General features: G+C 44.6%; 102 protein-coding genes, 5 tRNA genes, 3 rRNA genes and 1 riboswitch (2 of these 111 only partly in view). Of the genes, 42 read left to right on the top strand and 68 right to left on the bottom strand.

Annotated features, from left to right (window positions below; genetic code table 11):
- The 4 genes from IHV80_RS18915 to IHV80_RS18900 form a co-directional block, all read left to right on the top strand.
- Window positions 1-864, top strand: partial view of a permease gene (locus tag IHV80_RS18915; RefSeq protein ID WP_192892171.1) — the 3' portion only. Its footprint begins 54 nt before the window's first position; 864 of the gene's 918 nt are visible here — the last part of the coding sequence; its start codon lies off the left edge, out of view; the stop codon is at window positions 862-864.
- A gap of 362 nt (window positions 865-1,226) precedes the next feature.
- Window positions 1,227-1,829, top strand: coding sequence for a 2OG-Fe(II) oxygenase (locus IHV80_RS18910; RefSeq protein WP_192891854.1), 603 nt, complete (start codon window positions 1,227-1,229; stop codon window positions 1,827-1,829).
- A gap of 214 nt (window positions 1,830-2,043) precedes the next feature.
- Entirely contained in the window at window positions 2,044-2,763 is a 720-nt protein-coding gene (locus tag IHV80_RS18905) for a glycerophosphodiester phosphodiesterase family protein (protein WP_192891853.1), read from the top strand.
- Between the two features lie 160 nt (window positions 2,764-2,923).
- A complete protein-coding gene (locus IHV80_RS18900; protein ID WP_192891852.1) occupies window positions 2,924-3,661 on the top strand; it encodes a sulfite exporter TauE/SafE family protein in 738 nt (245 codons plus the stop codon).
- Between the two features lie 69 nt (window positions 3,662-3,730).
- On the opposite strand, the gene IHV80_RS18895 is transcribed toward IHV80_RS18900, so the two are convergent.
- Both IHV80_RS18895 and IHV80_RS18890 read right to left on the bottom strand, forming a co-directional pair.
- Entirely contained in the window at window positions 3,731-4,558 is an 828-nt protein-coding gene (locus IHV80_RS18895) for a L,D-transpeptidase family protein (RefSeq protein ID WP_192891851.1), read from the bottom strand.
- 2 nt (window positions 4,559-4,560) lie between these two features.
- The gene (locus IHV80_RS18890; RefSeq protein WP_192892170.1) at window positions 4,561-5,043 is read right to left on the bottom strand and encodes a GNAT family N-acetyltransferase; all 483 of its coding nucleotides are present in this window, start codon (window positions 5,041-5,043) and stop codon (window positions 4,561-4,563) included.
- Window positions 5,044-5,262: 219 nt separating this feature from the next.
- On the opposite strand from IHV80_RS18890, the gene IHV80_RS18885 reads away from it, so the two are divergent.
- From IHV80_RS18885 to IHV80_RS18870, 4 genes are all read left to right on the top strand, one after another.
- A complete protein-coding gene (locus IHV80_RS18885; RefSeq protein ID WP_192891850.1) occupies window positions 5,263-6,243 on the top strand; it encodes a Gfo/Idh/MocA family protein in 981 nt (326 codons plus the stop codon).
- A 164-nt stretch (window positions 6,244-6,407) separates the two neighbouring features.
- Window positions 6,408-6,566, top strand: coding sequence for a hypothetical protein (locus IHV80_RS18880; RefSeq protein WP_165689583.1), 159 nt, complete (start codon window positions 6,408-6,410; stop codon window positions 6,564-6,566).
- Window positions 6,567-6,912: 346 nt separating this feature from the next.
- Window positions 6,913-7,545, top strand: coding sequence for a glutaredoxin 2 (gene grxB, locus IHV80_RS18875; protein WP_192891849.1), 633 nt, complete (start codon window positions 6,913-6,915; stop codon window positions 7,543-7,545).
- Between the two features lie 154 nt (window positions 7,546-7,699).
- Window positions 7,700-8,929 (top strand): ferredoxin reductase family protein, encoded by a 1,230-nt coding sequence (locus IHV80_RS18870; protein ID WP_192891848.1) that lies wholly within the window; start codon window positions 7,700-7,702, stop codon window positions 8,927-8,929.
- A gap of 75 nt (window positions 8,930-9,004) precedes the next feature.
- Here the strand turns inward: IHV80_RS18870 and ppsR are convergent, their stop codons facing one another.
- Window positions 9,005-9,838 (bottom strand): posphoenolpyruvate synthetase regulatory kinase/phosphorylase PpsR, encoded by an 834-nt coding sequence (gene ppsR / locus IHV80_RS18865; RefSeq protein ID WP_192891847.1) that lies wholly within the window; start codon window positions 9,836-9,838, stop codon window positions 9,005-9,007.
- A gap of 178 nt (window positions 9,839-10,016) precedes the next feature.
- Between ppsR and ppsA the strand changes: the two genes are divergently transcribed.
- Window positions 10,017-12,389: a phosphoenolpyruvate synthase gene (gene ppsA / locus IHV80_RS18860; protein ID WP_017108297.1), complete on the top strand. Its 2,373-nt coding sequence runs from the start codon at window positions 10,017-10,019 to the stop codon at window positions 12,387-12,389.
- Between the two features lie 79 nt (window positions 12,390-12,468).
- Here the strand turns inward: ppsA and IHV80_RS18855 are convergent, their stop codons facing one another.
- Entirely contained in the window at window positions 12,469-13,584 is a 1,116-nt protein-coding gene (locus IHV80_RS18855) for a hypothetical protein (RefSeq protein WP_192891846.1), read from the bottom strand.
- Between the two features lie 322 nt (window positions 13,585-13,906).
- Here IHV80_RS18855 and IHV80_RS18850 point away from each other — a divergent pair, with 322 nt between their 5' ends.
- A complete protein-coding gene (locus IHV80_RS18850; RefSeq protein ID WP_192891845.1) occupies window positions 13,907-15,247 on the top strand; it encodes an MATE family efflux transporter in 1,341 nt (446 codons plus the stop codon).
- 101 nt (window positions 15,248-15,348) lie between these two features.
- Here the strand turns inward: IHV80_RS18850 and IHV80_RS18845 are convergent, their stop codons facing one another.
- From IHV80_RS18845 to phnC (IHV80_RS18780), 14 genes are all read right to left on the bottom strand, one after another.
- A complete protein-coding gene (locus IHV80_RS18845) occupies window positions 15,349-15,990 on the bottom strand; it encodes a DapH/DapD/GlmU-related protein (protein WP_192891844.1) in 642 nt (213 codons plus the stop codon).
- A complete protein-coding gene (phnP, locus tag IHV80_RS18840) occupies window positions 15,987-16,754 on the bottom strand; it encodes a phosphonate metabolism protein PhnP (RefSeq protein ID WP_192891843.1) in 768 nt (255 codons plus the stop codon). The genes IHV80_RS18845 and phnP overlap by 4 nt, the downstream gene beginning before the upstream one ends.
- Entirely contained in the window at window positions 16,751-17,407 is a 657-nt protein-coding gene (gene phnN, locus IHV80_RS18835; RefSeq protein WP_192891842.1) for a ribose 1,5-bisphosphokinase, read from the bottom strand. Before phnN ends, phnP begins: the two co-directional genes overlap by 4 nt.
- Window positions 17,408-17,410: 3 nt before the next feature.
- On the bottom strand, window positions 17,411-18,544 hold the full coding sequence (gene phnM, locus IHV80_RS18830; RefSeq protein WP_192891841.1) for an alpha-D-ribose 1-methylphosphonate 5-triphosphate diphosphatase: 1,134 nt from the start codon (window positions 18,542-18,544) through the stop codon (window positions 17,411-17,413).
- Between the two features lie 15 nt (window positions 18,545-18,559).
- Window positions 18,560-19,285: a phosphonate C-P lyase system protein PhnL gene (phnL, locus tag IHV80_RS18825; RefSeq protein WP_192891840.1), complete on the bottom strand. Its 726-nt coding sequence runs from the start codon at window positions 19,283-19,285 to the stop codon at window positions 18,560-18,562.
- 10 nt (window positions 19,286-19,295) lie between these two features.
- Window positions 19,296-20,123, bottom strand: coding sequence for a phosphonate C-P lyase system protein PhnK (phnK, locus tag IHV80_RS18820; RefSeq protein WP_192891839.1), 828 nt, complete (start codon window positions 20,121-20,123; stop codon window positions 19,296-19,298).
- Complete coding sequence (locus IHV80_RS18815; protein WP_192891838.1) at window positions 20,120-21,076, bottom strand: alpha-D-ribose 1-methylphosphonate 5-phosphate C-P-lyase PhnJ; 957 nt, start codon at window positions 21,074-21,076, stop codon at window positions 20,120-20,122. Before IHV80_RS18815 ends, phnK begins: the two co-directional genes overlap by 4 nt.
- Window positions 21,073-22,194: a carbon-phosphorus lyase complex subunit PhnI gene (locus IHV80_RS18810; protein WP_192891837.1), complete on the bottom strand. Its 1,122-nt coding sequence runs from the start codon at window positions 22,192-22,194 to the stop codon at window positions 21,073-21,075. The genes IHV80_RS18815 and IHV80_RS18810 overlap by 4 nt, the downstream gene beginning before the upstream one ends.
- Window positions 22,179-22,799 carry a phosphonate C-P lyase system protein PhnH gene (gene phnH, locus IHV80_RS18805; protein ID WP_192891836.1) on the bottom strand — a complete coding sequence of 207 codons (621 nt, stop codon included), beginning with the start codon at window positions 22,797-22,799 and terminating at the stop codon, window positions 22,179-22,181. The genes IHV80_RS18810 and phnH overlap by 16 nt, the downstream gene beginning before the upstream one ends.
- A 143-nt stretch (window positions 22,800-22,942) precedes the next feature.
- Entirely contained in the window at window positions 22,943-23,389 is a 447-nt protein-coding gene (gene phnG / locus IHV80_RS18800) for a phosphonate C-P lyase system protein PhnG (protein WP_192891835.1), read from the bottom strand.
- Window positions 23,390-24,085, bottom strand: coding sequence for a phosphonate metabolism transcriptional regulator PhnF (phnF, locus tag IHV80_RS18795; protein WP_192891834.1), 696 nt, complete (start codon window positions 24,083-24,085; stop codon window positions 23,390-23,392).
- 68 nt (window positions 24,086-24,153) lie between these two features.
- Window positions 24,154-24,942 (bottom strand): phosphonate ABC transporter, permease protein PhnE, encoded by a 789-nt coding sequence (gene phnE, locus IHV80_RS18790; RefSeq protein WP_192891833.1) that lies wholly within the window; start codon window positions 24,940-24,942, stop codon window positions 24,154-24,156.
- Between the two features lie 50 nt (window positions 24,943-24,992).
- Window positions 24,993-25,994: a phosphonate ABC transporter substrate-binding protein gene (phnD, locus tag IHV80_RS18785; RefSeq protein WP_192891832.1), complete on the bottom strand. Its 1,002-nt coding sequence runs from the start codon at window positions 25,992-25,994 to the stop codon at window positions 24,993-24,995.
- A gap of 16 nt (window positions 25,995-26,010) precedes the next feature.
- Window positions 26,011-26,823, bottom strand: a complete 813-nt coding sequence (gene phnC, locus IHV80_RS18780; protein WP_192891831.1) for a phosphonate ABC transporter ATP-binding protein — start codon at window positions 26,821-26,823, stop codon at window positions 26,011-26,013.
- A 596-nt stretch (window positions 26,824-27,419) separates the two neighbouring features.
- Between phnC (IHV80_RS18780) and IHV80_RS18775 the strand changes: the two genes are divergently transcribed.
- From IHV80_RS18775 to IHV80_RS18760, 4 genes are all read left to right on the top strand, one after another.
- Entirely contained in the window at window positions 27,420-28,085 is a 666-nt protein-coding gene (locus IHV80_RS18775) for a helix-turn-helix transcriptional regulator (protein ID WP_017111553.1), read from the top strand.
- A 24-nt stretch (window positions 28,086-28,109) separates the two neighbouring features.
- Entirely contained in the window at window positions 28,110-28,493 is a 384-nt protein-coding gene (locus IHV80_RS18770) for a RidA family protein (RefSeq protein WP_192891830.1), read from the top strand.
- Between the two features lie 37 nt (window positions 28,494-28,530).
- The gene (locus IHV80_RS18765; RefSeq protein ID WP_086712474.1) at window positions 28,531-29,937 is read left to right on the top strand and encodes a cation:dicarboxylate symporter family transporter; all 1,407 of its coding nucleotides are present in this window, start codon (window positions 28,531-28,533) and stop codon (window positions 29,935-29,937) included.
- Window positions 29,938-30,014: 77 nt separating this feature from the next.
- Window positions 30,015-31,337 (top strand): CoA-disulfide reductase, encoded by a 1,323-nt coding sequence (locus IHV80_RS18760; protein WP_192891829.1) that lies wholly within the window; start codon window positions 30,015-30,017, stop codon window positions 31,335-31,337.
- Between the two features lie 185 nt (window positions 31,338-31,522).
- Here the strand turns inward: IHV80_RS18760 and IHV80_RS18755 are convergent.
- From IHV80_RS18755 to IHV80_RS18715, 9 genes are all read right to left on the bottom strand, one after another.
- A tRNA-Ser gene (locus IHV80_RS18755) sits at window positions 31,523-31,613 on the bottom strand.
- A gap of 105 nt (window positions 31,614-31,718) precedes the next feature.
- Window positions 31,719-31,834: ribosomal RNA gene (rrf, locus tag IHV80_RS18750) — 5S ribosomal RNA — on the bottom strand.
- 94 nt (window positions 31,835-31,928) lie between these two features.
- A 23S ribosomal RNA gene (locus tag IHV80_RS18745) occupies window positions 31,929-34,822 on the bottom strand.
- 401 nt (window positions 34,823-35,223) lie between these two features.
- Window positions 35,224-35,299, bottom strand: a tRNA-Val gene (locus IHV80_RS18740).
- A gap of 32 nt (window positions 35,300-35,331) precedes the next feature.
- Window positions 35,332-35,407 (bottom strand) — tRNA-Ala (locus IHV80_RS18735).
- Between the two features lie 25 nt (window positions 35,408-35,432).
- Window positions 35,433-35,508 (bottom strand) — tRNA-Lys (locus tag IHV80_RS18730).
- Between the two features lie 2 nt (window positions 35,509-35,510).
- A tRNA-Glu gene (locus IHV80_RS18725) sits at window positions 35,511-35,586 on the bottom strand.
- Between the two features lie 123 nt (window positions 35,587-35,709).
- Window positions 35,710-37,264: ribosomal RNA gene (locus IHV80_RS18720) — 16S ribosomal RNA — on the bottom strand.
- Together the 16S, 23S and 5S rRNA genes with 5 tRNA genes alongside form the textbook arrangement of a ribosomal RNA operon.
- A 591-nt stretch (window positions 37,265-37,855) precedes the next feature.
- The gene (locus IHV80_RS18715; protein WP_192891828.1) at window positions 37,856-38,380 is read right to left on the bottom strand and encodes a DUF3087 family protein; all 525 of its coding nucleotides are present in this window, start codon (window positions 38,378-38,380) and stop codon (window positions 37,856-37,858) included.
- A gap of 256 nt (window positions 38,381-38,636) precedes the next feature.
- Here IHV80_RS18715 and trmY point away from each other — a divergent pair, with 256 nt between their 5' ends.
- Both trmY and IHV80_RS18705 read left to right on the top strand, forming a co-directional pair.
- Window positions 38,637-39,236 (top strand): tRNA (pseudouridine(54)-N(1))-methyltransferase TrmY, encoded by a 600-nt coding sequence (trmY, locus tag IHV80_RS18710; RefSeq protein ID WP_017083166.1) that lies wholly within the window; start codon window positions 38,637-38,639, stop codon window positions 39,234-39,236.
- A 245-nt stretch (window positions 39,237-39,481) separates the two neighbouring features.
- Window positions 39,482-40,684 (top strand): hypothetical protein, encoded by a 1,203-nt coding sequence (locus tag IHV80_RS18705; protein ID WP_192891827.1) that lies wholly within the window; start codon window positions 39,482-39,484, stop codon window positions 40,682-40,684.
- Window positions 40,685-40,792: 108 nt separating this feature from the next.
- Here the strand turns inward: IHV80_RS18705 and IHV80_RS18700 are convergent, their stop codons facing one another.
- The gene (locus tag IHV80_RS18700) at window positions 40,793-41,893 is read right to left on the bottom strand and encodes a permease (RefSeq protein WP_192891826.1); all 1,101 of its coding nucleotides are present in this window, start codon (window positions 41,891-41,893) and stop codon (window positions 40,793-40,795) included.
- 233 nt (window positions 41,894-42,126) lie between these two features.
- On the opposite strand from IHV80_RS18700, the gene IHV80_RS18695 reads away from it, so the two are divergent.
- Together IHV80_RS18695 and sigZ are read left to right on the top strand one after the other, a co-directional pair.
- Window positions 42,127-42,423, top strand: a complete 297-nt coding sequence (locus IHV80_RS18695; protein ID WP_004733042.1) for an ArsR/SmtB family transcription factor — start codon at window positions 42,127-42,129, stop codon at window positions 42,421-42,423.
- Window positions 42,407-43,021: an RNA polymerase sigma factor SigZ gene (sigZ, locus tag IHV80_RS18690; RefSeq protein ID WP_192891825.1), complete on the top strand. Its 615-nt coding sequence runs from the start codon at window positions 42,407-42,409 to the stop codon at window positions 43,019-43,021. Before IHV80_RS18695 ends, sigZ begins: the two co-directional genes overlap by 17 nt.
- A 132-nt stretch (window positions 43,022-43,153) precedes the next feature.
- On the opposite strand, the gene IHV80_RS18685 is transcribed toward sigZ, so the two are convergent.
- The gene (locus tag IHV80_RS18685; RefSeq protein WP_004733038.1) at window positions 43,154-43,768 is read right to left on the bottom strand and encodes a YitT family protein; all 615 of its coding nucleotides are present in this window, start codon (window positions 43,766-43,768) and stop codon (window positions 43,154-43,156) included.
- Window positions 43,769-44,164: 396 nt separating this feature from the next.
- On the opposite strand from IHV80_RS18685, the gene IHV80_RS18680 reads away from it, so the two are divergent.
- The 4 genes from IHV80_RS18680 to IHV80_RS18665 all read left to right on the top strand — a co-directional run bounded on the left by IHV80_RS18680 (window position 44,165) and on the right by IHV80_RS18665 (window position 47,261).
- A complete protein-coding gene (locus IHV80_RS18680; protein ID WP_192891824.1) occupies window positions 44,165-44,392 on the top strand; it encodes a hypothetical protein in 228 nt (75 codons plus the stop codon).
- A gap of 15 nt (window positions 44,393-44,407) precedes the next feature.
- Entirely contained in the window at window positions 44,408-45,613 is a 1,206-nt protein-coding gene (locus IHV80_RS18675; RefSeq protein WP_192891823.1) for an MFS transporter, read from the top strand.
- A gap of 491 nt (window positions 45,614-46,104) precedes the next feature.
- Complete coding sequence (locus IHV80_RS18670) at window positions 46,105-46,830, top strand: sulfite exporter TauE/SafE family protein (RefSeq protein WP_192891822.1); 726 nt, start codon at window positions 46,105-46,107, stop codon at window positions 46,828-46,830.
- A gap of 68 nt (window positions 46,831-46,898) precedes the next feature.
- The gene (locus IHV80_RS18665; protein WP_192891821.1) at window positions 46,899-47,261 is read left to right on the top strand and encodes an MmcQ/YjbR family DNA-binding protein; all 363 of its coding nucleotides are present in this window, start codon (window positions 46,899-46,901) and stop codon (window positions 47,259-47,261) included.
- A 91-nt stretch (window positions 47,262-47,352) separates the two neighbouring features.
- On the opposite strand, the gene IHV80_RS18660 is transcribed toward IHV80_RS18665, so the two are convergent.
- The 3 genes from IHV80_RS18660 to IHV80_RS18650 form a co-directional block, all read right to left on the bottom strand.
- The gene (locus tag IHV80_RS18660) at window positions 47,353-48,096 is read right to left on the bottom strand and encodes a phosphatase PAP2 family protein (protein ID WP_192891820.1); all 744 of its coding nucleotides are present in this window, start codon (window positions 48,094-48,096) and stop codon (window positions 47,353-47,355) included.
- Between the two features lie 475 nt (window positions 48,097-48,571).
- On the bottom strand, window positions 48,572-49,198 hold the full coding sequence (locus IHV80_RS18655) for an isochorismatase family protein (protein WP_192891819.1): 627 nt from the start codon (window positions 49,196-49,198) through the stop codon (window positions 48,572-48,574).
- Between the two features lie 90 nt (window positions 49,199-49,288).
- Window positions 49,289-49,963: a pirin family protein gene (locus IHV80_RS18650; RefSeq protein ID WP_192891818.1), complete on the bottom strand. Its 675-nt coding sequence runs from the start codon at window positions 49,961-49,963 to the stop codon at window positions 49,289-49,291.
- 169 nt (window positions 49,964-50,132) lie between these two features.
- Between IHV80_RS18650 and IHV80_RS18645 the strand changes: the two genes are divergently transcribed.
- The 3 genes from IHV80_RS18645 to IHV80_RS18635 all read left to right on the top strand — a co-directional run bounded on the left by IHV80_RS18645 (window position 50,133) and on the right by IHV80_RS18635 (window position 53,387).
- Window positions 50,133-51,017, top strand: a complete 885-nt coding sequence (locus IHV80_RS18645) for a LysR family transcriptional regulator (RefSeq protein ID WP_192891817.1) — start codon at window positions 50,133-50,135, stop codon at window positions 51,015-51,017.
- A 125-nt stretch (window positions 51,018-51,142) separates the two neighbouring features.
- Window positions 51,143-51,293: riboswitch (FMN riboswitch) on the top strand.
- Between the two features lie 186 nt (window positions 51,294-51,479).
- Window positions 51,480-52,136 (top strand): 3,4-dihydroxy-2-butanone-4-phosphate synthase, encoded by a 657-nt coding sequence (gene ribB, locus IHV80_RS18640; RefSeq protein ID WP_008216559.1) that lies wholly within the window; start codon window positions 51,480-51,482, stop codon window positions 52,134-52,136.
- Between the two features lie 387 nt (window positions 52,137-52,523).
- A complete protein-coding gene (locus IHV80_RS18635) occupies window positions 52,524-53,387 on the top strand; it encodes a hypothetical protein (RefSeq protein ID WP_192891816.1) in 864 nt (287 codons plus the stop codon).
- A gap of 845 nt (window positions 53,388-54,232) precedes the next feature.
- On the opposite strand, the gene IHV80_RS18630 is transcribed toward IHV80_RS18635, so the two are convergent.
- From IHV80_RS18630 to IHV80_RS18600, 7 genes are all read right to left on the bottom strand, one after another.
- Complete coding sequence (locus tag IHV80_RS18630; protein ID WP_192891815.1) at window positions 54,233-54,808, bottom strand: hypothetical protein; 576 nt, start codon at window positions 54,806-54,808, stop codon at window positions 54,233-54,235.
- Window positions 54,798-55,340, bottom strand: a complete 543-nt coding sequence (locus tag IHV80_RS18625; RefSeq protein ID WP_192891814.1) for a hypothetical protein — start codon at window positions 55,338-55,340, stop codon at window positions 54,798-54,800. The genes IHV80_RS18630 and IHV80_RS18625 overlap by 11 nt, the downstream gene beginning before the upstream one ends.
- 373 nt (window positions 55,341-55,713) lie before the next feature.
- Entirely contained in the window at window positions 55,714-56,139 is a 426-nt protein-coding gene (locus IHV80_RS18620) for a hypothetical protein (protein ID WP_192891813.1), read from the bottom strand.
- 2 nt (window positions 56,140-56,141) lie between these two features.
- The gene (locus IHV80_RS18615; protein WP_192891812.1) at window positions 56,142-58,067 is read right to left on the bottom strand and encodes a hypothetical protein; all 1,926 of its coding nucleotides are present in this window, start codon (window positions 58,065-58,067) and stop codon (window positions 56,142-56,144) included.
- A 2-nt stretch (window positions 58,068-58,069) separates the two neighbouring features.
- Window positions 58,070-60,061: a hypothetical protein gene (locus tag IHV80_RS18610; RefSeq protein ID WP_192891811.1), complete on the bottom strand. Its 1,992-nt coding sequence runs from the start codon at window positions 60,059-60,061 to the stop codon at window positions 58,070-58,072.
- Between the two features lie 2 nt (window positions 60,062-60,063).
- Window positions 60,064-61,005: a site-specific integrase gene (locus tag IHV80_RS18605; protein ID WP_192891810.1), complete on the bottom strand. Its 942-nt coding sequence runs from the start codon at window positions 61,003-61,005 to the stop codon at window positions 60,064-60,066.
- Window positions 61,006-61,517: 512 nt separating this feature from the next.
- Window positions 61,518-62,423 (bottom strand): LysR family transcriptional regulator, encoded by a 906-nt coding sequence (locus tag IHV80_RS18600; RefSeq protein ID WP_192891809.1) that lies wholly within the window; start codon window positions 62,421-62,423, stop codon window positions 61,518-61,520.
- A 162-nt stretch (window positions 62,424-62,585) separates the two neighbouring features.
- Between IHV80_RS18600 and IHV80_RS18595 the strand changes: the two genes are divergently transcribed.
- Window positions 62,586-63,224, top strand: a complete 639-nt coding sequence (locus tag IHV80_RS18595) for an NAD(P)-dependent oxidoreductase (protein ID WP_192891808.1) — start codon at window positions 62,586-62,588, stop codon at window positions 63,222-63,224.
- A 98-nt stretch (window positions 63,225-63,322) separates the two neighbouring features.
- Here IHV80_RS18595 and IHV80_RS18590 read toward each other — a convergent pair whose 3' ends face one another.
- The gene (locus IHV80_RS18590) at window positions 63,323-63,976 is read right to left on the bottom strand and encodes a cupin domain-containing protein (protein WP_192891807.1); all 654 of its coding nucleotides are present in this window, start codon (window positions 63,974-63,976) and stop codon (window positions 63,323-63,325) included.
- 148 nt (window positions 63,977-64,124) lie between these two features.
- Window positions 64,125-64,892: an SDR family NAD(P)-dependent oxidoreductase gene (locus IHV80_RS18585; protein ID WP_192891806.1), complete on the bottom strand. Its 768-nt coding sequence runs from the start codon at window positions 64,890-64,892 to the stop codon at window positions 64,125-64,127.
- Window positions 64,893-64,997: 105 nt separating this feature from the next.
- Here IHV80_RS18585 and IHV80_RS18580 point away from each other — a divergent pair, with 105 nt between their 5' ends.
- On the top strand, window positions 64,998-65,336 hold the full coding sequence (locus tag IHV80_RS18580; RefSeq protein WP_192891805.1) for a winged helix-turn-helix transcriptional regulator: 339 nt from the start codon (window positions 64,998-65,000) through the stop codon (window positions 65,334-65,336).
- 37 nt (window positions 65,337-65,373) lie between these two features.
- On the opposite strand, the gene IHV80_RS18575 is transcribed toward IHV80_RS18580, so the two are convergent.
- The gene (locus IHV80_RS18575; protein ID WP_192891804.1) at window positions 65,374-66,279 is read right to left on the bottom strand and encodes a LysR family transcriptional regulator; all 906 of its coding nucleotides are present in this window, start codon (window positions 66,277-66,279) and stop codon (window positions 65,374-65,376) included.
- A gap of 434 nt (window positions 66,280-66,713) precedes the next feature.
- On the opposite strand from IHV80_RS18575, the gene IHV80_RS18570 reads away from it, so the two are divergent.
- Complete coding sequence (locus IHV80_RS18570) at window positions 66,714-67,433, top strand: SDR family oxidoreductase (protein ID WP_192891803.1); 720 nt, start codon at window positions 66,714-66,716, stop codon at window positions 67,431-67,433.
- A 118-nt stretch (window positions 67,434-67,551) separates the two neighbouring features.
- On the opposite strand, the gene IHV80_RS18565 is transcribed toward IHV80_RS18570, so the two are convergent.
- Together IHV80_RS18565 and ompW are read right to left on the bottom strand one after the other, a co-directional pair.
- Complete coding sequence (locus IHV80_RS18565; protein ID WP_192891802.1) at window positions 67,552-69,354, bottom strand: choice-of-anchor I family protein; 1,803 nt, start codon at window positions 69,352-69,354, stop codon at window positions 67,552-67,554.
- Window positions 69,355-69,532: 178 nt separating this feature from the next.
- Window positions 69,533-70,174: an outer membrane protein OmpW gene (ompW, locus tag IHV80_RS18560; protein ID WP_192891801.1), complete on the bottom strand. Its 642-nt coding sequence runs from the start codon at window positions 70,172-70,174 to the stop codon at window positions 69,533-69,535.
- A 400-nt stretch (window positions 70,175-70,574) separates the two neighbouring features.
- Here ompW and glgC point away from each other — a divergent pair, with 400 nt between their 5' ends.
- Window positions 70,575-71,795 carry a glucose-1-phosphate adenylyltransferase gene (gene glgC, locus IHV80_RS18555; RefSeq protein ID WP_192891800.1) on the top strand — a complete coding sequence of 407 codons (1,221 nt, stop codon included), beginning with the start codon at window positions 70,575-70,577 and terminating at the stop codon, window positions 71,793-71,795.
- A 163-nt stretch (window positions 71,796-71,958) separates the two neighbouring features.
- Here the strand turns inward: glgC and IHV80_RS18550 are convergent, their stop codons facing one another.
- Window positions 71,959-73,389 (bottom strand): YfcC family protein, encoded by a 1,431-nt coding sequence (locus IHV80_RS18550; protein ID WP_192891799.1) that lies wholly within the window; start codon window positions 73,387-73,389, stop codon window positions 71,959-71,961.
- Window positions 73,390-73,816: 427 nt separating this feature from the next.
- Window positions 73,817-74,401 (bottom strand): hypothetical protein, encoded by a 585-nt coding sequence (locus tag IHV80_RS18545; protein WP_192891798.1) that lies wholly within the window; start codon window positions 74,399-74,401, stop codon window positions 73,817-73,819.
- Between the two features lie 417 nt (window positions 74,402-74,818).
- On the opposite strand from IHV80_RS18545, the gene hpf reads away from it, so the two are divergent.
- Window positions 74,819-75,175 carry a ribosome hibernation-promoting factor, HPF/YfiA family gene (gene hpf, locus IHV80_RS18540; protein ID WP_017061680.1) on the top strand — a complete coding sequence of 119 codons (357 nt, stop codon included), beginning with the start codon at window positions 74,819-74,821 and terminating at the stop codon, window positions 75,173-75,175.
- 237 nt (window positions 75,176-75,412) lie between these two features.
- On the top strand, window positions 75,413-75,568 hold the full coding sequence (locus tag IHV80_RS18535) for a DUF3012 domain-containing protein (RefSeq protein ID WP_017631564.1): 156 nt from the start codon (window positions 75,413-75,415) through the stop codon (window positions 75,566-75,568).
- A gap of 162 nt (window positions 75,569-75,730) precedes the next feature.
- Here IHV80_RS18535 and phnE (IHV80_RS18530) read toward each other — a convergent pair whose 3' ends face one another.
- From phnE (IHV80_RS18530) to IHV80_RS18475, 12 genes are all read right to left on the bottom strand, one after another.
- Complete coding sequence (gene phnE, locus IHV80_RS18530; protein ID WP_009846258.1) at window positions 75,731-76,534, bottom strand: phosphonate ABC transporter, permease protein PhnE; 804 nt, start codon at window positions 76,532-76,534, stop codon at window positions 75,731-75,733.
- Complete coding sequence (phnE, locus tag IHV80_RS18525) at window positions 76,534-77,361, bottom strand: phosphonate ABC transporter, permease protein PhnE (protein WP_192891797.1); 828 nt, start codon at window positions 77,359-77,361, stop codon at window positions 76,534-76,536. Before phnE (IHV80_RS18525) ends, phnE (IHV80_RS18530) begins: the two co-directional genes overlap by 1 nt.
- Window positions 77,349-78,119: a phosphonate ABC transporter ATP-binding protein gene (gene phnC / locus IHV80_RS18520; RefSeq protein ID WP_004732991.1), complete on the bottom strand. Its 771-nt coding sequence runs from the start codon at window positions 78,117-78,119 to the stop codon at window positions 77,349-77,351. Before phnC (IHV80_RS18520) ends, phnE (IHV80_RS18525) begins: the two co-directional genes overlap by 13 nt.
- 167 nt (window positions 78,120-78,286) lie before the next feature.
- Complete coding sequence (gene phnD / locus IHV80_RS18515) at window positions 78,287-79,327, bottom strand: phosphate/phosphite/phosphonate ABC transporter substrate-binding protein (RefSeq protein WP_004732989.1); 1,041 nt, start codon at window positions 79,325-79,327, stop codon at window positions 78,287-78,289.
- Between the two features lie 300 nt (window positions 79,328-79,627).
- Window positions 79,628-80,848, bottom strand: coding sequence for a glycerophosphodiester phosphodiesterase family protein (locus tag IHV80_RS18510; protein WP_192891796.1), 1,221 nt, complete (start codon window positions 80,846-80,848; stop codon window positions 79,628-79,630).
- Between the two features lie 284 nt (window positions 80,849-81,132).
- Window positions 81,133-82,485: a sigma-54-dependent transcriptional regulator gene (locus tag IHV80_RS18505; protein WP_192891795.1), complete on the bottom strand. Its 1,353-nt coding sequence runs from the start codon at window positions 82,483-82,485 to the stop codon at window positions 81,133-81,135.
- Window positions 82,482-84,455, bottom strand: a complete 1,974-nt coding sequence (locus tag IHV80_RS18500) for an ATP-binding protein (protein WP_192891794.1) — start codon at window positions 84,453-84,455, stop codon at window positions 82,482-82,484. Before IHV80_RS18500 ends, IHV80_RS18505 begins: the two co-directional genes overlap by 4 nt.
- A gap of 382 nt (window positions 84,456-84,837) precedes the next feature.
- Window positions 84,838-85,824 (bottom strand): N-acetyl-D-Glu racemase DgcA, encoded by a 987-nt coding sequence (gene dgcA / locus IHV80_RS18495; RefSeq protein ID WP_192891793.1) that lies wholly within the window; start codon window positions 85,822-85,824, stop codon window positions 84,838-84,840.
- Between the two features lie 57 nt (window positions 85,825-85,881).
- Window positions 85,882-86,889 carry an N-acetyltransferase DgcN gene (gene dgcN, locus IHV80_RS18490; RefSeq protein ID WP_192891792.1) on the bottom strand — a complete coding sequence of 336 codons (1,008 nt, stop codon included), beginning with the start codon at window positions 86,887-86,889 and terminating at the stop codon, window positions 85,882-85,884.
- 91 nt (window positions 86,890-86,980) lie between these two features.
- Window positions 86,981-87,886 (bottom strand): LysR family transcriptional regulator, encoded by a 906-nt coding sequence (locus IHV80_RS18485; RefSeq protein ID WP_192891791.1) that lies wholly within the window; start codon window positions 87,884-87,886, stop codon window positions 86,981-86,983.
- Window positions 87,887-87,964: 78 nt separating this feature from the next.
- Window positions 87,965-88,801 (bottom strand): SGNH/GDSL hydrolase family protein, encoded by an 837-nt coding sequence (locus IHV80_RS18480; protein ID WP_192891790.1) that lies wholly within the window; start codon window positions 88,799-88,801, stop codon window positions 87,965-87,967.
- An 85-nt stretch (window positions 88,802-88,886) separates the two neighbouring features.
- The gene (locus IHV80_RS18475; protein ID WP_192891789.1) at window positions 88,887-89,399 is read right to left on the bottom strand and encodes an RNA methyltransferase; all 513 of its coding nucleotides are present in this window, start codon (window positions 89,397-89,399) and stop codon (window positions 88,887-88,889) included.
- Window positions 89,400-89,674: 275 nt separating this feature from the next.
- Between IHV80_RS18475 and IHV80_RS18470 the strand changes: the two genes are divergently transcribed.
- Entirely contained in the window at window positions 89,675-91,336 is a 1,662-nt protein-coding gene (locus tag IHV80_RS18470; RefSeq protein ID WP_192891788.1) for a methyl-accepting chemotaxis protein, read from the top strand.
- A 132-nt stretch (window positions 91,337-91,468) separates the two neighbouring features.
- On the opposite strand, the gene IHV80_RS18465 is transcribed toward IHV80_RS18470, so the two are convergent.
- Together IHV80_RS18465 and IHV80_RS18460 are read right to left on the bottom strand one after the other, a co-directional pair.
- Window positions 91,469-92,146: an endonuclease III domain-containing protein gene (locus IHV80_RS18465; protein WP_192891787.1), complete on the bottom strand. Its 678-nt coding sequence runs from the start codon at window positions 92,144-92,146 to the stop codon at window positions 91,469-91,471.
- 4 nt (window positions 92,147-92,150) lie between these two features.
- On the bottom strand, window positions 92,151-93,020 hold the full coding sequence (locus IHV80_RS18460) for a LysR family transcriptional regulator (RefSeq protein WP_192891786.1): 870 nt from the start codon (window positions 93,018-93,020) through the stop codon (window positions 92,151-92,153).
- Window positions 93,021-93,282: 262 nt separating this feature from the next.
- Between IHV80_RS18460 and IHV80_RS18455 the strand changes: the two genes are divergently transcribed.
- Window positions 93,283-93,630, top strand: a complete 348-nt coding sequence (locus tag IHV80_RS18455; protein WP_017076504.1) for a DUF3316 domain-containing protein — start codon at window positions 93,283-93,285, stop codon at window positions 93,628-93,630.
- Window positions 93,631-93,772: 142 nt separating this feature from the next.
- Here the strand turns inward: IHV80_RS18455 and IHV80_RS18450 are convergent, their stop codons facing one another.
- Window positions 93,773-95,410 carry a methyl-accepting chemotaxis protein gene (locus tag IHV80_RS18450; protein ID WP_192891785.1) on the bottom strand — a complete coding sequence of 546 codons (1,638 nt, stop codon included), beginning with the start codon at window positions 95,408-95,410 and terminating at the stop codon, window positions 93,773-93,775.
- 260 nt (window positions 95,411-95,670) lie between these two features.
- On the opposite strand from IHV80_RS18450, the gene IHV80_RS18445 reads away from it, so the two are divergent.
- Window positions 95,671-96,096, top strand: coding sequence for a DUF3010 family protein (locus IHV80_RS18445; protein ID WP_102485869.1), 426 nt, complete (start codon window positions 95,671-95,673; stop codon window positions 96,094-96,096).
- Between the two features lie 78 nt (window positions 96,097-96,174).
- On the opposite strand, the gene IHV80_RS18440 is transcribed toward IHV80_RS18445, so the two are convergent.
- From IHV80_RS18440 to IHV80_RS18430, 3 genes are all read right to left on the bottom strand, one after another.
- Window positions 96,175-97,305, bottom strand: coding sequence for a TMEM43 family protein (locus IHV80_RS18440; RefSeq protein ID WP_192891784.1), 1,131 nt, complete (start codon window positions 97,303-97,305; stop codon window positions 96,175-96,177).
- A 147-nt stretch (window positions 97,306-97,452) separates the two neighbouring features.
- On the bottom strand, window positions 97,453-97,929 hold the full coding sequence (locus tag IHV80_RS18435; protein ID WP_192891783.1) for a TetR/AcrR family transcriptional regulator: 477 nt from the start codon (window positions 97,927-97,929) through the stop codon (window positions 97,453-97,455).
- Between the two features lie 84 nt (window positions 97,930-98,013).
- Window positions 98,014-98,913: a DMT family transporter gene (locus tag IHV80_RS18430; protein WP_192891782.1), complete on the bottom strand. Its 900-nt coding sequence runs from the start codon at window positions 98,911-98,913 to the stop codon at window positions 98,014-98,016.
- A 124-nt stretch (window positions 98,914-99,037) separates the two neighbouring features.
- Between IHV80_RS18430 and IHV80_RS18425 the strand changes: the two genes are divergently transcribed.
- The 4 genes from IHV80_RS18425 to IHV80_RS18410 all read left to right on the top strand — a co-directional run bounded on the left by IHV80_RS18425 (window position 99,038) and on the right by IHV80_RS18410 (window position 104,381).
- Window positions 99,038-100,465, top strand: a complete 1,428-nt coding sequence (locus tag IHV80_RS18425) for an aminotransferase-like domain-containing protein (protein ID WP_192891781.1) — start codon at window positions 99,038-99,040, stop codon at window positions 100,463-100,465.
- Window positions 100,466-100,579: 114 nt separating this feature from the next.
- Window positions 100,580-101,584 carry a LacI family DNA-binding transcriptional regulator gene (locus IHV80_RS18420; protein WP_192891780.1) on the top strand — a complete coding sequence of 335 codons (1,005 nt, stop codon included), beginning with the start codon at window positions 100,580-100,582 and terminating at the stop codon, window positions 101,582-101,584.
- Window positions 101,585-101,729: 145 nt separating this feature from the next.
- Window positions 101,730-103,193, top strand: a complete 1,464-nt coding sequence (nhaC, locus tag IHV80_RS18415; protein WP_192891779.1) for a Na+/H+ antiporter NhaC — start codon at window positions 101,730-101,732, stop codon at window positions 103,191-103,193.
- A gap of 12 nt (window positions 103,194-103,205) precedes the next feature.
- Window positions 103,206-104,381, top strand: a complete 1,176-nt coding sequence (locus tag IHV80_RS18410; RefSeq protein WP_192891778.1) for a MalY/PatB family protein — start codon at window positions 103,206-103,208, stop codon at window positions 104,379-104,381.
- 100 nt (window positions 104,382-104,481) lie between these two features.
- Here IHV80_RS18410 and IHV80_RS18405 read toward each other — a convergent pair whose 3' ends face one another.
- Window positions 104,482-105,030, bottom strand: coding sequence for a carboxymuconolactone decarboxylase family protein (locus IHV80_RS18405; protein WP_192891777.1), 549 nt, complete (start codon window positions 105,028-105,030; stop codon window positions 104,482-104,484).
- A 447-nt stretch (window positions 105,031-105,477) separates the two neighbouring features.
- Between IHV80_RS18405 and IHV80_RS18400 the strand changes: the two genes are divergently transcribed.
- From IHV80_RS18400 to IHV80_RS18385, 4 genes are all read left to right on the top strand, one after another.
- Window positions 105,478-106,026 (top strand): ECF-type riboflavin transporter substrate-binding protein, encoded by a 549-nt coding sequence (locus IHV80_RS18400; protein WP_192891776.1) that lies wholly within the window; start codon window positions 105,478-105,480, stop codon window positions 106,024-106,026.
- Between the two features lie 6 nt (window positions 106,027-106,032).
- Window positions 106,033-107,727, top strand: coding sequence for an ABC transporter ATP-binding protein (locus IHV80_RS18395; protein ID WP_192891775.1), 1,695 nt, complete (start codon window positions 106,033-106,035; stop codon window positions 107,725-107,727).
- Window positions 107,724-108,563 (top strand): energy-coupling factor transporter transmembrane component T family protein, encoded by an 840-nt coding sequence (locus IHV80_RS18390; RefSeq protein WP_192891774.1) that lies wholly within the window; start codon window positions 107,724-107,726, stop codon window positions 108,561-108,563. The genes IHV80_RS18395 and IHV80_RS18390 overlap by 4 nt, the downstream gene beginning before the upstream one ends.
- Before the next feature lie 222 nt (window positions 108,564-108,785).
- Window positions 108,786-109,256 carry a TetR/AcrR family transcriptional regulator gene (locus tag IHV80_RS18385; protein ID WP_192891773.1) on the top strand — a complete coding sequence of 157 codons (471 nt, stop codon included), beginning with the start codon at window positions 108,786-108,788 and terminating at the stop codon, window positions 109,254-109,256.
- A 122-nt stretch (window positions 109,257-109,378) separates the two neighbouring features.
- Here the strand turns inward: IHV80_RS18385 and glgB are convergent, their stop codons facing one another.
- From glgB to IHV80_RS18370, 3 genes are all read right to left on the bottom strand, one after another.
- Window positions 109,379-111,559, bottom strand: coding sequence for a 1,4-alpha-glucan branching protein GlgB (glgB, locus tag IHV80_RS18380; protein ID WP_192891772.1), 2,181 nt, complete (start codon window positions 111,557-111,559; stop codon window positions 109,379-109,381).
- Window positions 111,560-111,734: 175 nt separating this feature from the next.
- Window positions 111,735-113,915 (bottom strand): 4-alpha-glucanotransferase, encoded by a 2,181-nt coding sequence (gene malQ / locus IHV80_RS18375; RefSeq protein WP_192891771.1) that lies wholly within the window; start codon window positions 113,913-113,915, stop codon window positions 111,735-111,737.
- A gap of 178 nt (window positions 113,916-114,093) precedes the next feature.
- Window positions 114,094-115,343: the 3' portion of a glycogen/starch/alpha-glucan phosphorylase gene (locus tag IHV80_RS18370; RefSeq protein WP_192891770.1), read on the bottom strand. Its footprint extends 1,204 nt past the window's final position; only the last 1,250 of its 2,454 coding nucleotides appear in the window; its start codon lies off the right edge, out of view — the gene reads right to left on this strand; it ends in the stop codon at window positions 114,094-114,096.

Below are 115,343 nucleotides of genomic sequence, written 5' to 3'. Positions count from 1 at the left end.
TTAGCGGTTGAATTGACCCTACTATTCCTATTGATCAGCTACATCGTAGGTGTGCTGCAAGAGTACATCCCACCAGAAAAAATACAAAGTATCCTGAGCGGCAAAAATGGTAAGGGTTACTTCGTTGCAGGCTTATTAGGTGCTATCACACCATTCTGCTCATGCTCAACGATTCCCTTTTTGAAAGGTCTATTACGTGCAAAAGCAGGCTTCGGAACCATGATGGTGTTTCTATTTGCTAGCCCACTATTGAACCCAATTATCATCGGTTTGTTTGCTGTGACCTTTGGTCTTAAAGTCACCGTGTTCTACTTTGTTGTCGCAATGGGCGTATCGGTTATTGCTGGCTACACCTTAGAGAAGCTTGGCTTTGAAAAATACGTAAAACCAGAAGCATACATTGCACCAGAAGCGAAAGGTTGTGCTTCTTCATGCGGCGCAAAAGCAAAACCTATCAACAAATGGGTAAGAATTTGGAACAGCACATGGGCAGACTTCAAGAAAGTGGTTCCTTACCTAGTCGGTGGTATAGCTCTTGGCTCAATGATTTACGGCTTCATGCCAACAGAATTTGTGGCAAGCGTAGCAAGTGAAAACAACCCATTTGCGATTCCAATTGCAGCAGTTATTGGTATCCCACTTTACATCCGAGCTGAAGCAGTGATCCCTTTAAGCGCAGCATTGGCAGCGAAAGGCATGGGACTTGGAGCAGTAATGGCGTTGATTATTGGTAGTGCTGGTGCGAGTTTGACTGAAGTAATTTTGCTTAAATCTATTTTCAAAAACAAAATGATTGCAGCGTTCTTGTTCGTAATCTTAAGCATGGCAATTGGCGCTGGTTTCTTGTACCAATTCATCTTCTAACCCTAAAAGCACACTCTTTTGAGTGTGCTTTCTCAATACCCAAGAATAGAGAAACGAGTAGATAAACAAACACATAAACGAATCACTCCAGAAATCAAAGAATCAGAGGTGCAACATGGTTGAACAAATCAGTGAAGCGCTCGTGTCAACGGTAAGTTAACTCGGCCTTCATTCTAATGATCCCTCGCAATCAACGCCTCTGCGCTCGTCAAAGATAGGTTAGCTCTGAGGCTCTCTGCCTCTTTCTCCCCCCAAATTTAGACACCCTTTTCGGTTTTATCGTGACGACAAAATACGTGATTTGTTGGCCTGAGTTATTAGGACTATATATGCGCCTCTAATTTATTGTCTGAGTGCTATACATGAACCAATTAATCGATGCTCTTTCTACCCAAGGCTATTTCGTTTGGGATGACTTCTTAACTCACGAAGAAGTAGTGGCATTGAGGGATTGCATTCCAGAGAACTGGAAAAAGGCTAGGATCGGCCGTAACGATGACGTAACACGAGAAGCAACGATTCGTAGTGACAAAATTCAGTGGGTACGCCGTGATATGGGCGAACCAGCATCTCTGTTCCTAGACAAAATGGAACAAATTCGTTTAGAGGCAAACCAAGCATTCTTTTTAGGTCTGTTCGAATACGAAGCGCACTTTGCGAAATACGAAAAAGGCGACTTCTACCAGAAGCATTTAGACTGCTTTAAAGGCAACGAAAACCGCCGCCTGACCACAGTGTTCTACATGAATGACGAATGGTCTGAGGAAGACGCAGGGGAGCTCGTGGTTTACGATCTAAAAGACAATCACATCGCGACCATTCCACCAAAGGGTGGTCGACTGTTGGTATTCTTGTCTGAACAGTTCCCACACGAGGTTCTGCCAACCAACACCGAGCGATTCAGTATCGCTGGTTGGTTCCGTATTAACGGCGTGAAAGACAACCAGTTGGACATCGCACACTAAGCCAATCTCTATCTTATCCAGAGCCTATTTCATCGAAAGCCTCTCCATCGAGAGGCTTTTTTGTAGATAAGAATCACAATAAGTGACCAGTCTAATCGACCGCTTTCATTAGCAGAGTCACAACACGGCTATTCGGCTTAACGATTGCTCTGGCGTAATAGAGAAAACTGATATTTAATAAATGTTTACGATGCGTCTTAAAGAAGGATTAATTATGTCGTCTATCATCGTAGGTCATCGTGGTGTGGCGGGTACTCACCCAGAAAACACCAAAGTAAGCATTGAGCAAGCCGCTAATCTTGGCTTGAAATGGGTCGAAGTCGATATTCAAGTGACTCTCGACGACCAACTTGTCGTTTGTCACGATCACACACTAGAACGCTGTAGTGATGGTAAAGGTCGTGTTGATGAACACACCTTGGCAGAGCTGCGCCTGTTAGATTTTGGTAATTGGAAATCAGAACAGTTCACCGGTGAAAAAATACTGACTCTCACTGAGTTGTTGAGCTTGGTTGAAACCCATGATCTGAGTGTTAATCTGGAAATTAAAGTCGATAGCAAACACCAAGCGCCTCATGTGGTCGATCTTCTGCACACTGAACTGATCCGCTCAACGCTGGATACCGACAGAATCTTACTTTCAAGCTTCAGTCACCAAGTCGTTGCTGAAATGGCTCGCCATCTACCGAGATACCGAGTTGGCGTGATCACCGAACAACTGACCCAAGCGGATCTCATGCTTATCGATAAGGTCAAAGCGTTCAGCTGTCACATGAACTATGAACATGTCGATCAGAACGATCTCGACACGTTAAAAGAAGCGAACATTCAAACATGGTGCTACACCGTCAATGATCCGTCTCAGTTCAAATTTCTCTCAAAAGTAGACGCTGTATTCACTGATTTTCCGAATCAATTTAGCTCTATAAATTGACCGAGCGAATACCGAAAAAACACGCCTCAAGAGACATTAAAATTAACCCCAATAAACCTGAAAATTAGGTAGCAAACGCAAGTGAGTAGGAGTACATTCCGCTACTCACTTGGTTTCATTAGCTCGCTCTATTTAGACAGCTTCATTGGTTACTTAATTTATGGATCTCATTTTTAGTCCAACTTACCCAATTTTGGGTGCAATCTTCATTTTCGCCGCTATTGTTCGTGGCTTTTCAGGTTTCGGTTTCACCTTAGTGGCATTGCCGTTAAGCGCATTATTCGTCCCTGTTATCGAACTTGTTCCTGTTTTCATGTTGATCGACCTACTCGGCAATATTCAATTGCTGCCTAAGGTTCGAAAGCACGTTAACTGGCGCTGGGTTTCAAAGGTGTTTATCCCTTGTTTGGCCTTCACTCCGGTCGGCTTACTCTTGCTCAAATCTGTTAGCCAAGACACGATCATCTTGATCATCAGCGCTTTTATCTTTGCGTCTGCACTTATGATCTACAAAGGCTTTCAATATCAAAGCGAACCTAGGTTTGCGCCTTATATTCTCGGAAGCCTTGCTGGGGTAATGAATGGTGCGGCTTCAATGTCTGGGCCTCCGGTCGGCACGCATGCATTAGCAAGCCCAGTTGAGCCTCACATTGCCAGAGCAGGTCTGATCGCGTTCTTTGTATTGGCTGATTCCAGTGCATTTGTTTCAGCATCGATAGCGGGATTAGTCGACCGTGATGTGGTCTGGCTTACGATTGTACTTTTGCCAAGCAGCATGTTTGGTGGCTATGTCGGGTCTAAATTGTTCGAGAGATTTGGCGGAGAGAAATTCAAGCCTGTCACTATTGCCCTGCTGGTGGTGATAGCCATATTCAGTGCAGGGCGAGTACTAGTCTAAGCTGAGTAAGTGGAAACCTAAACTCGACAAGTGGAAACTTAAGCTGGACGAGTAAAAACAATCTGGGTACTACCATTCGATATGGATAGGAGTGCCCATTTTGACTAGCTCAATAAACGCATCCATATCTTGATTGGTTAAAGCAATGCAACCATCCGTCCAATCAAAACTTTGAATGAAACCTGGCGAACGACGCTCACCATTTTTGATGCCGTGGATTTTGATATTTCCTCCAGGACTCACATCGTGTCTTTCGGCCCACTCTCTGTCGGCAGATTGTGGGTAGTTGATGTGTACTGAACGATAAAAATCAGACTCTTCCATAATATAATCAAGCTTATATTGCCCTTCGGGAGTTCGATTATCACCTTCAAATCGCTTATGCCCTTTTGGCTGCTTACCCAAGGCGATACGAAACTCCTGTACGACCTCATCGTCTTTAAATAAGTACATTCGACGCTTCGATTTATCGACCTTAACCAAAGTGACCACTTGAAGTAGCGGGTCTATCTCTGAAGCAATATTAGGTAAGTTGTAAAACTGTTGAGATGAACTTCGAGGTGGACGTTTCGATGAACCTTGAGAAAGCTGAGCAATCTTATTCTTATTGTCGTCAGAATTGTTGTCAGAGCCACTTTCAAGAACGTCATCCACAATAATCACATTCTTGGAATTCGAGTTCGCTGGAGACGTTGAGACACCTTGGGAGCGAGAAGGTGCTGACTCAAACACGATAGTTTCTATCGCCGTTGCATCCGAGACTATTTTCTCGACTACAAGCTTCTGTGCTGCTGGCGGCTTTACATATTGCGGCGCATCAGTAGCAGAGGAAGTCGCTGAATAAACCAGAGAACTAGCAAAGAGTAAGTACAGTGATAAAGGCAAAAACCACCTCACCTCTATATCCCCTCTAAGCTCATAGACATGGTTCGAGATTGAGTTTCCATTCCTAACGACTCATAGAAGCTTTGAGCTTGCTGATTAAACTCCATCACTTCCAAACGAAGCTCTATCGCTCCTCTGGCTTGTGACCATTGATTGAATGACTTCATCAACGCCTTACCGACACCTTGGCTTTGAATTTGATCATTGACCACTATCGTGTTCACCCGCGCAACCTTATGCGACTGAATAAAGCTCACCCCTTTGTTCTGCGTCACTTTACCGGCAAGGAAGCCAACGACCTCTTCGTCTTGAACCGCAACAAAGAAGGAACCAAGCGGGTCTATCATCAGCCCCAACCAATACTCTTCGCTGTCGCCAAGGCTTCGTGACGGTGGTGCAAACACCATAGGTGCGCCAAGATGATGTTGACGGTTTATCTGCTCAGAAAGCACTAAAATAGAGCGAATGTCAGTTACCTTTGCGGTACGGATTTGCATATCATCACCTTGTTTGAATTCCATAATACCTTAGCAAAAATGACTTACTTGTGCACCGTTGTCCTAGCCAACTCAGGTATGTTATTGAGGCCAAAAATGGATATTAGGCTGTATTTAAACGGGAATTGTTCCGCAAATCTAAGGCACATTGACAGCCTTTGAATGCTACTATCTCTGCAGAATCAAGACACTAACGACTACTAACGACTGGATACCTATATGATTAAGTTTGCTGTAATTGGAACCAATTGGATTACACAAAAGTTTGTTCAAGCTGCCCATGAAACTCAATCGATGCAACTTGCTGCGGTTTATTCACGAAACTTAGACAACGCGGCACAGTTCGCACAAGAGTTTGACGTTAAAACGACTTATGACTCTCTCGAAGCATTAGCCAGTGACAAAACAATCTCAGCGGTTTACATCGCGTCTCCAAACTCAATGCACTGTGAGCAATCGATTTTAATGATGAAGCACGGCAAGCATGTGATTTGTGAAAAGCCTGTCGCGTCGAATATTGATGAAGCCACTCGAATGTTTGAAGTCGCAGAGCAAAACGGCGTGGTGCTGTTTGAAGCGTATAAATCTCAGTTCCTACCGAACTTTAAGCAAATCCAACTTGGGTTAGAAAAAATAGGCAAAGTGCATAAAGCGCACATCAATTACTGCCAATATTCATCGCGCTACCAAAAGTACCTCAACGGTGAAAATCCAAATACGTTCAACCCTGCCTTCTCAAACGGCTCAATGGTCGACATTGGTTTCTATTGTGTAGCCGCTTCGGTGGCGCTGTTTGGCAAGCCTCAAGTTGCTCAAGCCTCTGCTAAGTTGCTTGATTCTGGCGTGGATGCTCATGGCTGTGCGATCTTCCAATACCCTGAATTTGATGTGACTCTCGCGCACTCTAAGGTCAGTGATTCCTATGCGCCTAGTGAGATCCAAGGTGAACTAGGGGCGATCATTATCGATCACATCGCTGAATGCACCGACGTTAAGATCCGCTATCGTGATGGCACGGTAGAAAACCTCACTCAACATCAAAGTGAAAACTCAATGAGTTATGAAGCGCAAGCCTTTGCCGATTGTATCCATGGCGATCAATCAACCAAAGCTCAAACAACACAGCGCGCTTTAACCGTTTGCAAACTAATTACAGAGATGCGTCAGCAAGTTGGTGTCGTTTACCCTGCAGACAAATAGACTCCACAAATACGCTAATGGTCTGATAACTAAGAAATAGTCATTTATACATAACCAAATTTAATCTTTACGATAAACAACTGGATTAGTTGATTAGAGAGTCATCTGTTTAAATCCGCGTTCGATATCTATCGTACTTATTTAATTTATTGAAGGTGTGTAAAGTGTTTTCAGTTGATGATCGCGTTGTAGCAACAAAGGGTGTTGAACTTGGTGAAATGGTAGTAACTGGCCTAAGCGCTGGTGGCGGCTACGTTCACGTTACAACTGTAGAAGGCGCAATGACGCTTACTTACCCAATGCAAGATCTTAAAAAAGCATAGTTTAACCACTTTGCTCTTTTAGTAGACCATCTGCTAAAAGTAACAAAATACAGGCTTTGGCTGATCTCACTCTTCTGCATTAGAGGGGATTGCCAGAGCCTTTTTTGTGCCTGCTATTTCCCACCAACCTTCCCATTAGTTTACTCGTTGCAGTAAAACCGAACCCAACGGACAATAAAATGAACCAAGAGTATTTATACCAAGTACTTATTGTCGGTTGATGATCACTGTTTATTGGTGCTTAGGATTTATTGATGCTTAATGTTTATTGATGCTTAATGTTCGTAATACTTTCTGGTATATTAGCATTAACTTATATTTATAATGACCTAAACTAAGGGAAGCTATGAAGCTTTATATTTACGACCACTGCCCTTTCTGTGCAAGAGTTGCCTACATCGCTCAATCTCTAGGCTTGAACATCGAGCTTGTTTCTGTGGATTATGATGACGCCCAAACCCTTATCGATTTGATCGGTAAAAAGATGGTGCCTGTCTTACAGAAAGACGATGGCTCTATCATGGCGGAAAGCTTAGATATCATCGCTTACTTCATGGACATGAAATCAAGTGATGAACAACGTGTACCATCAGAACAAGTCACCCTGTTCCAAAGCCGCGCATTCCCGCTAAGCCAACGCATCGGTTTACCACGTTGGTGGAAACTAGACCTTGCTGAATACCAATCAGAAGCAAGCAAAGCAGCGTGGCGCGCAGCCAAAGAAACCGAAGAACTCAACTTCGATAAGCTGATTGAACAAACACCACAGTTTGTAGAACAAATTAACCCATTACTGAAAGATGCTGAGCTTCTGCTGAACCTAGAGAATGGTGAGTCATCACTGCCTCTTATCGATCAAGCGGTGTATTTCTCTATGTTGCGTGGTTTCTGCGTCGAACCAAGCATCACATGGCCACCAGCGCTAGAACGTTGGTTAGAAAAGCAAAGTGAAGCACTAAAGCTGTCTTTACTCCGCTAGAACGCTTTTCCTGTGAGAAGCTAGAGGCTGCGGTCTGCTTTTAGCTTCTATTCCGTTCTATTTCCTACCTTAATCAATTCCAACAATATCATTCACAATTCATTCATACTGACACTCGTACGATATATGTATTCCTGTATTGCTAGAGCCCTATATGAGTACTTTAAAAACCACACTGCTAACCCTATTCGTATCACTGTCTATCTGGTTCATATTACCTGTCGAGCTCGAGCTGACTCGAAAAGTCCCTGCATTTTTTGCCGCAATCTCAATGCTAAGCATGGCGATGGCAATGTTTATTAGCTGTCGTACTAAATGGCTAGACCGCCTGATTGGGGGGATAGACAAGGCTTATGTTTGGCACAAATGGCTAGGAATTTCAGGTGTGCTGGGCGCTAGCTTTCACTGGTTATTGGTTCCAGGCCCCGCAGGTAATGGTATTGATCCAACCTTTGCTGATTTTGGAGAAGAAGTTGGGCAGTGGGCGATGTATGGCCTGATCTTATTAGGCGGTATTAGCATGATCCGCCAGATCCCGTACCGAATTTGGTATTACACCCATATGCTCATGGGGCCGATTTTTATCATCTCGGTTTACCATACGTTCTTTTCAGACGTGCCGTTCAGTCTAACCAGCGCAACAGGTATCACTCTGCTAATGGTTTCCGCTGTGGGCATTACAAGTTGGGTCTACAAAATCACCTTTAAGAAACAAAGTTTCTGCACCTACACGGTTAGCGATATCAAACCGATAGACAACGCTGTAGAGGTCACCCTTAAAGCTGAATCCAAAGCAATTGATTACCAAGTAGGACAATTTGCTTACCTGGACTTTAACTTAGATAAGGTATCCCACTTCCATCCTTTTACTATTACGTCTCATCCTTGTGAGCAACAGTTGAGCTTTATTATTCGAAACTTAGGCAAGCATACTCAGGCGCTACAAACACAATTAGTCGTCGGCCAAAAGGTCACCGTTGATGGTGGTTATGGACAGCTCATGCGTAAAAAGAAGCCAAGTCAGCCACAAGTATGGTTAGCTGGAGGTATAGGCATCACACCTTTTATTTCTTGGATAAAGGCAACGGCTAGCCCAGAACAAGAGGTTCACCTATTTTTTGTTGGCCGAGGGAAGTTTTACCGCCTAATGGTTCAAAAGGTGACGGATCTAATTGGAAGTAAGAACATTCAATTGCACACACAAGATAGTGAACAGGATCGCCTGTCTGCTGATGGTATTAGCGAGAAACTATCTTTGCCACTGTCCATGTATCAAGTGTTCGGTTGTGGGCCGACTCCAATGCTCAGCTCATTGAAAGAGCAACTGGTAAGTAAAGGATTAAAGCCTAGTCATTGGCACAATGAAAACTTTGTTATGAGGTGATACTCGCTAAGCAATAAGGCTCGTTGTTGGTCACAAGCTATAAAATCAACAACGAGCACTTCTCAGCGATTAGAATCAAAGCAACCTGCGTCTCAAACCTGTTCGCTCTAGGATGCGTGTAGAAATCTCTTCAACCGATAACGATGAGGTATTGATGTACGGCACAGCCTCTCTGCGGAACATCGCCTCTACGGTTTGCAGCTCATACAAACACTGTGAATCACTGGCGTATTCGCTGCCGGCTAAGCGGTTCTCTCGAATTTCCGTCAGCCTTTCTGCATCAATGGTTAAACCAAACAACTTATGACGGTAGATCTCAAACTCAGGCAACAACTTTAAGCGCGCCAAGTCATCATGGATGAATGGGTAATTTGCTACTCGCAAACCAAACTGCATTGCCATGTACAAGCTTGTTGGGGTTTTACCGCTTCGAGAAACACCCAACAAGATGATGTCGGCTTCTTCCAGCCCTTTCAGCGTGATGCCATCATCGTGCGCAAGCGTGTACTCAATAGCAGCAATACGATCAAAATACTTAACCGAATCCTTGTTCACACTGCGTGAACGTTGCAGCTTAGGTACAGGAGCCATTTGAGTATCATCCTGAACTTTCTGAACGATACTTTCTAGCACGTCATAGCAGTGCGCTGGAGCCTCTAGCAATTTTAGTTTTATCTCTGGAATCACAATCGAGAAAAATACCAAAGGTTCATGGCCTGTTGCACGATATGAAATCTCGATCTCTTTTAATAAATCAGAAAGTTTGTCCTCACTTTCTACAAATGGGAAGGTTTTCTCATTAGCTTTGAATGGAAATTGACCTAGAACAACATGCCCTAAAGTCTCACATGTTATGGCTGTTCCGTCAGAAACATAGAATACATCACGACTTTGAATATCAATTTGCATTTTTTATTTAATGTTTAAAATTATTTTGAGTAGGATGGGAACCATAATATATATAACGAAACCCTGCTGACTATTACGTCCCCCACAGCTTTTAAAAATAATTTACATTTTTTTAAACTGATACGTAATCGTTTGCCTTTAAATCCCTACAATGCTTGCTATGTTTCTGGAGAAATAAATGCAAAATAACACCCTATGGTTCAATGGCCTATCCATGGAAGATGTCGACAAAGTCGGCGGTAAGAACGCTTCACTTGGCGAAATGGTTTCTAACCTAGCCAACGCTGGCGTATCGGTACCTAATGGTTTTGCTACCACATCTTATGCGTTTAATAACTTTCTTGACTACAAAGGTCTTGATGAGCGCATTCACCAACTACTTGATGAACTTGATGTTGAAGACGTTGACGCACTGCGTAAGACAGGTGCAACGATTCGACAGTGGGTTCTAGATGCACCCTTCCCAGAATCACTAGAGCAAGACATCCGTGATAACTACCGCGAACTGATTGAAGGCAACGAAGAATTGTCTGTTGCGGTTCGTTCATCGGCAACGGCAGAAGACCTTCCAGATGCTTCTTTTGCAGGCCAGCAAGAAACCTTCCTTAACGTGAAAGGTATCGATGCGGTTATCGAAGCGACCAAACACGTCTTCGCTTCACTGTTTAACGACCGCGCTATCTCTTACCGAGTACACCAAGGTTTTGACCACCGAGGTATTTCATTGTCTGCGGGTATCCAGCGCATGGTTCGCTCAGACAAAGCCTCTTCAGGCGTCATGTTCACTCTTGATACTGAATCAGGCTTCGACCAAGTGGTGTTCATCACCTCTTCTTGGGGCCTAGGTGAAATGGTTGTACAGGGCGCTGTGAACCCAGATGAGTTCTACGTTCACAAGCCAATGCTAGAAGCGGGTCACTACCCTGTCGTTAAAAAAACGTTTGGTTCTAAGTTGATCAAGATGATCTACTCAACCAATCAAGAGATCGGCAAGCAAGTTGATATCATCGACACCGATACTCAAGAGCGTAACGAGTTCTCATTGAACGATGAAGAGATCAAAGAACTGGCAAAACAAGCGATGATCATCGAGAAGCACTACCAACGTCCGATGGACATTGAGTGGGCAAAAGATGGCATCGACGGCAAGCTTTACATCGTTCAAGCTCGACCAGAAACCGTATGTTCTCAAAGTGACCAAAACGTTATCGAGCGTTACGAGTTAAACAACAAGGCGGATGTCTTAGTTGAAGGCCGCGCTATCGGTCAACGTATCGGTTCTGGCCCTGTTCGCTTAGTTGACTCTCTAGACCAAATGTCACTGGTTCAAGAAGGTGATGTACTAGTAACCGACATGACAGACCCAGACTGGGAACCTGTGATGAAGAAAGCGTCTGCGATTGTGACAAACCGTGGTGGCCGTACTTGTCACGCGGCAATCATTGCTCGTGAACTCGGTATCCCTGCAATTGTTGGCTGTGGGACCGCGACAAGCAGCCTGAATGACGGCGACACCGTAACAGTGTCATGTTCAGAAGGCGAAACAGGCTACGTTTACAACGGCGAACTCGATTTTGAGATCAAACGTTCTGAGGTTGATGAGCTACCAATGCTACCAACTAAAGTAATGATGAATGTGGGTAACCCAGATCGCGCCTTCGACTTCGCTCAAATCCCGAACGAAGGTGTTGGCCTTGCTCGTCTTGAATTCATCATCAACAAGATGATCGGTATTCACCCTAAAGCTCTGTTGAACTTCGATGAGCAAACGGATGAGATCAAAGCAGAAATCAACCAGCGCATTCGTGGCTACAAAGATCCGATCGATTTCTACGTAAGCAAGCTAACTGAAGGCATCGCGACTATCGCTTCTGCATTCTGGCCTAAGCGTGTGATCGTACGTATGTCTGACTTCAAGTCGAACGAGTACAGCAACCTTGTTGGCGGTAAAACGTTTGAACCACATGAAGAGAACCCAATGCTGGGTTTCCGTGGTGCATCTCGTTACATCTCTCCAGTATTTGAAGACTGTTTCGAGCTTGAAACTCAAGCGCTAAAACGCGTTCGTAACGAGATGGGACTGAAGAACGTTGAAATCATGATCCCATTCGTTCGCACCCCGAGCGAAGCAGCATCGGTTATCGACATTCTGGCTAAGTTTAACCTACGCCGTGGCGACCAAGGTCTGAAAGTCATCATGATGTGTGAGCTGCCATCCAATGCGATTTTGGCTGATGAGTTCTTGAAGTACTTCGATGGCTTCTCTATCGGTTCAAACGACATGACACAGCTGACACTTGGCCTAGACCGAGATTCAGGTGACGTTGCGCACTTATTCGACGAGCGTAATCCTGCGGTTAAAGCGATGCTGAAAATGGCAATCGATGCAGCAGCTAAAGCAGGTAAGTACGTGGGTATTTGTGGCCAAGGCCCATCTGACCACGACGACCTAGCTGAGTGGTTAATGGAGCAAGGCATCAGCTCTGTTTCGTTGAACCCAGATACGGTTATCGACACGTGGTTGAAGCTTGGTAACGTTGCGAACAAGTAACACTTTGCTCGACAAGTAAATACAACGAAAAGTAAACACTACAAAGCCAGTCATTCCGACTGGCTTTTTTTATTTCCACCTACTCTAATAAAGCTCTGGCGTTATCACCCTGCTCATAGATATAGAGGCTGACACGAGACAGTATGGTTATCTCTTCTAAACTGACTTGAAGTGAGTTCTGCCCTCTTCCTAGGTTCGCTCTTAAGCGATCGACTAACTGCTGTACGGCCATCAAATCATCTCTTGCTTTTGGTACTCGAGTGTTCATAAAGGTGAACCACTTTTCACTCATGTTACGGCTGATCTTAGCGAGCACTTCTGTATTGGTGATTGTAAATGCCTTATCAAGATTGCCTCCGTCTCGAAGGATGTCATAGATGATGTGACCGTTCTTCTTCGCCACCATCATGTTCTTGGTATTGAGCTGCAATTCACCAATATGCCCATTGGCCATTTTTAAGAAGAACTTAATGTCTTTGTAGCCAGCATCGGTTGCGCCACAGTTGAATTTAGCATTGTCACCTTGGCTGGTGCCGTAGCGATCTTTCATCGCAGATTGGTGATGTTTCAACTCGACAAACTCTTTGGTCAAAATGATCATCGCTTTGGCAACGATCATATCTTCCATACTCTCAAACACGATCGTCATGCGCGCTGCATCTTTGAGATCGCCAATATCATAATGACGTTTTCGGTTGGTGATTTTATCTAGTGCACCATGGAAATCTTTGACACCTAGATAAGCACCGGGAGGCTGTTTGAGTGTCCCGTTACACACCGAAGCAACTTTCACAGCAAACTCTCTGAGTGCCTCTTGCGCTTCAACTGTCTCCATAAACATCAGAAACAGCTGCTTTTTCTTGAGCGTGGCATTCGCGACTTGATTTCGAGAACCAAAATCTAGGTTGCCGTTCGCTAACTTCTGACTCGATGATTCATCCAGATAGTTATGGATCTTTTCCTTCTGGGTCATGATGTCGAGAATGACCTGATCTTGCTGCTTGTTAGCGGCATTCATGTAATCGAAGTTTTCGACTTTCTGTTTTAGAGCTTGTAGCTTCTGTTGGTAGTCTTTGACGTTAACCAAGCGAAAGCCCTGAGACATGATGCCTTGTTGGTTTATCTTGGCGAGTACCTTCGCCTTGTTCTTTCTAACTTGTTCTTGGCTGATCTGAATTTCTTCTGTGGTCGGCATATTTTGGCTCCCTCTCCAATATGCTGTTAAAACTGTGCTTGCTGACTCGCAATTCCTTTTCTCTCCAACGATATTAGTTTATGGATTTGATAATTACATTAACCAACAACGATAAGCCTATAAAATAAATAAGGTTTGAGAGATGCTTCCCTAAAGTCACAACCCACAATGCGCCAACACCGCCAAATTCGAAGTTAAGTAATATGCTTAGATCTGGTAACAATTATTGGTATCGAGCTGACCTTACGTTATCCTTTACGCAATTCTTCATTGAGAGGTTTGTCACCACAACAAGCCTAACTTCAAGACCGATAAGAGTGTTATGAATTCTACTACCGCAACTCCCTTGCCTTCTCTTGGCCAACAACTCTATACAATGACATGGCCAATGCTGTTTGGGGTGCTTTCCCTAATGAGCTTCCAGCTTGTAGACAGTGCTTTTATTGGCCAACTGGGCGTGCTACCGCTGGCTGTTCAAGGTTTCACACTTCCGATACAGATGATCATCATTGGTATTCAGGTCGGGCTAGGAATCGCGACGACCGCGGTAATCGCTAGAGCCATTGGCGCGAATGAAACACGCTACGCTAAGCAGCTTGGTGGATTAGTGATTGCGATGGGCAGCGTGAGTGTCGCGCTTTTCTCCATCATCATCTATCTACTGCGTGGGCCAATTTTACAGTTGTTGGATGCGCCACCGACGGTATTGCCAATCATTGATTCTTATTGGATCTATTGGCTAGTCAGCTCTTGGACAGGTGCACTGCTCTACTTCTTCTACAGTGTGTGTCGTGCCAATGGTAATACCATGCTGCCCGGTTCAATGATGATCGCGACCAGTATCATCAACTTAATATTGGACCCGATTTTCATATTTACTCTCGACATGGGCATCAATGGAGCCGCCATTGCGACCATCTTGGCTTTCGGTGTGGGTATCTTTATCGTTGCTCCTAAGGTGACTAAGAAGCATTGGATGACGTTCGATTGGCACGATCTCGATATTGGTAAGAGTGTTCGTTCCATTGGTAACATCATGGGGCCTGCGATGATCAGTCAGCTGCTGCCACCTGTTTCATCAATGTTCGCCACTAAGCTGCTTGCTGGCTATGGCACCGCTGCCGTTGCAGCTTGGGCATTGGGTTCACGTTTTGAATTCTTCTCGATTGTCGCCGTGCTAGCACTAACGATGTCGATGCCTCCGATGATTGGCCGCATGTTGGGAGAAAACAACCTCGAAAATATACGTAAACTCGTTAAGATTGCGGTGATGTTCGTATTGGGGTTCCAGTTGGTGATAGCGCTAGTGACTTGGCTATTCTCTGGCGGACTGGCAAACCTAATGACCAGTGAAAGCGAAGTCTCGACGATTTTAAACTATCACCTACTGATCGTGCCTATTAGCTTAGGGCCATTAGGAATCTGTATGCTGATGGTTTCTGTCTCTAACGCTCTGGGCAAGTCCTACACCGCCTTGACGATTTCAGCGCTGCGCCTGTTCGCCTTCTTCCTGCCTTGCTTGTGGGTTGGCTCTCAACTTGCTGGTATTGAGGGCCTATTCTGGGGCGCTATGGTAGGTAATGTGCTTGCCGGAACATGTGCATGGTTTATGTATCAACGCGCACTTGGGCAAGTCGAAGCCAAGCTTAATATTGCGACCTAATATTTAAGCGTTGATTTAAACCAGAAGCAAACAAGTAAATACATACTAAAAAGCAGCCGCTGAGGCTGCTTTTTTCGTTTAGTGGATTAGCGAGACTCGATTCAAGATTGCTCAAAGTGACTCAGAAATTCGCCACAATCTTTCTGAAACAGTGGCAATGCTTCAGCCAGTTTTTCATCATCCCAATGCCACCATTCAAGGCTTTCTAATCGCTCAGCATAGCTAGGTTCATCAAAGCGAGGACGCAATACCTTGGCAGGGTTACCAACCACAATTGAGTATGGCGGCACGTCTTTCGTAACCACACTTCCCGCACCGACTATCGAACCATTACCAATCGTGATACCCGGCAGCACAATCACGCCGTGGCCAATCCACACATCATGCCCAACATGCACTTTGTCTTCTTCACGCCATGAAAATACCTCATCATCCAATGAAGTGGGGTCTTCACCTAACTGATACTTTCCTGGGCGATAAGTGAAGTGATGCAGCGTTGGACGCCACCATGGGTGATTACTCGGGTTCAAACGAACGGCCGCTGCAATGGAGGTGAATTTACCAATCTCAGTAAACATCAAATTACAGTCATTTTGAATATAACTGTAATCTCCAACCAACACGTTGTTTAACACACAACGGTCGGCGATTTCAGTCCAACGCCCTAGCTCAACGTTATGTAGCTTACTGCTTTCAGCAACGCTAGGTTCGCTGTTTAAGGTTGGGGAAAGAGGTTGGCTCATAGGGTTATCTCCTCGCCATCGTTGAGAATACGCAATCGCTGCGAAAAGGCGTGTGGGTGTTGTTCTGCCCATCCAAGCATGTGGTGGCTAACATGAATCAGGCCAAGCTTTTTCGGACGACAGTTCTCATCAATACCAAGTATGTGGTGGAAGTCATTGTGATTAGAGCTCGCTCGAACTTGAGAGTCTTCAATCGGTGGGGAGTTGCAATCGGTGATCAACCAATCGACAGGAAACTCTTTCAACCAACGCTCAGTTTGCTTTGGCAGCCCCACCGTGTCAGTTAAATAAGCTAAGCGCTTCCCGGCAAATTCAAAACAATAACCAAGACAAAGTTTAGAGTGGTTGAGTGGCAATGGTGTGACGGTGATTCCCTGCCAATCGAACGGCTTAAACGCTTGAGCACGCGATGAAAAATCCAAGATACCTGGGTGTTTATAGAGATCATCACAACCAAGTGGATCATCAGGAGAAATTACTGAGATCTTATCGCCAGCGCCCCATCGAAGATCAAACAAACTATGAACATGATCCATGTGGTAATGCGTTAGTAAGATCTGGTCAATCGATCCTGCGGGGAATCGGCACATAAGATCAGGAGCATTGGCATCCAACAGTAGATACTTACCATTATGTTCAAGGAAAGCCGATGACTTTTCGCGCCTTAAGCTCGGATCTTCAAGGGCAGACACGCACACCGAACAGTCACAACCGTAAACTGGTACCATCGCGCTGCTGGCAGTGCCTAACATGGTCAACTTCATGCGACACCACCTGCTGGTTCTGCGAGCCTTTCAGCTTGCTCTTTTAATCGTGCAAACTGCGCAATGCTCTGTTCAAGCGTGCCACTGTTATCAATACACAGTGTGTTATTGAGAGTCGACACTCCCGACACAGAGTCCACACAATAGTCCGCTGCACGTTGTAATCGAAGGGCAATCTCAGCTTCACTTTCACGGCCACGAGCTCGTAAGCGTGCTTCTAACACTTCAGGCTTAACGCTCACTACAACGGGAACTAACCGCTCGTCAAACAAGTCTCTGGCTGCATCCAAATACGCACGCGAACCATTAACCACGACACTTAAGCCCGCATCCATCCATTGATGAACCTCCTGGCCGATGCCATAGCTCATGCCGTGAGCCTGCCAACTCATTGCAAACATGTTGCGCGAGTAGCGAATAAAGAATTCATCCTCACTGAGTTCTACATGGTTTTCTCCACCAGCATCGGCCGCACGTGTAATGTAGCGATGAGCAACCACTAAGTCTTTGACGAACTGCTCACGCAGCGCCGAGATAATCGAATCTTTCCCTGCTCCAGAAGGACCAATTACGTAATAAAGCTGACCCGGTTTGTCAGCTTTAGGGGCAGCGTTCACCCCCCCATTCACATCAAATGAGTAACCTTTAGACATGGATTAGAATACCTTCTTGCCTTCGCGCCACACACGAGAAACGAGCTGATGACCATCAACACGATGCGCGAGCACCAAGTCAGCACGTTTACCCTCTGCAATCACACCTCGGTCGTGTAAGCCAAGGGCTTGCGCTGGGTTCAACGTCGCCAGTTGCACCGCTTGTGCCATATCAAGGTGGTTACGTTCATCGTTGACCAGCGTAAACACTGCGTCTAACAAACTCACAGGGTAATAATCGGATGACAAGATATCCAACACGCCCAAGGACGCCAATTCATGTGCTGCAACATTACCGGAATGCGAACCGCCACGAATCACGTTTGGCGCTCCCATCATCACCTTCAAACCTAATTCGTGAGAGCGCTTCGCTGCTTCGACCGTGGTAGGGAATTCAGCAATCACCATACCCAACTCTTTAGATTCGGTCACATGTGCGCTAGTCGCATCATCATGACTTGCCGTTGGAATGTTCAAATCACGGCACTGACGAGTGATCTCATCACGATTCTGTTTCGACCAACGTTCAGACTGAGCAACTTGGTCTTTTTCATACACCGCCATCTCAGCATCCGTCATGTTGTATTTACCTTGATAGTAAGTGCGGTACTTATCTAGGTTCACAAACTGACGCTGGCCTGGAGCGTGATCCATTACGGAGACTAACTGCACTTCTGGCATGTTCACGTAACGCTCAAACAGACCAACCGTGGTGGAATGTGGCACTTCACAACGCAAGTGAATACGGTGCTCGGCGCGGGTTAAACCACGCTTCTGGCTCTCGGCCACAGTATTAATAAACTGGTCGAGGTTCTCTTGGCGATTGCCATCTCGGTAATCCCCTAAAGCGACTGCATCGAGCACTGTGGTGATGCCTGAACCTATCAGCTGCGTATCATGCGCGCTCATTGCGGAAAGCGGTGGCCAGTTCACCTTTGGTCTTGGCGTGAAGTACTTCTCTAGATTGTCTGTATGCAGCTCAATCAAACCCGGCATTAAAAAGCCATTCTCACCATCAAAGGCACCCGGAAGTTGGCTTGTAGAGTCAGACATGTTGGCGATCACGCCGTCTCGCAGTTCAACCGAGCCACGTACCACTTCATTTTCAAGCACCAGATTTACGTTGGTAATAATCATTTGCGTCAGCTCCCTTTACGCACACGCTGTAGTGAGTTGTTTTGGTGAAATGTCTTGTTGTAGCTTCACGTCATACAGGCGGTCAGCAACTAAATCTCGTGTTGCTTCATCATGGAAGATACCGATGATTGCAGCGCCGCCCGCTTTGGCTTCTTCAATCAAGCTCACGACTACCGCACTGTTGGTCGCATCGAGCGAAGCGGTTGGTTCATCAAGCAGTAGGATTGGGTAATCAACAATAAAACCGCGTGCGATGTTCACACGCTGCTGTTCACCACCAGAAAAGGTCGCAGGTGCTAAGTGCCATAAATGCTCTGGCACGTTTAGGCGAGTCAGCAGTAACTTGGCTCTCTCTTCAGCTTCTTGCACGCAGCCACCCATTTCCAACATAGGTTGCATCACCACTTCCAGCGCACTGATACGCGGAATCACACGCAAGAACTGGCTCACCCAACCTATGGTGTGTTTACGTACATTGATGATTTCTCTTGGTGTTGCTTTTGCAAGGTCTAGCGTGCAGCCCTGATGCACAATATTAATCGAGCCTGAGTCCACCAAGTAGTTGGCATAGAGCGCACGCAATAGCGTTGATTTACCTGAGCCAGAGTGACCGTGAAGGACCACACACTCGCCGCTGTTTACGGAAAAGTTAGCACCAGTAAGTACAGGCAGCTCAACGCCATTTTGGTTGTGCAGCACAAAGGTTTTGCTGACGTTGTTTACGGTTAGTTTGGTATTCATGTCATCGTCCTTAATTCTGCAATACAGAAGAAACCAGCAATTGTGTATATGGGTGTTGAGGATCATCAAGCACTTGATCGGTAAGGCCACTTTCTACGACTTCACTACGACGCATTACCATGAGTCGATGTGCAAGCAAGCGAGCCACAGCAAGATCGTGAGTTACGATAACCACAGCTAACTCAAGCTCCGTGACTAAGCGACGAAGAAGATCAAGCAACTTGGCTTGGACCGACACATCCAAGCCGCCAGTCGGCTCATCCATGAAGATCAACTTAGGGTGAGTCACGAGGTTGCGGGCGATCTGTAATCTTTGCTGCATACCACCAGAGAAAGTCGTCGGCATGTCGTCCATTCGATCCGTTGGGATCTCAACATCGCTAAGCCATTTCGCCGATTTCTCACGAATCTCGCCATAGTTACGTTCGCCTACTGCCATCAAACGCTCACCAATGTTGCCACCCGCCGATACTCGGCCACGTAGACCATCCATTGGATGTTGATGCACCACGCCCCACTCTGTGCGCAGCAAGTGACGGCGCTGGCTTTCCGCCATCTGATATAAGTCTTCCAATTGTGAAATTTGCTTATCCGCATCACCACGCAAGTAAATCACCTCACCGCTGTCTGGTGTTTGACGACCAGAAAGCGACTTCAATAAGGTACTTTTTCCTGAGCCAGACTCCCCGACAATTCCCAACACTTCACCGGGATAGAGATCGAAAGATACATTCTGAAAACCCTTACCTGGCGCATACAACTTCGTGAGATTAGAGACAGACAACAGAGGTTGCTCTGACTGATTCCATTCGTGTTTCATGTTCGTCACAGCGTTCATGCGTTACTCTCCTCTTTAACAATTCCATCAAGTTGTTGGCTGCTTTCTTGTTGCTCACGGCAGTAATCCGTATCTGAGCAAACAAACATATGTGAGCCTTGGTCATCCATAACGACCTCATCAAGGAAGGTATCCTTCGAACCACAAATTGCACACGGCTCGTCCCACTTCTGAATCTCAAACGGGTGATCTTCGAAATCTAAACTCTGAACCTTGGTGTAAGGAGGAACAGCATAGATGCGCTTCTCGCGACCCGCACCAAACAGTTGCAGTGCGGCCATGTTGTCCATTTTCGGGTTGTCGAACTTAGGAATTGGCGATGGGTCCATGATGTAGCGGTCATTGACTCGCACTGGGTAAGCGTAAGCCGTTGAGATATGGCCAAAACGTGCGATGTCTTCATACAATTTTACATGCATGATTCCGTATTCTTGCAGCGCATGCATTTTGCGAGTCTCGGTTTCACGTGGCTCAATAAAGCGCAGCGGCTCAGGGATCGGCACCTGATACACCAAGATCTGATCTTCTTGAAGATCGACTTCTGGGATACGGTGACGAGTCTGGATGATGCTCGCTTCTGTGGTTTTTTCAGTCGTTTGTGCACTGGCGATAGATTTAAAGAACTCACGAATCGACACCGCATTGGTGGTGTCATCTGCACCTTGGTCGATAACTTTTAGCGTGTCTGGTTGACCGATAATCGCAGCGGTGATCTGCACGCCACCAGTTCCCCATCCGTAAGGCATTGGCATTTCACGACCACCAAAAGGCACTTGGTAACCCGGAATAGACACCGCTTTAAGCAACGCACGGCGAATCATTCGCTTGGTTTGCTCGTCAAGGTAGCCATAGTTGTAACCCGTAGCCCCGACCGGGCTTTGAGATGCTTTATCTTCGGTATTTAACGTCGTTGAAGAGTTAAGTATCGGTGCATTAAGTGTTGCTGTGTTCATGACTGACCTCCGTGTTCGCCATTACCTTGTTCGTCATTACCTGGCTGAGCCATCAATTCATCGTGCTCTTTATGCATTTTTCTAAGCAGCTCTAGTTCCGCTTGGAAATCGACGTAGTGAGGAAGTTTTAGGTGAGACACAAAGCCAGCGGCTTCGACATTGTCTGAGTGAGAAAGCACAAACTCTTCATCTTGAGCTGGACCATCCACTGGCTCATCGTATTCTGCAGCTTGCAAAGAACGGTCAACCAAGGCCATCGACATCGCTTTACGCTCAGTCGCACCAAACGTTAAACCGTAGCCGCGAGTCAACTTGGCTTTCTGTTGTTTATTACCAACAAAGCCATTGATCATCTGACACTCTGTCAGCTCTATTTCACCAATGTCGATGCTAAAACCTAGCTCTTCAGGTTCAATAGATAGCGTTGAAAATCCGGTACGAATCTCGCCTGCGAATGGGTGGTTACGACCATAGCCACGTTGGGTTGAATAGCTCAATGCCAATAAGAAACCTTCATCGCCGCGCACCAAGTTTTGTAGGCGTGCACTACGGTTACACGGGTAGTTCACCGGATTCATGGTGATGTCTTCTGGTACTTGCTGGTCATCTTCTTCGGTCAACATCATGTCGAGGTTTTCAAGAATGCCTAATACCTGTGGGCAAGGTTCAGAGTCAACCACATCTTGAGTTGGGATCTGCGGTGCTTCGCCTTCAGCAAGTAGGCTGAAATCCAACAGGCGATGCGTGTAATCATAGGTTGGACCTAAAATCTGTCCTCCCGGCAAATCTTTATAAGTTGCAGAAATACGACGCTCGATTCGCATTGCACTCGTGTCGATAGGTTGCGCTGTGATCAAGCGAGGCAACGTGGTGCGGTAAGCGCGTAACAAGAAAATAGCTTCGACTAAATCGCCAGCCGCTTGTTTGATTGCCAATGCCGCAAGTTGTTTGTCATAAATACCACCTTCCGTCATCACTCGGTCCACCGACCCCGACAACTGCTCTTGAATCTGCTCTACAGTCAGCTCTGGAAGCTCTGGATTACCGCGACGCTTCTTGGCTTGCAGTTGGTGCGCCAAGCTAATGGCCTTTTCTCCACCCTTTACAGCAACGTACATGATGTCGCCTCCACTTTGGTTGTACGAGGCAGACACAGCACTTGCTGCTCTGCGGCAAAGATAAAATCAACACCTAATGGGAACTTCACCAAGGATTGACGTTCTTTAAGGTAAGCAATAAAGCCCGCAGGTAATCCGGTGAATGAACCTATTTTTTCACTTTGGATTCCTGGACCACTCAGTGACAGCTCAGTACCTGACGTTAAGCTATCCACTTCAATTACAATCGTTGTTGAAGTATCTGGATACTCTTCGTTGCCGAGATTAAATGTCAGTTCTGACCAATCAATCTCCAGTAAATCTTGCTCTGATATCACAGCAAAACTGGCCTGTTGAAGCTGTTCTACAATCGGCGCGCCAACATGAAACTTAATGTTTTCAGTGACGGTGTGGTCGGCCTTTAATGTCGCGGATAGCCAAATTGGCGTCGCATTGTCGGCCATTGAAAGCAGCGTTTGGGCAGCTGCACTCATCATGGAACCAAAGCCTTCACAACGGTTTAGCGTTACTACGGTGCCGGGTTCCGACATCGCCTTCAGCAGTAATCGAAAGCACTGCTGGCTGTCATGAACTGCATCTTGAAATGCAGGAGAAATCATACTCATTGAATTCGTTCTAACCTGTTTAGTTCGTTAATCTTGTTCTTGAATGACATGTGGTTCTTGGGCTTGTCTGCGAAGCTGTTCTTCTTTACAAAATAAGCTTCGCCGCGAAGCTTTTCTTCACTAAGCCAGTCTTCTCCGCGAACCTAGTCTTCTCCGCGAACCATGGTAAAAAAGTCCACTTTGCTTGAAGCCACTTCTTGGCCACGTTCACTGTCTCGTTCGTGTTTCATTGCAGCCAACGGCTCAATAACTTGCGCCTTGATCACCTCGGCTTGTTGCCCGTTTTGCATCAAGGCATCGACAACTGCTGCTAGTTCTGCATGAGGCTTACTTCGCCCCTGTAGATAGCTGTAACCAAGTTCTCCACTTGCTAGCTTGACCACGGCGCGCGTAACGGTGACATCACCCATGTTGAACTGACGGCCAGTTGAGCCCATACGAGCTCGCACTTGTGCTAAACCAATCTCTGGCTGACGAACCATGGCGTATTCCGCTTCTAGCCCTAATGCTTCCCAGCGCGTTTTTAGTTCTGAAAACTGGCTCTGCGCGAGTACTGACATCCACTTTTGTCGCTCTTTCAAAGCTGTCATTTAGTGCTCCATTACAATTTCGGTTGCGTCGGCACGGGTGTTGGAACTTGAAAATTCCGCTATCACTTGCGTACCTTTGATTACGTTGGTGGTTTTAATTTTGAGTAGCGGTGTGCTGGTGCTGATTTGCAATAAACGACACTCTTCATTGGTTGGGATTTTTGCCCCCACACGCGTTTCCTTTCGCTCTAAATCAGTATCCAAACCACGCTGAATAAACTGGTGCAAAGAACCGTTAGTGAAATTCTTGAGAATCGGCCACCACGCCAGATTCGCTAGGTAGTGGTCGATGATGGTTCTCGGTGTCTCTCCGGTTTTTCGCAGGGTACGGATGTGAATAACCTTGCTCCCCTCTTCAATCTTCAAGTAGCCCGCAATCTTGGGGGATACATTGATAAGGCGAGACTGAAGCACCTCACACCTTGGCATCGCACCTTGTTCAATCAGGTTCTTGGTGAAATGCGCCCCCGAATGAAGTCGATACTCACTTGGCTCACGAATTACCATATTGCCTTTGCCTTGATGACGTTGAATAAGCCCTGTTGATACGAGTTCATCGACAGCGCGACGAAGCGTGTGACGATTCACGGCAAAGCGCTCAGCTAATTTGGATTCCGGTGGTAAGTAATCACCTGGAACAAAGCGGTCTTTCACTTCCTGTTCAAGCTGTGAAGCAATATCTAAGTAAACCGGCATAAGATGTTCCTTCCCTATAATTGAATTACTTATCTAGATAAGTTCAGACAAATAGACATCTAAGATGCCTAGATAAACTTCTTACGGATGATTTGAGAAACGAAGTCGATAACGCTCACCGTCACGATAACGATCGACATGATTGCTGCGGTTTGTTGTAGCTGGAAACCTGAGATAGATTGCCAAAGCAGCACACCAATGCCGCCCGCGCCAACCATACCTACAACCGTTGCCGAGCGAATATTCGACTCTAAGCGGTACAGCGAATATGAAATCCAAAGTGGCATCACTTGTGGAATTACACCGTATAGAATTACCTCAAATGGGTTTGCGCCTGTCGCTTTCACGCCTTCCATCGGGCCGGGTTCAATCGCTTCAATGGCCTCAGCAAACAGTTTGGCAAGCACACCGGTAGTGTGAATAAACAGTGCCATCACACCAGCAAACGGTCCCAGCCCAACGACCACTACAAACAGCATCGCAAACACCATTTCGTTGATAGCGCGTAGACAATCCATCAGTCGGCGAATTGGAAATGTCACCCAGCTCGGCATCAGGTTTTCAGCACTCAGAATGCCAAATGGAATCGCTAACAGAATCGACAACACGGTTCCCCAGATCCCCACTTGAATCGTCACCAGCATTTCGCTGAAGTACACATTGCTTTCACTGAAGTCAGCTGGAAAAAAGTCTTTACCAAGCTGAACCATGTTCTCCGGGTGTTCAAAGAACATCATTGGTGCCATTTCTGCGCCTTGCCACGCCCAGCTAAGGACCAGTAGCGTTATCACAGCAATCACGCCGTTTTTAATCGACAGCTTCGATGAAGGCTCGTAACGTTGAGTTATTGCAGTCATTGTTCTCTTACTCTGTTGTTGCGCCACCCACAGCGGCGCAATAGTTGGGATTAACCTTTCAGCGCATCAATTTGAGTTTGTAGCTGATCGATTTCTGCTTGGTATTGCGCCATGCGCTTGGTTCTGTCCGTTTCGCTTAGGTTGCTGTTGTTTTCAGCTTCAACGAGCTTCTTAAACGCTTCCATTTGACGAATGGGAAGTAATTGATTGTTATCAGTTGCCGCAAATCCAGACCACGCCAATTGGTGTAGGTTCTCAAGTTGCTGTTTATTACCGCTCTTGCCGTAGTTGACAAAGAAATCACGTGCTTTCTTCTTCATATCTGCATCGAGATTCTTGCGATACGTCACCACGTCTGAAGGAATAAGCTCTGACTGCCAAACCACCTTTAGTTTTTTGAACAACTCAGGGTTGCTCTCTTCAATACGGATAAGGTTCATAGTGTGATTAGTTGCGACGTCCACTTGATTATTCGCAACCGCCATCACATTCGAGCCGTGACTTGCAATAACAGTACGGTCAAAGTCATTTGCAGAAATTCCGTTGTTTGCGAACGCCTCAAAGTTAGGGACTAAAAAACCAGACGTAGAATTTGGGTCACCATTACCAAGTTTGAGCGTTTCGTGCTGATCGAGAACGTCTTGCAGTGTGTTGATGTTGTCATTTTCCGCATTGACGATAAGCAAGCTGTAGTAGCCTTGAAGGCCATCTTCATCGATGTAACGCGCAAATATCTCGGCATCAGCACGGTCCACCGCTTCCATTGCTGCTTTGTTGCCGTAATAGGCAAAATCAACCTTGCCAAAACGTTGCGCTTGAATGATTCCCGCGTAATCAGGGGCAAAATAGGCCTTCACTGATACCCCTAACGCCTCACCAAGATCATCTAAGAGAGGCTCCCAACGCTGACGTAAGTTTTGCTGAGCGTCGGTCGCGATAATGCCGAAGTTAATCTCTTCTTTTGCAATTGCATGGCTTGCTGTCAGCGTTGCCATAAGTGCAGTTGCTAGCGTTATCGCCTTCTTAATTCCCGACTTCATTGAATAAAACATCTTACTTCCCTGATATTTAGAACGACGCAGCAAGCACGTCAGATGGTTGAATATTCTGCGTGTCGACTGATTTTTTCGAACGGTATAAACTTTCCAATTGTGGCTTGGTCAGCTCTGCACTTTTTCCTTCGTAAAACACTTGGCCATCTTTTAAAACCACAATGTTTTCGCAATATTTAAGTGCGTGGTCGACTTGATGAAGTGTGACGATGACTGGAATGCCCTCTTTCTGATTGATATCAGTGAGTAGCTCCATCACAACACGTGCAGACTCAGGATCGAGTGAGGCAATAGGCTCATCCGCAAATATGATTTTAGCTTTCTGCATCAAAGCTCTAGCAATCGCTACACGTTGCTGCTGACCACCTGATAGGTTGCCAACACGTTGGCCCGCGAAGTCTTCCATGCCTACTCGACGCAGTGCTTCAAGTGCTTGTTGCTGCTGCTCAACCGTAAACATACCCGTTAGCGTTCTCCATTTAGGAGTAGAGCTCAATGCGCCAATCAGTACGTTGGTCATCACTGATAAGCGGTTAACGAGATTGAATTGTTGGAAGATGTAACCCGCTTGTGCACGGCAGTTGCGAACATTGCTGTCTGCCTTGCCATTCGCCTGCACAGTTTGACCAAGCACGTTGATTTGAGAGTCCGCGTTCTTATCACCAATGATCAAACCACTTAAATGTCGAAGCAGTGTTGATTTTCCGGAGCCCGATGGCCCAAGTAGTGCCGTCATCTTACGGCTGGTAATAGTCAGATTGATTCCATTCAACGCTTGATTTGAGCCGAATGTCTTGTTGACCTTCTTAACTTCAATGATGTTATTCATCGTCAGTGTCCCTGTTTGATTTAAGGCCACTTTGACGTCTGATTATTAAAGTTACGTGTCGGTTTATTTGCAGAAATGAAATATTTCAAGCGGTTAACTAACTTGTCTAGACAAACTTAACTCGCTGTTTTAAATGTAAAAAGAAGGAGAGATTTGATGGGGAATATCAACTTATATACAGAGGTAATTCACAGTAATTTGACAATAAAAAGCTCAATAATGACGGCAACGTCTTATAGATCTTTGCTCGAGAGATAAACACCTCCAATAACTAATAAGCTCGCATATAAAAAAGCACCCCATTATGGAATGCTCGTTTCACCTCAATCATGAATTTGTTCTAGATCATTAAAGTGTTCAAAAATGCAATCTTTGATTTTAAATATTTAAACTTTGATGGGGTTTAAGAAATTAAACCATATTGAGGATGGTTTAGTGATCCTGTTCAAATTTCGCTCTTAATTTCAGTTGAATTTCCGTTATTTGTTGATGTTTTAGACGCTTTTTAACGGTTTACAGAAGTTTACTGCACCTTGCTCAAATACCTCCAAAGGAGTAGATTTCAGCCATCAAGTTCAAAAATGTAAACCGAAACTATGAATGTAAAACAAGTTAGATTCACCGATGAAGACAGAGAATGTTTAAGCAATTACTTCCGCTTAGCAGACACGCTCGCTGATTTGATTGGCCCCTACTGTGAAGTAGTCATTCATTCATTTGAAAGCTTAGAAAACTCGGTCGTGAAAATCGTCAACGGTCATCATACCGGTCGTGAAATCGGCTCTCCTATCACAGACTTAGGTTTACGTATGTGGAGTAAATTCGAGAAAACCGGCGAAGTTTCTCCAAAGAGTTATTTCACCAATGCAGCAGACGGCTCCCTACTTAAATCAACGACCTGTGTGCTAGCCGGACCACAGCAAAAGCCGATTGGAATGCTGTGTATCAACATGAACTTATCCTTCCCATTCCCTGAAATCGTTAAAACGTTGATGCCAACATGCAATGTGTCTCAGACACTAGTCAGTGAGACTTTCAGCAAAAGCGCAAATGACGTGATTCAACAAGCGCTGACCGCAGCAATAAAAGAAGTGGAACAAGACGAAACGATTTCCTGCAAAAGTCGTAACAAAGCCATCATTCGTTGTTTGTTTGATAACGGCGTATTTGAGCTAAAAGAGACGACGACACAAGTATCAGAACAACTTGGGATCAGCCGTCAGGCGGTTTACAAGTTTATCCGTGAATTTAAATCAGAATAAAACCAATAATTTAGGAGTTACATCGTGAAACAGATCATTACCACTGAACAAGCACCTGCAGCTATCGGCCCTTACTCACAAGGTACGTCTTACGGCGACATGGTTTATACCTCAGGTCAATTACCTCTTGTTCCAGAAACCATGCAGTTTGTTGAAGGTGGCGTTAAAGAGCAGGCTCGCCAGTCTCTTGAAAATTTGAAGGCTGTTTTAGAAGCAAGTGGAGCTAGTCTAGACACTGTATTGAAGACAACCTGCTTCCTTTCAGACATGGAAAACTTTATTGCGTTTAACGAAGTGTACACCGAAGTGTTTGGCACGGAGAACGCACCTGCTCGTTCTTGTGTTGAAGCCGCAAGACTACCAAAAGACGCACTGGTTGAAGTTGAAGCCATCGCATACAGAAAGTAACCGACTTAGGTATTAATGGGTATCATAGGAGATTCTCATGAGCGTTTCATTTATTGGATTAAGCATACTGTTTTTTGGATTTTACGCACTGCTGTCGAATTTTAAAAAGCAAAAGAAAAGTTTTAACTTCCGCGTACTGAGTGCGCTTGCTGCTGGCTTGTTGTTCGGTGGCGCAATTCAGCTTGTTTTCGGTGTCGGTAACGTTGCTACATCAGGCTTTGCTGAACTGATCTCAGTGTTCGGTAAAGGCTACATCAAGCTTCTACAAATGATCGTTATCCCGCTCGTGTTCGTGGCGATGATCTCTTCGATCATGAACGTTGAAGGTGGCGGCGCGTTATCTCGTATCGCACCAAAAATCATCGGTATTCTACTTTTCACTTGTGCAATCTCAGCGGCAGTTGGTATCGCAAGTATTTACCTATTTGGTATCGATGCAAACGCGCTAGTGAGCACCATTGGAACAAACAGTGCGATTGAAGCTCGTGGTGATTCACTGGTAGCAACACAAGATGCAATGGCGAGCAGTGGTCTTTCTGGTATGGCGCTGTCTATCATCCCAACCAACATCTTTGACATGCTAACAGGCTCTCAGCGTACCTCTACACTATCGACAGTATTGTTCGGTATGTTCCTTGGTTACTGTATCCTGCAAGTGAAAAACCGTAAGCCTGAAAAAGTGCAAAACTTCGTTGATTTCATAAACTCTGCAAAAGAAGTAGTGCTATCAATGGTACGTGAAATTTTGAAGCTAACGCCTTACGGTGTATTCGCTCTGATGACCACGTTCATGATGACCAACGACCTATTCGCACTTGCTGAGATGGGACGCTTCCTATTAGCGAGCTACGTGGCAATCGGCGTTATGTTCGGCATTCACTTCGTAATGGTGTCTATGTTCGGCCTTTCTCCAGCGAAGTTCATGAAGAAAATCTGGCCTGTATTGGTATTCGGCTTTGGTTCTCGCTCAAGTATGGCGGCTATCCCACTAAACGTTGAAACACAAACTCAGCGCCTAGGTGTGGACGAAGAAACAGCAAACATGTCAGCGACATTCGGTACCAGTATCGGTCAGAACGGTTGTGCAGGTATCTACCCAGCAATGCTAGCCATCATGGCAGCACAAGTTATGGGTATGCCCGTTGACTTAGGCTTCATCCTACAACTGATTGCTGTTATCGCGATTGCTTCATTCGGTATCGCAGGTGTTGGTGGCGGTGCAACATTCGCCGCAGTAGCGGTACTAACCATCATGGGTCTAGATATTACTGTGGTAGCGATTCTGGTTTCTATCGAAGCGCTAATCGACATGGCTCGTACCGCACTTAACATCTCAGGCTCTATGTTATCTGGTGTTCTAACGGCTAAGAAAAACGGCTCGTTAAACACAGAGCAATACGACGCTGATGTTGCTGCGACGGTTTCAAAAGAAGCAGCAGTATAATTCACACGCTTAATTAAGAGCACTCCTCATGAGTGCTCTTCTGTTTTTCCTGAGTTCAGGTTATTTAGGTAATAAATATGAAAGTTGTTGTTATAGGCGGTAGCGCCGCTGGTATGAGTTTCGCAGCAAAATACAAACGTAATCAGCCAACAGACGAAGTCATCGTTCTAGATAAGCGTAGTTACATCTCTTTTGGAGCATGTGGTTTACCCTACTTTGCGGGCGGCATGTTTGATGACACAGAACGCATGATTTCTCGTACGCCAGAACAAGCGATTAACTCTGGCTTAGACGTTCGTATTGAAACAGAAATGGTCTCACTAGACCGCATTGAAAAGCAGATTAAAGTTCGTCATAAAGGCGAAGAGAGCATCATCGATTACGATATGGTGGTGATTGCCACAGGCGCGCGACCAATCGTTCCTTCGTTCGGTGAATACAACTCAGAACACGTATATACACTGACAAGCATGGAAGATGGCTTAGCAGTAAAAGAAGCTTTGAAAGACAGTAATAAGCAACGAGTGTGTGTGATTGGTGCTGGCTTTATAGGTTTAGAAGTGTTCGACGCAGCACACGGCCTAGACAAACACGTAACGATCATCGAACGTGAACAGCACATCATGAGCCGCCAGTTCAGCCCAGAGATCATTGAAGTAGTTGAAAGGGCTATTAGAGAATCAGGTGCAGACCTTAAAACAAGTTGCAGCGTGTCTGCGATTCGCGATGCAGAGCAAGGCGGTTACATTGTAGAGACCGATAACGGTATTGTAGAAGCGGATGTCGTGATCCTGTCACTCGGCTTCAAACCAAACACAGAAGTATTCGAACTACCAAAAGCTACAAATGGTGCATTGTTAGTGAATGAATATGGCGCAACTGAAAACGCTTACATTCATGCTGTAGGCGACTGTGCAGTGGTTCATCACATGGCATTAGGCAAACCGGTATATGTGCCACTTGCAACCACAGCCAACAAACAAGCGCGCATGATGGCAGACAAACTTGCAGGTAAAGATACTTATATGTCAGGCTTCTTGGGGTCATCTTGTTTGAAAGTACTCTACTACGAACTGGCATGTACTGGCGTGAATGAACTTCTGGCGAAAGAACATAACTTAGATGTGAAAGTATCAACGATTTCAGACAAGAACCAGACGGATTACTACCCTGGTCAAGAGGACATCAAGGTTAAACTGGTTTATCACCCAGATACCAATGTTCTTCTAGGTAGCGAAATCGTTGGTAAGAAAGGGGCTGTAGGCCGAATCAACGCACTAGCTGTTGCTATCACTGCAAAAATGACCACACAGCAGCTAGGCTATATGGACTTCTGCTATGCGCCACCATTCGCACGGACTTGGGATGCTCTAAACGTAGCAGGTAACGTAGCAAAATAAGCGATGACTAGTTAGCTACATTCAAAAAACACTAAAGCAGAGCCTAAACGCTCTGCTCTTTGTTACCTCAACTCGAATAACCCTCTCACTAAGTAGATAACGATGTATCCAAGGTATTTTGGTTTTCTTTTAGCAAATTCAAAACGAAAAAAAGCCCGCTGATTTCTCAGCGGGCTTTCTAATGGTGGTGGAGGGATAGGGATTTGAACCCTAGAACCGCTATTAACGGTTGCCGGTTTTCAAGACCGGTGCTTTCGACCACTCAGCCATCCCTCCAGCAAATTGTCATCAACAGATTAGTACACTGTAGATGTTGTTACTTGCTATGCAAATAACGATACCTTTTGTCTTCACTTTTTAAAAAAGTGAAAATAAATAGGAGCCTGGCGATGTCCTACTCTCACATGGGGAAGCCCCACACTACCATCGGCGCTATTGTGTTTCACTTCTGAGTTCGGCATGGAATCAGGTGGGTCCACAATGCTATGGTCGCCAAGCAAATTTTAAAATTCGGAAAGCTATAATCTAAAAGTGTCTCTTCAAACTCATTCAAGGTCTGTCTTTGAGTCCACAAAACCCCTTGGGTGTTGTATGGTTAAGCCTCACGGGCAATTAGTACAGGTTAGCTCAATGCCTCGCAGCACTTACACACCCTGCCTATCAACGTCGTAGTCTACGACAACCCTTTAGGACGCTTATAGCGTCAGGGAAAACTCATCTCAAGGCTCGCTTCCCGCTTAGATGCTTTCAGCGGTTATCGATTCCGAACTTAGCTACCGGGCAATGCCATTGGCATGACAACCCGAACACCAGAGGTTCGTCCACTCCGGTCCTCTCGTACTAGGAGCAGCCCCTTTCAATTTTCCAACGCCCACGGCAGATAGGGACCGAACTGTCTCACGACGTTCTAAACCCAGCTCGCGTACCACTTTAAATGGCGAACAGCCATACCCTTGGGACCGACTTCAGCCCCAGGATGTGATGAGCCGACATCGAGGTGCCAAACACCGCCGTCGATATGAACTCTTGGGCGGTATCAGCCTGTTATCCCCGGAGTACCTTTTATCCGTTGAGCGATGGCCCTTCCATTCAGAACCACCGGATCACTATGACCTGCTTTCGCACCTGCTCGAATTGTCATTCTCGCAGTCAAGCGGGCTTATGCCATTGCACTAACCACACGATGTCCAACCGTGTTTAGCCCACCTTCGTGCTCCTCCGTTACTCTTTGGGAGGAGACCGCCCCAGTCAAACTACCCACCAGGCACTGTCCGTAACCCCGATTCAGGGGCCAACGTTAGAACATCAAAACTACAAGGGTGGTATTTCAAGGACGACTCCACCACATCTAGCGACGCGGTTTCATAGTCTCCCACCTATCCTACACATGTAGGTTCAATGTTCAGTGCCAAGCTGTAGTAAAGGTTCACGGGGTCTTTCCGTCTAGCCGCGGGTACACTGCATCTTCACAGCGATTTCAATTTCACTGAGTCTCGGGTGGAGACAGCGTGGCCATCATTACGCCATTCGTGCAGGTCGGAACTTACCCGACAAGGAATTTCGCTACCTTAGGACCGTTATAGTTACGGCCGCCGTTTACCGGGGCTTCGATCAAGAGCTTCGACCGAAGTCTAACCCCATCAATTAACCTTCCGGCACCGGGCAGGCGTCACACCGTATACGTCATCTTACGATTTTGCACAGTGCTGTGTTTTTAATAAACAGTTGCAGCCACCTGGTATCTGCGACTCTCGTCTGCTCCATCCGCAAGGGACTTCACTGATAAGAGCGTACCTTCTCCCGAAGTTACGGTACCATTTTGCCTAGTTCCTTCACCCGAGTTCTCTCAAGCGCCTTGGTATTCTCTACCCGACCACCTGTGTCGGTTTGGGGTACGATTCCTTACAATCTGAAGCTTAGAGGCTTTTCCTGGAAGCATGGCATCAATGACTTCACTACCGTAGTAGCTCGACATCGTATCTCAGCGTTAAAGAAAGTCCGGATTTACCTAAACTTTCCGCCTACATACTTGAACCTGGACAACCGTCGCCAGGCCCACCTAGCCTTCTCCGTCCCCCCATCGCAATTGTAAGAAGTACGGGAATATTAACCCGTTTCCCATCGACTACGCCTTTCGGCCTCGCCTTAGGAGTCGACTTACCCTGCCCCGATTAACGTTGGACAGGAACCCTTGGTCTTCCGGCGAGGGAGTTTTTCACTCCCTTTATCGTTACTCATGTCAGCATTCGCACTTCTGATACCTCCAGCAGCCCTTACAGACCACCTTCAACGGCTTACAGAACGCTCCCCTACCCCACATACCCTAAGGTACGTAGCCGCAGCTTCGGTGTATAGCTTAGCCCCGTTACATCTTCCGCGCAGGCCGACTCGACCAGTGAGCTATTACGCTTTCTTTAAATGATGGCTGCTTCTAAGCCAACATCCTGGCTGTCTGAGCCTTCCCACATCGTTTCCCACTTAGCTATACTTTGGGACCTTAGCTGGCGGTCTGGGTTGTTTCCCTCTCCACGACGGACGTTAGCACCCGCCGTGTGTCTCCCGGATAGTACTTACTGGTATTCGGAGTTTGCAAAGGGTTGGTAAGTCGGGATGACCCCCTAGCCTTAACAGTGCTCTACCCCCAGTAGTATTCGTCCGAGGCGCTACCTAAATAGCTTTCGGGGAGAACCAGCTATCTCCAGGTTTGATTGGCCTTTCACCCCTAGCCACAAGTCATCCGCTAATTTTTCAACATTAGTCGGTTCGGTCCTCCAGTTGATGTTACTCAACCTTCAACCTGCCCATGGCTAGATCACCTGGTTTCGGGTCTAATCCTAGCAACTGTACGCCCAGTTAAGACTCGGTTTCCCTACGGCTCCCCTAAACGGTTAACCTTGCTACTAAAATTAAGTCGCTGACCCATTATACAAAAGGTACGCAGTCACACCACGAAGGTGCTCCTACTGCTTGTACGTACACGGTTTCAGGTTCTATTTCACTCCCCTCACAGGGGTTCTTTTCGCCTTTCCCTCACGGTACTGGTTCACTATCGGTCAGTCAGTAGTATTTAGCCTTGGAGGATGGTCCCCCCATATTCAGACAGGATATCACGTGTCCCGCCCTACTCGATTTCACTGATTATGATGTGTCGGTTACGGGGCTATCACCCTTTATTGCGAGACTTTCCAGACTCTTCACCTGCATCATTAAAAGCTTAAGGGCTAATCCAATTTCGCTCGCCGCTACTTTCGGAATCTCGGTTGATTTCTCTTCCTCGGGGTACTTAGATGTTTCAGTTCCCCCGGTTTGCCTCCTGTTGCTATGTATTCACAACAGGATACGTGCTTATGCACGTGGGTTTCCCCATTCAGAAATCCCAGACTCAAAAGGTTATTACTACCTAATCTGGGCTTATCGCAAGTTATTACGTCTTTCATCGCCTCTGACTGCCAAGGCATCCACCGTGTACGCTTAGTCACTTAACCATACAACCCGAAAGGGTCTCTGTTTTACTTTCACTTTTGAAAAGTGAAAACAAACTTGTATGGCAACTAACCAAGGTTTTTGGTTGTCATCAAGAAGGGTTAATTCTCAATGACTGTTTGCCGGACTCAATTTACTTTTTGTTTCCACTTTTTAATAAAAAGTAGAGTCAAAAATGAACAATCATTTCTGATCGTTCGAATACAAGACACTTGAATGTGTTTGTTGTGTTTATACCGTCCCTATTAAATAAGAGCAGATAAACATTGAGAACTTTTAAATTTGATTTAAATAACTTCGTTATTTAAATCAGTCAGCTTTCCAAATTGTTAAAGAGCAAGAGTTATAAGTGTTAAACTTTTAAACCCATTTTTAAATACTCTCTTACGAGAATGCTTAAAGATGGTGGGCGATACCGGGCTCGAACCAGTGACCCCCTGCTTGTAAGGCAGGTGCTCTCCCAACTGAGCTAATCGCCCATGATAGTTTTAATTCCTTCATGGAGAAAGAATGGTGGAGCTATGCGGGATCGAACCGCAGACCTCCTGCGTGCAAGGCAGGCGCTCTCCCAGCTGAGCTATAGCCCCATATTTTTATTTCCTTGGGAGGAAATGGTGGGTCGTGCAGGATTCGAACCTGCGACCAATTGATTAAAAGTCAACTGCTCTACCAACTGAGCTAACGACCCAATGGTATCCCGTAGGGGAGTCGAACCCCTGTTACCGCCGTGAAAGGGCGGTGTCCTAGGCCTCTAGACGAACGGGACACTGCTAATTTATCTCCACTTTAAAAGTAGAAACAAACTTCGAAGAACCTTGGGAGTTCTTCTTCTCTTTGCTTTTCTAAACCTAATCAATCTGTGTGGACACTCATCGTAAGTATCTTCGTATAAGGAGGTGATCCAGCCCCAGGTTCCCCTAGGGCTACCTTGTTACGACTTCACCCCAGTCATGAACCACAAAGTGGTGAGCGTCCTCCCCGAAAGGTTAAACTACCCACTTCTTTTGCAGCCCACTCCCATGGTGTGACGGGCGGTGTGTACAAGGCCCGGGAACGTATTCACCGTGACATTCTGATTCACGATTACTAGCGATTCCGACTTCATGGAGTCGAGTTGCAGACTCCAATCCGGACTACGACGCACTTTTTGGGATTCGCTCACTATCGCTAGCTTGCTGCCCTCTGTATGCGCCATTGTAGCACGTGTGTAGCCCTACTCGTAAGGGCCATGATGACTTGACGTCGTCCCCACCTTCCTCCGGTTTATCACCGGCAGTCTCCCTGGAGTTCCCGACATTACTCGCTGGCAAACAAGGATAAGGGTTGCGCTCGTTGCGGGACTTAACCCAACATTTCACAACACGAGCTGACGACAGCCATGCAGCACCTGTCTCAGAGCTCCCGAAGGCACACCTGCGTCTCCGCTGGCTTCTCTGGATGTCAAGAGTAGGTAAGGTTCTTCGCGTTGCATCGAATTAAACCACATGCTCCACCGCTTGTGCGGGCCCCCGTCAATTCATTTGAGTTTTAATCTTGCGACCGTACTCCCCAGGCGGTCTACTTAACGCGTTAGCTCCGAAAGCCACGGCTCAAGGCCACAACCTCCAAGTAGACATCGTTTACGGCGTGGACTACCAGGGTATCTAATCCTGTTTGCTCCCCACGCTTTCGCATCTGAGTGTCAGTGTCTGTCCAGGGGGCCGCCTTCGCCACTGGTATTCCTTCAGATCTCTACGCATTTCACCGCTACACCTGAAATTCTACCCCCCTCTACAGCACTCTAGTTCACCAGTTTCAAATGCAGTTCCGAGGTTGAGCCCCGGGCTTTCACATCTGACTTAATGAACCACCTGCATGCGCTTTACGCCCAGTAATTCCGATTAACGCTCGCACCCTCCGTATTACCGCGGCTGCTGGCACGGAGTTAGCCGGTGCTTCTTCTGTTGCTAACGTCAAGAGATAGCGCTATTAACACTACCCCCTTCCTCACAACTGAAAGTACTTTACAACCCGAAGGCCTTCTTCATACACGCGGCATGGCTGCATCAGGCTTTCGCCCATTGTGCAATATTCCCCACTGCTGCCTCCCGTAGGAGTCTGGACCGTGTCTCAGTTCCAGTGTGGCTGATCATCCTCTCAGACCAGCTAGGGATCGTCGCCTTGGTGAGCCATTACCTCACCAACTAGCTAATCCCACCTAGGCATATCTTGACGCGAGAGGTCCGAAGATCCCCCTCTTTGGCCCGTAGGCATTATGCGGTATTAGCCATCGTTTCCAATGGTTATCCCCCACATCAAGGCAATTTCCTAGGCATTACTCACCCGTCCGCCGCTCGACGCCCATTAAATCCTCCGAAGAATCAATAATGTCGTTTCCGCTCGACTTGCATGTGTTAGGCCTGCCGCCAGCGTTCAATCTGAGCCATGATCAAACTCTTCAATTTAAAGTTTTGATTACCTAAATTAATAGGTGTGACTCAACGAATACTGACTTCAAAACTAATATTTACCGCTCTTTCAAAAAAGAACAGAAACATGTAATTCTAAAGCTATTACCATTCCAACAGAATGGTAATGAATTGACTGTGCCGATTAACTACAAGTAGTTAAACGTATTGGTCACTCAGTTCATTGAAATCATTTTGATTCCGAAGAATCTGTTTTATCTAACGATAAAACGTTTTGATATTCATCAACGAGTGCCCACACAGATTGATAGGTTTAAATTGTTAAAGAGCTTTGCTTATCGAAACTTTCTTTTTACAAAGAAACCCTTGAAAGCGGACGTGAATTCTAGCGATTTAATCTTAAGTGTCAAACACTTTTTAAAATTAATTTCTTTCGAACTTTCCGTCTTACTGATTACCGCTGAGGCCTTATGGCATCTGCCGTGTCAGTGAGGCGGCATTATAGAGTTCATCGAAAACATGGCAACCCCTTTTTTGATAAAAATTCAAAAAAGTTGCTTAAGCGTCTACTTTTACGTCAAAACCCTCTTTAACAGGCTAAAGCTCATACAATCAAGAGCATATAACCTAGAGTTTCGCGACTAGATCTTTCGAGAATGCCTCTATATCCAGTTCGATACTCCACTTTTCACTCAGCTCCACTATGTTATCTAGCGAGTGCTGAACCGTTTTTATCGTCAATGTATTGTTATCTAGGTCGTATACCTGTTTTTGCGTAGTGTAATAGAAGTAAAGGATAGTTAATGCTTCTCGATCGCCTTGCTCAGCTTTTGGTTGGATGCGCTTAAGCTTACGATAGATTTGATTGTGCATTTGTTTAAGGTTCCACACATAAAGCGCTTCTTTAAAGTAATCATGCCCTTTCAAACGGCTTACGATAAACGCATTCAATGCGACTGATAAAATTACCCCGAGCACATTCAAGTGAAAATTACCTGTCGCTTCCCCAGTAACGGATCCAGCTGAACCAAAAAGTTCAATCAGAATGCTACCAAATACGATAGCGAACAAGGCGAGTGACCCAACCAATGAAACCAACAGTAGGTTCATCTTCTTTCTATATTCTTCTTTATTAATCTTCTGTAACTTCATCGACTACTTCCTTATGTAAGTCACCTAATAATTTACGCATACTATCTATGTAAACCTTGGTTCTCTTCAACCTTTACCATCTTGTAATGTGGTCACTCTCTATTTAATACGTAGAGTTATTCCGCTCAGTACTATACATAACTCCATTTGACTTCATTAATAGAAAAGAGTTACATACCGCCATAATTTTGGTTATTCATCAATTCATGTTGATAAAGTCGGTTTCGCTTTATCACACACTGACAAGGTACATCCCATGCGTTCATTTGTATTACGCGCTCGCGCAGCCCCTACAGAGAGTAAACTTATCTTAGAAGGTGTTGGGCAAGACGCTCATACTGAGATTCTGGCTCATACTCTGATGAACACGATCTTCGTTGCTCAATCTCACCGTGAGAATGTCACCGTGCACCTTGTGCTAGAGAGTACTAAAGACTTTTCACGTACCATTACATTCGATTCAAATGAAATCACCAACATTGGTGGCTTTCATGAGTCTGCATTGTTATCAGCGGTAGTGCGTGCGGTTGATGCTTCTCAGGGTATGACGAAAGAGCAAACTCGTCAGGTTGAGCCAGGTATCACAGTTCGTACTATGAGCTTTGAAAAGTTGGTGAAAGAACTGGCTGAAGACCACCAGCTGTATATGATGGATAAGAAGGGCGATTTTATCCGTGATGCAGAGATTGCGGAAAACCCATGTTTCCTTCTAACGGACCATATCCCTATGCCGAAGAAAAGCTACAACAGCTTGAAGCGTTTAGGGACAGAGAAAATCAGCTTAGGTCCAAACATGCTGTTTGCTTCTCAGTGTGTTGTGTTAATCAACAATGAGCTTGATTTAAGAGACTTCTGATTCTCTGCCACCACTTATTAAGCTACATCCCTTAAAACCCAGCCTTCCGTTGGGTTTTTTATTGTCTTACCCTCCGCATAACAATCCTTTTTTAACACATTGTGACCTGTAATCATTTCGCTATTTTCAGCTTTATTGCATTAAACCTCGGAGCAATGCCTCTCTCTAACTCATTCAATCTTATAAATTTCTCATATCACTTCTATACTGATTCCAATCTTAATTAATCGTGTTAAAGGCAAAGGATGAGCGTATTAACCGTATTCTTCTGTGGCACAGGCTCAAACTCAGAAGACAACAATCACAAAAACTATGTTTCTGGAGAATTGATTTCGACGCTAGCGAAGAATGCAACGGGTAGAGACATGATTGACTACATTCAAGTGGATGGGGTTGGTAGTGGAAATCAGAACGAGTGGTTGAAGCAAGGTAAGGACGACACCTATTCTGGAGTTAAGGGAACATTGTTGGGCAAAGGCATCGACAGCAATATGCGCCATGTATTGAATATCTTGCGCGGAAGCCAACAAGATAAGAATGACTACATGAAGCGAGCTAAAGGGCTACTCAGTGAATCACGTCCAGAAAAGTCAGCTTGGCCTTTTGCGACTAACCAAAAATATCAAGATTGGTTGAAAGATTCACAAGCTCTAGCTGCAGACTTAAAACAAGGGATTGCCGCTCGCCAACAAAACATTGCAATTGAACGCCAAACTAAACCCATTAGCCAAGTTAACATCGTAGGTTGGAGCCGAGGTGGAGTCAGTTGCTTTGAATTGGCGAACCGAATGCTCAAAGATCCCAAGCTAAGCCATATTCCAGTCAACATTTTTGCGTGTGATCCCGTACCCGGAGGGATGAACGCATTCAAGGATTACAAATTACTGGGCAAAAACGTCAAACAGATCGTATGTGTTTTTGCTGAAGACGAACGCTCATTGGCTTTCAAAGCGAGAATGCCACGCTTGTCCCCTTCCACTAAATATTACACTACCTACATGCCAGGCCGACACGGCACTTTGGTAGGTAATGCAAATACCTCTGGCGGAAGTAAAGGTGCGGGTTTACTTACTGGCCCTGGGCTCGTTACCCGAGACTTCATGGAAAAGGTATTAACTGGTTGGGGAACGCAACTCAAGGCGAACTCGACGTTGAACTTTTCTAGGCAGCGCATCATCGAGTTATACGAGCAAATGCGCAGTAATGAAGCATACTTCAATAAAATGCACGGCATGACTTACACGGCAAAGAACCGACTGTTATGGACAAGCAAAGATAGAATCGGTCAGCAGAGAGAGCGCCGCTATGGTATTCCAATGTATCGCTTTCAGTTCCCCGGAATCACTAACAATTACGGCGATGCCATTAATCGTCATCACTGTGATGTATTAGCCACTAATGCTTTCGCTGCATACGGTACTTCGGCTGCGCTGCCAAACCCAGTCTGATAATCATGCTTTGTTAAACGCCTAAACAAAAAAAGAGCTCAACTATGTGAGCTCTTTTTTATTATCGATGTCTTGTTATCGATGGTGTTGTCTCGCAATCAGACCTGATTAACCAAAGATGAAGCTGTATAGGAAGCCTGCACCCATCGCCATGCTTAGAATAACGAATAGGAATGCTGCAATCATTTGGTTTTTGAAGATTGATTTAAGCAAGATAACTTCTGTCAAACTTGCACCCGCACTACCAATGATCAATGCCATTACCGAACCTAGCGCCATACCTTTCTGAACTAGAGCAGCACTTAATGGGATTACCGCTTCAGCACGAATGTACAGTGGAATACCAATCACAGCCGCTACAGGAATCGCATACCACATACCTTCACCAGCGTATTCAGCAATTAGGTCTGTTGGAATGAAACCGTAGATGAATGAACCAATCGCGATACCCATCATTAGGTAAGGGAAAACTTGTTTGAAATCTTTCCAAGTTGAGAACCAAATTCTCATCCAACGGCTAGGTTCTTTCTTCTCTACGACTTCCACAGTCGCGCTTCCATCCGTTGCGCAGCATGAAACCGTGACTTGTGGCTCTTCTTTTTTCGAATCACAGCAAGATGTCTCTTTCGCCATTACTGGTGCAGGTTCACCGCATGCACTTGTACTACATGAAGATTCTGCCTTCGTAGGTGCTGCTTTCTTAGGAGCAGAACCACCACAACTAGTGCCACAGCTTGAAGAAGAAGCTGTTGATTCATACGCTTCAGGTTTTACGTAACGCTCAAAGCCAAGTTTCTCAAGTGCGTAACCTGCCACTACTGATACCGTCATTGCTACTAAGAAGTAGAACACAGCCACTTGCCAGCCGAACGTAATCACGAACAAACCAATGATCACCGGGTTCAATAGTGGGCTACCGAATAGGAACACCATCATTGGACCAAAACCTGCTCGTGCACGCAGCAATCCTTTAAGAAAAGGAATCGTCGAACATGAACAGAAAGGCGTAATTGCACCCAATAGTGCTGCCACCACATAGCCCTTACCATTACGTGAGCTCAGGATAGATTGAATCTTTTCTGGTGTAAGAAACTCTTGAAGAATCCCAACAATGTAGCTGATCGCTAAGAAAAGGATGATTAGCTCTACTGCTAAGAAAGCGAACATATCAAGTGCGTCTTTTAGCATTGTTAACATTTCATTGCTCATAATTAACTCCAAACTGGATTTGAGGTCAGACTCTATGAGGAAAGTAACCAACCCTTAATTTCGAATATTCTCGAATTATAGAAATATTTCGTCACAGATCAAGCGTTATTTCGATAAAAATCGAATTGAATTTTAAAAGATCGGATTTTCAATAACTTACATAATCACGATTTTTAAATTTGTATTCAGAGTACATTTCGACTAATATCGAAATTAAATCTTGAGGAGTTAATATGAACTTAGAAGTCGTTGCGAAAGCACTTAAAGAGTTGGGTCACCCTATTCGCCTAACTATTTATAAGAGTGTCGTTAAAGCTGGCTACCAAGGCATTGCAGTTGGCGGCCTACAAGAAGAGCTAGGTATTCCTGGTTCTACCTTGTCTCACCACATTTCAAGCCTTGCATCGGCAGGCCTAATCAGCCAAAGACGTGAGGGAAGAACCCTATTCTGCGTAGCAGAGTATGAATGCCTAGAAGGCGTGATTGATTTCTTACAAGATGAGTGTTGCGTGAATGAACAGTGCAACTAAGGCATCTTTGAATAGGGCATCTTTGAATAGGGCATCTTTGAACTTGGAACAAGTTTGGGCTGAGTACCAGCAAGCGTTAAAGTCATTCTTGCATTCCAAGGTCAACAACACCGCTGATGTAGATGACTTACTGCAAGAGATCTTGATTAAGACCTATCAGAACTTAGATAAGGTGCAAGATGCTAGCAGTGTTAAGGCTTGGCTATTCCAACTAGCCAATCACACCATTATCGACTTCTATCGTAAGCATGCTCGACAACAGCGAGATAGCCAAATTGATGCTGAAGATCTGTGGTTCACCGATTTAGACCACAACTCTGAGTTCAAACAGAAGCTTTCATTATGTATTGAACCCTTTATTCAGGCACTGCCAGAACAAAGTTCATCACTACTGCTTGCTGTCGACATCAAAGGCCAAAGCCAGAAAGAGATCGCAGAAGCACAAAACGTCAGTTACTCAACGGTTAAGTCTCGCGTTCAGAAAAGTCGCGGGGATCTTAAAAACTTGTTTGAAGAGTGCTGTAACCTATCTCTTGATCAACAAGGCAATGTGATTGACTGCGAGCTCAAGCCGAACAACAATTGCAGCAACTGCTAATAGCTAATAGCTAATAGCTAACTCGAACCCGTTATTTAAATAGAACAAAGCCAGCAATTGATGCTGGCTTTGTTGTTTTTAGAATCTGCAAATCACTTTGCTTAAGCGGACCTAGTGCTTGAGCGAACCTAGTTACGCGGCTTCCGCTTTGACGACTGGTTGATAGCGCCCCGGCTTATGGTTCATCGCTAGAATCAAGTTGGTGACTATCGCGCCAAGCACAGACAGTAGAACCAGTGACACATCAACAATAAACAGTGAAAGCACAACAATCGTACAGTCTAATGCCATTTGAACCTTGCCCGCGCGAATCCCAAAACGTTCTTGTAAGAACAGTGCCAGAATATTGAAGCCACCTAAGCTCATCTTATGACGGAAGATCACCAGCATGCCGGTACCAATTAGACCACCACCAATTAACGCTGCATACAATGCATGAATTTCGGCAATCTGAATCACGTGATACAAATGATCCACTGCGAACGAAACAATCGAAACCGCGATAAACGTATTGATGGTGAAACGCCAACCCATACGAGCGACCGACAAAATATAGAAAGGTAAGTTAAGTGCGAAGAACACTTGGCCAAAACTTAAGTCTGTCACTTTAGTAATGAAAATCGCCAGACCAGCCGTGCCTCCGGTGAGTAAACCGACTTGATTGAAAAAGATAACGCCGAGTGACACCAGAGCGCTACCTAAGATCAGTGCCAGTAAGTTTTCGCGAAGATTATGATCTTTATCCATGTGAATGACTCTCCCTGAATCTTTTAACATCGCGTTTCAGTAGTTTTGAAACGATTTACGCCCAAATTTACGATGTTTGACAGATAAGTCGAGTGAACGGCCAATGTTGCTTAGTGATTAGTTTGTATATTAGTTTTTACAGTTTTGTGAAATCGTTAATTAAACAGACAGTTATAATCCTGTATTTAGACTTTCATTCTTAATTACATACTTCTATCTATTAACCAACAAGCTTCGAGTTTTCCTACTTATTGGTCACGTTTCGCCCTAATTCTAACGACGCATAAATCTATGCATAAAGCGCATAGACTAAATCACAAATGGTCATTTGATACATACCTCACTCGTCATTATGATGCGCGACTTCTTACAACATTGAGCGCATGTAAACACCTTATGTTTTCACAATCTCTTTTTGCCCAACTGGCCAGAATGACGCTATTTCTCGTCATTAGTTTGGTTATTGTGCATCACAGTCAGCCATTGATTGATCTCTTGGCTCAGCATGCCGTGAGCAGTGGATGTCATCAGCAATCAGCACATGAGTACTCTGGGCACGAGCATCACCATGATATGACTAACCAACACATGTCAGCGCAAGACCACTCACATCATCACCATTAATTTAAGAGTATTAGAATGAGCATTTTCCGTTTTCCTTTATTGGTATGGCTTGGGATCGGCACACTTATTATCAGTCTAGGGATCAGACAATCATTCGGCATTTTCATGATGCCAATTTCAGAGCATTTCGGCACGGGTCGAGAATTTTTCAGCTTCGCTATAGCTCTACAAAACCTGTTGTTCGGCGTGTTCCAACCTTTTGTGGGTATGGCCGCTGACAAATGGGGAGCAAGACGCATCATTATTGCAGGCGCATGTGCTTACGGTTTGGGTTTACTTCTTACCTCAATTTCTACCGAATCAAGCATGCTTTACGTTTCATTAGGCGCATTAGTTGGCCTTGGATTAAGTGCGACAAGCTATGTGATCGTGTTAGGCGCGGTAGCAAAAGTAGTACCTGCAGAGCACGCGGCTAAGGCATTTGGTTTAACCACTGCAGCAGGTTCGTTTGGTATGTTCGCGGTGATTCCGGGCGCGCAATACATGTTGAACGAATTCGACTGGCAGAGTGCGATGCAAGTATTTGCCGTGCTTTGTTGTTTCATGATCTCTTTTGCCCTGTTTATGCGAGCGCCGAAGTCAGCAACCAATAAACAAGTAGAAGACAACCAGACACTAAAAGAAGCGCTGTCTGAAGCGTTTGCGAACAGAAGTTATTGGTTAATTCACGCAGGCTTCTTCGTGTGTGGTTTCCATGTGATGTTCATTGCGACGCACTTACCGAGTTACTTAGCCGACAAAAACCTACCCGCGAGCAGCGCAGCAATGGCATTGGCTTATGTGGGTATCTTCAACATCTTCGGATCTTACTTCTGGGGTGTAATGGGCGATAAGTTCAGTAAGCGTCATGTAATGTCGGCTCTGTACTTAGTGCGTACTGTTGTTATCGGGGCGTTTGTCACTCTACCTGTGACTGAGTCAACCGCGGCTATCTTCGGCGGGGCAATTGGATTCTGTTGGTTAGGTACAGTACCGCTAACGTCTGGCTTAGTTCGTCAGATCTTTGGTGCTCGTTACCTGTCAACGTTGTACGGTTTGGTGTTTTTTACTCACCAAGTAGGCAGCTTCTTAGGCGCTTGGGTTGGTGGTCGTATTTACGATTACTATGGATCTTACGAGCCAATCTGGTGGTCAACGGTGGTACTGGCATTTGCGGCAGCACTTATCCACTTGCCTATCAATGACAAGCCGATTGCGCGACTGAAATTGGCAATGGCTTAACGTTTAACGCTGACTCCCCCATTAGCGTAAACAACAAGTCGTTCCAACTAAAGCGAGTGAGTATTGAAAGGAAGTATCCTGATATGCTCACTCACTTTTTTGTTGGTCGTTATAATCGAAATGATAATTAGGGGCTGTTGACCTTTCGAGCTGGCTTTTGCAGCACTTTGTGGGAAGTTTATACTAGGCAGAGGGTTTGACGTGTAGCTAGCCTACATGAAAAGCCGATAACGCAGTAGAAATGAACCACAAATGCTGCCCGAAGGGTTCGGCTAAAATCGTTTTATGCATTGTTGAAGAATATTTGCTTAGAATGACTAGGCCACATACTCTTCGCCGCGCATAAAACGATTTTATCTCGAACAAAATTCAACCACGAAAGATCAATAGCCCCTAGCGAAACTTGCATAAACCTCACTGAATAATAAAACTATTCCTGTCATTTTAATTTATAGTATTCGTTCGCTCCTTTAAAACTAATCCGCAGGCTTATGGAATACCTAGATCAGACCGCCCTTATCGCTATGGCACTCATTTTTGTCGGCTCATTTGTGCAAACAGCTATCGGCTTTGGTTTGGCTATTGTGGCTGCCCCACTGTTGTTCTTGGTCTCGCCAGAGTATGTACCCGCGCCTATCTGTCTCGTTGGCCTGTTCATTTCTATATTCAATGCGTTTAAACACCGAGCAAACATTTCTATCGGCGGATTAAAAATTGCACTGCTTGGCCGTATTCCAGGTTCGATTGCAGGTGGTGCTTTGTTAGTGATGGTTTCCACGAGCGTGCTGTCTCTGTGGTTAGGCTTGTTGGTGGTATTTGCGGTGATTGTCAGCTTGCTGCCGTTTAGGTTAGAGCCAACACCGACCAAGATGGGCATTGCTGGATTCTTCTCAGGATTCTTTGGCACCAGTTCAGGTATTGGTGGTCCACCGATGGCACTGCTGCTGCAACACCAAGATGCCAATCAACTTCGTGGTAACCTTTCTGCATTTTTCGTGTTTAGTTCTATCATTTCATTACTGGTACAGATCCCAATTGGCTTCTTCACGATGCACCATTTGATTATTACCATACCTTTGCTGCCTGCAGCTTGGTTGGGGTACAAAGTGGCGTTAATGACCACGCAAAGCATCCCTAAAGAGAAGATACGAATCGGTTCTTTGTTGTTATGTTCTATCAGTGGCTTTACTGCTATCTGGCAGGGCTTAGCTGGCTAATTAATAACGAAAACGCTAACAAGAAAATAAGCGCAGAGCCAACACCAAACTATTGAAAAGGACGTTCTATGACATACGACGAGTTCAATGCATTTTGTGAGTCACAACCTGCCACCAGCTATGTGATGCAATGGAATGACTCTCACGTTTGGAAAGTGGGGGGAAAGGTGTTTGCGATTGGTGGTTGGGGGCCGAACGACGAGCCTGCGTTTATCTTCAAGGCATCCGATCAAAATTTCGACTTTCTGAAAGAGGAGCCCGGTTATAAACCTGCTCCCTACTTTGCTTCACGTGGTATGAAGTGGATTCAGCTATTTGAGAGCACACCAGAAAGGGATGAGGATCTAAGATACTACCTCACTGAATCACACCGAATTGTCTCTTTAGGACTAACCAAAAAGAAACAAGCAGAACTCGGTCTCAACCAATAAAGAGGCAGTCTGCTTGTAATAGGTTATCCAATACTGTGTTAGCGCTTTAAAAATCAGGCAGCCCCTAGGAATTTAAGCGGATCTTAAAAGCTTAGGTCGCTCTCAAGAACTTAGGCAGTAAAGGCTCTATTTTTTGCGTTGGAACCACTGGCACCAATAAATAAATTAAACCCGCAAAGGCGATAGACGCCGCCAAATCTTCAGGACGATGCATGCCAAGCCAAACACGACTATAGGCAACGCCACCAGCCCAAACCAGTAAGCCACCCACTAAGTAAAAACGCTTCGCTTCAAGGAACAAGCCGCCAAAAAACGCCAGACACACGCCAACGAAAATCATGTGCCCAGATGGGAAAGAATAGTCCGTCTCACCCAACCAATGACGCGTTCGCCAATCACTGACCTTATCTTGCACAGATGCAATCGCTGCATTTTTTTCTACCAGTGGCAGTTCATAAAACACTTCTGGCATTTCAACGACTTCTTGCGTCACCAAATACTCAGAATAAGGACGAGGGCTTTCTGTTGAATGCTTTAAGAAGGTTTTCGCTGCAAAGCTAAGCACCAACAACAGACCAAGCTGCAGACAAAGGCTGACCAGCTTAGCTTTGGAAAACTTCATAGTGAGCAAGACTAAAGATAAAACCGCTAGCGTTACCAAGAATCCTTGATTACCCGCCGAGTAAGTCACGAACGTCATGACAGCACCGTAAAAAGGCAGAACCACACTTCCAAGGTCGAAGTCAGATCCAAGAATCAAGAATGGTACTAAGGAATAGAGGCTTAACACTAACAGCATTAAACCTTTGGATTTGTTAGAAAAGAGCGATGTCATAACAGAGGCTTATTTAACCAAAATTCGTATGCTAGACTAGTTTCTATTTAGAATATCAGGTTAATGTCAGAAGTATTAGCAGAGTGACAATTAACGTACTTTTTGTCGCCCGTTGTAACCCTCATCAGGCAAGTAAGTTTACTTTAACCTTCATCTAACGTGAGTCCTTGTTCTAACACGGTTTAACCACACAAACTTACCCCTCTCTATTTATTACCTCTACTTATTGAACTCCCAAAACAAGCAAGCCTGATGAAATAATTGTGCAGCCTCAAACAGTTCGGCAACGCCAAATAAGAAACTATTGGGACAATTCCAGCGACTGAAAGCAAGGTGACAAGTCCATGCTCAGCAGTAATATGATCAATCACGAAAGATGGAATGAAATACACCAGAGGCAATAGAATGAGAAAAGTATAAAATGCCACCCAATGACGGTTGGGTGGCGAATGCTTAAATTCACCACTCATTGTAATTAACCCTTTGCAAAGTAACTGTTCATGACATACCCATACTTAGTCGTATGGTCAGCCAATACGCGCCCAAGTGCTTCACCATAATCACTGCGCCAATCGTTCATCAACTCTGCCAATACCGAAGCCCAAGTTGTGACTTTAACTCCCGCTTGAGTCAGGCGCTGCACAGTGACTTCTTGAACCGTCTTGTTCCATGTGCCAGAAGCATCAATTACCGCGTAGACATCGTAGCCCTCTTCTACTGCAGAAAGTGCCGGAAAGAGTAAACATACATCCGTAACAATACCTGCCATGATGATTTTTTTGCGCCCTGTTTTTTCTATCGCTTGTTTGAATGCCAAGCTATCCCACGCATTAATTTGACCTTCTCGCTCTATGACCTCGCCACCAAGAATATCAACGATTTCCGGCATCACAGGGCCATTAGGACCTTCCGGTAAACTTGCCGTGATAACGGAAGGCAAACCAATCGCCTGAGCCGTGCGGGTTAAACCTAATATATTATTTTTTATGACTGTAGGGTGTTCATCCCCCAAACCAACCATCAATCCTGTTTGGTGATCAATCATCGCCAAAACAGCGTTATCTGGTGTTAGAAATTCGGAAAATTTAGTTGAAGTTGTCATAGTGTATCCCTCACATTTGATTTCATTGTATGTTGATATTTTGCTTTGCTACTCATCACTTTTTAGTTAAAGACAACGAGTTATTTCTAATTAATCGGTAAAAACGAGAATCAGTTGGCTTTGCTCGTTCGCAAAAAATTCAAGCTTATTTGTTCTAATCAGTGTTCCAGCACTTAACTCATGCCCATTGATCGTGGCACTTCCCGAACTTAAGTACGCTAACACCTCACCTTCATGCTGGGTTTGTTGCCCTTTAGTTGCGCTCAACACATCGATCATTGTCCTACTTGAAAACGGGCCAGATTCAGAAGCGGCTCCGCCATAAATACGAGTCCGTTCTCCTTCAACAGGCTCATAAACTTGATAACCTGCCACTTGACCCGCGACCTCAGGCAGAACCCAAAGCTGAATCATTTGGTTGGGTGTTTCATCTGGGTTTATCTCATTGTGTGCAAACCCCTCACCTCCTGCTCGCTGTACCTGAACACTCCCAGCTTCTAGGCTTTGTCCGTGCTCTAGTGAGCCTGCATGACTTATTCGGCCTTTAACCATCACACTGATTACATCTATTTCTCGGTGCGGATGCATACCCGTCTCACCGTAAGGCAGAAAGTTAGCGTCAGCCAAGTACACGAAGTTGCCTATCCCCTCGGAGGTAAGCGCATTTTTTCTACCACCAAATACACGTGAATCAGTCACAACTTGCTTTTCTTTTAGCCCTGCAAATCCACCCTGTGGTAGTTGTTCAAGAGTTAAAATATCCATAGCTCAATCCTTTATGTTGTCGATTTAAATCTTCAGATTCAGAGACCTTAATTTTTCTAAGCACTCTTACTGAAGCGATGAGTTGAGAATAGTTCGTCTCGATAATTTGATATATAAGCAAGTTGATATAACATTGTTCTATATTTGATAACAATTAAGTGGGTGTTAGATGAGTGATTTAAATGACATGTTGGTGTTTGCCACCGTTGTTGAGCAAGGTAGTTTCACCGCTGCGGCTGAAAGTATTGGTTTACCCAAATCAAATATCAGTCGTAAGATCAGTCGCTTAGAGGACAAGCTTGGTGTACGCCTACTCGAGCGTTCAACTCGAACGCAGCACTTAACGGAAGTCGGAAAACAGTACTACTCGTTTTGCCAAAGAATCAAAGAAGAGGTGTCAGCCGCGGAGCAAGCCGTAGAAACCTTGCTCGATAAACCACAAGGAAAACTGAGAATATGTACCTCAGTCGCGATTGGGCAAGGGTTGCTCGCTAAAGAAATGGCTGAATTCAATCGAAAATACCCTGATGTCCGTATCGAGTTAGCATTAACCAATAGGCGGGTAGACATCATCGAAGAAGGCTACGACTTGGTTCTTCGAGTTGGAGAACTAAGTGATTCCGCACTTATTGCTCGCAAAATTTGTCAACTACCACTTCGCCTCTATGCATCTCCTAAATACATGCTCAATAACCCCTTGAATAGCCCAAATGAGCTTGTCGGTCACCGATGTCTTTGGATGAACAAGAAAGAACAAAAGGCACAGTGGACTTTGAAATCCCAGGAGACGATTGAACGCATCAGTTTTGAGCCAGCCTTTACCTGTGATGATTTTTCAGTGCTACAACAGCTCACAAAGGATGGACTCGGAGTCTCTGAGTTACCGGAATACATGGCAAAAAGTGACGTCGAAAATGGACGTCTAGTCAACGTGCTACCTAATTGGCGATTTGAAAGTGTCGATATGTTTGCCATGTACCCTAGCCATCGTGGTGCCACACCGAAAGTAAGAGCCTTCCTTCAATTTCTTACCAATACCTTTCACTGTGAGTAACTCTAACAAGCTCACATATTGACCATAAACCAAACGATAGCTTGAAAGTTTGCAGCAAGCCCTTTAAATATCAGTGTGAAAGCATTACCATCTGGTCTGCTTTCAAAGCAAAACAGATTATTAATTTTTATTCTCAGGGCGGGGCGAAATTCCCCACCGGCGGTATGTCCTTAGCAAAATCTAAAGATAAGCCCGCGAGCGCTCGATTCGTCGAGGTCAGCAGATCTGGTGAGATGCCAGAGCCGACGGTCATAGTCCGGATGAGAGAGAATGAAAACACACTCGTTTAAGTTGGAAATGCGTACCTATTTATTGGGTTCATGCCTCCAACTTAGGCGGGTGCATTTCGTTTTGGATAAAACCATAATGAGCTAAGGCCAACTTGTAATGAGTCGGCTTTGTTGTGCTCGGTTGAGATCCCTCATACAGCCCTGATTCTGGTGATATTTTAGGAGTTTAACCATGAATCAGTCTTCACTACTTGCCGAATTTGGCGAACCAATCACTCGCGTTGAAAACGCACTGCAAGCCCTACGCGAAGGTCGTGGCGTACTTTTACTCGATGATGAAGATCGCGAGAACGAAGGCGACATCATCTACTCAGTAGAACACCTAACTAATGCTCAAATGGCGCTTATGATCCGCGAATGCAGCGGTATTGTGTGTCTGTGTCTCACAGACGAGCAAGCGAACCAACTTGAACTTCCACCTATGGTTGTTGATAACAACAGCGCAAACCAAACTGCGTTTACCGTAACCATCGAAGCAAAAGTGGGCGTTACAACAGGTGTTTCTGCCGCTGACCGTGTAACAACGATCAAGACAGCTGCAAACCCAACAGCTAAGCCTACTGACCTAGCTCGCCCTGGCCACGTATTCCCACTGCGTGCCCGTAAAGGTGGCGTACTTGCTCGCCGCGGTCACACAGAAGGCACTGTGGATCTGATGCAAATGGCAGGTCTTCAATCGGCAGGTGTACTGTGTGAAGTAACCAACCCAGACGGCACAATGGCAAAAGCACCAGAGATCGTGGCTTTCGGTAAATTGCACAACATGCCAGTACTGACCATCGAAGATATGGTGATGTACCGCAACGAGTTCGACCTTAAGCTTGCATAACGTTTAATCCTCAATGCTAAACACTTAGCATTGAAGGTAACTAAACTTAGAAATGAATATTGGAAGGCCTCACTCTTACTGCTTTTTCTAGCTAAAAGTATAAAGGGTGAGGCCTTTTTAATTTCCGTATTTTGAGACGAGCCAGCGATGGATCACCGAAATATGTCGAGTTATCGAAACCTACTCAGCCCAATCACTTAGAAAAGCGTAACCTCTCAAAAAATACTGCAAACATGAGAAATACTCACTCAAATAGTGAAGTTATGCACCAATGTTGATCATTCACAATCACCAACAAAACATAAGACACTGAAACATAAGATTTATTTATTCTGGCACAGTGCCTGCACTACCACTAAGTAGGTATTCAGATGTTAGGAGTAGAATATGTTTGTAGTTATTTCAATGGGTTTATCCCTATTAGTACTTGCGGCCCTGTTTCATTTATCAAGGAAGAGACAAACAGCGCTCTCACACAGGTTCGAAACCTTAGTTTTACTTAGAGAGTTATTGTCATTATCACGCAAACATCGTGCGGCAACGCATTATGCCCTGGCGTATAAGTTGTCTAGCGACTCGATTCGCAAAGTGAACGAGATTTACGACAACATACTTGAGGTATCTGAATTGCTTCAATCTCATGTTTCGTTTGATAGCCGTCCTATGTACCGCATTTATCACCTAAAGCTCATCGCTATGCACAGTGACTGGCAAAATCGGAGCTTGGCACGTAACCAATCGATTCATGGCAAAACGATTCGCCACAGCATGTTTTTAATGGATGAGGTGGTGATCATCTGGTTGATTCAGTCTGAAAGAGAAGACATGAGCCGTGAGTACCACATGAACTGGCAACAGATCTTGGATTGCATGGAAATCCTGACCAAGTTACGAATGTCTATCCCTGGAATAGAGAAGGCGGATATGGAGAAGCCTGAGGAGTATGCGAGATTCAAATTCTACGCATCTCAGACACACCGTAAACTCAACCAATTATCGATTATCTGCCCCATTAGCAGTGGGTCACCGGTATGCACACGAGCGATGCATGCACTTACCGAGATCGCATCAAGCACCGAAGCGACCCAACCAGTAGATAGCATGTATGAATTAACCAGTGATATCTCCAACGTCGTGTCGCAAGTCTACGACCAAGTATTATCCGACATTACTAGAAGCTTGTATCAGCCTTTACCAGACACTAACGAAAAGGTGATAAATACCCGATTATCCGTACATCATCACATGTAAAGACTTCGTGAGAGGAGAGCGTGCTGGAACTCTGAATTATTGAGTTCGAGTCTAACCATCCAAGACTTTCTGGATTGAAATCTGAAAGCTCATACTTTCAATAACTTATATAGCACCCTGACTTTCCAGATAATTTCCAGAAAAACTGGATATCTCATATTAAAAGGCACGGATTCAGGGTGTTTTCCAGAAAACAATGCCGATTGTTCATAGCAGATGCCCCTTAAGCTAAACCACTCATCTCTACACTTACATTCAAAAAACCAACCTTTCTAGCAACCCTAATAGCAGCGTCAGTTGTCTTGAATCCACGTAAATTCTCTGAACGTTGAAGTGTTAAGTAGTATAGATCAGATTTCTTCTTGCCTACGAACATTAAGTTCCAGTTGCCTCCAAACACCTCAAGCACCACAACAGCTTTAGTCAACTCTTAAAATATATATTAAAAACAACGATACGAGTTTTAACTCTGCCGAGAAATGCTTCACCCAGAACATAGAAACAACCCAACTTCATGGTGAAAAATATTAGATTATCATGGACTAAGAGCACTAGCATGCAACGATTTTGACAGTGTAATTCAAACCTTCAAGAAGTGCGTATCCCTGTTCAGTCACTGGATGAACAGAAGTTTAATTTGTACAACGGACTATACAACTTAGCAAAAGCAACTAAGGTAGAATCCTAATGAGACAAAGCCCTAAACACGGTTATGTTTAGCAAGCCATTACGCTTTAGTGGTGCTGCATCTAACCCCTAGCTTGTAAATAGGAATTAGTGGAAATCGAAGGTAAAAAGGGGTAAGTGACTTCACTTAACCCTTTGTTTTATTTGATACTTGGTGGTTATAGCTTTACCAATCTACGAATACTTTCAACAACAAGTGCACTTAATAAAGCTAGTTCGATTCTGTTTGTATAACAGAATACTGTGATATCAACAGAGATATTGGCTAGGAAGTGACAGGATTCGTATGCTCGCCTAAGCGAAATAACTTGATAAAAAACCTCTTTAAAAGCGGCAAAACGGATGTAGCTACAATCTAAAATTTTGTTTTCTCGATTAAAATCTTGCTTCTCAATTGCCGCTGCTGGTTTTAACAAAAAATACTGTTTGTAATACTTGAAATACAAGACTTCAATAAGATCTACCCTGAAAAAATTAGTGAAAATACCACTAGGTATGAAACCATTAAGCTTTAGCTCTTTCCCGTACTCACACTTATCTCCACGGGAGGATGTTACAGTCGATACGTTGATTATATTTTCTAATAGCTCCGCACCAAATAAGATCTCTAGTGCAGTTAGCTTGAACCATTTTAATCGACTTATAGATAGCCTATTGTCTTCATTTCTAATAAACACGGCTTTAAGTAAGCTTGAAGGTGGAAGTTTAGATTTATCTATGACTTTATAGTTCATATTGATGCTTTACTGAGGGGGGTGTTGTGGCTTGATTGATCTCAAAAAGAAATGGCTTAAACTTAGTATTAACCACTGCTCCGCCGTTTTCTTTGCCAAATGAACTGATAGTGTAGCTGTTGAGAGTAATCACTTTCATTTTGGTGTCGTTAGAGTTTGAAATCAATTTAAAGTCATCTAACGTAACTCTAAATCTTCGGGTAGACCAATCACCATAATCTGTAATTGGACTCGTTGTAGGTATTTCCTTGAGATAGACTCCATCGACATTAAACTCAACCCCCTCAATATTGACTATCGAATCCCTCCCAACAGTTAGAAACACAACAGAAGGCGATTTACTACTCCAGTCAAACCCCATAACATGCCACCCTTCACTTAGGCTGCTAGCTGCACTAACAGGAGCCTGCGAAATAATAGTGCTACCGTCAAATTGATCTTGTTCTACTTTTACTGAGGGGGTCAGGGCATCATTCATCGATGAACATCCAATTAAACCTATTATTAAGAAGGTGCATAGTAAATACTTCATGAAAATCCTTTTTATAAACAACATGATAGGTGGTAGTTAATCTTAATTAACTAAATGATATCGTTCAATAAACAATCTTACGTTTCTAATCTACTTCACAATGTTGAATCCTCCACACTTTTTGCATCGCAAAGATGAACCATTCCCCTTATTGCCACTGATCGAGTAGTTGACGTCTGTCCTAGAAGTGAAGCCTCTGTATTAAAGTTTACGCACGACAGGTTAGAGCATCGATTAACATCGATTCCCTCAATTGTTAATGGAATTCTTGGTTGAGAAGGTCGTTGGACAGATTTTTATCTCATAAAAGCCCCTAATAACTGGCTGGATAACCAGTATGTTAGGGCTTTTCTATTAGCAACTAATCCGCACCCTACTTAGGTTTACTAAATGGCAATACATTATTTGAGTGCTCGTATGCATCAACGATAAACTTAGGATCATCACAGCACTGAAACAAATTATACGTTAGCTCAGTTTGAGCAGCCAATAATGCTGCCTTTTCAAGCTTTAACTCGGCATTTGACTTAGTAAGTCTCGCATTCTTAGTTGCCGTGGTTAATGCCGACTTGGTTGGCAACTTTACCTCTTTACGCTTAGGGGCAACACGCGCTTTTGCCTCCTTAATTCTCTTAATTAAGTCTGGGTAGTGGTATGCAGACCCATCTCCCATCCCTGCTTCAATTTCTACATTCTTGATGTTCAATCTTGCATTTGAAGGGAGAACTTCCACATTGCCACTCAATAATCTCTCTAATGCAGACTCCAGTAGCTCCAAACCAGATTTCTTAACTTGCATAATCACCCCTTATACTCTTCAAATTCAACTCCAAAGGCTCGCATGACATGTTCCGCAGCTTTAATCTGACTCATGAAGTGAGAGTAAGAAACGGGCGAAATTGACCCACAATCACTTGCGAACTCAAGATGCGAAGTACAACGCTCGTGTAGTTTTATCCATTTATCCTTCAGCTCTTCTGGTATCAGTGTATGGTCACACTCCGATGCACAGAACGCCGCATTTACACTGCCATCTTGGTCGCAACGGTAGCCATTAGTGCAATATGTAAGTCCTGAGTAATTTAACTGGATATCCCCACGTTCTATCAAGGCTTTAATGGATGAACGTGTACTGTAGATCTCTGGAACTTTGCCACTTTCTTTAAGCTTAGATATTTTCGCTGAGAAGCCACCCATAAGCACCTTATCAGTGTTATAAGCATCAAAAAGTACATCTGCTGACATGTCGTTCTGAATCTCATTTACCAAGGTGTTAAGCTTAGTATCAACACGTAGCTCTTCATTCCTAGTTATCCGAGCGTAATTCGCATACCATTCAGTCATTTGCAGTGAGATATGCTTAAACTGCCGCTTTATAGCGGGTAGTGTTGCCAAATCGAAACGTAAAGCTAGTACAGCAAATGAGCGTCTCCATTGATGTGGGGTTAGATTCCACTCCATTCCAACATGCGCATCATTTTGTCGATCTCTATTAAGAGTGCAGAACTCTTTGTAGTCAGCTTCGCTAAGGCAAACGCCTTTCACCAAATTTTCCACATGCCTTTCTTTTATACTGTATGCGGTTTTAACACTCAGTTTACGAATACTCGAAAAAGTAACATACAGAGAGCGAGTGTTCAGGTTCATTATTGCCTTAATCTTACCGATAAACTTAATAATCCCATCACACATCTCAGAGCACACCCATTCATCGACAATATCTTCTGAATCTGACAGCTTAGAGGTCTCCGCTGTCAAGGTATGATAAACATCTTCACCTTCCGTGTAAGTTTGGAACGAACCATCATGAAGCCGAGCTAATTCATGGATTCTCATGCCAGTAAATGCCAGCAGCAATTGGTATGATGCGTTCAAAACCCTGTTGAGCCAGCCACAGACGTTAATGGGATTATAGTCACCGTCAATGTAAGGTGACAAAGCGCTATTACGTAGACAGCTTTCCGTAATGACCTGTCCACGAGGCTTCATGTAGTAGCTTACACCAGCCGTGACATTAGCTTCTCCTTTCACTCGTATTGCTTCTTCTCGACGCGACTTAGCCTTATCAAAGTTAGATCCATACTGCTGTGCTAGCATCTCAATCTCATCTAATGAATCTTTACCAGCCTTGTAAAGCTCCAACGCATTACCCAGAATAGTTGTAGCGATACCTAACGGAATGGCGAGCGTCTGTTTCTTTTCAAGACGTCCTGATGAGCAATATTTCTCAGTTAGAGCTGTCATATTGAATTTTGGCAACTCACAAAGCCCCTCTCTGTGAGCAGAAAACGCCATCACATTAAAGGTTGAAAGCAATTCAGAGAGAGATGAATATGCATACTTACCATTAACGCGCTCTAAGTATTTCATTAACGCCGAGCGAGTGAACATATCTTTTGGTTCTATATCAGGTGGCATACAACCAATAATCACCCTGACCCTTATAACAGCATTAAGGAAAGACACCTCCTTAACCATGCGTTTCTCTGCATCATCTGATCTGTACGTCCTTATAATTAAATGCCTGATCAGAAATGGTATGTTCGCCACTAAAGTCCTCGTAACCCTTACTTCGTCTAGAACCTTCTGGTGACTTATCCATTTATCATCTTTTAGTCTGCTCAAGCCATCCCCATTCAAATCAAAAGTGGTGAACAACTCAAGATCTAAGCTAGATTGAAAATCAGCGCTTACGCTGGCAACATCAACTGCTCGATTACTGGTCATGATTAATCCTCGTCCCAGTATGGGTGCAACCCATCATCAATTAATTTCTCTCTGGCTAACGTAAGATTTTCCTCGGAAAATCTTCCTATGATAATATCTATCTTTTCAATCACTTCGCTAAAGTTGTTTGCGAAATGCTCCCTATCAATGCTAAATATCTTTCCCTCAAGCAATTTTTCCTTGAATGACAAGAAGTTCCAAATATCATCGATAGAATCCACAATTGCAGCACTAGGGCAGTCAAAACAAGCTAATAAATCAGAACAAACCAACACTCCAAAATTGCTTCTTTCAGCCTTCTTACTGAATGAGCTAACTGTTGTAGGCTTTGTGCAGACAGTTCCCATTGGAGTGTTTGATTGAACGTCTAGAATTGGTATCAATGAAGCCTTATACAGTCTATCTTTGACCTCTGATGCTGTTACATCTTCTTCGTTCGATAAGGCAACGGATTGAATCGCAGCAGCAACACCACCTAATGAAACTTTATGTTCCACAGGAGAGCCTTCAGAATAGTTTTTCATTACAACAGCAGGACTACTCCCTGAACGTTTGATCGCTGCAACAGTCCCACCCTTGCTGTGCTCAAGTGATATCTCAGTTTCGCGGATTCTCTGTGTTGTTAGTGTTTTTAAGCCGTCAATTTCACCAATTATAAAGTCAACTATACATGGGTTCTTAGCGTAAAAAGCGGATTGATTGTCCTTGGTGACTCTAAAGAGAAGATTGTCTGTAGGGATATCAAATAATTCGTGAACCTCTAATAGATTCTGAATAACTCGGTATCCCGTTTTTTTTATTTTCAACTCTTCTGGGCTTGAGCTGTTCAGACTAGGCAAATCCATAGATAAGTTCTTGTATATGCCACGATTCTTTTGGGCTTTGAGATGAACCCACTCACCATGCTCATTATCGAACTCTACGTCACTGGTGCGAATATTGGTTAAAGTTGTGTCAGTCCATGCTGAGTAACGCGCTATAAGGTAATACGCAGTCGTATTTAATAGATTTATAGCAGCTCTTCTTGAAGAGAACCTAAGGGTTGAGTTACCCCCTACGTATTCATATGCCGACGTACTTGGTGATTTAATATACTGACAAGCTCTTCCGTGCAGTCTAAATAGAAGTCTCACTAGCTTCTTATACCTTACGTCATCATACCCATTCACAGGGACACTAGAGACGCTTGGGAGCTTATTTACTGCTACTGATATGGCGTGTGGCAGACTAACCTCAGCAACTTCGAAAGTTTTCAACAACCTTCTAGCTTTAGGCTTTGACTTAGAACTACCCTCAGCCTTCGCATCCACAGCTTTGTGAAGATTAGAAATGTAGTTAGCTAAATTGCCAGCATCGAAAAAATGACTGCTACATGTCTTTGCATAGTTCCTGATTGTACTAATGTACGCCAATAAGGTGTCACCAGATAACTCATCATATAAAGCTTTGATAGCCGTGAATAAAAGTCCAGCATCTTTCAGATGAGAGACATCATTACTCATATCAATTGTCTTGAAGCCAGCAGAACGAGTATTAATTCCTATGTAATGAGTTCCATCAACAGCCCACATTACGCCTTCCTTGACGTATTGCGGCTTCTTATTGTTAAACATTGACTCAATTGGCGTTTGCGAAGCGTCATATTTAATACCCAAACGTTCAAACATCGACTTAACTGTACCAGTCACCTTATGATGCTTATCATGTAATATATACGCACTGACGGCTTCACCAGTCATTGGGTTTTGGTAATCGTTGTTTTCGCACCAAACAAAGTATTTCTTCAGATTAAAGAAAGCAGTTTTCTTGCCAGCATTATGTCTAGCATCTACATGAGAGAATATTTCGGTCATGTATTGAGATCTGTGGCTACACACAGCAGATTGGTCGAACTCATTGGGTACACCGAAGCAGACCAGCCTTCTAGTGTCAATTTCCGTTATTGGTCGCCCCTTATAGGGCGTGAAAGTAATTTTAAATTGGTTCTGGATCATGTTTAGTCTTTCAAAATCTCTTGTGTGTACAACTCTAATTCCATTGCAGACTCCCTTTTCACTTCTTGACTTTCAATGATGCTCATATACCTAAAAGTATCCTTGTCCAACTTATGACCAAGTATGCTTTTCACCTCGTTGAATACCTCTGAAAACTTCATGCCTCTATCAAGTAATCGAGTCCCGTATTCAGTGGCAAAAGTCGCCCTTAAGTCGTGGTACTTGTGATTAAAGTCAACACCATGCTCTTGAAGAAGCTGTTGCCTAAGCTCGCTCATCCTCTTTGTAAGTTCATCTGAACGGAAAGGTGTTCCTCGGTTATTCAAAAACAACCTTGGATTATCCACTGCAAACTTTTTACCTAAGGCAAGTCGCTTATCTGAGGTTGCGTAGTCGCATAGGCGCTCATAAAGAGCGAACGGTATATAAACTATACGTCTAACGCCGTTTTTAGTCTTAGTACCTTCGTTGCCACCCACTGAAACCACGACAGTCTCCCGAGCGCTAAGATTTGCATTAGCGAAATCACCAGTGAAAAATGAGTAAGGAAGCGTCAGCGCTTCATTCTCACGCAACCCCATCAACAGTGAAACCTGAGATGCTAACACCATATGAGGCTTTCCAAGGATTGTCAGCCCAAGCTTGAATTGCTCGCGACCAAGCGCATTTATTGGCTTCAGATCCCTGCCGCCATTTTTCTTGAAGGAGTCAGAGATACCACGTAACTTTTGTGGCAACTTCATATCACTCGTCGCAGCATAAAACCTTTTCTTACCTGAGGCTGTGTGCTTTTCAACTCTTCGAGTATCTGTGACGAATGGTTGGTTGATATCGCTTATATCCAACACTCTTTCGTGAAAAGCCCATAAGTAAAATCTCTTCACAGCCCCTAACCATTGGTTTCCTGTATCAAAGGAATAATCGCCATTTTTCACCTTATCCATAACATGCCTCTTGAATGCATATGTCGGACGCTGAAGTTTTGACCGAGGAAATACGTTCCAACAACAACCGTTATCCTTCAAGAATTGAAAGTATGCTTTCAGTCCCTTGGTTGTTGTCAGATTGTTCTCATGCATGAACGCTGGATCGGCAATCAGATCAATAAGAAATAGATTTACTGGAGTTATGGCGAGCCCCGTCTCTGAATCGTAAAGTATGTTGGATTTGATGGTTCGACAGCTAGTATCAAAATTAACAGAAGAAGTTATGTTGTTTGATTCATCTCGGCTTAGAACTGGAGTACCATCGACTCGTAGTTCAACCTCTAAATATTTTATACTCACTGCATGTCCCTAAAACAATTGAAGAATAATAATACCATCACTCCAGATTACAGGAAAACTAAGAGGTTAGGAGGGTTAGAAGGATATAAGAAGTTAGGAGAGTTACAAATCCGATATCACCTTTGATATCGGATTTTTGTATTTATGTGTTTATGCCTTGTGTACTTAGGCTATATAGCCTCAAACATCCCAGACTTAATATCGCTAGACCAAGCTTCTGCTGCAAAATCAATAAACTGACGAACAATAGGAAGCTGATAACTGCGAGACAAATACACAGCCCAAAGTACGCTGCTTGGTGAAACAAAGTCATCCAATATTCGTTTCAATTTGCCACTCGTAATCAATGGATTGGCTAAGTCACATGGTAAACGAACGATTCCTTTTCCATGCTGTGCAGCGCGAGTTAATACCCCAACATCGTTGGCCTTGATAGTGCCAGACACCTCAACAGAATAATGCTGGTTATCCTTAACAAAATCCCACTTAGAGACACTCAAATGGCGAAAGCAATTGTGCTGTCTGAGATCTTCGACCGTTTCAGGCTCACCATGTTTGTCCAAGTAGGCTTGCGAGGCACACACCACTGAATCAATTTCCATTAGCTTTCGTGCAATCAAGCTATCGTCAGGCTGATCGGTATAACGAAGCGCAATATCGATCCTTTCATCCACCAGCTGGGTAAAACGATCTGAAGCAAACAGTTCGACCGTAATATTGGGATGCAGCTCAGTAAACTGCTCGACCACATCCAACAGCATATTTTGAGTTAAGCCAATAGGTGCCGCAATTCGAATGGTTCCGGAAAGATCATCGGTTTGATTTAGCGCGGTGACCTCTAGCTCTGCGGTTTCATGGAGTATTTTCTCGCAACGCTGCAGCGCGATTTCCCCTGCCGCCGTCAAACTCACCTTTCGAGTGGTCCTGTGCAATAGCCTCTGCTTTAGCCACCCTTCTATCTCTTGAACATGACGTGAAACCTGTAATCGGCTCATGTCCAAATGCTCAGCTGCCTGAGTGAAACTGGCACAATTTGCGACTTCGACAAAGCTACGCATTGCCGTCAACCTATCCATCACACTCTCCTTGAACTGTTTAGCTGCTAACCTAACCTTATTAGTTCACTATATAGATACAATCTACATCATTTTGCGATATTTATCGCAACCTAGTGAGCTATTAGACTGCAATGGCTGTCGAGAAAACGACTCAATAAATTAGATAATTGGAGAGACATTATGAAAATTGCAGTATTAGGCGCATCAGGTTGGATTGGTAGTCACATCGCTCAAGAAGCTCAATCTCGTGGTCACGACGTGGTTGCTGTCGTAAGGGATACAAGCCGTGTAGAAACCAATGATGTTGAAGTTCGTTCATTTGATTTACAAGATGAAGCAGCAAACTTAGCGGCCGCGCTAACAGGCGTTGATGCTGTTATTGCTTCGATTGGCGGACGTGCTATGGGTAATCATGACATCGTAAAAAACACCGCGACTAAATTGCTAGCCGCATTACCAAGTATCGGTATCGAGCGCTTGTTGTGGGTTGGGGGTGCAGGCTCATTAGAAGTAGCACCCAATGTACCGTTAGTTACGGTTCCTGACTTCCCAGAAGATTACAAAAATGAAGCGCTAGCACAAGGCGAAGCTCTTGAAGTGTTCAAGCAATCTAACAGCGAAGTTAACTGGACGTTTGTTAGCCCAGCGGCAGAAATCTTCCCGGGCGAGAAACTATCGACCTATCGTACTGGCGGTGACCAATTGCTCACCGACGAAGATGGCAACAGCAAAATTTCAGTCAGCGATTACGCTATTGCGATGATTGATGAACTCGAAGCTGGTAAATTCCCGCGCCAACGTATCGGTGTCGCTTACTAATGCTCTGATGTGTAATAAGTAAGCTCGATAAGAATTAGAAAATTAAAAGCCGCTGACTTTTGGTAAGCGGCTTTCTGTTTTGTTCATCGAGATAATCATCATATCAGTGGCAAGTGACCCGTTTTCACAAGGATAACTGTCTCTTCTTCCACAAACGGGAAATGCTCACTCATGTGAGGACTACGCATCCATGTGTGTTTCGGGTACACGCCATGTTCATCTTTAAAAGTGCCCGATAACACAAAAATCTCTTCACCACCAAAGTGACGGTGCGGCTGAAAACGCTCGCCAACAGGCCACTTCACTAATGCGACATGTTCATGCTCAAACTCATGCAGTGGCATCACTTGTAACCCACCAATGCCAGGTAGCCACTCCGTTTCCCGCGTATTAATTCGAACTTGAGTTAAGTCTCTCGCATCAAACTGGTTTAGCTTAACCAAGATCGTGCAACCATCTTTACTCGATGGAGAGTGCGCACTACCAGGAGGATTACGAATATAAGTACCTGCTGGGAAATCACCAGTTTCATCAGAGAACACACCGTCTAATACGAAAATCTCTTCTCCCTGCGGATGTGGATGTTCAGAGAATGAAGATTGAGGAGCGTATTTCACCACGCTAGTTGTGTGGCCCGATTCTTTCTCTTCTCTTTCTAGTGGCTTACGCCATACCCCTTTGGCAGGGCTCGCAACCCAATCTAGCTTCTCGGTTTCAATAACCAGTCTCTTTGAAAAGTCCATGTTGAACATAATGACGACCTTACTTTAGTATTGTTTTAATTATTATTGTCTTTCTAGTGTCTATTCTAAGCGAATACAGAGCGAGGGGGAGGCTTCGCTGCCAATTGCTAACTACTAACTGCTAACAAAGCATCCCCCATGTTAAAGCTAGGCTTGATTAGTTACGACCCGCAATCACACCACCATCCACATCCCAGATTGCACCCGTTACCCAATCAGCACTGTCAGACAGTAAGAAAGAGATGCTATTGGCGATGTCTTTCGGCAAACCCACTCGACCAATAGGGTGGAACGCGTTGAAGCCTTCTAACGTTTGATCCACTTCTTCCGGCTTAATGAAAGATTCGTAAATCGGCGTTTTAACGACAGCCGGAGAAACTGCATTAACACGAATATTGTGGTCTGCAAGCTCCATCGCCATATGCTGTGTTAAAGCGTGTAATCCAGCTTTAGCCATTGAATAGGCAGAAGAAGGCGTCGCTTTGATTGCTTGCTTACCCCACATAGAGCCTACGTTAACCACACGGCCGCCGCCGTTCTTGATCATCAATTTGCTTATCGCTTGAGTAATGAAGAAGGTTGCTTTATTAAGCTGCATGTATTGCTCGTAATCCGACTCTTGGTGCTCAATAAACGCTTTAGGGTTGAAGTAACCTGCCGCATTAACAAGGTAACCAATACCCTCATCTAACGACTCAAGGTGTTCGATAAGGCGAGATACACTGGCATCATCATAAAGGTTAGCTTGCCAGCCTGAAGCATGACCTAGCGATTGAAGTTCTGACACTGCTTTATCTAACTTAGTTGGGTTATTGCCCACAACCAGCACATGGATGTTTTGAGCAACTAACTGCTTCGCTGTTTCAAAGCCCATACCACTTGTGCCACCGATTACGACTGCAATACCATTTTTAGTGAAGTTCATTTTGTTATCTCCTAAGTCATGTGAACGTGGTAATCTTAGGCTTTGAACTAACACTATGAATAGTAAGTACAAATCGGTTAGGTAGGTACTTATTGGTACATCTTTATGAAAAATCAGGAAAACTTTTTTTCAAGAAAATCGGCACCAGAGCGCTCAGCTCGCATGGTAGAAACCATCTACGGTTGTAAATGGTCGCTCACAGTTTACCAATTACTGGCAAATGGCATTAATCGCCCCGGTGAAATGGTGCGCTCGGTCGAAGGGTTATCGACCAAGGTATTGAATGAGTGTTTGAAGCGAAATGTAGAGTTCGGGATTTTAGATAAGCAAATGTTCAACGAACTCCCACCAAGAGTTGAATACCAAGTCACTCCGTTTGGTGAGAAGTTCTTACTGATTCTGGACCAACTGGAAAGCCTACAAAACGAAATCGACGACATGTAACCGATCGCTAAGCCGAACATTAAACTGCGAGCACAAATTAGCTAACCGGCATTTGCTCGAAGCGACCTTTCACAAAATCAATAAAGGTTCGAATTCGACTTGGTTGATAGCGGTCTCGATGATAGATCGCTGAAAAATCGACCTTGGGTACCACCCAGTCATCAAACACCTGCACCAATTGCCCGTCGTTGAGCTCTTGCAAGCAATAGATGGTTGGCACACGAATAATCCCGTTGCCCGACCTCGCACCTTGCACTAACACTCGGCCATTTTTACATTGCAGCCTACCCGTTACGTGTACATCAACCGTTTTCTTTGTATCGTCTGATGCTTGAAAACTCCATTTGCGTACCGACCCTGTTAAGCAATCATGGTGAGCTAAATCTTTAGGGTGATTGGGCTTTCCTTTGCGAGCGAAATACTCGGGACTCGCGAGTGTTCCCATTTCAATATCCAATAGCTTTCTTGCGATAAAGCCAGCGTCTTCAAGGCTTCCCATACGAAAAGCGATATCGAATGCATCTTCAATCAAGTCAACTCGGTTACTACTGAAATCAAGGCTTATGCTGATATCGGGATAGAGCTGCATAAACTCATTGACCAGATCAGCAATGATCACCTCCCCCAAATAACCACCCACACAGTTTATTTTGATGTCACCGCGTACTTCTTCGACATCATCGACGGCAGCAATCAGGGCTTGGTCTATATTATCTAGAGCTTGTTCACATCTCGTGTACAGATCTTGCCCTGCGTGGGTCAACCTCAGGGTTCGAGTTGTGCGAATAAACAATGTCACACCCATCTGCTTTTCTAAGCTACTCACTTGGCGTGATACATGGGAGCGTGACACATCTAGCTCCTCAGCGGCTTTAGTGAAGTTTCCCAAACGAGCAATAAGCACGAAGGAACGAATATCAGACAGGTTAATTTGATTGAGCATGGTCGCCAACTTACTTGTGAAATTGAAAGTGATGAAGCTATAAAGTTATGACGCTATAAAGCTATAAAGCTATAAAGCTATAAAGCTATAAAGCTATAAAGCTATAAAGCTATAAAGCTATAAAGCTATAAAGCTATAAAGCTATAAAGCTATAAAGCTATAAAGCTATAAAGCTATAAAGCTATAAAGCTATAAAGCTATAAAGCTATAAAGCTATAAAGCTATAAAGCTATAAAGCTATAAAGCTATAAAGTGAACACCTTTATTGTTGCACCACAGCAACAGTGTTTCAAGTAAAGCGCTATATATCAACAATGCTATTTTCCTTAATATACCTCCATCGCAACGAAGCAAGGCAACAAGCACTTGATTCGAATGCACTTAAACAATACGTCGTAGCCAACCGACGCAATAAAAGTACAGAGGAAATAAAAATGAAAAAACTAATCGTAATTACAGGTGCAAGCTCTGGTATTGGTGAAGCAATCGCTCGTCGTCTAAGCGATGAAGGTCACCCTCTGCTTCTTTTAGCTCGTCGTGTTGATCGCCTTGAAGCACTGAATCTACCAAACTCACTATCAGTGAAAGTAGACGTAACAGACAAAGCGTCTTTCGATGCAGCAATTGCACAAGGTGAAGCAAAGTTCGGCCCTGTAGACGCGCTTATCAACAACGCTGGTGCAATGCTTCTTGGTCAAATCGATACGCAAGACGCTCAAGAGTGGAAGACAATGTTCGACGTAAACGTAATTGGTCTTCTAAACGGCATGCAGTCTGTACTTGCGCCGATGATGGAACGCAACACAGGTACTATCATCAACATCAGCTCAATTGCGGGTAAGAAAACATTCCCAAGCCATGCGGCTTACTGTGGTACTAAATTCGCGGTACACGCTATCTCTGAAAACGTTCGTGAAGAAGTGGCTGCTTCAAATGTTCGTGTTACCACTATCGCACCGGGTGCTGTAGAGACTGAACTTCTGTCTCACACAACATCTCAAGAAATCAAAGACGGTTACGATTCTTGGAAAGAAGACATGGGCGGCGTATTAGCAGCTGACGACATTGCTCGCGCTGTAGCATTCGCTTACCAACAACCACAGAACGTATGTATCCGTGAGATCGCTCTAGCTCCAACGAAGCAACAACCATAGGTCTTATCTATCGCTTCTAAATCAGCGATGAAATAAGCTATGAACTAAAAAGCGCCACTACTTACCAAGTAGTGGCGCTTTTGTTTTGATTCAGTTTAATTACTAGCCATAAGCGAGATTAGAACTCAACGCGATAAACTGATGTACTACCGCTCACCTCATTACCAACCGCAATAAAGTGATTACCAGAACGAGTGAAATACTTGATTGACTCTGGACCTAAGTCTCCGGCTTTCTGGTTGTAAGTCTCGTTGTCGCAATCACCGTCTTCATCGACCTTAGTGCACACTGGTTGTGTAAAGTCTCGGTTGTTCAAGTAACTGATGAAGCTTGCATTTTTAGGCTGTGTTACGTCGTAAACCATGATGCCACCCTGGCGCTCAAGTCCAATAAAGGCATAGTGCTTACCGTTGATCTCAGCCACTTCGATAGCCTCAGGTTCTACCCCTTTATCATCACTGCGATCGTCACCACTTTGGTTGTTATCATTGGTGCTATTGAAGTTTGCAGGATCTTGCTCAAGAACGATTCGAGCAAAGTCGTCGCCACTATCAAACACGAGCTCGCCTGACTCATCCCAGATAGAGAAAGAACGGCTACCGAATGCTTGAACCTTTTGGTCAGCAGCAAGCGTTCCTTGCGGCTTAATCACTTTAAGGCATGCAAGTTGCTTGCTGTCTTTCAATGCACCTGCCAATGGGTGGTTAGCGTCAACATCTAGCTTCTTGCCACGTACTTCATCGACATAAGCGATACAAAAATCTTTCTCTGTTGTGTAGTTTTCAGTGCCTTGATAGTCATCGCCATCCCACTCAAAGCCTTTATCGTCACATAACTTTTGTGTGGTCTTGATTCCATATTCACGGCCATCACCTTCATTCGCAGTCACGATGTAGGTACTGCCATCAACACTGTAGCTGGTGATACTGTCAGGCATGTAAAGCCCTTCTAACATCGCGTAGCTTTGCAGGTTTCCGATGTTTTTGTCTTTGTTCGATGCATCCAATTGCATGCTATCCCAAGGCTTACCGCCTAACCCAAGAATCGCATCCACCTCGGCACTCGCTACGTCAATCGCTGCTAGTGCATTGTTTTCTTGAAGAGCAACGTACAGTTTTCCGTTATCAGAAAACGTTAAATATTCTGGTTCTAAATCTTGAGCAACAGTTGCATTCGGAGCTGAAATTCGAACCTTGTCGGTCAGTTCTTTATGACGAGGCTGACCTTGATTGAATGCCTTGAAATCAATCTGGGTGACTTTCGCTTGCATCGGCCCATTCGCTAAATCCACCAATGTCACTGAGCCTTCAGGGTCAATGGTGTAATCCGAATTCGGCTCACCTTCATTTGCCGAAGCGATGTAACGGCCGTCTTTAGAAAAGCTCACCATGTCTGGCAGTGCACCAGCTTCGTATGTAGTGATCAGCTCTAATGTGTCTGAGCGATAAAGCGCAATGATGCCATTTTGTTGCTTGTCCGCATTTTCAATCGCGACAGCAACTAAGCCTTGGTAAGTAGATACACTGTTCGCGGCACCGATCTCAATACCAGAAGCTACAGCCGCTGATTGAAGTTCAATAGAACCCGCTGATGTTGGTTCACTAGCTGAGTTCATTGATAATACATCGACCTTCTGAGCTTGAGCGTTCACAACATATAGCTTATCGGTACATGAATCGTAGCTGACAATTTCGGCTGCTGAGGTATCAAACGGGGCGTCGGCAATTGAACGACCAACTAGACTGATTCCGGTAACCTCAGCATTGGAAGTGCTTGGCTGCTGGATGGATTGGCATTGAAGGCTAAAAGCATCAAGTGACGTATGAGATGACGTGGCAGTTGTTGACTGGGAACACCCTACTAGAGCAGAGCTTACGGCGATGGGTAACAATAAAGTCAGCTTATTGAATTTACGATTCATATATCCTCCATAATTTGAATCGCGATCATAGGAGGCGTATATGACAATTAGCTTTCTGTTTTATTAACAATCTATGACTAACAATAGATCGCTGCCATTCATTCCAAAACTTAATGACACAAAAAAAGCGCTCAAGCTGGCTGGTGCTTGAACGCCTCTAATAAACTAATAAGGTGGGTTAGAAGTTGTAACCACCACCAATCATGAATACCCACGGGTCGATATCAACGTCTGTTGAGTATTGGACGCCACCAGCTTTATATTTCGCTGTAGTACCAATGTCTGCATACCAAACTGACGCGTTCAAGAACCAATCTTCATTGATCATGTAATCCATACCAATGTTTGCAGCAAGACCCCAAGAGTCATCAAGAGACAGATCACTCAAACCAGCATCTTTACCATTGCCATTCAGTTCTTCATCAAAGAATACTGTGTAGTTGATACCGGCCCCTACGTATGGACGGAAATCGCTGTTCGCTTGGCCAAAGTAATACTGAACCATAAACGTTGGCGGTAGGTGTTTTGTGTCAGCAACTTTACCTAAACCGTTCACAGAAATACTGTGAGAAAATGGGCTCGCTGCTAGCACTTCAAAGCTGATGTTATCAGTAAACATATAACCGAACGTAAGACCAAGTTGAGTATCTGAATCTACAGAAAACTCTAAGTCAGAATTGTTAAGTACAGCGCCACTGCTGTCGTTTGGAGATACTGTTGCTGCACCTGCACGGATGATGAAATCACCTTCTTTATGAGCAAGAACATTGGTTGACATAAGAGCCGCAATAACCGCAATACCACATACTGTTTTTTTCATTATAATTTCCTTTTGAGGGCTTAATCTTATTGGTGAATGAGTAATCATTTCTTATTTTGCGTGCAAGGTAGCATATAATAACCCTACTTTATTGATGGAAATCAATTTGTGAAAAGTTGTGACTATTTATGTAAATTTACATCGACTCGATCACTTTATTCCTTCATTTTATTGACAGTTTTGTAATGCAACTTTCCCGTGCGTCATTTCGTTTAACCCAACCTCACCTACTTGTTTTGACCGGTTTGAATCAAAATAGAGCGAACCAACATCCTACATGCATCAATATGGTGCAACGAAATAGAAATCGTTGCCGCCTCTTTTAATATTCAACGAGTTACATTTGGCTTAGTGCTTGCAAGTCTATGTTCATAATCATAAATACATTGAGGTTCTGACTATGCAAGACACTCTAACAATCGTTCTGGCCGGCGGTGTTGGCTCTCGGCTTTCCCCTCTCACCGATAACCGCGCAAAGCCTGCGGTGCCCTTTGGGGGAAAATATCGAATCATCGATTTCACACTCGCGAACTGCCTGCACTCTGGGCTTCGCCAAATTCTGGTGCTGACTCAGTACAAGTCTCACTCTTTACAAAAACATTTACGTGATGGTTGGTCGGTGCTTAACCCCGAGCTCGGTGAATACATCACTAATGTTCCCCCACAAATGCGTACGGGTGACAGTTGGTATAGCGGGACTGCTGATGCGATTTATCAAAACTTGTATTTGCTGTCTCGCAGTGAAGCTAAGCATGTAGTGGTGTTATCTGGCGACCATATCTATCGCATGGATTACGCCCCAATGCTCAAGCAGCACAAGAAGAATGAATCCGACCTAACTGTTGCGTGTATGGAGGTGTCGATTGATGAAGCCAAAGAGTTTGGTGTGATGGAAATTAACGAATCGCATCAGATTAATAACTTTACCGAAAAACCACGTTACCCTGCATGTGTACCTGGTAGGCCAACACGAAGCATGGCTTCAATGGGGATTTACATCTTTGATAAAGAAGTACTGACACAGGCATTATTGGCAGACGCAGAAGATCCAGATTCAAGCCATGATTTTGGTAAAGACATCATTCCTAAGCTAGTCGAGAACAACAGTGTTTACGCATACAAGTTTGGCGACGAAGAGGGGCGCGTAACCCAAGACGCCTATTGGAGAGACGTGGGTACTATCGACTCTTATTACCAGTCGAATATGGATTTGTTAAAGCCAACTTCGCCAATCGATTTATATCAACCAGATTGGGCCATTCGTACCTATGAACCACAACTTCCGCCAGCACGAACGATTGCTTCGGTAGAGGGAAATCAAGGGATATTCATCAACTCGATGATTTCTAATGGTGTTGTGATAGAGGGAGGCTCGGCGCAAAACTCTATCTTCTTTCCCAAGGTAAAGGTCAGTAATGCCGCGATTGTGATTGATAGTATCTTGTTTGAAGATGTTGAGATTGGACGAAACTGCCACATTCAAAACTGCATCATAGATAAGAACGTAAAAGTGCCTGATGGCACTCAAATTGGTGTAGACAAAATTGAAGACGCTAAACGGTTCCACATATCCAAACAAGGCGTGATTGTGGTGCCCTCTTCGTACAAGTTTAAAGAGTGATCTTCTCTTCTGGTGCTCCTTAATCTTTCCATCACTAACTTATCACTGACCCGCTTAAACGAAAAAAGGCAGCGAATTCGCTGCCTTCTTACTTATGTAGACGGTCTCAATCAAAAGCTTAGCTATCCATGCGCTAAATTAAACAGCTACAACTTAGATTAGATTAGAAAGGCCCTAACTCAATCATTTGAGCAATCACGACTGAAATCAGAGCGCCTACCGACCAGAACAAGAACAGCGGTAAGAAGAAACGAACCCACTTGGTATAAGGCACTTTTGCAATAGCCAGTACCGCCAGCAAGCCGCCATTGGTTGGATAAATATAGTTAGAGATACCATCACCCAACTGAGATGCCAACGCTGCAACTTGACGAGTTACTTCACCAATATCCGCTAACGGAATAATGATTGGCATGGTGATAACCGCTTGACCACTGCCCGACGGAATAAACAGGTTAATTGCCGCTTGTGAGAAGTAGATACCAGCCGCAGCAACAAGCTTAGAACTGCCAGAAATGATCTGCGCAAGATAGTAGATGATCGAATCGACAATCTTGGCGTCTTCCATAATGGTCAACACCGAACGTGCGAAGAAGATGATCAACACTGCAACCAATACATCGCTAACGCCTTTCGTCCAATATTCACAAATCTTGTTCGGAGATAAACCTGCAACCAAACCCGGAATGATCGCCATAGCAACGAATGCACCAGCGATCTCAGTGAAACCGAAGCCCATCGTCAGCGTACCAAAAATCATGTAGGCAAATACGCCCAAGAACGCGATACCCGCGAACTTCTCACGTGTTGTCAGTGTTTTCGCTTCAACATTAGATTCGTAGTGGTAACCCGTACCATGCAACAAACCTTTGGTTGGATCTTGCTTTACTTTACGAGCGTAATTCAACACATACCAAGCACCTGTCAGCAGCATAAACATACCGACAATAAAGCGATACCACATGCCTGAATACATTGGTAATTCAGCGATAGTGTGTGCAATACCCGTGAAGAATGGGTTAGCCAACGCGGCAGCGAAACCCGCACAACTAGCCAGTAGGACAACACCTAACGCTGTGATCGCATCATAGCCAAGCTTGATACAGATAGGGATCATCAATGAGATAAAAATAACATCAAGCTCACGCATACCAGTGAAGGTGACGTTGAAGAAGATTGCCGTCATGATCACTGGCGCAATCACGTACAAGCCCTGTTTCTTGAGCTTAGTGGTTAGCGCGACAACCGATGCGTCTAGCAGACCCATGTGTTTGATGATACCGAAAGCACCGCCAACAAACACCACAACACCCATCACGCCAGAAGCGGATTTGAAGCCTTTAAAAAATGATTCGAAAAAAGAGGCTAATGTTGTTGGGTTGCTCGCTAATAGTGTGTAACTGTCTGGGTCGATAACCGTTCGGCCATTCATAACCACTCGTTCAAACTCGCCAGCAGGGATAAAGTAGGTTGCGATTGCAGCAACGATCACCATGATAACCAAAGAGAGAAACGGATGGTTTACTTCTTTCTCTGTCGGAGCTGTGTTACCAGCTTGAGATGTGGGTACGGATGTAGATACCGTAGACGTCATATAGACTCCTTATTTGTCAGCAACTAAGGAGTACTTAGCCGCCAAGAGGGATTTTTGGAAAAACGAAACCCTTCACGCAGAACTAAGTTCGCGCTAATTTAGGCTGTTTCAAAAAGGCCTTTGATAGATGGTGCTCTCAAATGTACATAGTGAAGTAGCGAGAACTACTCTCTTTGCGTCCGAGCAAAATGCAGATGTTCAGCCAAGTCAGGCCAAACTGAATGAGGTCATTACAAGCAGATAAACAGAAAAAGACTGTTTGGGTAATGCGTTTTTTATCAATTACAAAGACAAGCGGCGCATGCTAGCACAACGGGCGGTAAATTGTCAGAAAAGCGTGATTTTTGTCACATTTTATTGAGCTATGAAAAAGCGCCCTGTAAAACAGAGCGCTTTGTTAAATATATAGAAAGGCAGAACCAACAGCTTACTTAGGTGCTAACTCGTAGTTTTCTTGCATCTCATGAGGGGCAATCCCGTACTCATAATCTGCTAAATAACCATCCTTATAAACCTTCATCCCTTTCCCATCCCAGCTCACTTTGATCACCGCTGTTTTGCCATCTTCGCTGCCCATTAGCTCAAGCATTTCAGCATCAATCTTAATGGCTTTGATGGTTTTAATTCGCTTAAACTGCTTGAACTCAGTGGTAGACATTGGCAATGAGCCATAGCTGCTGATCCACGTCTCTTTTGGAACCAACCATTGGTTGAAAACATCATCAACAATCGCTTTCGGCATGCTTGCAATAACCACATCGTCTGTCATTACATTGTTGGTTTCTAAGCTATAACCGCCCTTTCCGTCAGAAACGTAGGTAGGAAAATCAGTACCGATTTCAGATTCAGCAGGCAAACGACCTAGAGTCACTGACTTCTTAACGTACAGTTCTGCGGTATCGAATTGCTGCATGATTTCCGGAATTTTCTGAAACTCAACGGGCGCAGCAAAGGCATTAAAGGCAAAAGAAAGTGAAGCCGCGATCGCAGCAAATTTAACAGGCATTTTCATGGTAACGAATCCAAGTTTAACGAAGGCGTTAGAGTATCCCGTACTAACAAATACCTCAATTAACCGCTGCAGCCTATATTAGTAATTGTGATATTGAGTGAAAGATCGGAATCTGTATCAAAAACAGGCGATTTATAAATTTAAGACTAGAATAAGCCATTGAGGTACGGCTTGATTAAGGCGATAAAATCTAAGTGGGCGAAGTCAACTGGAGCAATATTTCGAGAATGAGGATTTTTTAAACACGTTTGAAATTCACGAAACATAATATGCGATCAGTTCATCGGACTTTCAAGGGAGTAACAAGAGAATATTTGATAACACTGAAGTCAATCACACATGTGCTAATTCTCAGTTGGTTAATCTATGCGATGTTTGCTACGTTTAAATGACACAGTCATTGGAAAGGTATGATTTATGAAAATAAATGTTCAAACACATCATGTATCAATTAACGACGAGTCACGCAAAGACATCGAAGGTAAATTCGAGAAGATATCTAACCATTTCCCATCACTGATTAGCTGCGACATCATCATTACGAAAGAGCACGGCCAACATCAAGTTGAAGTATTCACCAACTACGAAGGTGTACGAGTAACAGCAAAATCTACAGACGATGTTATGTACCCAGCTATCGCTGCAGCACTCAAGAAACTTGAAGCAGGCCTAAGTAACCGTAAGGGACAATTGAAAGCAGACCTACACGAGAAACCAACGAGCACGAAGCCAGAAATTGCTTCGGACATCATCCAAGAGATGAAACTGGTATAACTCGACAAGTAGTTAAAGCGCACTGACGAATAGAAGCGCACAAGAATTACAAAGCCAGCACATATTGCTGGCTTTTTCGATCTTTAGATTTAGCAATCCCCTTTCGCTATCAAACTTCAGATTCGGCTCAAATCCATATTCTCTTTAAACCTCTTGAGTATCTCGTTGCTATAACAATCACGAATAGTATTTGGTACAGTGATAAGCAGAAACTTAGACCAAAACGGAATATTTGTTATGAAGAAAGTCGCGTTGATACTTTTCCTAGCCACTCAGTTAATGGCTTGCACAGAGGTTGGTAGTGAAGCTTGGTGTGCGGATATGAAAGAGAAGCCTAAAGGCGACTGGACGGCTAATGAAGCCGGTGATTTTGCCAAGCATTGTATTTTCTAAATAAACACTCACTACTCCAGAGTTTTTCTATTTTTAGATAAAAAAACGACCGCTAGGTAGACCGAAGTACCTAGGGTCGTTTGAGCTTCAAAATGCTAGATAAGCTCTCAACTTTCAAACAAAACACATGTCACAAAAAACATAGTGCGCACAGCACACTCATTAGATCAGCTTGTTACGGATGTGAATCACCACTGCTTCTGCAACGATAACCACTGCGAAGATACTCACTAATACCATTGAAACTTTTTGCCATTCAAAAAGGTTCTGCGCATCGTTTAGCACCACGCCAATACCACCAGCACCCACCAAACCCAGTACCGCAGATTCACGTACATTGATGTCCCAACGGAACAACACAATGGAATAGAACGCTGGCATCACTTGTGGCCAATAACCTTTAAGTAAAACGCTCATCCAAGAAGCACCTGTCGCGCGTAAAGCTTCAATGGGCCCCATGTTCACTTCGGCAATTGCTTCCGCTAACAGCTTCCCTACAAAGCCGATACTGCGAATGGCAATCGCCATAATGCCTGCGAGAACACCGGGGCCAAACAGTGCGATGAACAGCAATGCCCAAACCAATGAGTTCACAGAACGTGAAGACACGAGAAAGAATTGAGCAATCCAGTTCAGCGCTTTATTCGGAGTGATATTTGGCGCGTTCATCAACGCCAAAGGGATAGCAAATACCAAGGTAAACAAGGTGCCTAACGTGGCGATATGCAATGTTTCAATCATCGCCGCGTGAATCGACTCAGGATAAAACGCGTAATCCATCGGCACCATTCGTTCGAACATGTCAGCAAACTGCGCTGGCGCGTCGTATAAAAACTCTGGAATTACTTCAACGGTCTGCCAAGACCACACGATGGCGCACACAAGGCTAAGGTAAACGGCAAATCGAGCCACACGTTCGTTTGGTGTAAAGCGCTGCCACTCTCTATCGATAGATGCAGTTGTCATTAGAAGATTCTCCTAACAATATTGGAAAGAAATTCACCCACAAGAATCAACGCGATAATGGTGATCAAAATAGCGGCGACGAAGTCGTAGTCAAAACGTTGAAATGCAGAGAAAAGAGTACCGCCAAGGCCGCCCGCTCCCACGATGCCAACCATAGTTGAATTACGTAGATTTGAATCCAACTGGTAGCTAGCAAAGCCAATGAAACGAGTAAATACCTGAGGCATCACCGCGTACAGAATGACGCTAACAAAGCTCGCCCCCGTCGCTTTGATCGCTTCAACCGGTTTAAAGGAGATCTCTTCAATGGCTTCAGCAAACAACTTGGCGATGAAACCGATGGATGCGAATACTAAAGTCAGGATCCCCGCCAAAGCACCGAAACCAACCGCTTTCACGAATAAAATGGCAATGATCACCGGGTGGAAAGAACGACACAGTGCGATGAAGCCCCGAATCGGTGTTGATACAATCGAAGGCATCATGTTTCTTGCAGCAAGTAAACCAAGAAACAGTGAGATGACTATGCCGAAGAAGCTCGAAATGATCGCAATCTGTAAGCTCTCCGCTAAGCCACTTAGCAGTAGATTAGTACGCGAAAAATCTGGCGGAAACATTCTTGATAGTAACCGCTCACTTTCACCGAAACCGATGACCAAACGATCAAAGGTCAGTCCTAACGTCGCAAAGCTGTAAAACAGGTACCCAATGATTGCAGCGATAATTGCACGGTTAGTCCATGAAGTTTTGAACGGATTTTCATGTTTAGAAAATGAATTCGCTGACGAAGATACACTTGTTGAAGAGCTTGGGGTTAATCCAGCCATGACTCACCCCCATAAATAATTTTTAGGTCTTCTTCTGAAATACCTTCAGGGCTGCCATCGTAATGCACCTTGCCATTACACATACCAATGATGCGCTTGGCATAACGCTTGGCTAAGTTCACATCGTGAATATTCACCAACACTGGGATGTTTTTCTGCTCGGCGAAGGTTTCCATCAATTCCATGATCTCAACAGCTGTTTTAGGGTCGAGTGATGACGTTGGTTCATCTGCCAATAAAATATATGGGTCTTGCATAACGGCGCGAGCAATACCGACACGTTGTCTTTGACCGCCCGATAAACTGTCGGCACGTTGGTTGGCAAAGTCTTGTAGGCCCACAAATTCGAGTAATTCGAACGCTTTGGCTAAATCTTGCGCAGAGTAGTTACGACGCCATGCATTCCAAGCGGTCATATAGCCTAAACGGCCACTTAACACGTTCTCGATAACCGTTAAACGTTCCACGAGGTTATATTCTTGGAACACCATGCCGATGTGTCGACGCTGTTTACGCAGCGCTTGGCCTTTTAATTGAGTCAGGTCTGCGCCATCAAAAATGATTTCGCCTTGGCTTGGATCGTTAAGTCGGTTGATACAGCGCAGAAGCGTACTTTTACCGGTACCAGATGGACCAATGATCGCGATGATGCCTGGCTCATCGATATCAATATTAATGCCTTTAAGGATTGGCTTGCCTGCCACATATTCGTGAAAAAGGTTGTTTATCTTTATTCCTTCATAGCTTGCTACGGCCATACTGCATTTCCTTGTGCGAATTTTAGAATGATCTATGCCCTACCCGCGAGGGCATAGATTAGTAGTTGAGGTAAGTGTTCTGAGAGGCCTAAGTTTTCAGAGAGATATGAGCCTTCTGTGAGAGCTAGCTCCTCCGATAAATCTTAGTCTTCTTAGAGAACTGAGAACTAGCCGTTGTTTGCTTGTTTTGCTAACTCAGCGGCTTTTTTCTTTGCACGTTTAGCCGCATCTTTTTCAGCTAACTTCTTCAGGCCAGTTTTAGTGTAAGCCGTACCTGTCGCATGAGCGATATCACGAATCACATCCCACTCTTCTTTGTAGCTGATAGGAGAGAAACGGTCGGCACCTTTAAACGATGCGCTCATTTCTGGCGTAAAACGGTAGCTAAAGAAAGCTTCGTTGATCTTCTCAACCAGCTCCGGCTTTAGGTTGTAAGCATAGCCAAACGCAGACGTTGGGAAGCGTGGGCTACGGTAGATGATCTTCAGTTCAGAATCGTCGACACGACCGGCTGCAACCATACGGTCGTAAACGTCAGATGCCACAGGTGCCGCATCATAGTCTCCATTGAACACACCGAGAATAGATTGGTCATGCTTACCAGAGTAAAGCACTTTGTAATCTTCATCTGGCACTAGGCCTTTCGCTGGGAATAACGCACGAGGAGCTAGGTTGCCAGAGTTGGAAGAAGCAGAAGTGTGTGCAACCTTTTTGCCCTTAAGATCAGACATTTTATTAATGCCGCTGTCTTTACGCACAATCGTGATTAGGTTGTAGCCTTGGAAGCCAGACTCATCGCCTTTCACTGCGATTGGAACGTAACCCGCGAGGTTAACGGCGTAGCCAGTCGGGCCAGTAGAGAAACCCGCAACATGGAGTCGACCAGAACGCATCGCTTCTACTTGTGCGGAGTTTGAGTGCACCGTGTAGTAAATCACTCGCTTACCTGTAATTTTACTTAGGTGAGCTTGGAAGTCGGCGAACGCATCTTTGTATAACGCTGGGTCTTCTACAGGAGTGTAAGTAAACACAAGCGTACTTGGGTCGTTCCACTCATCTGGATTCTTTGGTGAATCGGCTACCAAATCTTGGTTTTCATCACAGTATCGATCGTCTAACACACCACGACTAGAGCAGTCGCTTGCCATAGCCATTGAAGGAAGTAGTAATGAGCTAGCGATTAACAGTCCTTTAACACTGATTTTCATATTCAAACCTTACTTTTACTTATTGTTGAAAGTCACCTTCGCTATTGCAGTCTTTGTGCCACCTTTTAATTCATTTAATTTCAAACACTTAAACTAAAACCCAAATTGGTTAATTACCTTTGTGTCATTACTGTCCAATCAAGAAGTCTCCATTTGGGTCATTTATGTCCCACCAATTTCGGTGGTAAAAAAAGAGCCCGGAGGCTCTTTGGTTCACTGCTTTTTCTCTTATTATTCTTTAGCTAAGAGCTCTCTATACAAACGCTATAATTAGCGACGTAACAGCGCTATTACAACAGCCTAAGCGTCGCTGTCCATACAGTTAGCGTAATAAGTTACCGTTGCAGGCCAGTCACTGAATACGCCTATCACACCCACATCTTGCGCCAGTACATCAAGCATTTTCATCATGTCGCCATCGTTGTTGATGCCATCTTTCACGCTTTGGTAATACCAACCGCCGCCTTGCGCTAGTGGGCCCGAACGCTCAAGTGTCCATGCAATGATCTCAAGGTCAGCATCTTTTGCCAGTTTCGCGTAGTTAGACGCAACCAGTTCGTTGTTCTCACCTAGCTCAACCAAAGCAAACAGAGGTGGCGCGATGATATTCACACCCGCATCGTGTAGCTCTTTCATGTTTTCAACAGACGCGACAAAGTCCGCTTGCTCATAGACACGGTCGTCAAGATAAACGGCTTGCTTACCGAACTTAGGCGTCTCATTAACCCAGTACTTCACATCATCCAAGTTGAATGACTGTAAGTAAGTCTCCGAAGGCTCAAAGCCCGCCTCTTTCAGCTCATCCACCAGCTTCTGCGCGTACATCTCTTGGGTAAAGCCATTGAAAGGCATTTCAACCGCCGCCGATTTCAATTCAGGAGTCACCTTCACGCCGTGCTCTTTAAACAGTGCCGCACTTTCGGCGTGTGTCATCAGTGTTCCACTTTGGCTGTAAAGATCGGTTCTCCAACCAGGAGTGCCATTCATATACTCTTCGACAGTGGTTGCTTTTGGGTTCGCACCATCCATTTTCCCTTTCAGGGTCTTAAACTCCGCCAGCGTGAAATCAGAGGTACGGCACTCAACCTGAGCATCTTCGCCTGTCGCTGGGTTGGCTGGCGTGAACGGTGTTGAACACTTCTTAGCAAGATCAGGGTGTGCCAAGACATCTGTTGTGGTGTGCAGATCACTTTGCGAGTGACGGCATACCAACGCTTTATCTTTAGTAAAAGTGACATCACACTCCACTACGCCCGCGCCCATTTGAATGGCCGCTAAGTAGGATTCTTTGGTGTGCTCAGGAAACTGCATCGCAGCTCCGCGATGTCCAATAGAAAAATCACTACGGTGAAAAGGTCCTTCACTGCAACTCAACAGCTTGGTTTTCAAAGGGCTCTCATCCATATTGTTCACTAAAAAGAGGGGACGAGGACCTAAGTCAGCTGACTCAGTTGCGGCCCATGCCGTCATCGAGCTCACACCTAGTATCAGAGCAATCGAACCTTTCAGTATTTGCTTCATGTTTGTATCTCCTTGCAACAAGCAATTATTTTTCTAATTTCCTTTATTCGATCATTCGGTGTTGAATAATTGTCATATAAGTTTTGACTCAACACCGAAAAACCTCATGTGAACGTATGTCACAATGTAGTGTTTGCACGCATTGTGCCAAATGTTAAAGCCCTTTTATTACAATCACTTGAAACGGTTAGCCATTCGACTAAAAGTTAAATGGGTCATTGTTGTCTTGTGCTTTTCCTTTTGATTTTGATTTTGATTTTCCATTTAACAAACAACTGAACCAGTTAGGCCTTGAAACTCTCTTTATCCAATTGGTGTTTCTTCATTTTTCGATAAAGCGTTTTACGTGGCAGGTTCAGCTTGCTTGAGACCTCATTGATATTGCCTGCACTCTCTATCAACGCTTCAGTCAGTACATTCCTTTCGTACTGCTCCATCTGTTTTTCAAAGGCGAAATCTTCTCCGGACGTTTCACAAATTGGTGATTGAAGATCAAAGCCATCTCCCACGATACCGAGCACAAATCGATCGGCGACATTGCGTAATTCACGCACGTTACCGGGCCATTCGTGTCGACATAGTTGCTGAATCTGCTCAGGGTAAATCGTTGATGGGCGTGTCTTGTATTTGTGGCTCGCTTGAATCACAAAATGACGGAACAACACCTGAATGTCCTCTTTACGTTGACGCAATGCGGGAAGGTTTAAGCTAGCAATATTGAGGCGATAGAAGAGATCGGCTCTGAACTCACCCGTTTCACTCAAGCTCGCGAGATCAGCTTTACTGGCGGCGACCACCACGATATCAACTGGGATTAACTCGTTACCACCAACGCGCTCAATCATTCGCTCTTGAATGACGCGCAACAGTTTAATTTGCACAGCAATCGGCATGCTTTCGATTTCATCAAGAAACAGAGTTCCGCCATTGGCTTGTTCTATTTTGCCAATGCGTTTCTTGTTGGCACTGGTAAATGAGCCCGCCTCATGACCAAACAACTCACTCTCGATAATGCTTTCTGTCATGCCGCCACAGTTGATCGCGACAAAGGGCCTCGCCTTACGACGGCTAAATTGATGCAACGCGCGAGCAATTACTTCTTTACCCGTTCCTGTTTCGCCGTTGATGATGGTATCAACACCGGTATGAGACAGTGCGAGCACTTGCTTACGTATCGTATCCATCGCTTTTGATTGACCGATAACCACCGTTTCAATCGGTAACTCAGCCTCCTCATCACCGTCTGTAGTTGCTGGGCAATTGTGCTGAGATTGTGCCAATGCCAAGTCGAGCTTCTCTACCAGCTCACTAGCATTAAGTGGCTTTTCCAAAAAGTCGAAAGCTCCTAGCTTCATTGCCTCTATCGCCATGGGGATATCACCATGGCCACTCATCAACAATACAGGGACGTTAGCAGCTCTATGTTGAATGGAACTCATCAGCGTAAGCCCATCCACCTGTGGCATTCGTACATCACACAATACAACCGACTGGCTGTTTGCTTTGAGCGATTTAAGGCCAAGGTTAGGGTCGGTAAAGGTAGTGACACTAAACCCTTCTAGCTCCAACATTTCACTCACGGCTTCAACGACATCGATTTCATCATCGATAAGAACTATGTGTTTTTCTGCAGTCATGAGGCTATGCCTTTTGGTAGAGTGACGATAAAAGTGGTGCCTTGGTGTTCAACTGATTCCACGTGAATCGAGCCGCCAAAGTCTTTTATGATGTTGTATGCAATAGACAAACCGAGTCCAAGCCCCTTTCCTGTAACCTTACGGGTATAAAATGGGTCGAACAGGTGCGGAATGTCCTCTTCAGGTATCCCTAACCCGTTGTCCATCACTAAAATCTGAATGGTATTCAAATGCTCTTGAGTGAAAATGCTGAGCTCTGGTTGCTCTCTGTGTTCAACGGCGTCTAAAGCATTGCTGATCAAATTCACCAGAACCTGCTCCAAGCGAATGCTATTGGCACGAACAATTTGGTCGCTCTGTGAGGAATACTGAATCGAGACTCTACTTTGCCTAGTTTCAAACAGGTCAATCGCATCACCGACGACCTTATCCAATTCAACGTTACCAATCTTGCCATCGCTCTTGCGTGAGAAGGCTTTTAGGTGACGAGTAATCGCAGCCACTTTGTCTAACAAGACCTCGATCTTTTTCAGGTTCTCTTCTGCCCTTTCAGGCCTTTGCTTACCTAACCATAATTGAGCACTTCGAACGTGACTGTTTACTGCGGTCAGAGGTTGATTGATCTCGTGCGTGATCCCGACACTTAATTGCCCTAGCGCAGCCAATTTTCCGGCTTGGATTAACTCGTCTTGAGTCACTCGCAATTTGGCTTCTGCTAAGGTGCGCTCTTCAACCTCTGCCTCTAATTTTCGATTGGTTTGCTTCACGACTTTGGCCGTGGTCTGAAATACCTTTAGGTACTTGGCCATTTGCGTCACTTCGTCTTTGCCACGAATGGACACTTCGGTATCTAAATGGCCGGTAGAAATCGCGAACATGTTGTCTTTCAGCTGTAAAAGTCTTTCCAAAATGCTCTTACGCACGTAGAACCATGAAATAGCCGCAGCAGCCAGCACGCTGAACAAAGAAAGGAAAAGAGAGAGTTGTTGGTTCGATTGCAAAGACAGCTGAGCCTGCTGAATCGACTGATCAATATTGCGATTCACTTGGCTGGTATTGCGCTCGATCTGCACAGTTAATTGGTTAAGATGCTCACGGCTGTTTTGCAGGAAATACTGCTCTTGGTAAAGATGATCGAGCGCTTTGTTTTTCAGCCCATACAAGCTGCTATCACTTGAGGCTAGGTTGTAAATTACGGTGAGTTGGTGATCTAATTCGGGAAATTTGCTTCTTAAATCACCACTGGCCCAAAGTTTCCACCATTCTTCCCCTACTTGCTCTAAGCGGTAACTGGTGTAATCCAACTCATTAAAGCTTGAATCGTTATATAGCTTCTCTACCAAGCCTAATTGGTAATAAAGAAGAGATTTCAACTGAGTATATTGGATTTGATCTTTGGCTGACTCAGGTAAACTATCGAGTGAATCACTGGCTTGTTGCAATAGAGGATAAAAGCCTTCAAGCAAATTACGAAGTTCTTGATTGAGTTGTTCGGACTCAATCTCACTTTGATACAACAGGCTCAGACTATTATTAACTTGGGCGATAAGATCTTTAAAGTAGGCGTGATAATCAGGAAATTGAACCATAACGCTATTCATTACTGATATAGCCTCTTCAATTTTAAGCATCGCCTGTTTGCGCTCTAAATTGGATTCAGCGTCACTGAGTTGTGATGAGGTGGTGATAATCACTCGCACCATGTCGTTCAAGCGTGCAGCGTTATCTAAAGCAGGGATTTCACTCTCTTTTAATTCGACAAGCCTTTGATTTAGGTTATCAAAGGTGAAACTGGAGACAACAGAGAGAAAGATGGTAGTCATCGATAGCATGGCTAACGCCAACACCAAACGCAGTTCTATACCTTTCCAACCAAACCACTTACGACGCGGAATTTTGATCGAAAATGGACGTTCAAAACGGTCCTTGCTATCTATCACCTCGGAGACATGACTACTCACTCGCCCCACCTTATTCTAATCAAAAAACCAACAGGAAAGGTCAATGATTCAATCAGTTAAGTGGTCAACCTGACTTAAAGCCACTTCAAATAGTTTTATCGAAACTATGAAAACAAGAGTAATCATTAACATTTCACATAAAACACCATAACAATTATTTTATAAAGCTTGAGCTGTCTGTTTTGCGATAATAGAAAGTGACCGCACCGACAGAAACGTGATTACTTTATCAATACGCCCGTAAATCATACGAATAGCGCGCTCAATCAAGCAGTAAAAACCTTTGATTATTTAATAAGTTAAAGACTAGAGATCTAAAAAATCGCACAAGCTTTCACTCATGCGATTTCATTTATGTCATGTCCATCGACTAACCTGAAGCTCAACGAACTTAGAGAATAATCATCCCATCTCGATAAGTCAGTGCTGGCGAAACATCTTGCCCAAGTAATACAGGGCCATCGAGGTCGACAATCTCAGATTGAACCGCGATAGGCAGCGCTGCACGCATCGCCAATGAAGTACCGAGCATACAACCCGACATCAGAGTAAATCCAAGCCTTTGCGCTTCTTCGGCAAGTGCTAACGCCTCTGTCAAACCACCGGTTTTATCAAGCTTGATGTTAACCATTTCATACTTGCCCAATAGCGATGAAAGCTGCGACGTGGTGTGGCAACTTTCATCAGCACACAATGGGATTGGATGCTTGATGTGTGCCAACGACGCATCATGCTGCTGAGGCAGAGGCTGTTCTATCATCGCTATATCAAACTCTGTCAGCTGATTGAACAGCTCTTCGAGGTTCAATCCTGTCCACGCTTCATTAGCATCCAGTACAATTTGAACACCTTCGGCGGCTTCTCGTACCGCACGAACATGTTCAATCACCTGCTCGCCATCTAGCTTTACTTTCAGTAATTTCGCGCCATTCTCCACATAGTCATGCGCTTGTATTGCCATTGCTTCTGGCGTACCAATGGAGACTGTCATTGCGGTAACCATTTGCTCTGGCAACTCAAACAAGCTAATTGGAAATATCTGGTCTTTCTGCTGTGCTTCGAAATCCCAAAGCGCACAATCGACCGCATTTCGCGCTGCGCCTCCGGTCAATAAAGACTGAAGATGATCTCTTAGCTCTGCAGGATCGGTCATGCCTCGTTCAAACATAGCTTCAAGTGCGCTAGAAGCCTGTTGGATTTGCGCCAGCACAGACTCCGATGACTCGCCATATCGTGGGTAAGGCGTACACTCACCTTGCGCTTGTTTGCCGTCATGTTCAATGTAAACACGAACAACGTGACACTCAGTTCGGCTGCCTCGAGATATTCGGAAAGGCGTTTGCATCGCGATAGTAATGGGTTCTGCTGTAATCTTCATAATTTCACTCGGTTGATGTTCGCTTTAACAAATGGAAACGTAGAAATGATGAAACCGTTAAAGTGAATGTCGCAAATGATCAGTAATATGTTGTACACCAAAACGAACTGGATCCGTCACTGGTACTTGATAAAGTGTGGTCCATTCTTGGCACAATATCTCAGCATCTTCAATGCTAATTGCTGATGTATTTAAACAGATGCCAACCAATTGTACGTCCGAGTTCGTAAGTCGCGCAGCTTGCAAGTTAGCTTCAATGGTCTGTTCAATCGTTGGCAATTGCGCGTGAGGAAGGTTGCGAATATGTGGTCGCCCTACTTCGTGACACAACACCAAAGCGTCAGCTTGTGCGCCATGCAATAAACCTAAACTCACGCCCGCAAAAGATGGATTGAACAACGAACCTTGGCCTTCAATGATGTCCCACTCGTGGTCAGTAAAATCGGGGCTAATCGCTTCAACCGCGCCAGAAATAAAATCGGCAACGACTGCATCAATCGAAATACCACAGCCTTCAATCAAGATACCTGTCTGGCCTGTCGCTTTAAACTGAGCTGATGTGCCCGCTTCTTTAAGCGACTTTTCAATGGCCAACGCCGAGAACATTTTACCGACTGAGCAATCCGTTCCTACCGTTAGAAGACGCTTACCTTGACGAGGTTTACCATTACCCACGTTCAGGTCACCATCAAAATGGCGTACATCATGAAGCTTAGTCAATCCTCGCTGTTGCATGTCAGCAAGCGGTGAAAATTCACTCAGCCGTTGGTGCATGCCAGATGCAATATCAAATCCCATTTCTGCTGCTGCCAATATGGTTGGCTGCCACGAATCAGGAATAACACCGCCAGGGTTTGCTGTACCAATCACTAGAGTTTTAGCACCCTGCGCTCGCGCCTCTTGTAAGGTCATATCCGTTAAGCCAAGAGAAACAGTTTCGTTCGTTAAACGCAGTTGGCCTAAGCAGATTTCTGGTCGCCATTGGTGAATACCACGGGCTGTTTTTGCGGCTAATGGGTCAGTAACATCCCCAAGAAAAAGAAGGTAAGGTTGAGCGATAGACATGAGTATTCCTAATTAATAAGTCCTTGTATGGAATTACTTTAATTAAGAAGTTAAAGGCTGCCGAATGCCTATTTATCGGCACCCTATAACCTTAGGTTATAGGGTAAATATTGCTCTTCAATGAAGTGATGAACTGCTTAACAGAAATAGACTGAGGAGTGTGCTCTGCGCAAAGCATCGAAACCGAAAATTGAATATCCGGTTGCAATGGCAACACACAAACCGACTCATCGTTTTGATAGTGCTCCGCAGTCCAAGGGTCGACAATCGCAAACCCCGCTTGGTGCTTGACGAGCTCTGCAGCTGCGCTATAGCTACGAACTGTAATAGGGTGATGATAACTGCTATCACGAGCAGAAAGATTCTGATGGAGAAGCAAACCAATAGGGTCCCTGCTATCAAGTCCAATGATAGGCAAAGGGTGTTCGATGAGCTCTTCGAGGGTCGGCGCTTCAGACAACGATTCAACCATACCTGCCGGAATTAACACCTTAAGAGATTGAACCAACAACACTTCACTTAATATCGCAGGCGGCGTTTCATCGCCAAAAGCAATCGCAATATCAAGTTCATGCTTGAGTAAGCCTTCACACAACTCATCTCGGTTTGCGGTCAGCAACTCAAACGAAAGTCTTTGTATGCCGGACTGTTGATCCCGTGACATCTGGGCTACTACTGGAGTCAACAATTTGGTGGCAAGGATAGGAGGCGCACCAATGCGTAAGTGCTGTTGCCCTTGTTTGACTTTATTGGTCAAAGAGCGAAATTGCCCTAATTGCTGATACACCTTCTCGGCTTCTGGCAGTAATGCTTTGGCTTCAATGGTAGGAACTAAACGCCCTTTCACCCGTTCGAATAATCCAAACCCAAGCTGCTGCTCAGTATGAGCAAGAATGCGAGTAACGTTGGGCTGAGAAACGTACAGATTACGTGCAGCACCAGATACCGTGCCTGTCTGCATTATGGCGTAAAAGACTTCCAGTTGTCTTAGGTTCAAATCAGTATCCTTATGGTTACGAAATAAGCTCAGAGCTTGGTTTCTCTTGTATCAGCTAAATTGCCTATCTGTGTGAGTTTAGTTCAGTAACTCTGTTATCGTGGGCACCAGAACCTCAGCCCACACCTGATAAGCCCTGCCATTCAAATGTAAATCATCACACGTGTATTCATTCGACAAGTGTTGATTGGGCGCTAATACCGCATTCACATCTAAAAACTCGATGCCATGCTGCGCACAGTAATCTTTTAGCTTTCTATTTAAAGACTCAACACTTGGGTTTAAGCTTTGCAGCTTAGTACCAACATAAAGTGTCGACTGCACCAACACTTGGATACCATTATCTCGCCATATGTTGACCATTTTTACGTAGTTGTCATACACATGTTCAACGCCGTAGCCTTGAGCCAAGTCGTTGATTCCCGCCATGAAACAGACTAACTGGGGATTCGCGTTTAACGTGGTGTCAATACGTCGCAACATACCTAATGTGGTATCACCAGCCAAGCCGCGGTTAACCATAGAAATATCACGGAAAATATCAGCCCACGGTGCCCACTCAGTGATCGAGTCTCCAAACATCACTAAATCCGCTTGAGGTGAAAAGTGGCGATGATTATCTGATGTCATGATGTAACGACTCATGCTGTGACCTCGTTGCTGAATCTCTGATTGGATTGCGACCGCCTTGAGGATGTTACTGTCAGACGTCGTACCGTCGAATTGAGCCAGTACCCCTTCAATGTGAGGCTTCAAAGGGCTAAGTTGGGTGCTCAATTGATGTTGCTCTTTAAGGGAAGATAACCTCTCCAATAAATCATATAGAGAGCGATCTTTGCCGACGTTTTGAAATAACTGATATAAATCGAGGATAGGTTCTTGTTGCAGTGCGGCAAGTAATTGCTTGTCTTCCATTGTGTTATCTAACCCTTCCATTATCTATGATGTATCAAGATAATATCCGATAAACTGCAGGATAGATAACACTAGACAGCAGGAGTTACTTTTCTTTGATAACTAAATGATTACGGTTATCGCGGCTTTTCTTAATAAGCTCGTTGCTCTCGTCCATCTCGTCAGATTTTGCAAGGCGGTCATAAAGAAGAACATTCACGGTCGCAGCCAGGTTCATGCAGCCAACTGTCGGCACATACACAACGTGGTCCGCTCTATCAGCAACATCTTGGGTAATAGAACCGTCCTCTGGGCCGAAGATATAAATCGCATTTTCTGGGTGCTTAAAACGCGGCAGTGGTGTTGCACCTTCAGCAAGCTCTACACAAACGATCTTGGTTTCTGGATCAAGGTTATCCAAAAACGACTCAACGCCTGTCAACGGAATAGTGCGCGTAGCACTCTTAGTATCGGTGTGAAATTTAGCCGCTTTTTCGTAGCGTTGCCCTGTGTATCTAACTTCGTCGACTTGGTAACAACCAGCCGCGCGCATAACAGCACCAACGTTTGTCGGGCTCTTTGGGTTAGTTAAACCAATAGTCACATGGCTTTTGTTCATGAATCTTTCTCACTTAACGAATAGACATAGCAAGGTGCTACAAAGCGTCGCATTCTAACAAAGCAACGTCTAATTCAAAAGCAGAGAAACAACCAAGCCTATCAAGGACTGAGCACTTAGTTACATAGGTCAAAAAAGGCTAAAACCCAACCACCATCAAGTTTACAAAACAAAATCACTTTCGGATAACAATTAGACCATAAGCGCATTTACATTTTGAAACCACATTAATAATGTGTTGATAACGGCATGAATAATCGCACAGGAAACGTGATATGACCCTAACCATCAAAAACCGCCTCTATATTCTTTCGTTCATACCTTTATTGGTAATGGCGTTGGGTATGATGAGTGTGACTTACATGAAAAGTACAGAGCTGACCGCGCAGCAAGTAGAATCAACGCGTAGCAATATGATGGCGATGAAAGAAAAGGAACTCAAAGCGTACCTGCAAATGGCCTACTCTTCGATCAGCCCATTTTTAGATAAAGGCGCAACACTGGAAGAGGCACTACCGACATTAAGAACGCTAGAATATGGCGAATCTGGTTATATTTTTGGTTATGACTCTAAAGGCGTTCGAGTCGTTGTTGGGCAAAATAACGATGGTATTGGTAAAAACTATTACGACCTGCAAGACAAGAAAGGCAATTACCTGATTCGTGACCTAATCAAGAACTCGAAACTAGGCGAATTCACCACCTACTACTTTCCAAAACTTGGTCAATCTGAAGCCCTACCAAAACTCAGCTACTCAATATTCATTCCGCAGTGGGATTTAATGCTTGGTACCGGTTTTTATACTGACGACATTGATGCGGTCATCGCAGAAATGAAAGAGAGCTCGAACGCTGCACTGCAAAGCTCATTGACTGCCATCGCTATTTTCTGTGGATTAATCGCCCTAGTGGTTGCCGTGTTTGCAGTAGCAGTTAACCGAACAATTATGAAGCCACTTGAGCAATTTGACCGTTCAATCAGCGCATTCGCGAGTGGTGAAGCTGATTTAACCGCTCGAATGGAAACCTTCAAAGCGCCAGAGTTCACTAAGCTCAGTGAGAACTTCAATGCCTTTGTAGCAAGCCTGCAAACCATCATTCGCAGCGTAAGTGATGTGGGTCAGCAAGTAGTAGCGGAGACATCTAGCATGTCTTCTCGCGCTGCGCAGGTTGACGAAATTGCAACAGGGCAACGTGAAGAGACAGAACAAGTTGCAACGGCGATGACAGAGATGACCACAACGGCGCAAGAGATCTCAAGCAACGCAAGTCAAGCAGCCGATTCAGCGAAACTTGCAGAGGGCAACGCGAAAGAAGCGCAGCAAATAGTGAACGCAGCTGCAGATTCGGTTGCAGGCCTAGCGAGCGAAGTATCTGAAGCCAACACCGTGGTGTCTCGTTTAGAGGGCGATGTGCAGAATATCTCCTCTTCGTTGGCGGTAATTCAAGACATTGCTGAGCAAACCAATCTATTAGCATTGAATGCAGCAATCGAAGCGGCTCGTGCTGGTGAACAAGGTCGTGGGTTCGCAGTTGTTGCGGATGAGGTTCGTAAACTGGCAAGCCGCACTCAAGAAAGTACCGGTGACATCCACAAAATGATCCAGCAGTTGAAAGCCGCCTCGGATGCAGCAGTAAAAGCAATGGACTCGAGCCAAAATCGAAGTGCTCAAACGGTGGAAGAAGCGAATGCCGCAGCCGCAGCACTTGCTAAAATCCAAGCGTCGATTGATACCATCATGGATATGAACTCGCTTATTGCTACAGCAACTGAACAGCAAAATATTGTGGGCCAAGAGATATCTCAGCGTATTGTGGTGATTTCTGACCAAAGCTCGCAATCGGCTGCACTAGCAAACCAAAACCGTACAGGTAGCCAAAACCTCAACAGTCGAGCAAATGAGCTATATCACTTGGTGGATCGCTTCACGGTCTAATACATTTTCGGTCTAGTAAGCAGTAATCAAACGCAACTTAACTTCTAAAACACATCGGGCTTCAGAATCTCTATTCTGAAGCCCGAATTTTATCTATGGATGGTTGGATAACAGAAATAACACCTAGTAGGGCTAAGCTCCAACTCCAGCTTTAACGCAATCTTGATTTAAAGGGCAATGCTCGCACTTTGGCTTAGGATTACAAAACTGCTGCCCATGTTCGACTAACAAGCCATGATAATAGCCGTACTTTTTGGTATCTAAGGGGATCACGCTCTCCATCAAACAGCGGAATTTTTCATACGATTTAGGCACATCCAGCCCGTTGCGAGTAAAGATCCTTCTCGCGTATGCGTCAATCACAAAAGACGGTTTGCCTATCGCATACACCAGAATAGCGTCAGCCGTTTCGCCACCAATCCCTTTCACTTCCAGCAATTCTTTTCGTAACTGATTCTTATCCTGTTCACGAACAGCAGACATATCGTATTGGTACTTCGAAAACCACTCTGTCACAGCCTTCAACTTAATGGCTTTCTGATTGTAATAACCACTGGATCGCACTTTTTGGGCAAGATCATCGAGATCCATCTCAGCAACCGATCTTGGCTCGCACTTATCACCTAAATTCGTTAATGCCTGTTCTGCATTTTTCCAATTGGTGTTCTGAACCAGAATAGCACCTAGGATTATCTTGTAAGGGTCATCCCGTTGCCACCAATCAAAATAGCCATAATGTTGCTCTAGTGCATCGAACACACCGAGTATCAGGTCGTTTGGGCTAATTTCATTGTTTTGGCTTGCCGTCATAGAACTAATCTAATTGCTCAGAAAGGAAATCCACCAGCAAGCGAACCTTTGAGGACAAGTTACGGTTCTGAGGGTAAAGCGCCCAAATTCCCTCTTTATCGTCACGAAAATCAGTCAAAACCTCAACCAACTCACCCGATTCAAGATCTTCACTTACGTAATACTCAGGTAACTGCACCAAGCCGATACTTTGCTTTGCTGCATCTAATAGAGCCAAACCACTATTACACTTAATTCGGCCATTCACTCGCACCGCGCGAGGGCGCTTGTTCTCTTTAAAACGCCAGTGCTCAAAGCCACCCACTAAACATTGGTGGTTACTCAGCTCAGAAAGCGTATGAGGCTCACCATAGCGTTCGATGTAGTCAGGACTAGCACACACATAAAGTTGTCGTTGTGATAGCTTTTTTGCCACGAGGCTTGAATCTTCTAATCTGCCTAAACGAATCGCTACATCAACACCTGAATCGATAAGATCAAGCTTTTGGTTGGTTAGCATCAGCTCTAATTCAACTTGCGGATAGAGCTTTAAAAACTTATGCAGAATCGGAGCCAATTGACGTTCGCCATAAGTGACTGGCGCAGTAACTTTCAAAAGCCCTTTTGGCGTAGATTGCATTTGAGTCACAGCAAGCTCAGCAATTTCTAACCCTTCAACCAACAACTTACATTGTTGATAATAGAGTTGACCCGCTTCAGTTAAAGAGACTTTACGGGTTGTTCTGTTCAGGAGTTTAACCGCTAGGCGCTCTTCGAGGTTAGCCACTCTGCGGCTGATTTGAGCAACTGACGTAGCAAGCTTCTGAGCAGCTCCCGTAAAGCTTTCACGCTCCGCTACGGCTACAAACTCACTTACCCCTTCCCAATTGGCCATACTTTTACCTTATGATGAACGATGATTACCCATACAGTGTATTGAAGTTACAAATAAGTGTCACCTAGCTTGATATGCTCTGCGCATAAATCTGTCCTAGCTACAATCACTCGAAATCATTCCAACCAATCCCTGACATTTCTAAATATTCCTTACTGAACACTAACAAAATCGTCATTTTCCCTGACACTCATCTTACCACTTCGTTGGTATGTTGGTTCTGTACCGGAACACAGGTACTTCAACAAAGTAAGGTACTCCTATGAAAAAATTAATCATACTTGCATCAACTCTTGTACTCAGCACAACAGCGTTTGCAGCAACTAAAACAACGATTCAAGAAACAACGCTTAAATCTGATACATTTGTTACTGAAGCGGAAGCATACGATGCAGGAACTAACCTTATGGATGAGCTAAGCGCAAAAACACCTTTTGAGCTTTCTAGAGAACTGCCACAGTTCCAACAAACAACAAAATACGATTCGTTCAAGATTGATGACGCAAATATGGAAGTGAAAAAAATCACTAACATGAGCGGCGATATCCATTACCAAGCGAATGTAAAAGTTGACTACCGTTACACATACAAAGACGGTCGTAGCAGCTAACAAAACATTATTTACAAGGTCGGAAAAACGAGCTGGTATTTAAAAAAGAAAGCCCGCACTCATTGAGTGCGGGCTTTTTTATGGTTCATCACGAATTCGTGAGGGCTAAAAACGAGCCCTACTACTGGCTCATATTCAAAACCTAAACTTCAAACTGAGAAACAAGACCGTCCAGCATTTCACATTGCTCCGCCAGTGCCATGCATGCATTCTCAGCACTGCTTGCCATTTCAACCATCTGCATGGTGCTTTCAGCGATGCGTTGTACGTTCTGATTCACTTCTTCCGATACCTGAGATTGTTGAGAAGCCGCTGTTGCGATTTGCGTATTCATCTCGTTCATCATACCGATAGAGTTACGAATTTCACTCAGTGAGGATGCAGCAGTCCCAGCTTGAACAATCGTCTTCTCACCGCTGATCTTGCTTTCATTCATCACGCCAACCGCTTGTTGTGCGCCCTGCTCTAAACGCTCAATCATCGACTGAATTTCGCCCGTGCTATCTTGCGTTTTACTTGCTAAGGCTCTCACCTCATCAGCCACAACTGCAAACCCACGGCCTTGCTCACCAGCACGAGCAGCTTCAATTGCCGCATTCAACGCCAGTAGGTTAGTTTGCTCTGCGATGCCTCGAATGACACCAAGAATAGAAGCAATGTTCTTCACATCACTATCGAGTTCATGAACCACGCCACTTGCATTGTCAATGTCATGTGCCAGACGTTCAATAGAACTCACAGTTAAGCCCAATGTTTTATCAGCCGACTCAACTTCACGATTGGCCGTATTACTCGCAGAAGCAGCATCAAGAGCATTTCCACTTACCGCTTCGCTCGTTGCTTGCATCTCATGAACAGCCGCAGCCACCACTTCGCTTTCTTGCTGCTGATTAGCAGAGAATTGAGCAACACTTTGTGTCAGAGACTTAATGTTTTCCATCTCTGAACGTACTGCATTAGATGCCAAGATCACCTGCTCCACCGTAACGTGGATCTTGCCTACAAATTGGTTAAATGCAGAGCTCAAGCGTGCAATTTCATCATTCCCGTTCACAGCCATACGCTGCGATAAGTCACCATCACCAGAAGCGATTTCACTCATCGCCTTTTCTACACCTTGGATAGGTTGAACGATAAAACGATTCGATAACCACATAGCAAAGCACGCAGCGAAAATAGCAACGGCCATACCTACTTCAATGATCACCTTACTTGCTTCAATCGAGTCGTCAGCTTGCTTACGTAACTCGGCTTGTTTCACTTCAATCAAAGTTCGGATTGAACGCAGTTGCTTACGAATAATGGCAAACTCAGCGTCAAGCTGATGCGAGTAATCAATATTGTATTGATGAGCATTGGCAGGATCAGCAAACATAGGCTCGTGCAGCGACACCCACTTGCTCATCGCATTAACAAGCTTCGACAGCTCACCGCGAGAAGAAGGATCCAACACACCTGCTGTATATAGAGTTTGCACGCTTTCAAAACGAGGAACCGCTTTGTAAGCATTATCTCTAAATTCAAATTTTTGGTAATCAATCGCCGCTTGGTCTTTAGCAAGTAAAAGGCCTTGAGCCGAAGCAATGACTTGGTAGATGTCGCGGTAACCGTCTTCTAGGTTGTCTAACACAGGCTGAACTACATTATTGAGTTCATTGTTGATCGCCGCTTGCGCATTAGATTTAATGACATTAAGTACAGTTACAGTGGAGAACACAATCACGATGACCATTAATGGAATCGCGATTTTGCTCCTAATAGAAAGGTTGTTGATACTCATAAAGGCTAATAACCACACAGTAAATAGGGATGCGGGCATAATATACCGTATCAATATTCAACACTGCCATGAGTTTGTGAACCTCATCTCATAGCAAACGTTATCGTTCAGGTGGTGGTTGTTTATTTAGCCAATAGTCAACTCATACAGGAGGCAACTGCTGACAATATTCGACTTATTTGCGGCTAACGCATGCTAACACTGGCGATGTGTTAGAAATAACACCATAATGTACGGCTCAAAAGTAAATAGGTATAAACATGAAAATTTGTGGTGTTGAAATCAAAGGTAATGATGCAATCATTTGTCTACTTTCTCTGTCTGATGGCGTATTTAACATTCCTGATTGTCGCGTTTCAAAAGTCGCAATTGGCGATGCAAACGACACGCAAAACATGAAAGATTTTCAATTCTCTTTCGCAAAACTGATGGAAGATTACCAAGTAGATAAAGTGGTAATTCGTCAGCGCCAAACTAAAGGCAAATTTGCTGGCGGTGGCTTCGGTTTCAAACTAGAAGCGGCAATTCAGTTGATCGATGACCTAGACGTAACGGTTGTATCACCAGCTGACATCAAAGAGAGCCTTAAGCGCAACCCTCTTATGATGAAGTTCAAAGAGACTGGCCTTAAGCAATACCAAGAAGCACCGTTTACCACGGCATATGCTTGCTTGATGCAGCGCTAATCAAAAGTCGCTAGAAAGTAATTGATAAAGAAAGAGCCTGTTGAACAGGCTCTTTCTTGTATTCTGAGAGCATAAACGTTACACAATAATAATCGTAATTAAGGTTCCTAACGCCGCTAAACTAAACGAAATCAGAGTCACTCCACCACCTATAACAGCACCAATGACAGGAATGACACTCGCTACTACAGCAATTGGGCGCAACAATAGAAAAAAGCCAGCCCACATAAAAGCAAACCCTCCGAAACGTAATGCCCAAGTCGCAAACGTATTTTCTCTATGCGCCTTTTCAAACATCTCATCCTTAGTTTTTACACCATATTGCAGCAAACTTAATGGGCCACTTTTCGTATTCCAAGCGCGAAACCCATCCTCAATCTGCTGAGCCACAATAGAGACGACAGCAGGCTCAACAATATGAAAAGTAATCTTCATATCGCCGATACTTGGCGTGTCTGGATCATTACCTATGTAATACCCCTTTTGATCCTTAGATACATGACCATATGCTTGCTCACCCAACAACAAGTCTGAGTCAGCCTCAATTTCCACATATCGACTCATCATACGAGAGAGCTCATACGGAAATTCGAAACCGCCAAAACGCATATTCTCAGCATTGTAAACAGTGGTTTTGAAAGCTACTGATTCAGGGTTACGATACTGTTTTTGTTTAAAGATCGTCGAGTCGTTCAAACGCTCTGACCAAACTTTACGATAAGTGTAAGTTGTGACCTCTTTCTCGGTCCCATCAGACAATTTTTGTATGTGAGTTCTACGCGACTCTTTCCATTGATACACCTGAACTCTTCGCTTTAGGTGAATACCAACAGCTTTGATACCGAATTCGGAGTCAACCAAGATATCCTCTGTACTAGCTAAACCATAAGTGTGAACCAATTTCCGATTGTTGTTCCAATCACGCTGATCAGATGCAATCGAAATGGCCGCTTTCTGTCCCTGCTTAAGCACTTTTTCACGATGGTCAGAGCGATGCTCATTGGCATACAAAGCAAATAGAGCAAGAGAAATGAGAAATACCCCAAACCCCAGATCACTGATCGAAGCCTTCACTCTCTGGCTCCAGGTACGTTCTTTGACTACCGAATACTCTTGCCCTTCGCCATCATAGTACTGTGATTCGGAATACGTATTCTCATTAGTTTCAAAACTTGGATCTACGTTATTGGAGCTATCATGGTCAGTCATTGGTTCCCCTAATCGTTAATGCAATGCCTTATTGAGTACTCGTACTCAATAAAGTTAAAAAAATGCCCATATCGACATCCTAGATATGGGCACCCATGCGCATTATAGAGAGTTAATACATAAGAACAAGGCTAGTTAACCAACAAATCATTGCTGTAACTTATTGTTCATATACATAATAAGCGTACGACCTAGAGCGACATCCATCACTTCTTGTGCTTCGCTATCACCGATGTGCAGAGCCAATACACCAGTGAGTCGAGTGACCGCTTTTGTCGTAGCAGGAGCAGAAACCGGTGCCAGAGCATTAGTCATAATAATATGTAGGCATTCGCGGAAAATTTTATTGTCGTTTAACGAACACTGCCATGAATTCAAAAATGCGATTCGGCTAGTAAAGTCTAAAAATTGAGTCGCTTGTTCGAACACCTTCCCTTCTAATGCATGAGCAAATTGCATCTTGTTGGCGTAATAACGTTGTAACGATGATTTAGTGACGCCCATCTCTTTCGCAATACGGTCATAAGTAACCGCATCCCAACCTTCACTAAAAAACAAATTGAGGATGCACTCATCGTACATTTTCCGTTTACGTTGTATCTCTTCTGCACTGATCCGGGCCATATGTCCTCTGAGATGAATAACTATCGGTAACACAGTGTACTTTACACCGGCGATCATAAATTCCAATAGGATTCACTGTTCAATTCATCGGTTCAATGCTGCTTGCCTACGGAATTTAAGCAGTTCAGGCTTTTTTACCACCAAATAAACCGCGGCGGCAGACAAGGCGAAGCCCATTGCCCCGTAGATGTCGAACGACTCACCGAAGATAAGCCAAGCTTGAATTGCTGTCGTCGGTGGAACGAGATAGAACACTGATGCGACACTTGAAGATGCGCCATGTTCTACCATATACAGCAGTAACAATATTGCGATACAAGACAATACAACCACCAACCAGATTAGCGTTAACGTAAATTCTACCGTCCAGTTAACCTGCATAGTTTCGTAGCGCATTGCGAACGGCAGAAACAGCGCTGCCGAAGCCAAGTATTGCACCATCGCACCACCCACCATATCTGTCCCCTGACAAAAGCGTTTCTGGTACAAAGTGCCGCATGTAATGCCTACTAGAGAGACTAAGCACAGTAAGGTCGCCATGCCTTTTTGATCGTCAGATTGCCACTCAATGTTGCCCATCAATACCAAACTAATTCCGGCAAAACCAAGCGCTAACCCCAACCACTGCGCGAAGTTAAAACGCTGGGATGTACAACTGACCATAATCAACGCTGTGAGAATCGGTTGCAGGCCAACCAGTAGAGAACTCAATCCCGCAGGCATACCCCAATCTATCGCTAAGTATGTGCCTCCTAGGTAGAAACCATGGATCAAGATACCGACAACACAAGCATGGAAAAATGCACGTCCTCTTGGAATCTGTCGTTTAAGGATGGCAATTAAAACTAAGAACAACGCGACGTTCGCCACCATCCTAAGTGAAAGTAATGTGGCAGGTTCCGCGTACTCAACACCCAAACGGGCACCAACAAAACCCGACGACCACAATATTACAAACACGAACGGTATCATTTTAATTAGCATCACAAACCTCTGGTCAACTCTTCATCAATGCTGTTACCTTAGTTGGGTACAGATAACTAATAAAGATACAGACATAACACTTTAAATGGTTACAGATTGAGTATGAGCATCGAGGGAGAACAGCGTGGAATCAGAACTTAGCGGCAATAAATATCTCGCTACTGAACAACATATTAAGGCTCAGATTGATAAAGGGCTCTACCACCCAGACGATCGCCTTCCCTCCATTCGCCAATTAAGTGAACAACTTGGTGTGAGTAAAAACACCGTGATTCGAGCCTACCAAGAGCTAGAAGCAACAGGTTGGGTATATTCAGTGCCCAAGTCGGGTTATCGGGTAAAGACACCCAATACAACAAGTTGGGATGCACCAAGCCAACCTCAAAAAGTCGACCTCTTGTCAGTAACTAAGTCGGTGCTCACTCGGCCAAAAGGGCGATTAAAACTCTTAGCAGGCTCTGCACATCCCAATATTAACAACCCCGCGATCCGTAGCTTGTATGCCGAAATCGGTCGCCACAGTCGTTTGCAAACGCAACTGCCCGGCTATTACCAGTTACCGCCCGGCGACGAACAGTTAGTAAAACAATTGTTAAAGATCACCCATGATCTAGGCGTTCCCGCGGGATCGAAAGAGATTGCGATCACTCATGGCGCGCAACAAGCGATCAGTTTGGCGCTACGTGCATTAACCAAGCCGGGGGACATCGTGGCAGTAGAATCACCCTGTTACTTCGGTAACTTACTACTGCTCGAATCACTTGGTTTACAGGCCTTAGAAATCCCGAGCAGCGTTAGCCACGGAGTCGACATTCCATCACTACAAAATGCGCTTGATAAATGGGATGTCACCACCATTCTGCTAACGCCTAATTTCACCAATCCCACTGGCTCAAGGATGCCATTAGCTAACCGGAAAGCACTGCTAGAAATCAGTGGCTCACTGCCCATAATCGAAGACGATGTGTTCGGTAGTTTGGCGTTTGATGCGCCGATTGCGAGCTTGAAAGAGCTCGATAACCAAGACAGAGTCATCTACGTCAACTCTCTATCAAAAACCTTAGACTCACGCTTGCGAGTCGGCTGGCTACTATCCGGTCGTTACCAGCCTTTGATCGAAAAGTACCTCCTGTGCGACAACATGGGGAGCTCCAACCTAATGCAATCGGCAGTGGGACAGTTCCTCACGACGGGTAAATATCGTAGTCACTTATCCAAAATGAAACGCCTCTATCAAACCAATCAAAAGCAGTTTCAAAGCCTGTTAATACAAGCTTTGGATAGTTACCCGCACCTTGTCGGGTGCTACCACCTATCAAAGCCAGAAGGGTCATTTTTAAACTGGATAACCTTGCCGGAATCCGTCGATAGCTACGCTGTCTATCAAGATTGCTTAAAGCACAAGCTGGGGATCTTACCTGGGACAGTATTTGGCACCAATGACCAATATAAGCACTGCTTACGCTTCACTGTTGCCAATATCGAAGAGACAAAAGAGTGGAAAGAAGGCGTGGTCACGCTGGCTCGTATAATCGCTAAACACACGCGCTAGGTATTACCGAGCTAAACTCACTTGATTAGCGTTAACAAGGTTTGACCTTATTAACATTTTCAACAGCAAAGATTCGATACACTCGCAGCCTTTCAATGCCTAGTGGAGCAAAACGTGGCAACCATAAAAGATGTCGCAGCACTTGCAGGAGTTTCAACAGCAACGGTTTCACGTGTATTAAACCGTACCTGTTATGTTGAGCCCATCACCTTGGAACGTGTCGAACGAGCGGTAAAAGAGCTTAACTACCACCGAGATGCGCGTGCCACTGCCTTAGCAAGCCGCAGCAATAATACACTCGGCTTGTTAACAGGGAATTTAGCCGACCCGTTCTTTGCACTTGTCGCTAAAAGCGTTGAAGAGGTCGCCAGAACCAATGGATACCAGCTGGTGGTGGTCAGTGGTGGTCACAATGCACAGCGTGAAAAAGAAGGGCTCGATTTTCTTATCAGCCAAGGCTGTGAAGCCATGGTTATCCACTCAAAAATGCTCGATGACGAAACCTTACTTCGTTACGCTGCTCAACTACCCGCTATGGTGTTACTCAACCGAACCATCGCACAGATATCAAACCGTTCAGTATGGGTAGACAACCGACTTGGTGCTCAAGTCTCTGTTCAGCACCTGATTCAACTCGGACACAAACAGATTGCCTACGTATCAAGTGATCTGCCCATTGAAGATAGAACCGACCGACTACAGGGCTACCGAGATGCAATGGAAGCCGCCAATATCGAAATCAAGCCTAACTGGATCATCAGCCAGAGCTTCAGTGAATCTGGAGGGGAGGCAGCGGGCGATATCATAGCAAGCCGATGTCCAGAGGTGACAGCCGCAGTTACCTTTAATGATGTGATGGCCGCGGGTTTAATGACAAGTTTACACGACCAAGGGATTACCGTTCCTGACGATATCTCTGTGATTGGTTTTGATGACGTTCTACTGGCTCGCTATCTCTACCCTCGGTTAACCACTATGCATAACCCTATTGATGAAATGTCGACTTATGCGGCTAACCTAGCGATTAAATTGAAGTCCACAGGATACGCGCCACCGAAGCAGCATAAATTCGAAGCAACCTTGGTTGAAAGACAGACCGTAAAGCCAATCAAGCGCTAAAATCAAACAAAACGTGACCAAAATCTCATGTACACACCTCATGTAACCGCTTACATGAAAACAGTGTTGAAGTCGCACTTTAGATTTCAGAGCACGCTTATTATCCATTCCGAACAAACCCTACATTCACCTGAGGACAACAAATATGAATAACTCAAAGCCTCTACCATCGTTCGGATTAGCACTAGCGCCCATCGCCGTTATGTTTGCGCTACTTGCTATTGGATACGGTGTTTTAGGACTTCGCATTGAAGTTCTGCTACTCATTTCCGCGACTTTCACAGCATGTATAGCTTGGAAGATGGGCTACAACTGGGATGACATCATCAACGCGATCGTTGAGAAACTCGCAAAAGCGATGCCTGTCATTTTGATTTTGGTATCTGTGGGTGGCCTGATTGCCAGCTGGATGATCAGCGGTACTATCCCTTACATGGTTTATTGGGGGCTTAAAGTCATCAGTGCCGAATACATACTCATCGCCGCCTTTTTTGTTACCGCTGTTGTCTCTGTATGTACTGGTACTTCTTGGGGCTCTGCGGGTACCGTTGGTGTCGCGCTGATGGGTGTTGCGGCTGGTCTAGATGTATCATTGGCAGCTGCCGCGGGTGCTGTTGTTTCTGGCGCATATTTTGGCGACAAGATATCCCCTCTTTCAGACTCTACTAACTTTGCTCCTGTCGTTTCAGGTACCACACTCTACGAACACATTCAGCACATGCTTTACACAACGCTACCTGGCTTTGTGATTGCTTCAGTTGTGTTCTTCTTTGCTGGTCAAAGCGCTGACATTACAACCGTTGGCGAGCCAGAAAAAGTGACTCAAATCCTTGCTGGATTAGACAGCCTTTATAACTTCAACATTCTTTTGATTATCCCACCAGTGATGATTCTTTGGGGTGCATTAACCAAAAAACCTGTACTGCCACTAATGTTAGGTGCATCTGCACTTGCGATTATATTGGGTATGGTTTTACAAGGCTTCTCTCTACAACAAGGTTTCCAAGCTTATGTAGACGGCTTCAATGTTGCTCTATTTGAAGCAAAAGGTACGGCGATTGATGGATTGATTCCTGATGTATCTAAGCTGCTAAACCGTGGTGGTTTGTTCTCAATGATGAGCACTATCCTACTGGTTTTCTGTGCGTTCTCTTTTGCTGGAATCTTAAGCCTAACGGGTGCTTTGAATGTGGTACTCGGTCGATTCCTACACCTAATTCACTCAACAGGACAGTTGATTGCGGCAACGGTTGTTGCAACCATCACGGTAGTATTCACGACCTCTGACGGCAAACTCGCACTTCTTATCCCAGGCGAATTGTTTCAAAACGCTTACCGCAAAATGGGGCTAGATACTAAGAACCTATCAAGAACCATCGAAGATGCAGGCACGATTATCGAGCCACTGGTTCCTTGGACCGCTGCGGGTATTTACATGGCAAGCACACTAGGTGTGGCAACGTTAGATTACCTCCCTTGGGCTATCCAATGTTACACCGGTATCATTTTCGCTCTGATTTATGGCTTCACTGGATTTGGTATCGCCCCTGCAAAACCAGAACAGTTAGAAGACTCAGCAGAAACTTCTCTAGCTCACAGCACTAAGTAAGGCTCACATCCAATGAACGCTTTCGACAATACAATTAACCGCCGAAATACTGGCTCGGTCAAATGGGATTTTATGGAGCAGAAACTTGGGCTAGAAGGCTCAGATCTACTGCCGATGTGGGTATCAGACTACGACTTCCAAGCGCCTAAGAATGTTCTAGACCGTCTAACTAAAGACGTAAGCCATGGTATTTTTGGTTACTCAGAGCGTCAGGATGACTATTACCACGCTGCGATCAATTGGTTTAAAGAACAACACGATACCGACATCAAAAAAGAGTGGATGGCGACAATACACGGCGTATTACCCGGTATCGCGATCGCACTGCAAATGTTGACGGATAAGAATGATCAAATCGTCATCCAAAGCCCGGGATACGGCTCGTTTCGCAAGATCATCGAACTTAACGACCGCAAAGTACTAAACAATCCACTGAACGAATCTGAAGGGCAATACACGCTTGATTTTGCTCACTTGGAAGATTGCTTCGCCAGTGGTGCAAAAGCCTTAATCTTCTGCAACCCTCACAATCCGACAGGCAGAGCGTGGACAGAGCACGAGATCACACAGGTTGCCGAACTCTGCCAAAAATACAATGTTTGGCTAATCAGTGATGAGATTTGGAGCGATCTAACGCTTGCCCCCAACGTATTCTACTCATCATTAAGGTTACCGGCAGCTTTGACCGATAAACTCATCGTCGCGACGGCAGCAAGTAAAACCTTTGGTTTATCTTCACTGAGAATCTCGAACTTCATCATTCCAAATTTGGAGTTAAAGGAAAAATTTGTTCGCCGTTTGGATGCTCATGGCATGGATTGCTTCAACAGCCTATCAATGTCAGCAGCGACCACAGCGTATCAAGAGTGTGATTCTTGGTTAGCCGACCTAAAACGCTACTTACAAGACAACATCCATAGTCTTGATGGATTCTTAAAAACAGAGCTGCCTCATATTCGCTTCACAAAGCCTGAAGCGACCTACTTAGCCTGGGTAGATTGCAGAGCCTTACAAATCAGTGATCAAGCGCTGGAACAAAAGCTTATTGAAGCCGGTATTGTGCCGAGTATGGGATGTGCGTTTGGCGAAGAAGGTTCAGGGTTTATTCGTTTAAACCTAGGATGCCCCGCTGAAGTGCTGGCAGATGCCTTGGTAAGACTTAAAGCAGCATTAAGTAACTCGAAGTAAGTGACAAGCTAACGCTATTCAGCCCATGCTACAAAGCCCTGCAACTATGCAGGGCTTTTCATTTTTGGCAGCTAAATAGATAAATAGAAAGCTATCTAGATTAACCTTCCCATGCAAACTGTTCGAACACCTTGTCTACTGGCGTTTCAGCAACACGGTTTACATAGTTACTGATCACTTTCTGAGACAGGCCAAGAATCACTTCTAGCACTTGTTGTTGGCCATAACCTGCAGCGAAGAATGCTGCCATTTCACTTTCAGGCACATTGCCGCGGTTGCGAACCATGCTTAATGTAAAATCATGCAAAGCTTGCAGTTTCTCAGTAGGCATTGCTGTGCGATTACGCAGTGCTTCAGTAATTGCAGGATCAACCTTCATTGAGTGTGCAATGCCTGTATGTGCTGGTACGCAATAATGACATTCATGTTCAACGTTAATGGTTTGCCAAACAACTGTAAGCTCTTCTGCATCAAAAGATGAATCACTAAATGCTTGATGAAGCTGAGTATAAGCCTTAAGTGTATTCGGTGATTCGGCTAACACACCAAATAACCCCGGAACTCGACCCATCTGCTTTTTCGCACCCTCAAGAATGAGTTTGCTTTGTTCTGGTGCGGATTCTACTGAATGAATTTTGAAATTGCTCATCGTTATCTTCCTATCAATTCTGATTCTAAGTTTATTCCTTCACGAAGTAATGTGTGGCTATTCTCCGTTGGTGTGGAAATAATATAGAACAAACAAGAACGATCGTTCAAGGATTATTTGAACAATCGTTCAAAACATAGAAACACAAGTCAAACTGGTTTACTCATCGCTCGATATATTCCGACATGTATATATCAAACAAAACTCAACTGACTTTAGGACGAGCTATTGATTAACCGTAAATTACGCTTTGTTTTCATATAACTTCCACGTTCAGATGGAATTTTAGACATCTAGACACTTACCTTCCCTTATGGAAGGGTTCTACTATATAATGCGCGCCTTATTTTTATATTTGCCCAAAAAACGATCTCATTGAGACACATATTAATAGTGGCGAATATTGGTTCTTTATTATGCTTTATCTTTCAGTATTCGAGGTTATCTATGAACTTTTCAGCTAAAACAGTCGTCGTTATCGCTATTGGCGCGGCACTGTACGGCATTGGTGGTTTACCTATGTTTGGTGTCCCAGTGTTTGCTAACACGACATTAAAGCCAGCAATGGCAGTTCTAGCACTGTTTTCTGTTCTGTTCGGCCCGATTGTTGGCTTCTTAGTTGGCTTTATCGGCCACTGGGTAACGGACTTGTTCGCAGGTTGGGGCGTATGGCTAACTTGGGTGTTAGGCTCAGGCATAGTGGGTATGGTTATCGGTCTGTTTCCTATGGTAACCAAAAACCGCCTTCAAAAAGGCGAACTGCCAATGAAAGACTTTGCGTTGTTCGTTGTGCTTGCCCTTATTGGTAATGTTGTCGGATATGGCTGTTCTGCATTCTTAGATACTATTCTTTACGCAGAACCGTTCACGAAAGTCTTCACTCAACTGTCTATTATCGCTGCGGGTAACACCGTTCTGATCGCTGTTGTGGGTTTCCTGATCCTTAAATCAGTCGCTAAACGCAATAAGCAAAGCCGCAACCTGACTGAGGCATAAGCGATAATGACTATAGCATTTTCGAACTTCTCTTTTAGATATGAGTCGCTGGATAAACCGACGCTAAAAAATATCAATCTAAGGATAGAGAAAGGAGAGAAAATCGTCATTATTGGACCAAGTGGTAGTGGTAAATCTACCCTAGGTCAGTGTCTCAATGGGCTGATACCTCATGCAATCAAAGGTGAAGTATCCGGCTCTTTAGAGATCAACGGCAAAAACATTTCTGAGTTTTCGATGCACGACTATACCGAGCAAGTCGGCACGGTATTACAAGATACTGACAGCCAGTTTGTGGGTTTGAGTATCGGTGAAGATATTGCTTTCGCACTCGAAAACCAGTTGATGTCGAACATTGACATGTACCCGTTAGTTAAGTCGACTGCAAAAATGGTCGACCTAGCGGACATGCTTGAGCGCTCACCTCATGACCTTTCAGGAGGTCAAAAACAGCGAGTATCGTTAGCGGGCATCTTAGTTGATAACGTTGATATCTTGCTGTTTGATGAGCCTCTAGCAAGCCTTGACCCAAAAACAGGTAAGGCAACGATTGAGATCATCGACCAACTTCATAAAGAAACCAACAAGACTATCGTGATCATCGAGCACCGTCTCGAGGATGTCCTACACCGCAATGTCGACCGCGTGATCTTAATGGAACGCGGTGAAATCGTCGCAGACACTACACCCGATGAAATCTTGGCTTCTGAATTACTTGATACACACGGTATTCGTGAACCTCTTTACTTGTCGGCGCTTAAGGCGGCTAAAGCCCCATTGACCAGCGAAGATAAGCTGTCAAACCTAAAAGCTTTAGACTACAAAAGGTTCCGCCCTGCTGTTCAAGCTTGGTTTGCTGATCGCCCTGCCCCAGTTGCAGAAAAGCAGTACCCACCTTTACTTGAAGTTCATGGTCTAACTTATTCTTACGACGGTGAGAAGAACGCACTCGAAGATGTGAGTTTCAAGATTGGCAAAGGTGAGTTTGTTTCAATATTAGGTAAAAATGGCTCGGGTAAGTCCACCATCACTAAGATTGTTATGGGTGTGATTGATGCTGATTCGGGCTCTTCATATCTGAATGGAGAAGACTTGTCTGAACTTTCAATCTTCGAACGAAGCCAGAAAGTCGGCGTAGTGATGCAGAACCCAAATCATATGATCTCGCATCATATGATTTTCGACGAGATTGCATTTGGCCTTCGTAACCGTGGTGTTGCAGAAGGTCAAGTAAAAGAGAAAGTTGAGAACGTTCTTGATCTATGTGGGCTGAGCAAGTTCCGCCACTGGCCGATCGAAGCACTGAGCTACGGTCAGAAAAAACGTGTAACCATCGCGTCTATCTTAGTGCTGGAGCCTGAGCTTCTTATCTTGGATGAACCGACTGCAGGTCAAGACTACCGTAACTACACATCCATGCTGGCATTCATCCAAAAGCTTAACCGTGATTTGGGTATTACTGTTGTGATCATCTCACACGACATGCACCTTGTTCTCGAGTACACCACACGTTCGATCGTAATCGCAGACAGTAAGTTGATTGCGAATGCAGCGATGACGGAAGTATTTAGTCAACCATCACTTCTAGAGCGTGCAAACCTTTGTACCACCAGCATTTATGAACTCGCGACTATGATGAAAATCGACGACACCAATGCATTCATGCAGTACTTCATCGACTACGAGAGAAGTGCTCAATGAACGCATCAAAAGTAAAATTCGGCATCAATTACATTGATACAAAATCACCGCTTCATGCTCTCAATGGCATCACGAAATTTGCACTATTCCTAGCTTGGGTAACCGTTGTCCTTACAACCTTCGATCTCAGGCTCATTGTTGTTTTGATCCTGACTGGCTTATACCTATTAAAGCTGACTCAAGTTCCAGTGCGTGTTTACAAGCCGCTATTGATTGGTACCGCAAGTGTTCTGAGCCTGAACGCCTTATTCATGTATCTACTTGCTCCACAGCAAGGTACTGAGCTTATCGGCAGTGAAACTTTATTGCTGACATTGCCAGGTAACTACTCACTGAGCCAAGAGACTCTGTTTTACTTAGTGACCGTGACGCTTAAGTACATGAGCATGTTCCCGATAGCGTTGATTTTTGTCTTCACAACGCATCCGACTGAGTTTGCAGCGAGCCTCAACCGTATCGGCGTTCCCTACAAGATCGCCTATGCGGTCAGCTTAACATTGCGTTATTTGCCTGAAGTTAAAAAAGACTTCATCAATATCATGCATGCTCAGCAAGCTCGCGGTGTCGAACTATCAAAGAAAGCACCACTTATTACGCGCATCAAAAATGTGGCTAAGGTTCTAGGTCCACTCATTTTCTCTAGTTTGGACCGTGCAGACGAGATCTCAAACGCAATGACACTGCGAGGCTTTGGCCGACACAAAGCACGTACTTGGTATAGCTACGCGCCTTTGCAACGTATTGACTTTATTTGTTTGAGTATTATCGCTTTTATCGTTGTACTGGCCATCGCAAAACGGATTCTAGAACCTCATTTATTCTGGTATCCATTCTGAATCTATTAATTTACATATATAAACAACAACTTTAAATAATACACCGCTCAATAGGGCGGTGTTTTTGTATGCACTCAAATCTGTATAAAATTCAAGCAAATGGCCATTATTATCGTTTTTTAACGATAAACTGACTGTTTATTTACCTAAGGCGTTTGAGATTTAGCTCAGAAACTCTTAATATGCTTGTTTACAGAATGTTACACTCAATAGAGATTTGTAATGGCTCGAATTACTCAAGTACAGAAACTAGAAAACCAAAAGCACTACGATGAAATCGTACTAAACCTTTTTCTGGCTGAAGGACATGAAGCATTAACTTATGCAAGGATTGCTCAAGAAATTGGCATTAGTTTAACGACGCTTCAGGGCTATTATTCATCGACACGTGCTATCCGCTCAGTACTTCACAAGCACATGTTATCCGTTGTTGTAGAGAGTCTAGATTTCTCTTCAGAACAAGGATTTATTCAATCTTGGCAAAATGCTCTAGATGATGCGCAGTTCCGATACGTGATTAAATTGATGTTTTTCCACGCATCACAAGTTAACAGCCCTGAAGAGTTCAATATCAGCTCAGATGGTGAGTTTCGTAAGAAGATGTTTGAGAGCTTTGGAACTGATTCGGTTCGTATCCTTGAAACTGTCGTAGGGCGCTCAATGTTCTATCTAACGAACTTCAAGCAGCATTAAGCCAAACAGATAAAAACAAAAAGGGAGCCCGAAGGCTCCCTTTTTCATATTCTCAACTCGTTGAGTTCGTAAACTGATTTAGCTTTAGACTAGTCAGTTTATAAACTAATTAAGCTTGTAGACTAATTCAGTTTGTAGAAAACGGTCGATAGTGGCGGTAAACGCAACTCTATCGATGTATCTAAGCCCTCGCTTTCTACTGATTCAATCTCAGCCGTCTGCTTCACTTCAAAGCCACTGCCAGCGTAATCAGCCGAGTCAGTGTTCAGCAGCAGTGAGTACTTACCTTGTGCTGGAACACCGAGACGGAAGTGCTCGTGAGGAACAGGCGTAAAGTTAGATACCACCAACACTCGTTCACCCGACTCACTAATACGCTCATGCGCTAGAACACTTGCTTCAGCAGAGTCTTGAAGACGCCATTCGAAGCCTTTTGGATCGAAATCAAGGTCGTGCATGGCAGCTTCAGAGCGGTACAGATTGTTTAAGTCTTTGGTTAAACGCTGCACGCCTTGATGGCGCTCATAATCTAACAAGAACCATTGCAGTTGATCGTCATGATTCCATTCAGCCGTCTGACCAAACTCAGCACCCATGAAATTCAGCTTCTTACCCGGCTGCGCATACATGTAACCCATGTAAGCACGTAAGTTCGCCGTTTGCTGCCATTCATCACCAGGCATCTTATTATGGATAGAGCCCTTTCCGTAAACCACCTCATCGTGAGACAGAGATAATACGTAGTTCTCACTGTGTGCGTAAACCAGCGGGAAGGTAATCGTATCGTGGTGATATTTACGGTTGATTGGGTCTTCTTGGATGTAAGACAAGCTATCGTGCATCCACCCCATGTTCCACTTAAAGCCAAAGCCTAAGCCACCCATAAAAGTTGGTGCTGAAACACCTGGGAAAGCCGTTGATTCTTCAGCAATCGTCATCGCATTCGGGAAGTGTTTGTACACTTCTTCGTTCATCCACTTAAGGGTTGCGATAGCGTCGTAGTTTTCGTTGCCGCCGTCAACATTCGGGATCCATTGGTCATGGCTACGCGAATAATCGAGGTACAACATCGAAGCAACCGCATCAACACGAATGCCATCGATATGGAATTGTTCGAACCAGTACAGTGCATTGGCTACCAAGAAACGGCGCACATGCTCTTTACCTAAATCGTAAATGTACGAGTTCCAATCTTGGTGCCAACCACGACGTGGATCTGGATCGTGGAACAATGGCGTACCATCGAAGTTTGCTAAACCGTGATCATCGCTTGGAAAGTGTGCAGGTACCCAATCAAGAACAACGCCTAGGCCAGCTTGGTGACATTGGTCTACGAAGAATTTGAAGTCATCCGGAGATCCAAAACGACTCGTTGGTGCGAACAAGCCTATTGGCTGATAGCCCCAAGAACCGTAAAACGGATGCTCTGAAACTGGCATCAACTCAACGTGTGTATAACCAAGATCAGTTAGGTACGGAATGAGCTCTGCAGCAAGCTCACGGTAGTTTAGGAACTCGCCTTCGGCGTTACGCTTCCAAGAACCAGCGTGCAGTTCATAGAACGAAAGTGCCTCTTTACGTTTTTGCGTAACTGGGCGATTCTGCCATTGAGTATCTTGCCACTCGTAGCGAGCGTGATCGTAAGTAACCGATGAAAATGATGGGTATTGCTCAGAGTAGAAACCCCATGGATCAGCTTTGTGTGGTAAGCCTTCGCCATTAGGTCCTTTTAATTCAAACTTGTATTGAGCACCTTCTTCCAGTTCAGGAATGAATAGGCCCCACATACCATAATCTAAGCGTTGCATTGGATGGCGACGACCATCCCAAGCGTTGAAGTTACCTACCAAGCTTGCCGCTGTTGCATGCGGTGCGTAGACTAGAAATCGAGTACCCGAAATAACCTGACCATCACGCTCTAAAGTGACAAATTGAGCCCCCATGTGATGGTACATGTCTTTCGGTGTATGAAGATCTTCATAGCTAGCATAGAGTTCATGATACTGGTACGGATCATCAATGATCTGCTCTTTCCCAGCCCAATCTACTGCTAACTTGTAATGGGTAAAACGTAAGTCTCTTTCTTGCTTAAGAATGAAACCACTTTCACCCTCCCGCGCTAACTCAATACGAGGTTCCTTTCCAACAATCAACTCGACCTTATCCGCCCCTGGAATCCATACGCGTAATGCACCTTGATCAGAAGGTAAGTATGGCCCTAGAAAAGCAAAAGGATCAGTAAAACAAGCCTGTGATAGTTGGGTATATATTTGTTTTTGCTTTGAAATCGAACTTAGTTCCAAAACGTTTCTCCCTAACCAAACATCCAAAAAATATAATACAAAAATGCCCGCTATTAGTGCGGGCAATATAACGACGGTTTATTCTACCAGATGAGCATTCATTATTGAGTGACAGAGGTTGTAGTTTCGTACGGCGTAAGCAAAAAACCACTTAAATTCAAGCCACTCAATATCATTACTCCGCGGCTTTTTCTCGAACGTCTGTTAGCTTAGAAGCGATACGATTCACCCCTTCGTGAGCAAAGATTTCGTCCAAGTTCATTGATAGTTTACGACGCCAGTTAGGGTACTCATCTACGGTACCAGGAATGTTGACTGGCTTATCCATCTCTAGCCAATCTTCCAGTTGAACACTAAGAAGTGTCGAACCACCAGCTGCAACGTGCAGTTGAAGTGCTTCTGCAAGATAAGAGTCCATCGGTACTTGGCTTGCATCGCGGCCAACACCTTCAGGTAGGAAACCATGCCATGCCACTGAGTCTAAGATACCTTGCTTACACTCAAGACGGTCATCGAACAGAGTTTCTAGCTGTGCTGCGTCTGGGTATAAACCAATCTCTTGCCCCATCTTCAAATCATCACAGTGCCAGAAGCCACGTAGCGTTGGCATATCGTGAGTACACAATGCTGCCATCGATTGTGGTGCGTAGTGTTTCGGTGAAATGAAACCACCATCGTCTTCTGATGTTTCGAAGAAGAACACTTTGTAAGAATGTACGCCTGCATCCGCTAGGATATCAACGATTTCGTCTGGCACGGTGCCTAAGTCTTCACCGATAACGCTACATTGGTAACGGTGAGATTCGAGCGCCAGAATCGACAACATATCTTGCACTGGGTAGTAGATGTATGCGCCTTGCGTTGCGTTTTCACCTTTTGGAATCCACCATAAACGCAGTAGACCTAACACGTGGTCAATACGCAATGCACCACAGTGTTTCATGTTCGCTCGAAGCAATTTGATGTAAGCGTCGTAGCTGGTTTCCAATAGGACTTCAGGGTTCAGTGGTGGCAGACCCCAGTTCTGACCTAAAGGGCCAAGAATATCCGGTGGAGCCCCAATGCTCGCATCCATCACTAGGTTGCCTTCATCAGCCCATGTCTCGCTACCAGAATCCGCAACGCCTACCGCTAAATCACGGTACAGGCCAACTGCCATGCCTTTCTCTTCTGCAAGAGACTGTGCATCGTTGATCTGGCAATCCGCTATCCATTGCAGGTACATGTAAAGGTGCACTTGCTCTAGGTTCTCTTTGATGTATTTCTGTGTTGCTGGGCTATCGAATGTACGATATTTCTCAGGGAAGACTGGCCATCCCCACATGCCTGAATCTTCAGCATGTAACTCACCGTGTAGAGCATCAAACGCCGCTTGATGCATCAAGCTTTCAGCACCCTCTTCAACGAACGCTAAGAACGCTTGTGCGCGGTCGCTGTTTTTATCTAAATGACGTGTCTTAAATTCTGCGAATAGCAGAGGCAAGATGCTCATCTTCAGCTCAGACACTTCGGTGTAATTCACCCAATGTGCGTCACGAGCTTTCTGTAGACGTTGTTGGAATTCAGCGCTGCCTACGGTTTGTTGTGCTTCTGCACTTAATGCGAATTCAGGTACTGAGCTCACATCAATGTATAAGATGTTTAGCCAACGACGTGAAGACGGGCTGTAAGGGCTCGCACCTTCAGGGTTCGCTGGGAACAATGAGTGAATTGGGTTTAGGCCAACGAAGTCGCCGCCGCGAGACGAGATATCTGCAACAAGCTGTTTTAGATCGCCAAAGTCACCAATACCCCAGTTATGCTGAGTTCTTAACGTGTAAAGCTGAACACTCGGGCCCCAAAGCTTTTTGCCTTGCTCGATTGGCGCCTGTTTGAAACACGCTTTAGGCGTAATGATCAGTGTCATTTCGTAAGGTTTCTTACGACGTTTACGGCTCACAATTAGCTTGTGATAACCCCATGCCAAATCACTTGGCAGTGCAAACACTAAAGGGCCACCCTCGGCACGCTCATCACGAACGACTTGAGATTGAAGATAGCCTTCAAGTACCTCTCCTTGCTCGGTCTCTAAGCGCCAGCTGAACTCGCTTTCACGAGCACTAACACCTAAATTCAGCGCCACTTCTACTGGCTCACCATCACGCAAGACAAGAACTGGGTCTAGTACATCTTTTTTGTGTTTTCTTTCTGCTGACTTTAATAGTGCATCATCGCTGCTTGTATCGTAGCCCAATGAAGCTAATAGAGACGTAATCGTTTCGTCTGATACCTGTGCTTCATCGCCCCACGCACTAACGTAACTGTCGGCAATATTTGCCATTTCTGCGACTTGTTTTAATACGGTCTGTTCTTTCATCGCTCTCTCCGAAAACGTTCTAACGCTTTCAATTTTTGTAGGGTTGTTTATTTAATTTTTTACTAATCAATTAGCTTGTGACAATCAGTTTGTAAGCATCACTACCTGAATAAGCCGTCTGTTTGCTCACAAGCTAATTGAGCCAAGGCAGGAACTGCCTTGGCTAATTTTGGAACTATTAACGTTTAACGGCTTCTAGCTTCCAGATGTTGTTCACGTAGTCGCGGATTGAGCGATCTGATGTGAACTTACCAACCAATGCTGTGTTAAGAATCGCTTTCTTAGCCCAACCTGCTTGGTCTTTGTATTGCGTGCCCATGTCTTCGTGTGCTTTCACATAAGATGCGAAATCAGCTAGACATAGGTAAGGGTCACCGCCATCTAGTAGGCTATCAAACGTTGCACGTAGAAGGCCTGGTTGACCTGGAGAGAACTCATCGCCAGTCAATAGGTCTAGAGATGCTTTCAGTAGCGGGTCTGCATTGTAGTAGTCATATGGGTTGTAACCCTGAGCTTTCAATGCAACAACACCATCAACGTCTAGGCCGAAGATGTAGATGTTTTCATCGCCAACTTCTTCACGGATCTCAACGTTTGCACCATCCATCGTACCGATAGTTAGAGCGCCGTTTAGAGCCATCTTCATGTTGCCCGTACCCGATGCTTCTTTACCAGCGAGTGAGATTTGCTGAGAAACGTCTGCTGCAGGGATGATGATTTCAGCCATGCTTACACGGTAGTCAGGGATGAATACCACTTTAAGCTTGTTACCGATGCGAGGATCGTTGTTGATCTTCTCTGCAATCTTGTTAACCGCGAAGATGATTTCTTTTGCTAGGTGGTAACCCGGTGCTGCTTTCGCTGCGAAGAAACATACGCGTGGCTCACACTCGAAACCAGGTTCGTTAAGAATACGGTGGTAAAGAGATAGAATGTGTAGCAAATCTAGGTGCTGACGCTTGTATTCGTGTAAACGCTTGATTTGCACGTCGAAGATAGCGTTAGTATCTAACTCGATACCCATGTTCTCTTGAACCCAATCAGCAAGGCGCTGTTTGTTTTCTTTCTTAACAGCCATGAATTCTTTTTGGAATTTCGCGTCCGTTGCAAACTTAGCGATGCCTTCTAGCTGCTCAAGTTTTGCAGGCCACTCAGTACCGATCTTTCCAGTAATTAACGTAGATAGGCCTGGGTTACAGAACTTCAACCAACGACGTGGCGTGATGCCGTTCGTTACGTTAGTCAGTTTGCCAGGGAAGATTTCGTTGAACTCAGGGAACAAATCTTTCTTAACTAGTTGAGAGTGAAGTGCAGCTACACCGTTTACTTTGTAAGAACCAATCACACATAGGTTTGCCATGCGAACCATACGGTGGAAACCTTCTTGGATGATAGAAAGCTTCGCTTGCTTCTCACCGTCACCAGGCC

Source organism: Vibrio bathopelagicus, assembly GCF_014879975.1.
In the GTDB taxonomy this organism is placed as follows: Bacteria; Pseudomonadota; Gammaproteobacteria; order Enterobacterales; family Vibrionaceae; genus Vibrio; species Vibrio bathopelagicus.
The sequence above is the reverse complement of the archived record's forward strand: the minus strand, read 5'-3'. Positions and strand labels throughout refer to the sequence as shown.

Bases quoted from the DNA above. Each gene is read 5' to 3' on its own strand.
- phnE (WP_009846258.1), bottom strand. From the start codon at position 76,534: ATGACAACTGCATCTATCGATAGAGAGTGGCAGCGCTTTACACCAAAC.
- IHV80_RS18565 (WP_192891802.1), bottom strand. From the start codon at position 69,354: ATGAATCGTAAATTCAATAAGCTGACTTTATTGTTACCCATCGCCGTA.
- IHV80_RS18590 (WP_192891807.1), bottom strand. From the start codon at position 63,976: ATGTTCAACATGGACTTTTCAAAGAGACTGGTTATTGAAACCGAGAAG.
- ompW (WP_192891801.1), bottom strand. From the start codon at position 70,174: ATGAAAAAAACAGTATGTGGTATTGCGGTTATTGCGGCTCTTATGTCA.
- IHV80_RS18885 (WP_192891850.1), top strand. From the start codon at position 5,263: ATGATTAAGTTTGCTGTAATTGGAACCAATTGGATTACACAAAAGTTT.
- IHV80_RS18475 (WP_192891789.1), bottom strand. From the start codon at position 89,399: ATGAACAAAAGCCATGTGACTATTGGTTTAACTAACCCAAAGAGCCCG.
- IHV80_RS18700 (WP_192891826.1), bottom strand. From the start codon at position 41,893: ATGAGCAATGAAATGTTAACAATGCTAAAAGACGCACTTGATATGTTC.
- phnH (WP_192891836.1), bottom strand. From the start codon at position 22,799: ATGAGTATGATTTCTCCTGCATTTCAAGATGCAGTTCATGACAGCCAG.
- IHV80_RS18390 (WP_192891774.1), top strand. From the start codon at position 107,724: ATGAACGCATCAAAAGTAAAATTCGGCATCAATTACATTGATACAAAA.
- IHV80_RS18480 (WP_192891790.1), bottom strand. From the start codon at position 88,801: ATGGAAGACAAGCAATTACTTGCCGCACTGCAACAAGAACCTATCCTC.
- IHV80_RS18905 (WP_192891853.1), top strand. From the start codon at position 2,044: ATGTCGTCTATCATCGTAGGTCATCGTGGTGTGGCGGGTACTCACCCA.
- IHV80_RS18595 (WP_192891808.1), top strand. From the start codon at position 62,586: ATGAAAATTGCAGTATTAGGCGCATCAGGTTGGATTGGTAGTCACATC.
- IHV80_RS18765 (WP_086712474.1), top strand. From the start codon at position 28,531: ATGAGCGTTTCATTTATTGGATTAAGCATACTGTTTTTTGGATTTTAC.
- IHV80_RS18445 (WP_102485869.1), top strand. From the start codon at position 95,671: ATGAAAATTTGTGGTGTTGAAATCAAAGGTAATGATGCAATCATTTGT.
- IHV80_RS18410 (WP_192891778.1), top strand. From the start codon at position 103,206: ATGAACGCTTTCGACAATACAATTAACCGCCGAAATACTGGCTCGGTC.
- phnL (WP_192891840.1), bottom strand. From the start codon at position 19,285: ATGAATACCAAACTAACCGTAAACAACGTCAGCAAAACCTTTGTGCTG.
- IHV80_RS18685 (WP_004733038.1), bottom strand. From the start codon at position 43,768: ATGGATAAAGATCATAATCTTCGCGAAAACTTACTGGCACTGATCTTA.
- IHV80_RS18870 (WP_192891848.1), top strand. From the start codon at position 7,700: ATGAGTACTTTAAAAACCACACTGCTAACCCTATTCGTATCACTGTCT.
- glgC (WP_192891800.1), top strand. From the start codon at position 70,575: ATGCAAGACACTCTAACAATCGTTCTGGCCGGCGGTGTTGGCTCTCGG.
- phnF (WP_192891834.1), bottom strand. From the start codon at position 24,085: ATGCCGGTTTACTTAGATATTGCTTCACAGCTTGAACAGGAAGTGAAA.
- IHV80_RS18850 (WP_192891845.1), top strand. From the start codon at position 13,907: ATGAATTCTACTACCGCAACTCCCTTGCCTTCTCTTGGCCAACAACTC.
- IHV80_RS18635 (WP_192891816.1), top strand. From the start codon at position 52,524: ATGTTTGTAGTTATTTCAATGGGTTTATCCCTATTAGTACTTGCGGCC.
- IHV80_RS18670 (WP_192891822.1), top strand. From the start codon at position 46,105: ATGGAATACCTAGATCAGACCGCCCTTATCGCTATGGCACTCATTTTT.
- IHV80_RS18535 (WP_017631564.1), top strand. From the start codon at position 75,413: ATGAAGAAAGTCGCGTTGATACTTTTCCTAGCCACTCAGTTAATGGCT.
- phnE (WP_192891797.1), bottom strand. From the start codon at position 77,361: ATGGCTGGATTAACCCCAAGCTCTTCAACAAGTGTATCTTCGTCAGCG.
- IHV80_RS18600 (WP_192891809.1), bottom strand. From the start codon at position 62,423: ATGGATAGGTTGACGGCAATGCGTAGCTTTGTCGAAGTCGCAAATTGT.
- IHV80_RS18665 (WP_192891821.1), top strand. From the start codon at position 46,899: ATGACATACGACGAGTTCAATGCATTTTGTGAGTCACAACCTGCCACC.
- IHV80_RS18435 (WP_192891783.1), bottom strand. From the start codon at position 97,929: ATGGCCCGGATCAGTGCAGAAGAGATACAACGTAAACGGAAAATGTAC.
- IHV80_RS18570 (WP_192891803.1), top strand. From the start codon at position 66,714: ATGAAAAAACTAATCGTAATTACAGGTGCAAGCTCTGGTATTGGTGAA.
- grxB (WP_192891849.1), top strand. From the start codon at position 6,913: ATGAAGCTTTATATTTACGACCACTGCCCTTTCTGTGCAAGAGTTGCC.
- IHV80_RS18695 (WP_004733042.1), top strand. From the start codon at position 42,127: ATGAACTTAGAAGTCGTTGCGAAAGCACTTAAAGAGTTGGGTCACCCT.
- IHV80_RS18615 (WP_192891812.1), bottom strand. From the start codon at position 58,067: ATGACCAGTAATCGAGCAGTTGATGTTGCCAGCGTAAGCGCTGATTTT.
- IHV80_RS18650 (WP_192891818.1), bottom strand. From the start codon at position 49,963: ATGGATATTTTAACTCTTGAACAACTACCACAGGGTGGATTTGCAGGG.
- IHV80_RS18655 (WP_192891819.1), bottom strand. From the start codon at position 49,198: ATGACAACTTCAACTAAATTTTCCGAATTTCTAACACCAGATAACGCT.
- malQ (WP_192891771.1), bottom strand. From the start codon at position 113,915: ATGAAAGAACAGACCGTATTAAAACAAGTCGCAGAAATGGCAAATATT.
- IHV80_RS18855 (WP_192891846.1), bottom strand. From the start codon at position 13,584: ATGCCGACCACAGAAGAAATTCAGATCAGCCAAGAACAAGTTAGAAAG.
- IHV80_RS18470 (WP_192891788.1), top strand. From the start codon at position 89,675: ATGACCCTAACCATCAAAAACCGCCTCTATATTCTTTCGTTCATACCT.
- IHV80_RS18440 (WP_192891784.1), bottom strand. From the start codon at position 97,305: ATGACTGACCATGATAGCTCCAATAACGTAGATCCAAGTTTTGAAACT.
- dgcN (WP_192891792.1), bottom strand. From the start codon at position 86,889: ATGTCTATCGCTCAACCTTACCTTCTTTTTCTTGGGGATGTTACTGAC.
- IHV80_RS18455 (WP_017076504.1), top strand. From the start codon at position 93,283: ATGAAAAAATTAATCATACTTGCATCAACTCTTGTACTCAGCACAACA.
- sigZ (WP_192891825.1), top strand. From the start codon at position 42,407: ATGAACAGTGCAACTAAGGCATCTTTGAATAGGGCATCTTTGAATAGG.
- IHV80_RS18505 (WP_192891795.1), bottom strand. From the start codon at position 82,485: ATGACTGCAGAAAAACACATAGTTCTTATCGATGATGAAATCGATGTC.
- phnE (WP_192891833.1), bottom strand. From the start codon at position 24,942: ATGACTGCAATAACTCAACGTTACGAGCCTTCATCGAAGCTGTCGATT.
- phnM (WP_192891841.1), bottom strand. From the start codon at position 18,544: ATGATTATTACCAACGTAAATCTGGTGCTTGAAAATGAAGTGGTACGT.
- IHV80_RS18645 (WP_192891817.1), top strand. From the start codon at position 50,133: ATGAGTGATTTAAATGACATGTTGGTGTTTGCCACCGTTGTTGAGCAA.
- IHV80_RS18810 (WP_192891837.1), bottom strand. From the start codon at position 22,194: ATGTACGTTGCTGTAAAGGGTGGAGAAAAGGCCATTAGCTTGGCGCAC.
- ppsR (WP_192891847.1), bottom strand. From the start codon at position 9,838: ATGCAAATTGATATTCAAAGTCGTGATGTATTCTATGTTTCTGACGGA.
- phnC (WP_192891831.1), bottom strand. From the start codon at position 26,823: ATGAATAACATCATTGAAGTTAAGAAGGTCAACAAGACATTCGGCTCA.
- IHV80_RS18510 (WP_192891796.1), bottom strand. From the start codon at position 80,848: ATGAAGCAAATACTGAAAGGTTCGATTGCTCTGATACTAGGTGTGAGC.
- phnP (WP_192891843.1), bottom strand. From the start codon at position 16,754: ATGAAGTTGACCATGTTAGGCACTGCCAGCAGCGCGATGGTACCAGTT.
- IHV80_RS18760 (WP_192891829.1), top strand. From the start codon at position 30,015: ATGAAAGTTGTTGTTATAGGCGGTAGCGCCGCTGGTATGAGTTTCGCA.
- IHV80_RS18705 (WP_192891827.1), top strand. From the start codon at position 39,482: ATGAGCGTATTAACCGTATTCTTCTGTGGCACAGGCTCAAACTCAGAA.
- IHV80_RS18405 (WP_192891777.1), bottom strand. From the start codon at position 105,030: ATGAGCAATTTCAAAATTCATTCAGTAGAATCCGCACCAGAACAAAGC.
- trmY (WP_017083166.1), top strand. From the start codon at position 38,637: ATGCGTTCATTTGTATTACGCGCTCGCGCAGCCCCTACAGAGAGTAAA.
- phnC (WP_004732991.1), bottom strand. From the start codon at position 78,119: ATGGCCGTAGCAAGCTATGAAGGAATAAAGATAAACAACCTTTTTCAC.
- IHV80_RS18385 (WP_192891773.1), top strand. From the start codon at position 108,786: ATGGCTCGAATTACTCAAGTACAGAAACTAGAAAACCAAAAGCACTAC.
- IHV80_RS18585 (WP_192891806.1), bottom strand. From the start codon at position 64,892: ATGAACTTCACTAAAAATGGTATTGCAGTCGTAATCGGTGGCACAAGT.
- IHV80_RS18675 (WP_192891823.1), top strand. From the start codon at position 44,408: ATGAGCATTTTCCGTTTTCCTTTATTGGTATGGCTTGGGATCGGCACA.
- IHV80_RS18605 (WP_192891810.1), bottom strand. From the start codon at position 61,005: ATGGATAAGGTGAAAAATGGCGATTATTCCTTTGATACAGGAAACCAA.
- IHV80_RS18775 (WP_017111553.1), top strand. From the start codon at position 27,420: ATGAATGTAAAACAAGTTAGATTCACCGATGAAGACAGAGAATGTTTA.
- IHV80_RS18845 (WP_192891844.1), bottom strand. From the start codon at position 15,990: ATGAGCCAACCTCTTTCCCCAACCTTAAACAGCGAACCTAGCGTTGCT.
- nhaC (WP_192891779.1), top strand. From the start codon at position 101,730: ATGAATAACTCAAAGCCTCTACCATCGTTCGGATTAGCACTAGCGCCC.
- IHV80_RS18450 (WP_192891785.1), bottom strand. From the start codon at position 95,410: ATGAGTATCAACAACCTTTCTATTAGGAGCAAAATCGCGATTCCATTA.
- dgcA (WP_192891793.1), bottom strand. From the start codon at position 85,824: ATGAAGATTACAGCAGAACCCATTACTATCGCGATGCAAACGCCTTTC.
- IHV80_RS18910 (WP_192891854.1), top strand. From the start codon at position 1,227: ATGAACCAATTAATCGATGCTCTTTCTACCCAAGGCTATTTCGTTTGG.
- IHV80_RS18815 (WP_192891838.1), bottom strand. From the start codon at position 21,076: ATGAACACAGCAACACTTAATGCACCGATACTTAACTCTTCAACGACG.
- IHV80_RS18465 (WP_192891787.1), bottom strand. From the start codon at position 92,146: ATGACGGCAAGCCAAAACAATGAAATTAGCCCAAACGACCTGATACTC.
- IHV80_RS18900 (WP_192891852.1), top strand. From the start codon at position 2,924: ATGGATCTCATTTTTAGTCCAACTTACCCAATTTTGGGTGCAATCTTC.
- IHV80_RS18610 (WP_192891811.1), bottom strand. From the start codon at position 60,061: ATGATCCAGAACCAATTTAAAATTACTTTCACGCCCTATAAGGGGCGA.
- IHV80_RS18630 (WP_192891815.1), bottom strand. From the start codon at position 54,808: ATGAACTATAAAGTCATAGATAAATCTAAACTTCCACCTTCAAGCTTA.
- phnG (WP_192891835.1), bottom strand. From the start codon at position 23,389: ATGACAGCTTTGAAAGAGCGACAAAAGTGGATGTCAGTACTCGCGCAG.
- phnK (WP_192891839.1), bottom strand. From the start codon at position 20,123: ATGAACGCTGTGACGAACATGAAACACGAATGGAATCAGTCAGAGCAA.
- phnN (WP_192891842.1), bottom strand. From the start codon at position 17,407: ATGTCTAAAGGTTACTCATTTGATGTGAATGGGGGGGTGAACGCTGCC.
- IHV80_RS18620 (WP_192891813.1), bottom strand. From the start codon at position 56,139: ATGCAAGTTAAGAAATCTGGTTTGGAGCTACTGGAGTCTGCATTAGAG.
- IHV80_RS18660 (WP_192891820.1), bottom strand. From the start codon at position 48,096: ATGACATCGCTCTTTTCTAACAAATCCAAAGGTTTAATGCTGTTAGTG.
- IHV80_RS18580 (WP_192891805.1), top strand. From the start codon at position 64,998: ATGAAAAATCAGGAAAACTTTTTTTCAAGAAAATCGGCACCAGAGCGC.
- IHV80_RS18545 (WP_192891798.1), bottom strand. From the start codon at position 74,401: ATGAAAATGCCTGTTAAATTTGCTGCGATCGCGGCTTCACTTTCTTTT.
- IHV80_RS18625 (WP_192891814.1), bottom strand. From the start codon at position 55,340: ATGAAGTATTTACTATGCACCTTCTTAATAATAGGTTTAATTGGATGT.
- ppsA (WP_017108297.1), top strand. From the start codon at position 10,017: ATGCAAAATAACACCCTATGGTTCAATGGCCTATCCATGGAAGATGTC.
- IHV80_RS18430 (WP_192891782.1), bottom strand. From the start codon at position 98,913: ATGCTAATTAAAATGATACCGTTCGTGTTTGTAATATTGTGGTCGTCG.
- IHV80_RS18715 (WP_192891828.1), bottom strand. From the start codon at position 38,380: ATGAAGTTACAGAAGATTAATAAAGAAGAATATAGAAAGAAGATGAAC.
- IHV80_RS18575 (WP_192891804.1), bottom strand. From the start codon at position 66,279: ATGCTCAATCAAATTAACCTGTCTGATATTCGTTCCTTCGTGCTTATT.
- ribB (WP_008216559.1), top strand. From the start codon at position 51,480: ATGAATCAGTCTTCACTACTTGCCGAATTTGGCGAACCAATCACTCGC.
- IHV80_RS18550 (WP_192891799.1), bottom strand. From the start codon at position 73,389: ATGACGTCTACGGTATCTACATCCGTACCCACATCTCAAGCTGGTAAC.
- IHV80_RS18890 (WP_192892170.1), bottom strand. From the start codon at position 5,043: ATGCAAATCCGTACCGCAAAGGTAACTGACATTCGCTCTATTTTAGTG.
- IHV80_RS18400 (WP_192891776.1), top strand. From the start codon at position 105,478: ATGAACTTTTCAGCTAAAACAGTCGTCGTTATCGCTATTGGCGCGGCA.
- IHV80_RS18680 (WP_192891824.1), top strand. From the start codon at position 44,165: ATGTTTTCACAATCTCTTTTTGCCCAACTGGCCAGAATGACGCTATTT.
- phnD (WP_004732989.1), bottom strand. From the start codon at position 79,327: ATGAAAATCAGTGTTAAAGGACTGTTAATCGCTAGCTCATTACTACTT.
- hpf (WP_017061680.1), top strand. From the start codon at position 74,819: ATGAAAATAAATGTTCAAACACATCATGTATCAATTAACGACGAGTCA.
- IHV80_RS18460 (WP_192891786.1), bottom strand. From the start codon at position 93,020: ATGGCCAATTGGGAAGGGGTAAGTGAGTTTGTAGCCGTAGCGGAGCGT.
- phnD (WP_192891832.1), bottom strand. From the start codon at position 25,994: ATGTTTTATTCAATGAAGTCGGGAATTAAGAAGGCGATAACGCTAGCA.
- IHV80_RS18395 (WP_192891775.1), top strand. From the start codon at position 106,033: ATGACTATAGCATTTTCGAACTTCTCTTTTAGATATGAGTCGCTGGAT.